The following is a 112746-nucleotide window of genomic DNA, read 5'->3' as shown; positions in this document are numbered from 1 at the left end:
GGTGGGCTGGAGCATGCTCGGGGCGCTCCAGGAGGCGCTCCAGATACGCTCGGCGGTGGTGAACCAGCGCGAGAGCCACGGCTACGGCGAAGCCCCGGCCGAGATCAGGGACGACGACGACCGGCTGCGGTACGTGGCGTCCCGGCAGTGCTTCGACCTCGTCGGCGAGTGGGTCGCCGGTTTCGGCGAGGCCCGGGCCCCCCGCACGGCGCGGCCGGTGACGACCTCCGCCGTCCTGGAGGGACTGCTCGCCGACGGCGCCGACCCGCTCGCCGTCGACCTGACCGGCCGGCTTCCGGCCGCCCTGCGGGAGATGGGCTGGGCGGTGGTCAAGGTCGTACCGGTCGGCTACCAGCAGTTGCGGATGGCGGAGTCACACGGCTTCAGCTGGAACTCGCGGCGGTTGGAAACGGCCGAGGCCAGGACGGGCCTGGCCGCCGCACCGGGACCGGCGCCCCGGAACCGTCCCCACCCCCTGCCCTGAGCAGGAACGTTTCACAGATCGAGTTTCGCGGATCAGCTGAAGGAGAGGACCCCCTCATGGAGACCACACTCGGCGAGCAGATCATGCTCCTGTCCCTCGACGACACCACCGGCGCCCCCCAACTGCAGTCGCAGTCCGAATACATGATCTCCAGCGCGTCCGTACTGGAACTGGCGCTCGCGGACCGCGTCCGCATGGAGGGCGACCGCCTCGTCGTCACCGACCCCACCCCGCCGGGTGTCCCGGCCCTGGACGAGGCGCTCGCGCGGATCGCCGCAGCGGACGAGCCCAAGGACGTCCAGGCGTGGATCTTCGAACTGCGCGAGGAAGCCGTCGCCGGCGCGCGGCAGGGACTGCTCGACAAGGGCGCCATCCGCGAGGAGCGGACCCGGCGCTGGGGCATCTTCCCCACGAGCCGCTACCCGGAGGCCGACGGATCGGCCGAGGCTCAGGTACGCCGGAAGCTCACGGCGGCGGTCCTGGAGGGCGAGGAGCCCGACGCGCGCACGGCCGCGCTGGTGGTCCTGCTGCACACCGGCGGGCTGCGGGACCTCGTGTTCGCCGACGCCGACCGGACCGCCGTCGACGAGCGCATGGCCGAACTGACCGAGGGGCACTGGGCCGAGCCGGCCATGAAGCAGCTGATCGACTCGGTGCACGTGGCGCTGTCGGCCTACTCGGCGTCCACGACCGTCACCGTGATCAACGCCGCCACCTGAGGGCCTGTCGGGTGAATCGGGCGGAAGCGGAACCGCCGACCTCAGTTCTTCCTCAAGTCGTTTGCTCCGTTAACACTTTCCGTTGAAGGGGTAATGAGCTTGTGTTAACTTCCCCCGTAGTGATCAAGGTCGTACGGGGGCATGACCGGTTTTGACCAGTTCCGGTCTTCCCCTGCGCTGCGACCATAGTTCGGGGGAAGCATGGAACGAATCCTTGTCGGCATCAGCACTCCTTCAGCGCGGCGCCGGATGACCGAGGCGCTGGCCGGCCTCGGGTGGCTCGTCTCGGGGAACGACGACAGGTACGCCTCGACGCGGCCCGTGGCCCCGGCCGACGTCGCCATCGTCGAAAGCGACACGGTGGACGCCGACCCGTCGGTCGCCGAGTGGGGCAAGCGGGTCATCGTGCTGGTCAACGGGCGCAGCGACGCGTTCTTCCGGTTGCCCCGATGCGCCCGGGTGGCCGGAATCGTCGATCGCGACGACCCCGACCACGGTTATGTCAGGGCCGTGCGCGAGGTGTTGAGCGGGCGTGGCTGGATCTCGCCCGAACTCGTTCCCACGCTGCTGTCCGGCCGGGTCGGCCACGCCCGGCCGCCGGAGCTGCCTACGGCCGAGATCACCCAACTCACCGGCCGGGAACGAACGGTGGCCGTGCTCGTCGCCGAGGGCCTGTCCAACTCCGAGATCGCCGAGCGGCTGACCATCGAGCGCAGCACGGTCAAGTTCCACGTGTCGAACGTCCTGCGCAAACTGGGCTGCCGGGACCGCGCCCAGGTCGCGGCCCTGTGGCACTCCCAGGCGCTGCCGGTCCACTTCGCGGCCTGAGCCGCCCCCGCCCCGGGGCGGGGGACGACTCGACCTCCGGCGGGCGCGCCCGCGCACCGCCGACCGCTAACTTTGCGACAGGCGCCGCAGCGCGCCCGCTCCGCGCGTGCGGACGGCGTCTCCGCGTCGTCCGGCGCGGAGTCCATTCACCCGTTTTCCGTTCGGCGGCGTTCGCTACAGGAAATCGACGGTCGCGGGCGCCGGTGCAATGGCAAAGAGCTCCCGATCCACGACGCGGAAAGTTGCACAGATGGAGCATGCCCTCGAGCCCCGCGTGTCGGTGATCTGTCCGACGTACAACCGGTCCCGGGCGATCCTGGACACCCTCGCCTCGGTGACCGCCCAGACCGTGACCGACTGGGAGATGCTCGTGGTGTCCGACGGCAGCACCGACGACACCGACGACTGGGTCCGCCACGGCGCCCGCACCGATCCACGGATCAGACCACTGCGCACCGAACGCCACGGTCACCCCAGCGGCCCCAGGAACACCGCACTGGCCGAGGCACGGGGCGAGTTCGTCGCCTATCTCGACCACGACGACCAGTGGCGCGCGGACCACCTGGAGGTGGTGCTCTCCCTGATGCAGGGCGGCGCCGAACTCGTCGCCACGGGCTTCGAACTGCGCGACCCCCGAGGAACGCTCCGGGCGGACTCACAGCCGTACGAGATGTGCTGGCACCCGGAGTTCCAGGTCCTCGGGGTGGTCTTCGAGCCGTCGCGCGTAGCACACCGGCGCGGCCTCGCGGAACGGGCCGGCGGCTGGCGCACCGGTGAGGGCCTGGAGGACTGGGATCTGTGGCTGCGGATGACCGACGCGGGGGCACGCTTCACCACGGTGGCCGACCGCACGACCGTCCTGCTCGACGACAGCGGCACGCGCCGGCACCGGATACCGGCCAGGCACCGGCTGCCCCTAGCCGTCTTCGACGACCCCCGCGCGGCACGTTCGATGCTGGAACTCCTGCGCTCCGGGCGGGACGCCGCCGCGTACCGGACCGCGCAGCTCGCCGACACCGAGGAGTGGCTCGCCCGGCTGGTGGCGGACGAACGCTTCACCAGGCCCCTGGACTGGCACGGCGACCCGGTGGCGGAGATCGCGCGGGCCAGGCGGTCCGCCCGGGACCTCTGGCCGGACCTCTTGGTCATCAGGTGGGGCGGCCGCTACGCCGTGGCCCAGCCGCTGCGCTGCTCCACCGCCGAGCACGCCGAGCGCGTCACGTCCTTGGTGCGGCGGAGCCAACCGAGGCTGTTCGCCCTCCTCGACGCGGCCGCGGCGGAGTGCGCCGGGACCGCCGGGAACCTCACGGGAGCGGGAAGACGATGAAGGCCCTCGTTCTCGCCGGCGGTACCGGCACACGGCTGCGACCCATCACCCACACCGCCGCCAAGCAGCTCGTCCCCGTCGCCAACAAACCGGTCCTCTTCTACGGCATCGAGTCGATCGTCGCCGCTGACATCACCGAGATAGGGGTCGTCGTCGGCGGCACGGCCGACGAGATACGGGCCGCCCTCGGCGACGGCTCGGCCTTCGGGGCCCGGATCACCTACCTGCCGCAGGAAGCCCCTCTCGGGCTGGCGCACGCCGTGCTCATCGCCCGCGACTGGCTCGGCGACGACGACTTCGTCATGTACCTCGGCGACAACTTCGTCGTCGGCGGGATCACCGACGTGGTGGAAGAGTTCCGCCGGGAGCGGCCCGACGCCGGAATCCTGCTCACCAAGGTCGCGGACCCGTCGATGTTCGGGGTCGCCGAACTGGGGCCGGACGGCGCCGTCGTGCGGCTGGAGGAGAAGCCCCCGGCGCCCCGCAGCGACCTGGCGCTGGTCGGCGTCTACCTCTTCACCCCCGTGGTGCACGAGGCCGTCGCCGCCTGTGTGCCTTCGGCGCGCGGCGAGCTCGAGATCACCGACGCCGTGCAGTGGCTGGTCGACTCCGGCCGCGACGTCCGCGCCACCACCATCACCGGCTACTGGAAGGACACCGGTAACGCCGACGACATGCTGGAGGTCAACCGCACCGTCCTGGAGACCGTGGAGCCGGCCGTCCAAGGATGGGTGGACGAGGCGAGCGAGCTCGTGGGCCGGGTCAGGATCGCCCCCGGAGCCAGGATCGTGCGGTCCCGGATCGTCGGTCCCACCGTCATCGGTGCCGACACCGTCGTCACCGACTCCCACATCGGGGCCTTCACCTCCATCGCCGACGGCTGCCGGATCAGGGGCAGCGAGGTGGAGTTCTCCATCGTCCTGCAGGGATCGCGGATCGAGGACGCGGGCCGTGTCGAGGGTTCGCTCATCGGCCGCTCCGTCCACGTCTCCGGCGCGGTCCGGGCACCACGAGCACACCGCCTCGTCCTCGGCGATCACAGCCGGATCCGGATCGCCTCCTGAGCTCGCTTTTCGGGACACCCACGACACGAGAGACCGCGACACCCGCCATGAGAACCCTTGTCACCGGAGGGGCCGGCTTCATCGGCTCCCACTTCGTACGATCGCTGCTGTCCGACCCCACGACCGAGGCGGTCACCGTCCTGGACGCGCTGACCTACGCGGGCAACCCCGCCAACCTCGCGCCCGTGGCCGACGACTTCCGGCTGCGCTTCGTCCGCGGGGACATCCTCGACGCCGAACGCGTGGCCGGACTGATGGCCGAGCACGACGCGGTGGTCCACCTGGCCGCCGAATCCCACGTCGACCGCTCGATCGCCGACGGCGGCGACTTCGCCTCGACCAACATGCTGGGCACCCAGGTCCTGCTGGAAGCCGCCGTCCGCACGGGCCTCGGCACCTTCGTCCACGTCTCCACGGACGAGGTCTACGGCTCGATCGCCGTCGGCTCCTGGACCGAGGACCAGCCCCTCGCCCCCAACTCCCCCTACTCCGCAGCCAAGTCGGGATCCGACCTCCTCGCCCTGGCCTATCACCGCACGCACGGCCTTGACGTCCGTGTCACCCGCTGCTCGAACAACTACGGGCCCTACCAGTACCCGGAGAAGATCATCCCGCTCTTCATCACCAGCCTTCTCGACGGGCGCCGGGTACCGCTGTACGGAGACGGCGGACAGGTCCGCGACTGGCTGCACGTCGAGGACCACTGCCGTGCGCTGCGGCTCGTGCTGGAGGGCGGCCGCCCGGGCGAGGTCTACAACATCGGCGGCGGCACCGAACTCACCAACAAACAACTCACCGAGCGACTGCTGGACGCCTGCGGCCGGGACTGGGACAGCGTCGTCCACGTCGAGGACCGCAAGGGCCACGACGCCCGCTACTCCATCGACTGGTCCAAGATCCGTGACGAACTGGGCTATAAGCCCCGGCGCTCCTTCGACGAGGGCCTGGCCGCCACGGTGGCCTGGTACCGGGAGAACACCGCCTGGTGGAAGGCGGCCCGGGGATGACGTGTCGGATCGTTGCCGGTACCTTTCCCGCCGCCGGCCCCCTGGTCGTGGCCAAAACCTCCGCTGCTGGACCGTAGCGGCCGTGTACACGCGGGGACCGTCCGCGCCAGGACCGCGGACATCTCTCCCCATGGGACACATTGGGATCCGCTCCGAACTGAGCCGACCACCGTGGTGTGCCCGCCGATCGCGGATACACCTCCACTCGCTGCCGCCGAGGGTGGTTCTGTCGAGGTCGGACAAGCACCCCAGCGTGCCCGTCTGGCCTCGTCGAGGGGCACGCTTGCAGCCGCTCAGCGCCCTGATTGACCACTTCTGGATCTCCACCGGTGGACAGTCGGTGGACACACGCCTTTGGACGGTGCATTACGAGGGAGCCTGGGTCAACCTGCTGCGCGTGCTCTGATCTGGCAAAACGCTACTGGGCAGCACGACGCGGCACTACGCAACACGAACGCTCATGGTCTCGTTATGCGTAGGTCCCGGGTTCGAATCCCGAAGGCGGCTCCACATGAAACCCGCGGGTCAGGTATCTGATCTGCGGGTTCTTTGTTTTGTATGCCGTCGCTCCCGCAGGAGCGGGGTGCGCCCGTTGAACCGGCCCCCGCGGTTCTCCGTACCAGTGGCCAGCGAGCAGTGGCCAGTGACCACGGCCAGGCGGCCAGTGCGGCGAACCGCGGGGCCGCGGAGGGGCGTACGCCGGGAATCGCGGTCGTGAACGGTTAGCATCGCGCACACGCTGTCGGCCGGGGACGAGGTGAGGGCATGGGCGAGGACACGGGTGGACCGAGGATCGCCGTCGCCGTGGTGACCATGGGGAACCGGCCCGCCGAGGTCGACGCCCTGCTGGAGTCCGTGGCCAAGCAGGACGTTCCGCCCGCGCGGATCGTGATCGTCGGCAACGGCTGTCCGCTGCCCGAGTTCGCCGCGCGGCTGTCGTTGCCCGGTGAGGTCACGCCGATCGAGGTCGACGAGAACCTGGGCTGTCCCGGCGGGCGGAACGTGGCGCTCGCGCGGTTGCGGGAGTTCGGCGACACCGACGTGGTCGTGGAGCTGGACGACGACGGGCTCCTCGTGGACGCCGATGTGCTGCGCCGGGTGGGGGAGCTGTTCGCCGCCGACGACCGGCTCGGCATCGTCGGCTTCCGGATCGCCGACGAGCATGGCGAGACACAGCAGCGGCACGTCCCCAGGGTCGGCGCCTCCGACCCCATGCGGGGCGGGTACGTCACCGGCTTCCTCGGCGGCGGACACGCGCTGCGGTCGGAGATGCTCGACGAGGTCGGCGACTGGCCCGCCGAGTTCTTCTTCGCGCACGAGGAGACCGACCTGGCCTGGCGCGCCGCCGACGCCGGGTGGCGCATCCTCTACGCGCCCGAGCTGCTGCTCCAGCACCCGAAGACCTCGCCCGCACGGCACGCCGTCTACTTCCGGGTCAACGCCCGTAACCGGGTCTGGCTGGCCCGCCGGCGGCTGCCGCTGCCGCTGATTCCCGTCCACCTCGGCGTGTGGATGCTGCTCACGCTGGCGCGCCACCGGTCGCTCGGCGGGCTGCGGGCCTGGTTCGGCGGGTTCGCGGAGGGACTGCGCAAGCCCGCGGGGGAGCGGCGGCCGATGCGCTGGCGCACGGTGGGGCGGCTCACCCGGCTGGGACGGCCGCCCATCATCTGAGCGGGACAGAGAGCCCCGGTCGTTCACCTCTGACGAACGGGGCCCCATGCGTCCCCGGACCCGGCCGCGGCGGCGACACTCCCCCGAGCAACGCGTTCTACGCGCGCACCCCCGGGCCAGATCCGATGGTGTGATCACATCAGATCTTGCCAACGGATCGCTAACATATGGCCAACGGTTCTTCGTTGACGAGGGGTCGCCTTGACGGAGACGGCCGTGGCGGAAATCCGCCGTGAGGAAGGCGGTAGGGCGGAGTGAGGCGGTACCGCCTGCGGTTCGGACTGCTGGGACCACCGGTCCTGTACGCCGCCGATGCCGCCGTTCCGGTGGTCGACGCCGCTCCTGTCCACGTCCCCGCCCCCATCCCTGTGGCCAGTCCCAAGGTCCGGGTCCTGCTCGCCGCGCTGCTGCTGGAGGCGGGGCGGGCCGTGCCCGCCGAGTCGCTCGAGGACGCGCTGTGGGGCAGTGCTCCGCCGGTGTCCGCGCGGGCCTCGCTGCACAATCACGTGACCCGGCTGCGGCGGCTGATCGACGAGCCCGGCCGGCTGCGCACCGTACCGTCCGGCTACCTCCTGCGGGTCGAGGAGGGCGAGGTGGACGTGCACGTCTTCGAGGCCGCCGCGAGTGAGGCGCGCGCCGCGCACGCCGACGGCGACTGGGATCGGGTCGTGCGCGCGGGCTCGGCCGCACTGGCGCTGTGGCGGGGCGCGCCGCTCGCCGGGCTGCCGGCCGAGGTGGGCGGGTACGCGTTCGCCCAGCGGCTCCAGGAGACGCGGCTCCTGCTCACCGAGTGGTGCTACGACGCCGAACTGTCCCTCGGTGGCGCGCGGCTGGAGAGTCTCGTACCGGAGCTGTCCGCGCTCGCCGCCGAGCATCCGCTGCGGGAGACGTACCACCGTCAGCTGATGCTGGCCCTGCATCGCACCGGCCGGCGGGCGGAGGCGCTGGCCGTCCACCGCGACCTGCGCGCCCGCCTCGCCGAGGACCTCGGCATCGAGCCGGGCCCCGCCGTGCGGGCGGCGCACGTGGAAGTGCTGCGGGGGGCGCCGGCCGTGCCACGGAGCGTGGCTGCGCAGAGCCCGGCGTCGCGGAGTGCCGCAGCACAGAATTCGCGGAGCGCCGCAGCACAGGGCTCACAGAGCGACACAGCACAGAGCTCGCAGAGCGCCGCTCCACAGGACTCACGGATTGCCGCACCACAGAACGCTCCCCGCGATACCGCTCCCCGCGATGCCTCCTCCCGCGACGCCGCCCCCCGCTACCCCGTACCGCGCGTCGACGTCCCGCCCGTCCGTCCCGTCCCGGAGCAGGCGGTCTCCCCTCCGCGCCCGGCGCAACTGCCCGCCGCGCCGTCGTACTTCACCGGTCGTGACGCCGTACGCGGCGACCTGGTCCGCGCCCTCGCCCCCGGCTCGCACCCCCGCGTAGCCGTCGTCAGCGGCATGGCCGGCGTCGGCAAGACCGCCCTCGCGCTCCATGTCTCGCACGGGATGAAGGAACGTTTCCCCGATGGGCAGCTCTACCTCAACCTGCACGGCGCCACCCCCGGAATGTCCCCGCTGACCCAGGATCAGGCGCTCACCGCGCTGCTCCGCGACCTCGGCGCCGATCCCCGGCTCGTCCCCGAACAGTCCGACGCAGCAGCCGCGTTGCTGCGCTCCCTGCTCGCGCCGACGCGGACGCTCCTGCTCCTGGACGACGCCGACAACGCCGCGCAGGTACGCCCGCTGCTGCCGGCCGGCCCCGGCTGCGCGGTGATCGTCACCAGCCGGTCGCCGCTCACCGCACTCGACGGCGCCCACCGCTTCCCGCTCGCGCCGCTGTCCGGGGCGGAGAGCGCGGCGCTGCTGCGGGCGGCGTCCGGGCGCGACAGCCGGTACGGACCGGACGCCGGCCACCCCCTCGTCGAGCTCACCGGCCGCCTTCCCCTGGCCCTGCGTGTCGTCGCCGCCCGCCTGGCCGCCCGGCGCGCCCTCACTCCCGACGTGCTCGCCGGCCAACTGTCCGCCACCGAGGGGCGGCTGAACCACCTGGAGTACGACGACCTGAGCGTGCGGCGTTCCCTCGCCGTCGCCCACGACGCGCTCGCCGCCTCCGACCGCGAGGCCGACCGGGACGCGGCCCTCGCGCTGCGCCGCATCGGCGCCCTCGATCTGCCCGCGTACGGCGCACCGCTGCTCGCCCGTCTCATCGACGCCGACGAGGGCCGTGCCGAGGCCGCCCTCGACCGCCTCGTCGACGTGGCCCTGCTGGAGGAGATCGCGTACGGCCGCTACGCCCCCCACGACCTGGTGCGCGAGTTCGCCCGGGAGATCGCCCGCGGCGACGACGGCAGGGACGGCAGGGACGGCATCGCCGTGACCACCCTGCGCTGGTACGCCGCCGTCGCCGAGCGCGTCCTCACCGCGATCGTCGAACCCGGCATCGACCAGGACGACCGCCGCCGCCCCACCGCCGCACAGCCCCCCGAACACGCGACGGAGGTCGCCTCGGTCCCGCCCTTCGCCCGCTCCGAGGACGCCTTCGCCTGGGGCGACCTGGAGGCGGAGAACGTCGTCGCCCTCGTCGAGCGCCACTGCGGCGGCAGTGTCGGCAGTGGCAGTGGCAGTGATGATGGCGGTGGCGGTGGCGGGGGTGATGGCCGTGGCAGTGGCAGTGGCGGTGGTGACGGCAGTGGCGGTGGGGATGGCGGGAGCCGTCATCTCGCCGTCCTCGTCCGTCTCCTCTTCCCCTACGCCCAGCGCAGCGGCCGGGTCGCCGAGATGGAGGTACTGGGCCGGGGCGCCCTCGACCTCGCGCGGCGCCACGGTGACGAGGCCGCCGAGGCCTACGCGCTGGGCGACCTCGCCGGCCTGCACTTCCTGACCGGGCGGCTCAGTGACGCGCTCGCGCTCAACGACCGTTCGCTGGCGGTCTGGCGGCGGCTCGGCACGGTCACCCGGATCCGCCGCTGCCTCAACAACCGCGGCCTGCTCCTCGAAAACCTCGGCCGACACGACGAGTCGGCCGAGGCGCTGCGTCAGAGCCTCGCGTTCTCACAGCAGCTGAACGACCCGTGGGGCGAGGCGATCACCCACAGCCATCTCGGGAACCTCTACGAGCACACCGACCCACGGGCGGCGATCGAGCAGCACCGGCGTTCGCTCGCCATCGGCGACGAGATCGGCAACGTGATCGTGCAGCACTCGGCGCACTGCAACATCGGCTACGCCCACCTCACCCTCGGCGAACCGGGCGCCGCCGCGGAGCACTTCGAGGAGAGCATGCGCATCCTGGGCGGGCACGGTGACTGGCACGGCGAGTCCCAGACCAGGCTCGGCCTCGTCCGCGCCCTGCGCCTGCTGGGCCGCACCGAACGGGCCGCCGACGAGTGCGCGGAGCTGGTCCGCCGCGCCGACGCCCGCGCCGACCGCTACGCCGGCGGTCTCGCCCGGCACCAACAGGGGCTGCTGCTGCGGGAGCGGGGGCGCGATCGCGAGGCGTACGAGCAGTGGCGGGCGGCGCTGGCGGCGTTGGACGGGACGGACGCGAAGACGGTGGCGGGGGAGTTGCGGGAGCTGCTGGCCGAGGGACCTCCCGCCGACTGATCGCGCGGTGTCCGCGTAACGCCCCATCGGTCACTTGGCGTCCGCGTAGCACTCCACCACCGCCGTCGTGAACGGGAACCGCACCGGCGTCGTGCCGAACGTCAGCCGCCCCGCCAGCTCCGCCGCTTCCCGGATCGCCGCGACGACGGCGTCCGCCTCCTCCTCGGGGCAGTGCACGATCACCTCGTCGTGCTGGAAGAAGACCAGCTCCGCCGACTTGTCCGCGCAGGCCTGCCGCAGCGCGGCGAGCAGCAGCAGGGCCCAGTCGGCCGCGCTGCCCTGGACGACGAAGTTGCGGGCGAAGCGGCCTCGCGCGCGGGCGTCGGTGGAGGCGTAACCGGGCGCCCACTCGTGCGCCCGGCCCGGCGCGTCGGAGGGGTCGTCCTGCGGCAGGCCCGCCTCCTCGGCGCCGTCGGCCGCCCCGGCCGCCGGTGGGCAGGTGCGCCCCAGCCAGGTCCGCACGAGCCGCCCCTCCTGGCCCGCGCGCGCCGCGTCGTCGACGTACGCCACCGCCCGGGGGAAGCGGCGTCTGAGCGCGGCGAGGTTCTTCAGGCCGTCGCCGGAGGTCTGGCCGTAGACCGCGCCGAGGACGGCGAGTTTGGCCTGGGCGCGGTCGCCGGAGAAGGCGCGGTCGGACACCGACTGGTAGAGGTCGGTCTCGCGGCCGGCCACCTCCATCAGGCCGGGGTCACGGGAGATCGCCGCCAGCACGCGCGGCTCCATCTGGTCGGCGTCGGCGACGACCAGCCGCCAGCCCGGGTCGGCGACGACGGCCCGCCGGATCACCTTGGGGATCTGCAGCCCGCCCCCGCCGTTGGTCACCCAGCGTCCGGTGACCGTGCCACCGGCCAGGAACTCGGGGCGGAACCGTCCGTCCCGCACCCAGTCCTGGAGCCAGGACCAGCCGTGGGCGACCCAGATCCGGTACAGCTTCTTGTACTCGATCAACGGCTTCACGGCCGGATGGTCGACGGACTCGATCTCCCACCGGCGGGTGGAACCGACCTTGATCCCGGCCCGCGCGAACGCCTTGACCACGTCCGCGGGCAGATCGGGCCGCACCCGGTGCCCGAACGCCGCGGACACCTCCTCGGCCAGCTCTGCCAGGCGGCGCGGCTCACCCCCTCCCGTGTACCGCTCGCCGAGCAGGTCGTGGAGTACCTCCCGGTGCACGTCGGCACGCCAGGGCAGCCCGGAGCGGTTCATCTCGGCGGCGACCAGCATCCCCGCCGACTCGGCCGCCGTCAGCAGCCGCATCCGGTCGGGGTGGGCGGACCGGTCGTGGCGGCGTTGCTGCTCGGCGTAGACGGACAGCAGGTCGTCCAGGGGCAGGTGGACGGCCTGGGGCTCGAAGAGCGGGGACTGCGCACCGGGCTCGGCGGAGCGCTGCGGCGGGTCGGGCGGTACCGGGTCGCCGCGCAGCCGGGCCAGGGCCGCCGCGGCCGAGCGCGGCTCCCCGTACCGGCCCTCGTGGCCGAGCAGGAGGGTTTCGGCGGCCTCCACGTCGTAGCACCGCTCCACCCGTACCCCCGCGGCGAGCAGGCGCGGGGCGGTCTCGGCGGTGGACCGCCACACCCAGCGCGCGACCTCCGGCCTGCTCCGCACGGCCTCGGCGAGGCCGGCCTCCCGTCGCACCGGTCCGGCGGGCAGCCCGTCGGGGCCGAGGGGGGCGACCTCCACGCCACCGTCCTCGGCCACGGCGAGCGCCCACCGATCAGCCATGTCGCGAGTGTCGCAGGAGGGTCTGACAACGACCCTCGCCGTGGCCGGGGTCTCAGCCCTCTGCCTGCCCGGGACCCCTCTTCTCGGTCTCTCCGGTCTCTCCGGTCTCCACGGTCTCCTCCGTCTTCGCGGTGACCTCGATGAACTCCGCCAGCATCTCGGTGACGTACCGCTCGGTGGCCTCCTTGTCGAGGCCGAGCCCGCTGAGTACGCCCTCGCCGTGCTCGTGCTCCAGCAGGGCGAGCAGCATGTGTTCGGTGCCGATGTAGTTGTGGCCGAGGCGCAGGGCCTCGCGGAAGGTGAGTTCGAGGACCTTCTTGGCGGCGGGGCCGTAGGGCACCAGCTCGGGAACCTCCGCGGCGGCGGGCGGGAGGGCCCCGGTCGCCGCCGCGCGGACCGCGTCGAGGGTCACGCCCTGCGCGGCGATCGCCTTGGCGGAGAGGCTCTCGCGTTCGGTGACCAGGCCGAGGACGAGGTGCTCGGGCACGCCCTCGGCGTTGCCGGCGGTCTTGGCGGCGTTGTGGGCGGCCATCACGACGTTGCGCGCGCGGGGCGTGTAGCGGCTGAAGCCCTGGCTCGCGTCCAGGTCGGCCGACTCCTTGGGCACGAAGCGCTTCTGCGCCGCCTGCCGGGTGACGCCCATGCTCTTGCCGATGTCCGTCCAGGAAGCGCCCGAACGCCGGGCCTGGTCCACGAAGTGGCCGATGAGGTGATCGGCCACCTCACCGAGGTGCTCGCCGGCGAGGACGGCGTCCTGGAGCTGTTCGAGGGGCTCCGGATGCACCTTCTTGATCGCGGTGATGAGTTCGTCGAGGCGTACGGATGACGTGATGCTCGGGTTCGTCGTCATGCGTCAACCGTAGGTTGCGCCCAAAGAGGTGTCAACCGTCGGTTGACACTCGTCTCGGCGCACCGTCTCGACGAGCCGTACGACCCGTTCCGACGGGCGTCGGCTACTTCGGCGACGCCACCACCAACCGCACCGCCAGCCCCGTGAACACCGTCCCCGAGACGATGTTCAGCCAGCGGTTCACCCGCGCGCTGCGCCTGAGAAGTCCCGCCAGTCGCCCGGACAGCAGCCCGACGAAGCCGTCCCACAGGAAGCCCATCACCACGAGGGTGCCGCCGAGCAGCAGCAACTGGCCGGGGACGTGCCCCAGCGAGGGATCGACGAACTGCGGCAGGAACGCCACGTTGAAGAGGATCACCTTGGGATTGAGCAGGTTGGTGATCGCGCCCTGCCAGAAGGCCCGCCGCATTCCCGCGCCCCGGTGCGCCGCGTCGTCCTCGCCCGGCACCGAGCGGTCCCGGAAGGCCTTCACCGCCAGGTAGAGCAAATAGGCGGCGCCCGCCCAGCGCAGTACGTGGTACAGCGTCGGCAGCGTCGTGAACAGGGCCGACAGTCCGAGCGCCGCGGCGACCGCGTGCACCAGCATCGCGCAGGACACCCCGAACGCGGCCATCACCCCCGCCGTGGGGCCGCCCCGCCCGCCCATCGCCACGATGAACATCATGTCGGGCCCCGGAGTGATGCACAGCGCGAAGGCGGCGACGAGGAACGCCGCGTAGAGGGTCATGTCCACCATGCGCGCCATGCTCGACGCCGGGCGGTGCGGCCTTGGCCGAATTCCACGAAGTGAGACGGGCGGGGGACCGTGGCACCATCACCGGGTGAGTACGCCCCGCACCGTCGACCGTGCCTTCGAGACCGCCCTGTACGACGCCGCGGACGACGCCCTCGACGCCGCCGCCTCACTGCTCGCCGCCGACCCGGCGGCGGACGCGGAACTCGTCGGCCGCGGGGCGGAGTTCGTGGCGGCGGCCTGGCGGCGCGGCTGGCAGCCCGCCGACCTCGTACGGATCGTGCGGCGCGAGCTGGACGACGTCCACGTACGGCTGGTGGCGGCACTGATCCGCGCCCAGGCGCCGCACGACCGCCCGCGCGGCCCCCGTTGGACCGCGCAGCTCGACGACGTTCCGGACCAGGCGCCGCCCCGCACCGACCGCTTCTCGCACGCCACCGCCGTACTCGAGCTGTACCGTCTGCTGCTGCGCCTGCCCGCGCTGGACCCTCTGGAGCCGGGGGAGCCAAGGTCGGTGGGCGCCCCGGGTGAGGCGTCCCGTCGGGAGAACCGGCCGGAGTCCCGCACCCTCGCCCGCATCCGCGCGCTGCTCGCCAAGGCGGAGGCGACCGGGTATCCGGAGGAGGCGGAGGCGCTCAGCACCAAGGCGCAGGAGCTGATGGCCCGGCACAGCATCGACGAGGCGCTGCTGTCGGCCCACGCGCCCTCGCCCGACGCCCCGGGCGCCTGCCGGATCGGGGTGGAGCCGCCGTACGAGCAGGCCAAGGCGGTACTGCTGGACGCGGTGGCCGACGCGAACCACTGCCGGGCCGTGTGGAACGAACCCCTCGGCTTCTCCACCGTCGTCGGCTTCGAGGCCGACCTGGAGGCGGTCGAACTCCTCTACACCTCCCTGCTGGTGCAGGCCGAGGCCGCGATGACGAAGGCGGAGGCCGCGCAGCGAGCGGGCGGGCGCAAGCGGACCAAGACCTTCCGTCAGTCGTTCCTCGCCGCCTACGCCCACCGCGCGGGCACCCGGCTCCGGGCGGCGACGGACGCGGCCACCGCCGAGTCCGGCACGGCGACGGACGTGGACCTCCTGCCGGTCCTCGCCTCCCGCGAGATAGCGGTCACGGACCGCCTGGAGCGCATGTTCCCGGAGACGACGACGACCCGCCTGCGCGGCGTCGGCGACGCGGCGGGCTGGACGGAGGGCACCCGCGCGGCGGACGACGCCCGGGTCGACCGGCGGCGACCCCTGCCGTAGCCGCCGCCCCGCCCTGCGCGGGGGCAGGGGCGCGGGTCAGGAGCCGAGGTCGGCCGTGGGCAGTCCGGGCGGCAGCGACCCGCCCTCCGACTTGGTGTACGTCTCCTCGCCGAGACCGCCCTGCCACGTCACCTTGAGCGATGTCCCGTCGACCGACTCGACGGTGCCGGTCGCCCGGTCATCGCTGCCGTCGGTGCACTTCAGGCGGATCGTCCGGGTGCCGGAGTCCTCGTCGGCGGTGCCACTGCACACGGTCCCGCCCGTGGCGAAGAGGGCGGCCTTCTCGCCGGTGACCATCAGCGCGACGGCCTGGCCGTCGGTGGTGGCCAGCCAGCCGCCCTCCAGTTCACCCGCGGCCGCGGACGGTGATCCGCCACTGCCGCCGCCCGTGTCGGCACTCGCGGATGCGGACGCGCTGGGCGCGGCCGAGGACTTGTCGCCCCCGCCCGAGCCGCCCCCGTTCGAGCCGTCGTCGTCGGAGCCGCCGCCGTCGGTGCACGCGGTCAGCGCCAGTGCGCCCACCAGCCCGACGGCCACGGCGGCGGCCCGCACGGACCGACGCGCCGCCCGCCCGCGCGCACCCACAGCCATACGCGTCGCGTTCGCGGTGTTCGCCGTAGTCGCAGTCGTAGTCGCAGTCGCAGTCGCCAGTGTCACCGGAAGCTCCAAGCTGTGGACGGACGGCCGGGTCGGACCCCGAGACAGCCGCAAGCTACCAGGACGACCTGCACAGGACGACCTACCAGGACGCCCTGCACAGGACGACCTACCAGGACGACTTGCGAACTCCCGGCAGATACCCGGCGTGTGCCTGCTCGCGCAGGTTCACCCGGGACAGCCCGAAGACGCGGAAGTAGCCGCGCGGGCGCCCGTCGACCTGGTCGCGGTTGCGCACCCGCGTGGGGCTCGCGTCGCGGGGCTGCCGGCGCAGTTCCCGCTGGGCGGCGAGCCGTTCGGTCTCCGTGGAGGTCGGTCGGCGGACGATCTCCTTCAGCTCGGCCCGTCGCGCGGCGTACCGCGCGACGGTCTCCTGCCGCTGCTCGTTCTTAGCGATCTTGCTCTTCTTCGCCATCGGATCTCAGCCCTTCAGCTCTCTCAGACCTTCACCCCGCGCGCGCGGATGCGCGCCACGGCCGCCTCGACGCCGATCGCGTCGACCGTCTTGATCCCCTTCGTGCTCAGTCGCAGCCGTACGTGCCGGCTCTCGCTCGGCAGCCAGTAGCGCTTGGTCTGGATGTTGGGGTCGAAGCGGCGGGAGGTCCGCCGGTGGGAGTGGGAGATGCGGTTGCCGAAGCCCGGTCGGGTGCCGGTCAGCATGCAGTGGGCGGACACGGTGACGTACCTCTCCTTCGGACCGGACGGTCCTAGCTGTTAATGGAATTCATTTTCAGTAAGATAGCAGCATGGCACGCAACGAACTCCGTCCGGTCATCAAACTCCGGTCCACCGCCGGGACCGGCTTCACCTACGTCACCCGCAAGAACCGCCGCAACGACCCGGACCGGCTGACCCTGCGCAAGTACGACCCGGTCGCCGGTCGCCACGTCGACTTCCGAGAGGAGCGCTGATCCCGCCGTGCGCAAGGGAATCCACCCCGAGTACCGCCCGGTCGTCTTCCGCGACCGCGCCGCGGACTACGCCTTCCTCACCCGCTCGACCATGACCAGCGAGCGCACGATCGAGTGGGAGGACGGCCACACCTACCCGGTCGTCGACGTCGAGATCTCGAACGTCAGCCACCCCTTCTATACCGGCACCGCCCGCGTCCTGGACACGGCCGGCCGGGTGGAGCGCTTCGAGCGGCGGTACGGAAAGCGGGACGGGGCATGAGCGGGCCGGACCGCCCGGCGCTGCCGGTGGTGATCGTCGGCGGGCTGCACGCCGACGCCCGCAGGGCGGCCGTGGCACGGCTGCTGGCCGACGTGCCCGGCAGCGTCGTCCTCCACCACGACCTGGCGACGGCCGCGGCGGGCACGGTCGTACGGACCGTCCGGGACGCCACCGGCATCCTGTCCGCCGGTGAGGCGCCCTTGGTCAACGACTGCGCCTGCTGCGCCCTGCGCGAGGACCTCGTCCCCGAACTGGAACGGCTCGCGGAGTCCGGAGGCACCCCGCTGGCGGTCGTCGAACTGTGGGACTCCGTCGAGCCCAAGGCCATGGCGGAGGTGGTGACGGCCGGCGGCTTCACCGTCACCGGCGTGATCACCGCCGTCGACCCGGCACTGGTGCTGCCGTACCTCGGCAACGGCGACGACCTCGCCGAGGGCGGCCTCGCCGCCGCGGCCACCGACCAGCGCACCGTCGCCGACACCTTCGCGCGCCAGCTGGAGTACGCCCCCGTCCTCGCCCTCGCCGACTCCCTCCCCGGCTCCGCGGCGGCCGACGACGAGGACCGCGAGCTGCTGGCCCAGCTGCATCCGACGGCCCGCCGGGTCCCGATCGGCCACGGCGACGGCCCGGCGGGCACACCCACCGCACCCTCGGAGCTGGCGCGGGCCGCCCTCGCCGGCTTCGACGTGGAGGCCGCGGCGGCGGCCCAGCACCCGGCCTGCGCCCTGCTGCCCGCCGAGGCCGACGCGCACGGCGTCGCCACCCTCGTCTGGCACCGGCGCCGCCCCTTCCACCCGGAGCGGCTGTACGCGGCGCTGGAGGACCTGACCTGCGCCGCCGCCCGCAGCCGGGGCCGGTTCTGGCTCGCGGGCAAGGCGGACACGCTGCTGCACTGGGACGCCGCGGGCGGGGCCCTGTGCGTGGAGAGCGCGGGGCCGTGGCTCGCGTCGCTGCCCGACGCCGCCTGGGAGCTGGTCCCGCCGGTGCGCCGCGCCGCCGCCGCGCTGGACTGGCACCCCGAGCACGGCGACCGCTGCCAGCACCTGGTCTTCACGTCCCCCGGCCTCGACCGCGACGGCCTGGAAGGGCTCCTGGAGTCCTGCCTGCTGACCGACGCCGAGTACGCCGCGGGGCAGGCCGCCTGGGAGCGGCTGTCGCCCGCCTTCGACACCCTCCTGGAGGTCTGACCCCATGCCACGCAAGAGCGACCGCAAGCCCGTCGGGAAGCGGCCCAACCCCCTGGACCAGGCCGGAGTGACGTACATCGACTACAAGGACACCGACCTGTTGCGGAGGTTCATCTCCGACCGGGGCAAGATCCGCAGCCGCCGCGTCACCCGCGTGACGTCCCAGCAGCAGCGGCGGCTGGCGAGGGCGATCAAGAACGCGCGCGAGATGGCGCTGCTGCCGTACGGCGTGCGCTGACGCCTGACCTGCGCACCCGGGGGCCCGCTCACAGTGAGCGGGCCCCCCGGGTGTTGCCGCCTGTTGTTGCGTGTTCATGGAATCCGGGGGCATAGGTGGGAACGGCTTCCCGGCGGTGGGCGTCAGAGAGAGCAAGGGCTTTCGGGTGAAGCGGCCGTCGAGGCTGCAACCACCGCTGTAACCACGGGAACACCGCGCGTGCACGTGCATTTGCTCATGCATCTGCACGGTGAACAGGGTTATGATCCGGATCAGTTGACCACTGCATCAATGGCCACATCAGCCAGTGCACCACCGGGGAGCGACCTGTGGACCACGACGTGTACAACGGCATGGCCGCCACGCAACTGCACGACGCGGCCTGGCAGAAGAGCCGGCACAGCAACTCGCAGGGGTCCTGCGTGGAGTTCGCGCGGTTGCCCGACGGCGCCGTGGCGGTGCGCAACTCCCGTTTCCCCGACGGTCCCGCACTCGTCTACACGCGTGCCGAGATCGAGGCCATGCTGCTGGGCGTCAAGGACGGCGAGTTCGACCACCTCATCGCGAGCTGACACGCGTAGAACCGCGACGCGGGCAGGCGTCGCGGTTCGTGTCACTCGTAGGCGGGCCGCTCCGTCATGTCGTCGGGCTTCTGGAGCCGGAACAGGGCCCAGACCACCTTGCCGTTGAGCGTCCCGGCGAGCGGGTGCCAGCCCCAGCTGTCGCTGAAGGAGTCGACGAGGAACAGACCCCGGCCCGACTCCGCCGAGAAGTCGTCCGTCTCGCGGGCCACCGGACTGTCGTGGCTGGGGTCGCGCACCGCGCACACGAGGAGCTCGGTCCAGCGCATCAGATGCAACCGGACGGGGCCGTTGTGCTCGCCGTGCCGAGGGGTGTCGGCCGGCAGCGCGTGGCGCAGGGCGTTGGTGACGAGTTCGGAGACCACCAGGCAGACGTCGTCGAAACGGTCGCCCGTGTCCCAGCCGTCGAGCGTTCTGCGGGTGAATCTCCGGGCCTCGCGCACCGCTTCGTAACGCGGCGGCAGGGCGCAGGAGGCGGCATTGGACACGGCCGCGGGGTCGAGCGGCGGAAGGCCCTGCCGTAACGGCTCGAGCATGGTCGATCCATTCGTCCCCATGCGAGGCACTCCCGGGAATTCGCGGTCGTAGCGATGCGGCGCGGTGGTGCGGGACCATGGTTTCGGATGCGTACCGCAGATGCAAGGGCAGATGCACGTGCACGTGACCGGAATGGACCTGCCCGTACCGCTTGTTGGTCAATTTTTCCGCCCTCTTCGCCCCCTCTTCATCTCGCGGGGCGGCCACTTCCTGGCCGCTCCGTGCATGATCCCGAGCGTTTCCTTTGGCTCGATTCCGTTTCCGTAACCGGACGAGTACTGCTCGGAGTGTTTTAGTGGCAGACTTCGGCCCCTGAAGACGGTTGGGGAGGCTGGCGAACGTGAGCGCGGGAGAGCCCGGATCGGTGGTGCGGCGCATGCTGCTCGGATCACAACTCAGGCGACTGCGTGAGACGCGGGGGATCACGCGAGAGGCGGCGGGCTACTCGATCCGCGCCTCGGAGTCGAAGATCAGCCGGATGGAGTTGGGCCGGGTGAGCTTCAAGACGAGGGACGTCGAGGACCTGCTGACGCTGTACGGCATCACGGACGAGCAGGAGCGCACCTCCCTGCTCTCCCTGGCCAAGGAGGCCAATGTCGCCGGCTGGTGGCACAGCTACTCCGACGTGCTGCCCAGCTGGTTCCCCACCTATGTGGGCCTGGAGGGCGCCGCCTCGTTGATCCGGGTCTACGAGGTCCAGTTCGTGCACGGCCTGCTGCAGACCGAGGAATACGCCCGCGCGGTGGTCCGGCGGGGCATGAAGGGCGCCGCCGAGGCGGACGTCGAGCGGCGGGTGGCGCTGCGCCTGGAGCGGCAGAAGCACCTCGTCGTCGAGAACGCCCCCGAGTTCCACATCGTCCTGGACGAGGCCGCGCTGCGCCGCCCGTACGGCGACCGCGCGGTGATGCGCGGGCAGCTCCAGCACCTGATCGAGATGTCCGAACACCCCAATGTGCGGTTGCAGATCATGCCGTTCGGCTTCGGCGGGCACTCCGGCGAGAGTGGCGCGTTCACGATCCTCAGCTTCCCCGAGTCCGACCTGTCGGACGTCGTCTACCTGGAGCAGCTGACGAGCGCGCTGTACCTCGACAAGCACGAGGACGTCACCCAGTACGAGACGGCGCTGAAGGAACTCCAGCAGGACAGCCCGGGTCCGGACGAGAGCCGGGACCTTCTGCGGGGACTCCTCCAACTCTCCTGAAACATAAGTACGATGACGCTCGATCAGGCGGCTCGCTCGCGGCGGCTGCGGCAGCTAAGGGATTGAGGGATCACATGTCGTCGTACTTCACCGACCTCGCCCAGCAGTACATCGACGGTGAGTGGCGCCCGGGCACCGGTTCCTGGGACATCATCGACTTCAACCCGTACGACGACGAGAAGCTGGCCTCGGTCACCATAGCCACGGTCGAGGAAGTCGACGCCGCGTACCGGGCCGCCGAGCGCGCGCAGAAGCAGTGGGCGGCGACGAACCCGTACGCGCGCCGCGCGGTGTTCGAGAAGGTGCTGCGCCTGGTCGAGGACCGCGAGGCGGAGATCAGCGAGGCGATCGTCGCCGAGCTGGGCGGCACCCGTCTGAAGGCCGCCTTCGAGCTGCACCTCGCCAAGGAGTTCCTGCGCGAGTCGGTCCACCTGTCGCTGCGCCCCGAGGGCCGGATCATCCCCTCGCCGGTCGACGGCAAGGAGAACCGCGTCTACCGGGTGCCGGTCGGAGTCGTGGGCGTCATCAGCCCCTTCAACTTCCCCTTCCTCCTCTCCCTGAAGTCGGTCGCCCCGGCCCTCGCCCTCGGCAACGCCGTCGTCCTCAAGCCGCACCAGAACACGCCGATCGTCGGCGGCACCCTGGTCGCGAAGCTCTTCGAGGACGCCGGCCTGCCCGGCGGCCTGCTCAACGTGGTCGTCACCGACATCGCGGAGATCGGCGACGCCTTCCTGGAGCACCCGGTCCCGAAGGTGATCTCCTTCACCGGCTCCGACAAGGTCGGCCGCCACGTGGCCACCGTCTGCGCGGCGAACTTCAAGCGCTCGGTCCTCGAACTCGGCGGCAACAGCGCCCTGGTGGTCCTCGACGACGCCGACATCGACTACGCGGTCGACGCCGCGGTCTTCAGCCGCTTCGTCCACCAGGGCCAGGTCTGCATGGCCGCCAACCGCGTCCTGGTCGACCGCTCGGTGGCCGACGAGTTCACCGAGAAGTTCGTCGCCAAGGTCAGGACCCTCAAGGCCGGCGACCCGCGCGACCCGTCGACCGTCATCGGCCCGGTGATCAACTCCTCGCAGGCGGACGCCGTGTCGGGCGTCGTCGAGCAGGCCATCGCCGAGGGCGCCACCGCCCTGGTGCGCGGCACCGTCACGGACAACCTCGTCGAGCCGTCCGTCCTCACCGACGTCCCCGCCGACTCCCCGCTGCTCCGGCAGGAGGTCTTCGGCCCGGTCGCCTTCCTCGTCCCCTTCGACGGCGAGGAGGAGGCCGTACGCCTGGTCAACGACACCCCGTACGGCCTGAGCGGCGCCGTGCACACCGGGAACATCGAGCGTGGCGTCAACTTCGCCAAGCAGATCGACACCGGCATGTTCCACGTGAACGACGGGACCGTGCACGACGAGCCGATCGTGCCCTTCGGCGGCGAGAAGCACTCCGGCATCGGCCGCCTGAACGGCGACACCATGCTGGACGCCTTCACCACCCAGAAGTGGATCTCGGTGCAGCACGGGCGGAGCGGGTTCCCGTTCTGAGCGTCCCGAGGTCGCCGGCAGCGTGAGCGGCCCGGTGTGAGCGCACCACCTTGACATGGGCCGGACCGCGTGCCCGTCCGGCCCTCGTGCCGCCTAACCTGGACCCCATGTCTGTGATCCGTCTCCTGGTGCTCGGCGCGGTCCGCCAGCACGGGCGGGCCCATGGCTACCAGGTGCGCAACGACCTGGAGTACTGGGGCGCGCACGAGTGGTCCAACGCCAAGCCCGGCTCGATCTACCACGCGCTGAAGCAGATGGCCAAGCAGGGCCTGCTGCACGCGCACGAGATCGCCCCGTCGACCGTCGGCGGGCCACCGCGCACCGAGTACGAGATCACGGAGAAGGGGACCGAGGAGTTCTTCGGCCTCCTGCGCGCGTCCCTGACCGCCTACGACCAGAAGCCGGACGTGCTCTCCGCCGGGCTCGGCCTGATGGTCGACCTCGAACGCGACGAGGTGCTGGCGCTGCTGGAGGAGCGGGTCCGGGCCATCCGGGAGTGGCGCAAGTCCGTCACCGAGTACTACACGCCCGAGGAGGGCCCCGGGCAGCTCGGGCACATCGGCGAGATCATGAACCTCTGGGTGCACTCCGCCGACACCGGCGCCGAGTGGACCCGCGCGCTCATCGAGCGCATCCGCGGCGGCGCGTACACGTTCGCCGGGGAGGGCGAGCCGTTCGTCGGCGTCCTCGGCGAGGGCGAGGAGAACCCGTTCGCGGCGGGGGAGCGGCATCCGGGAGATCTCGACTAATCAAGTTTGACTAAGCCGAACGGCGGGCATAGACTCCGGAGTCTGTAGTCAAGTTTGACTAATTGGGGAGTGGTAGTGACCGACGCGGCGATCACCGTCGAAGGGGTACGCAAGAAATACGGCGACAAGGACGCGCTGGACGGACTCGGCCTCACGGTCACGCGCGGCACGGTCCACGGCGTGCTGGGCCCGAACGGCGCGGGCAAGACGACGCTGGTCCGGATCCTGGCCACCCTCCTGCGGCCCGACGCGGGCCGGGTCGAGGTGGCCGGACACGACGTCCTCACCCAGCCGTACGCCGTACGGCTGCGCATCGGCCTGCTCGGCCAGCACGCGGCGCTCGACGAGGAACTCGGCGGCCGGCAGAACCTGGAGATGTTCGGCCGCCTCCACCACCTGGGCGCCCGGCGGGCACGCGCGCGTGCCGGCGAACTGCTCGCCCGCTTCGACCTCACCGACACCGGACGCAAACCGGTCAGTGCCTACAGCGGCGGCATGCGGCGCCGCCTGGACCTGGCCGCGTCCCTGATCACCGAACCGGAGGTGCTCTTCCTGGACGAGCCGACCACCGGCCTCGACCCGCGCGGCCGCGCCGAGGTGTGGGAATCGGTCCGCTCCCTGGTCGACGGCGGTACGACGGTCCTGCTCACCACCCAGTACCTGGAGGAGGCCGACCAGCTCGCCGACCGCATCTCGGTCGTCGACGCCGGCCGGGTCGTCGCCGACGGCACCGCGGACGAACTGAAGGCCGCCACCGGCGGCGACCGCGTCGACGTCGTCCTGCGCGACGCCGGACGACTGGACGCGGCGGCGGCCCTGCTGCCGCTCGGCGACGTCCGCGTCGACCCCGACCGCCGGCTGCTCAGCGCGCCGGTCACCGACCGGATGGCGGCGCTCTCCGGCGTCGTACGGGCGCTGGAGGAGGCGGGCCTGGAGGCGGAGGACGTGGCCCTGCGCCGCCCGACCCTGGACGAGGTGTTCCTGCACCTCACCGACCGCACCGAGGAGGCCGTGTGAGCACGAGCACCGTTGTCACGAACACCGCCACGAGCACCGTCACGAGCACCGCGACGTACGCCCTGACCGACTCCTGGACCATGACCCGCCGTGAACTGGCCCGCTGGGCACGGCAGCCGGTCGCGGTCGTCGTCAATCTGGTGTTCCCGGTGATGATGCTGCTGATGTTCGGCTACCTGGTCGGCGGCGGCCGGGGCGTGAGCGGCGACTACGTCGACTACCTGATCCCCGGGATGCTGGCCCTCACCATGGCCTTCGGCCTGGAGGGCACGATGGTCGCCGTCACCCGGGACCTCGACAAGGGTGTCGTCGACCGTTTCCGTTCCCTGCCGATGGCCGACGGAGCGGTGCTGGTCGGCCGTTCGGCCGCCGACATGCTCCAGTCGATGCTCGGCCTCGCGGTGCTGATCGCCGTCGGGTACGCGCTCGGCTGGCGGGCGCAGGGCGGCCCCGGCGCCTTCCTCGGGGCGGTGGGCCTGCTGCTGCTCTTCCGGTTCGCGATGCTGTGGATCGGCATCCACCTGGCGCTGGTGGCCGGAAAGCCGGAGCTGGTGCAGGCGGTGCAGATCCTGGTCTGGCCGGTCGGCTTCCTCTCCAACGCCTTCGCCACGCCCGACTCCATGCCCGACTGGCTGGGCACGGTCGTCGAGTGGAACCCGATGTCCCAGACCGCCACGGCCGTACGCGACCTGTTCGGCGGCCCCGGCGGCGAGCCCGGCCACGTCTGGGCGGCCATCGCCTGGCCGCTGGCTCTGCTCGCGCTGTTCTTCCCACTGGCGGTACGGCGGTTCGCGCGCCTCAGCCGTTGAAGGATCCCCTAGTGGTGGAAGCCGGTGGCCGCACCCTTGTCGCGGGTCAGCGGCCCCGGCTGCCTCCGCAGCTCCGGCAGCAGCCGCTCCAGGTCGGCCACCAGCAGGTCGGCCATGTCGGCCGAGAAGCCGTTGCGGCACACCACGCGCAGCACGGACAGGTCCTCGCGGTGCGGCGGGAAGGTGTACGCGGGCACCAGCCAGCCGCCCTCCCGCAGCCGCCGGGAGACGTCGAACACGTCGTACGCCTTCACGTCGTCGGACGTCGTGAAGGCGAACACCGGCAACTCGTCGCCGCGCGTCAGCAGCCGGAAGTCGCCGAGCGCCGCCACCCGCCCGGCGAGCCCCCGCGCGATGTCCCGCGAGGCCTGCTGCACCGCCCGGTAGCCCTCGCGGCCCAGCCGCAGGAAGGTGTAGTACTGCGCGACCACCTGCGCGCCGGGCCGGGAGAAGTTCAGCGCGAAGGTCGGCATGTCGCCGCCCAGGTAGTTGACCCGGAAGACCAGCTCCTCGGGCAGCGCGTCCGTGTCCCGCCACAGCGCCCAGCCGACGCCGGGGTAGACGAGGCCGTACTTGTGCCCCGAGGTGTTGATCGAGGCGACCCTCGGCAGCCGGAAGTCCCACACCAGGTCCTCGTCGAGGAACGGCGCGACCATGGCGCCGGAGGCACCGTCCACGTGCACGGGGACGTCGAGGCCGGTCCGCTCCTGGAGGGCGTCCAGGGCCGCGCACAGGTCGGCGATCGGCTCGTAGGACCCGTCGAAGGTGGACCCGAGGATGCCGACGGCCCCGATCGTGTTCTCGTCGCACAGCTCGGCGGCCGCCTGTGGATCCAGATGGAAGCGGTCGCCCTCCATGGGCACCTGCCGCGCCTCCACCTCCCAGAAGTCGCAGAACTTCTCCCAGCAGACCTGGACGTTCACGCCCATGACGAGATTGGGCCGCACGTCCCGTGCCGGATACCGGTCGGCGTTGCGCAGCGCCCAGCGCCGCTTCAGCGCCATCCCGGCCAGCATGCACGCCTCGCTCGACCCCGTCGTCGAACAGCCCACCACCGCCGACGGATCGGCCGCGTGCCACAGGTCGGCGAGCATCGCCACGCAGCGCCGCTCCAGGTCGGCGGTGCGCGGGTACTCGTCCTTGTCGATCATGTTCTTGTCCCGGCACTCGCCCATCAGCACCCCGGCCTGCGGCTCCATCCAGGTGGTGACGAAGGTGGCCAGGTTGAGGCGTGCGTTGCCGTCCAGCATCAGCTCGTCGTGGACCAGCCGGTACGCCGTCTCCGGGGGCAGCGGAGAGTCGGGGAGCCGGTGGGTCGGCGGCGCCTCCGTCATGCCGCCGAGGGGATTCGTCGCCGCGTGGAACGGGTTGACGGCGAGCCGGCGCCGGTCACGGTCGTCGTCGCGGGACGCGTGGGGGGCCTGGTGCAGTGGCATGCAACCGACGGTAGATCCGGGGCCCGGACCCCGCATTCGGGCTTGCACCTCACGTCACGTGAGGCGGCAGCGTGGGGGACGTCAGAGAAAGGAGCGGAAGTGAGCTACTCCGTGGGACAGGTCGCCGGGTTCGCCGCGGTGACGGTGCGCACCCTGCACCACTACGACGGCATCGGCCTGCTCGTCCCCAGCGAGCGCAGCCACGCGGGCCACCGGCGCTACAGCGACGCCGACCTCGACCGGCTGCAGCAGATCCTGTTCTACCGCGAGCTCGGCTTCCCGCTCGACGAGGTCGCCGCCCTGCTCGACGACCCGGCCGCGGACCCGCGCGCGCACCTGCGCCGCCAGCACGAGCTGCTGACCGCCCGGATCGAGAAGCTGCGGAAGATGGCGGCGGCCGTGGAGCACGCCATGGAGGCACGCGAGATGGGCATCAATCTCACGCCGGAGGAGAAGTTCGAGGTCTTCGGCGACTTCGACCCCGACCAGTACCAGGAGGAGGTCGAGGAACGCTGGGGCGACACCGACGCCTACCGCCAGTCGCGGCAGAAGACCGCCTCGTACACCAAGGAGGACTGGCAGCGCATCCAGAACGAGGCCGACGAGCTCACCCGGCGCTTCGTCGCCCTGATGGACGCCGGTGAGCCCGCCGACTCCGAGGCGGCCATGGACGCCGCCGAGGACCACCGGCAGGGGATCGCCCGCAACCACTACGACTGCGGGTACGAGATGCACACCTGCCTGGGCGAGATGTACGTCTCGGACGAGCGCTTCACGCGAAACATCGACGCCGCCAAGCCGGGCCTCGCCGCCTACATGCGCGACGCGATCCTCGCCAACGCCGTCCGGCACACCCCCTGAACGGTGGTCGTGGCCCGGGTCTCACTCCCGGGCCACGACCACCGCCGTCCCGTACGCGCACACCTCGGTGCCCACGTCCGCGGCCGCCGTCACGTCGAAGCGGAACGCCAGTACCGCGTTGGCCCCTCGCGCGCGTGCCTGCTCGACCAGCCGCTCCATCGCCTCGTTGCGCGTCTCGACCAGCGTCTTGGTGAGCCCGCGCAGCTCACCGCCGACCATCGACTTCAGCCCGGCGCCGATCTGGCTCCCCAGGTGCCGGGAGCGCACGGTCAGTCCGAAGACCTCCCCGAGCACTTCCTGCACGCGATGGCCCGGCAGGTCGTTCGTGGTCACGACGAGCACCTCGGGCCCGGGGCCCTGTCCGCCGCCGTATTCTTCAATACCCATGGTTCTCAGGTTTCCCCGGGGAACGTCACACTGCACCCCCAGGGCCGCCGTGGAACCTGGAACGCCACGGCTGCGTTATACGTTTGGGCAGCCAGGTCCCAGCCCGCCTCCCCCCAGCAGCAGGAGCCACAATCCCGTGACCACCCTTGCGCTCGGCCCCGAGTGGCTCAGCCCGGACTACCTGATCGAGACCTTCGCTCTGCCGGGCATCCTGCTCATCGTCTTCGCCGAGTCCGGACTCTTCGCGTTCCTGCCCGGTGACTCGCTGCTGTTCACCGCGGGCCTCTTCGTCGCCCAGGGGGAGTACATCAGCCAGCCGCTGTGGCTGGTGTGCACCCTGATCGTGCTGGCCGCCGTCATCGGCGACCAAGTGGGCTACATGATCGGCAAGTTCCTCGGCCCCAAGCTCTTCAACCGCCCGAACTCCAAGCTCTTCAAACAGGAGAACCTGGACAAGGCCCACGAGTTCATGGAGAAGTACGGCCCCAAGGCGATCGTCCTGGCCCGCTTCGTGCCGATCGTGCGCACCTTCGCCCCCATCGTGGCGGGTGCCGGCCGCATGAAGTACCGCACCTTCCTCACGTACAACATCATCGGCGGCGTGGCCTGGGGCTCGGGCGTCACCCTCGCGGGCTACTGGCTCGGCCAGATCGAGTTCATCCGGACGAACGTCGAGCCGATCCTCGTCCTGATCGTCGTGCTCTCCGTCGTCCCGATCGCCATCGAGTACCTCCGCGAGCGAGGCAAGAAGAAGCGCGTCGCCGTCGCCGTCGCTGTTGCCCAGCCGCAGCCGACCCCGGCGCAGCAGCAGTACCAGCAGCCTCAGTACCCGGTCATGGACGATGCCACGACCCAGCTCCGCAGGGTGGACCCGTACCCGCCCGCGCCGCAGTACCAGCAGCCCCAGCAGCCCCAGCAGCAGTCGTACGACCAGCCCTACGGCCGGCAGCAGCCGTACGCGCAGCAGTACCCGCGGAACTACGGCCAGCAGCCGTACGGCGACCAGCAGGGCGGGGGACAGTCCCCCTACAACCAGGGGTACTGACGTTCCCCGCCCGTAGGCACCCGGCGCTAGAACCCTCGCGTCCGCTTCGCCGCCCGGCGCCCCGCGGCACTCGCGGCGCCGGGCACCTTCAGGAACAGCCGCGAGATCTCCCCACCGAGGTTCACCCCGATGGCGATGGCCATGGCGAGCGCCACGGCCGTCGACAGGGACACCAGCCCCCTGTCGACCTCGCTCTGCGCGATCGCCAGCAGCCCGAAGTACGTCGCCGAACCGGGCAGCAGCGGCCCGATCGCCGCGGTCGTGTAGGGCAGCGCCGAAGCGAAGCGGTAGCGGGACATCAGCTGCCCGAACAGGCCCACGAGTCCCGCCGCGGCGGCCGTGGACGCCACCGGTGAGATGTCGCCGGCGATGTGCATCGCGCCGTACACGCTCCAGGCGACTCCCCCGTTGAGGGTCACCGCCAGCACGGTGGATCGTTCCTGCTGGAGCAGGATCGCGAAGGCCAGCGACAGCAGCATCGCCGCGCCGATCTGGACGAGGGGCTCGTCGCCCGTGCCCAGCTGGGCGTCCGGATTGAGTTCGGCGCCCAGCTGGACGCCGAAGTACAGCACGACCAGCACCCCGGCGACGATGCTCACGAAGAAGTACATGACCTCCAGCAGGCGCGCCGCGGCGGTGATGTAGAAGCCGGTCAGCCCGTCCTGCACCCCCGCGACCAGCGCCCGCCCCGGCAGCAGCGCGAACAGACCACCGGTGATCACCGCCGACGCCTTCACGTCGACGTGCACCAGCGTCAGCGCGATCCCCATCGCGGCCGGCGGCATCGCGGCCACCGCGAACTGGTAGAACTCCGGCAGCCCGCGCCCGGCGCACAGCCAGGCCAGCCGGTCACCGAGCATCGAGCCCAGCATGGCCGCGACGAACACGGTCAGCCCACCGCCGACGAGCACGGACGCCGCGCCCGCGAGCAGCCCGCTCGCCGTGGTCAGCACCCAGGTGGGGTACGGGTGCCGGTTGCGGCGCATCTCCGCGAGGCGCCGGTAGGCCTCCTCCAGGGAGATGTTCGTGTCCGGGTCGCTGAGGTCGTCCACCAGATGGAAGACGGCCGCGAGCCGCGTGTAGTCGGTGCCCCGGCGGCGTACCGTCCGCGAGGCCGTGACCGGGTCCTCGACCAGGGAGGGCTGGTGGGAGATCGACAGCAGGGTGAAGGTGACGTTCGGCTCGCAGCGGTCCAGGCCGTAGGACCGGCAGACGGCGAACATCGCCGCCTCCACGTCCTCGGCGCCCTCACCGCCCGCCAGCAGCAGCTCCCCGATACGCAGGGTCAGGTCGAGCACGCGAGGGACGGCGGGGCCGGTGTCGTCGTCGTGCCGCTGCGCCGTCTCGGGCGCGGGCCGCTCGGCCACCGGCATGCGCAGCATCGCGCGCATCCGGTCCTGCCACGGCACGTCCGTGAGGTTCACCGCCGGGAAGCCGCTCGCCGGAGTGAACGCGGCCGGTGCGGTCCAGGCGTGGTAGGTGCTGGGCGTGGCGAACGCCGACCCCTCGTCCTCCGCGGGCGCCGCCGGGAGCGAGTCCAGCCCCTCCGGCAGCGAGAACTCCGAGGTCGTCTCGGACTCCGTGCCGACGTGCCGCGGGACGGCCAGCCCTTGCGGGATCTCGAACTCGGACGTCGTCGACGACTCGCCGTCGATCGACGCCGCGACTGAGCCGGGTGGCCGGAAGGCACTGCGGGCCTCGTCCGACTGCGGCTTGCGGTCCTCCGCCTCCGTCACCTGCGCAACGCTCCCTGGTCCGTACACACCCTCCTGCCTGTAGCCCTCAGTATGCGCAGCCAAACGTGAACGGGCCGCACGCGTCATGCGTGCGGCCCGTTACGCGAGTGGTTCCTGATGTGATCAGTGGCCGCCCTGGTCCTTGAAGCGCTTGTAGGACCGCTCGATCTCGGCCTCGGCCTCGGTGCGGCCCACCCAGTCGGCGCCCTCGACGGACTTGCCGGGCTCCAGGTCCTTGTAGACCTCGAAGAAGTGCTGGATCTCCAGGCGGTCGAACTCCGACACGTGGTGGATGTCACGCAGGTGCTCCACGCGCGGGTCGGTCGACGGCACGCACAGCAGCTTGTCGTCGCCGCCGGCCTCGTCCGTCATCCGGAACATGCCGATCGCGCGGCAGCGGATGAGGCAGCCCGGGAAGGTCGGCTCGTCCAGGATGACCAGCGCGTCCAGCGGGTCGCCGTCCTCGCCGAGGGTGTTCTCGACGAAGCCGTAGTCGGTCGGGTAGGCGGTCGAGGTGAACAGGCGGCGGTCCAGGCGGATACGACCGGTCTCGTGGTCCACCTCGTACTTGTTCCGCGAACCCTTCGGGATCTCGATCGTGACGTCGAACTCCACCGGACGCTCCTCCATGATCAGCACATAGTTCTGGTGATTAAGTGTCCCTCACGCAGGTGTGTGATCGCGAAAGGGGCTGGTGATAGTGCCAGAGCTGAGGCCTTGGCGGGCCGCGAGACCGCACGTGGTGCGCGCCGCGGGCGCCGTACGTCCGCGTCTGGCACGCGCCGCACGGGCCGCCAAGCCGCGGTTCGCGCGGCTCGCGCGGGCCACGACGCCGCAGCTCGCCCGGGTCACCAGGCCGAAGACCTGGCAGTACACCGCCGGTGCCGCCACCGCCGGGCTGGCTCTCGCCGCCGGTGTGGTGACCGCCGCCGGCCCCTGGGACTCCACGGGTCAGCGTACGGCCGAGCGGGACCGGGCCGTCGCCCTGGAGCGCACGGGTGGCGTAGATCACGGCAGCGGATCCGGGGGATCCGGTACGACGTCCGGGGCGCCCCGCCCCGCGCCCAGTGCCGGCTCCGTCCTGGCGGGCCTCGGCGACGCCTCCGGCGGAGTAGCGGGCGGGGCCAAGGCGGTGCCGGGTGCGCAGGCCCTCGCGGACGCCCTCGGGCCCCTCCTCGACGATCCGGCGCTCGGTACCCGCCGCGGGGCGTCCGTCGTCGACCTCACCACCGGCAAGCGCCTCTACGGCCTCGGCGCCGACGTGCCCCTCACCCCCGCCTCCACCACCAAGATCGCCACCGCCGTGGCCGCCCTCACCGCCCTCGGCACCGACCACCGACTCACCACCCGCACCGCCCTGGAGGCCGACACCGGCGAACTCGTCCTGGTCGGCGGCGGAGACCCCACCCTCACCGCCCGCAAGGACGCCCGGGGTCTCGCGAGTCTGCGCACCCTCGCCGGGAAGACCGCCGCCGCCCTGAGGAAGCGGGACGTGCGCGAGGTGACGCTGTCGTACGACACGACGCTCTACGCCGGTGCGGAAACGCACCCGATCGGGGTCAACGAGAACCTCGCCCGCGTCACCGCCCTGATGGCCGACGAGGCCCGCACGGACGACTCCACCCGCGGTCCCGCCCCGCGCGTGCCCGATCCGGCCGCCGACGCCGCCCGCGCCTTCGCCGGTTTCCTGAAGGGGCACGGCATCACGGCGTCGCCCCCCGGCCCCTCCAAGGCGACCGACCGCGCCGACACCCTCGCCACCGTCTCCTCGCCCCCGCTGGCGTCCCTGGTCGAGCGGATGCTGACCAACAGCGACAACGACATCGCCGAGGCCCTGGCCCGCCACACCGCCCTGGCGACCGGCGAGGCCGCCGACTTCGACGGGGTCTCCGCCGCCGTCCCGGCCCGCCTGAAGCAGCTGGGCCTGCCCGTGCGCGGCGCCCGGTTCCGCGACGGCAGCGGCCTGGACCGCACCGACCTGATCACCGCCGACCTGCTCACCGCCCTGCTGGCCAAGGCCGCCGACCCGGCCCGGCCCGAGCTCCGCCCCGTCCTCACCGGCCTCCCCGTCGCCGGCTTCACCGGCACGCTGGCCAGCCGCTACACGGACGGCGCGGCCGGCCTCGTACGCGCCAAGACGGGCACCCTGACCGGCGTCAACACCCTCGCGGGCACCATGGTCACCGACGAGGGCCGGCTCCTGGGCTTCGCCTTCCTGGCCTCGGACACGACGGACGCGTGGGCGGCCCAGAGCGCCTTGGACCGCTTGGCGACGACCTTGGCGTCGTAGCCGCGCACAGCCGCGCCGTACGCCCCAGCCGCGGGCAGTCGGGCGCCGCCGCCGCGACTGCGGGCAGTCGTGCCGCGCCGTAGCCGCGGGCAGTCGCGCCTCCCCCAGTGCCTGAACGGCCTGGGAGGACCCCCAGGGGCGGCACGGGTGGGCGGTGGGGGCGTCTCCCGCCCGAGCGAAGCCGAGAGCGGGGGAGGCACCCTCACCGCCGGGCCGCGCCACCCGCCCCGGCCCAGCACCGACACCGGCCACCCACAGGCGCCCCCACTCCACCGCCCGCCACAGCCTGCCCCCAGCGGCAGCGCTCACGTACCGTTGACGCATGACGAGCATCGGCGCAAATTCCGGCATGGTCGACTGGAACCTCGCGGTGGCGACCGCGACCCGGCTCGTACGGCCGGGCCCCGAAGTGAGCCGCGACGAGGCCAGGGCCGTCGTCGCGGAACTTCGCCGCCATGCCAAGGCCTCGGAGGAACACGTCCGGGGCTTCACTCGTATGGCCACCGAGGAGGCCCACGACACCCCCGTCCTCGTCGTCGACCGCCCCGGCTGGGTCCGGGCGAACGTCGCCGGGTTCCGGGAGATCCTCAAGCCCCTGCTGGAGAAGATGCAGGAGCGGCGCGGCAACGGCGCGGGCAACGCGGTCCTCGGTGCCGTCGGCGGCAAGGTCACCGGCGTGGAGCTGGGCATGCTGCTGTCGTTCCTGTCCTCGCGCGTCCTCGGCCAGTACGAGACCTTCGCCCCGGCCACCCGCGAACTCCCCGCCGGCGCGAACGGCGGCGGCCGGCTGCTGCTCGTCGCGCCGAACATCGTGCACGTGGAGCGCGAACTCGACGTCGACCCCCACGACTTCCGCCTCTGGGTCTGCCTGCACGAGGAGACGCACCGCACGCAGTTCACGGCGGTGCCCTGGCTGCGCGACCACCTGGAGGGCGAAATCCAGTCGTTCCTCGCGGAGACCGACGTCGACCCCATGACCGTCCTGGAGCGCGTCCGCGAGGCCGCCCAGACCCTCGCCGGGGGCCGCCCCGAGGCCGAGGAGGACGACGGCGGCCGCTCGCTGGTGGAGCTGGTGCAGACGCCGGCCCAGCGGGAGGTCCTCGGCCGTCTCACCGCGGTGATGTCCCTGCTGGAGGGGCACGCCGACTTCGTGATGGACGGCGTCGGCCCGGCGATCGTGCCGAGCGTCGGGGAGATCCGCGAGAAGTTCCAGCAGCGCCGCGCCAAGGGCGCCTCCCGCCTCGACCTGGCGCTGCGCAAGCTGCTCGGCCTGGACGCCAAGCTCCGCCAGTACCGGGACGGCGAACGCTTCGTACGGGCCGTCGTCGACGAGTGCGGCATGGACGGCTTCAACCGCGTCTGGACCTCGCCCAACACCCTCCCCACCAAGTCGGAGATCGCCAAACCGGCGGACTGGATCGCGCGGGTGCACCGCAAGCCGGAGTCGTGAGCCCCGCGGAGGGGGCGTGAACGAATCCGGCCGACGGCAGTCGAACGCCCCTCCAATCACCCGTCCGAGGGACCGTGAGCCCTCGACAGGCGTGCGATGCTCGGGGAACGGCCCGTTTCTGTCACCATCTACACACTCTGAGTGACCGAACTTCGGGCTCACCCCCCGACAACTTCATGAAGGGCACCGGACATGGGTCCCCATCCTGCGGTCGCGGCGATACGCCTGGCGGTCCGCCGCGTCCTCCACGACATCCTCACCGAACTGAACACCACGGCCGGCGTCCCCGCCGCGACGGCCGCCGAGCGCGCGCCCGGTCGCGCGCCCGTGCTCCCGACGGCGCCGCTCGTCCTCGTGGCCTGCTCCGGCGGCGCCGACTCCATGGCACTCGCCTCCGCCCTCGCCTTCGAAGCTCCCCGGCTCGGCATCCGCGCCGGCGGCGTCACCGTCGACCACGGCCTGCAGAACGGCTCCGACCTGCGCGCCGAAGAAGTCGTCCTGCGCCTGCGCGAACTCGGCCTGGACCCCGTCGAGGCCACCGCCGTGACCGTCGGCCGCGGGGGCGGGCCCGAAGCCGCCGCCCGCGACGCCCGCTACGCCGCCCTGGACGCCGCCGCCGCCCGCCACGGCGCCGCCGCCGTCCTGCTCGGCCACACCCGGGACGACCAGGCCGAGACCGTCCTGCTGGGCCTAGCCCGCGGTTCCGGCATCCGCTCCCTGTCGGGCATGGCCGCGGTCTCGGGGGCCGGCGGCCGTTACCGACGCCCCTTCCTCCAGGTCGACCGGCAGACCGCCCGCAAGGCCTGCATGGTCCAGTCCCTGCCCGTCTGGGACGACCCGCACAACGCCGACCCGGCGTACACCCGCTCCCGGCTGCGCCACGAGGGCCTGCCCGCCCTGGAGAAGGCGCTCGGCAAGGGCGTCGTCGAGGCCCTCGCCCGTACGGCGCAACTCTCCCGGGACGACGCCGACGCCCTCGACACCTGGGCCCGCCAGGCCGAGGCCGGTGTCCGCGACGCGCGGGGCATGCTGGAGTGCGCCAAGCTCTACGCCCTCCCGCCCGCCGTACGCCGCCGGATCCTGCGCCGCGCCGCCATCGAGGCCGGTGCCCCCGCGGGCGCGCTGTTCGCCCGCCACATCGAGGAAATCGACCGGCTGATCACCGGCTGGCGCGGTCAGGGGGCCATCAACCTCCCCGGCAAGGTCGTCGCCCGGCGGCAGGGTGGCAGACTGGTGATTCGGCAAGGCTGAATCCGGACCCTCCCACCGATCCTCGTACGGATCGCCGGGGCGTTCCGGAGTGGCCGGTGGGACGACCGAAAGTGATGCGGGTGGACGCGAACGACATGGGTGCCGACCTCGAGAAGGTACTCATCACCAAGGAAGAGATCGACGCGAAGCTGGCCGAGCTGGCCGCGAAGATCGACGCGGAGTACGCGGGCAAGGACCTGCTCATCGTCGGCGTCCTCAAGGGCGCCGTGATGGTCATGGCCGACCTCGCGCGCACGCTGTCCACCCCCGTCACGATGGACTGGATGGCGGTGTCCTCGTACGGCGCGGGCACCCAGTCCTCCGGCGTGGTGCGGATCCTCAAGGACCTCGACACCGACATCAAGGGCAGGCACGTCCTGATCGTCGAGGACATCATCGACTCCGGCCTGACCCTGTCCTGGCTGATCTCCAACCTCGGCTCGCGCGAGCCCGCCTCCCTCAAGGTGTGCACACTGCTGCGCAAGCCGGACGCCGCGAAGGTCGCCATCGACGTGGAGTGGGTCGGTTTCGACATCCCCAACGAGTTCGTCGTCGGCTATGGCCTCGACTACGCCGAGAAGTACCGCAACCTCCCGTTCGTCGGTACGCTCGCGCCCCACGTCTACGGCGGCTGACACGACCTCGTAGCGGGCTCCACGGCGTTTGGGGGGCCTACCGGGAACCCCGGAGGCCTCCGCGCCGTTGGAGCATGCAGACGGGACGCCAGCAATCCCGTGCGGCTGAGGGCCGCCGGGCTGGGGTACCGTCGGAAGAACTGTCTTATCAAACTCACTATGGCAGGAGGGACGGGGCGCCACCGCTCCGTGTGGATGGACGTGAAGCGATACTTCCGTGGGCCAATCATGTGGATCGTGCTGGCCGTCCTTGCCGTGGTCGTGTTGATGCAGGTCGTCGGCTCGTCCGGCGGCTACAAGACGGTGGACACTGGCCAGGTCGTCCAGGCGATCAACGACAACAGGGTCGAGTCGGCCAAGCTGACCACCGGCGACGAGCAGAACATCAAGGTTCAGCTCAAGGACGGCGAAAAGGTCGAGGGCAGCTCGAAGATCCAGGCGAGCTACATCGGCGACCAGGGCGAGACCCTCGCCGGCACGCTGCAGAACAAATACCAGGACAAGCAGATCCCCGACGGCTACACGGTGTCGCCGTCGAAGCAGAACCCGTTCGTCGGGCTTCTGATCACCCTGCTTCCCTTCGTCCTCATCGTGGTCATCTTCCTGTTCCTGATGAACCAGATGCAGGGCGGCGGCTCCCGCGTCATGAACTTCGGCAAGTCCAAGGCGAAGCTCATCACCAAGGACACCCCGAAGACGACGTTCTCGGACGTCGCGGGCTCGGACGAGGCCGTCGAGGAGCTCCACGAGATCAAGGAGTTCCTCCAGGAACCGGCCAAGTTCCAGGCCGTCGGCGCCAAGATCCCCAAGGGCGTACTGCTGTACGGCCCGCCGGGCACCGGCAAGACCCTGCTCGCGCGTGCCGTCGCGGGCGAGGCGGGCGTGCCGTTCTACTCGATCTCCGGTTCCGACTTCGTCGAGATGTTCGTCGGTGTCGGTGCCTCCCGAGTGCGTGACCTGTTCGAGCAGGCCAAGGCGAACGCCCCGGCGATCGTCTTCGTCGACGAGATCGACGCGGTCGGCCGCCACCGCGGCGCCGGCCTCGGCGGCGGTCACGACGAGCGCGAGCAGACCCTGAACCAGCTGCTCGTCGAGATGGACGGCTTCGACGTCAAGGGCGGCGTGATCCTCATCGCCGCGACGAACCGTCCGGACATCCTCGACCCGGCGCTGCTGCGCCCCGGCCGCTTCGACCGGCAGATCGCCGTCGACCGTCCGGACATGCAGGGCCGTCTGGAGATCCTCAAGGTTCACCAGAAGGGCAAGCCGGTCGCCCCCGACGTCGACCTGTCGGCCGTCGCCCGCCGTACGCCCGGCATGACCGGTGCCGATCTGGCCAACGTGCTGAACGAGGCCGCCCTGCTGACGGCCCGCAGCGACCAGAAGCTGATCGACAACCACATGCTGGACGAGGCGATCGACCGTGTGGTCGCGGGCCCGCAGAAGCGGACCCGGATCATGTCGGACAAGGAGAAGAAGATCACCGCGTACCACGAGGGCGGACACGCCCTGGTCGCGGCGGCCTCACCGAACTCCGACCCCGTCCACAAGATCACGATCCTGTCGAGAGGCCGGGCCCTCGGTTACACGATGGTGCTCCCGGACGAGGACAAGTACTCGACCACGCGCAACGAGATGCTCGACCAGCTCGCCTACATGCTGGGCGGTCGCGCGGCCGAGGAACTGGTCTTCCACGACCCGACGACGGGTGCCGCCAACGACATCGAGAAGGCCACGAGTGTGGCCCGCGCGATGGTCACCCAGTACGGCATGACCGAGCGCCTCGGTGCGATCAAGTTCGGCGGCGACAACAGCGAGCCGTTCCTCGGGCGCGAGATGGCGCATCAGCGCGACTACTCGGAAGAGGTCGCCGCGCTGGTCGACGAAGAGGTCAAGAAGCTCATCGAGACGGCGCACAACGAGGCCTGGGAGATCCTGGTCGAGAACCGCGACGTCCTCGACAACCTCGTCCTCGCGCTGCTGGAGAAGGAGACGCTCGGCAAGGAGGAGATCGCCGAGGTCTTCGCCCAGATCGTCAAGCGTCCGGCCCGGCCCGCCTGGACCGGCTCCTCGCGCCGCACGCCCTCGACCCGTCCGCCGGTGCTCTCCCCGAAGGAGCTCGCACTGACGAACGGAGCGAACGGCGCCCCGGCGGCGATCTCCACCGCCAAGAGCACCACGCCGGAACCGGCTCCGGCCCCGGCGCCGGAACGAGCCCCGGAGGACCGCCCGGAGAGCTGACCCAGCCACTCCCGGCGGCCCCACCAGGCCCGGAATGTATGCCGCGCCTCCCAGGTTTTAGCCTTGGGGGGCGCGGCATTTCCGTATGCCGACCGCAGGCACAGGAACGAGGCACCAGATGACCGACCCCGTGACGCTGGACGGCGAGGGCCAGATCGGCGAGTTCGACGAGAAGCGGGCCGAGAACGCCGTACGCGAACTGCTGATCGCGGTCGGCGAGGACCCGGACCGCGAGGGCCTGAGGGAGACGCCGGGGCGCGTGGCGCGGGCGTACAGGGAGATATTCGCGGGGCTGTGGCAGGAGCCCCGGGACGTGCTGACGACGACGTTCGACCTCGGGCACGACGAGATGGTCCTGGTGAAGGACATCGAGGTGTTCTCGACCTGCGAGCATCACCTGGTGCCGTTCCGCGGAGTGGCGCACGTCGGCTACATCCCGTCCACCAACGGCAAGATCACCGGTCTGTCCAAGCTGGCGCGTCTCGTGGACGTCTACGCCCGCCGCCCGCAGGTACAGGAACGTCTCACCACGCAGGTCGCGGACTCCCTGATGGAGATCCTGGAGCCGCGCGGCGTGATCGTCGTCGTGGAGTGCGAGCACATGTGCATGTCGATGCGCGGCATCCGCAAGCCCGGAGCGAAGACCCTGACGTCGGCGGTGCGTGGACAGCTGCGTGACGTCGCCACGCGCAACGAGGCGATGAGCCTGATAATGGCGCGCTGACGCCCGACGGCGCCGATGCCCGGCGATCACCTGCGGGGCGGATCACCCGCAGGCGTCGGCGCGGCGGCGGGTCAGGCCGCCGTGGCCGCGCCCGGGTGGTCGTCGTCCTCGTCCTCCGGGAGCTTGCAGACGCGCTCCAGGAAGATCGCGGCCGCTATCACGCCGATGCCCGCCACGACCGAGAAGCCGGCGTAGACGGCCTGGTCGCGGCGGGCCGGGATGTCGAGGTGCTCCAGCAGGAACGCGCCCGTGCCGCCGTACATACCGGCGACGAGGGCGGCCACCAGGGCGCTGGCCTGGCCGAAGACGACCGCACGGGCCGCCATCATCGGGTCGACGCCCTTGGCGTCCGGGACGCGGTCCCGCTGGGCCTTCAGGCGGGCGCGGATCGACAGGGCCGTCGCCAGCAGGATCACGGCGATCAGCGCGAGCACGACGGGGGCGGCCAGGGGGACGCTCGGGAGAGTCCCGATCGAGTTCCACAGACGGGCGCCCGCCCAGGACAGGATCCCTGCCACGACGAACACGCCGGCCAGCACCCTGATGCGCAACTCTTTCACGGTGTCCCGGTGTCCCTTCGGTTCCCCAGCGTGGTCGTCCGACCCTGTCGACCTTAACGACTACTCGGGCAGCCGGAGTTCCAGGTCGGCGCGGGCCGCGATGCCGTCCCTGGTGACGGAGTCCAGGAGGTCGGCGACCGGGCCGTGTCCCGGCAGCTGCGCCCCGGGGTCCACGTCGTGCCAGGGGGCGAGCACGAAGGCGCGCTCATGGGCGCGCGGGTGGGGCAGGGTGAGCTGCGGGTCGTCGGAGACGACCTCGGCGTAGGTGACGATGTCGACGTCGAGGGTGCGCGGACCCCAGCGCTCGTCGCGGACTCGGTGGAAGGCCTCCTCCACGGCGTGCGCCCGCTCCAGCAGGGAGGACGGGGGCAGGGTGGTCTTGAGGACCACGACCGCGTTGAAGTACGACGGCTGGCTGTCGGGGTCGACGCCCCACGGCTCCGTCTCGTACACCGGCGAGACTCCCTTGACCCGCACGCCCGGGGTGTCTTCCAAGGCGTCGATGGCGCCCTGGAGGGTCTCCAGGCGGTTGCCGAGGTTGGCGCCGAGGGCGATCACCGCGCGCTTGGGGTTGGACAGCGTGATGTCGGCGGCGTCGACCTGCTCGATGACGGAGGCGGGCACCGGCTGTACGGTCGGGTCGCTGGAACCCTTGGTGAAGGGGGCGCTCATACACGGCTCCGGATGATGGTGACGGTCACGTCGTCGAAGGGGACGGTGATCGGAGCGTCCGGCTTGTGGACGCAGACCTCGACCTCCTCGACCCCTTCGTGTTTCAGGCAGACCTGGGCGATGCGCTCGGCGAGCGTCTCGACCAGGTTGACGGGCTCGCCCTCGACCACGGCCACGACCTCCTCGGCCACGATGCCGTAGTGCACGGTCTTCGCCAGGTCGTCGTCGGCCGCGGCCGGTCGGGTGTCCAGGCCAAGGACGATGTCCACGAGGAAGGTCTGGCCGTCCTCGCGTTCCTTGGGGAACACACCGTGGTGCCCGCGGGCCCTCAGGCCGCGCAGCGCGACACGATCCACGCGAATCACTCCTGCAGTCGTCGGTCTCGGCCGGTCGCCTCACGTGCGGGTGGTGCGCCGGCCTCAGTCGAATCTACCCGCGGGCACCGACAGCACCGGGCCACGGGGGTGTGGGGCCGGGCGGGGCCGGCGGTTTTCACCGTGCGTTCTCCCGGGCGCTCCCGGTGGATCACGGGTTGGTAGCCGCCCATACCCGCGGGTCCGTGATTCCAACCACTTCTTGGTTCCCCCGGATCAGGAAGGTGTGTCCTCGCCCGCCTCGTCGTCCGTCTCCGCCATCACGGGGGAGGCGTGGTGCGACCAGAGTTTCCAGCCGGAGGGCGTGCGCCGGAACGCGTTGGTGGCGACCACGAGCTGACCCACGAGCGGACCGAGCTCGTCGCCGCCCTCGGGGGCGGGGCCGCCGCTGAGGATGTTCTCGGTGCAGGTCACCAGGGCGGTGTCGCCGGTCACGGAGACGTGCACGTCGGTGAGGAAGAACTGGATGTAGTCGGTGTTCGCCATGATCAGCGCGTAGGAGCGGAGGACCTCGCCGCGGCCGGTGAGCACCGGCCAGCCGGGGTGCACGCAGGAGACCACACCGGCGTCGGCCGGGTCGTGGTACGACTCGTCTATGCCCAGGTCGGACGGGGTGAGCCAGAACTCGGACACCTTCTCGAAATCGCCCCGCTCCAGGGCCTCGTAGAAGGCGGTGTTGGCGGCCTCGACCTGTTCCACGTCGAGGTGCGGCGCGTTCACCGGGCTCCTTCCGGGCCGCTGTCCGCCGTCCGCGCCCCTTCGACGGCGCGCGCGACCCGTACGGCGTCGGCGGTGGCGCGTACCTCGTGCACGCGTACGGCCCACGCGCCGGCGTGCGCCGCGAGTGCGGAGACGGCGGCGGTGGCCGCGTCGCGCTCGCGTGCGGGCGGCGGAGCGGCCTCCGGGCCGGCGAGGACCCGGCCGAGGAACCGCTTGCGGGAGGCGGCGACGAGCAGCGGGTGGCCGAGGCCGTGGAGGCGGTCGAGGTGGGCCAGCAGCACCAGGTCGTGCTCGGCGTCCTTGGAGAAGCCGAGGCCGGGGTCGACGACGACGCGGTCGGGGGCGACGCCGCCCTCGACGACCGCCTCCACGCGCGCGCGCAGCTCGTCCACGACCTCGGTGACGACGTCCTCGTAGGTGCCCCTGACGTTGCCGCCCTCCAGGAGGCCGCGCCAGTGCATGACGACGAAGGGGGCGTCGGCGTCGGCGACGACCGGGATCATCCGGGGATCGGCGAGGCCGCCGCTGACGTCGTTGACGAGGGCGGCGCCCGCGGCGAGGGCCTGCTCGGCGACCGAGGCGCGCATGGTGTCGACGGAGATCGTGGCGCCCTCGGAGGCCAGGCCGCGCACGACCGGCACCACGCGCCTGAGCTCCTCGTCCTCGTCCACGCGGGTCGCGCCGGGACGGGTGGACTCGCCGCCGACGTCCACCAGGTCGGCGCCCTCGGCGACCAGGTCGAGGCCGTGCTTGATGGCGGCCGTGGTGTCGAAGAAGCGGCCGCCGTCGGAGAAGGAGTCGGGGGTCACGTTGACGACCCCCATGACCGCGCAGCGGTCCCATGCGGTCAGTCCCGCCAGGTGGCGGCGGCCGGTCTGCTTGCTCATGTGTTCAGCGTAGGCCCCGCAGGCAGCGGCCTTCCCTCGCGGCCCGGCCCCGCGGGGCGGGGAGCCGCCTCGCGCACGCGGATCCCTCACGCCGCCCGGGCGTCCTGCTCCACCACGCGGTGGGTGCACGGGCGGCGCGCGGTGGTGCGGCGGCGCAGGAAGCGGGGGAGGGGCGGGGCGAGGGTGACGAAGCCCTCGGCCTGCATGGCGGCGAAGCCGATGCGGGGGAGGTCGGCGGAGGCGCGGTAGACCACGAAACGGGGTTCCCACCGGGGGCGGAACTTGGCGTTGAACTTGTACAGGGACTCGATCTGGAACCACCGGGAGAGGAAGACCAGCAGCCCGCGCCAGGCACGCAGCACCGGCCCCGCGCCGATCTTCTCGCCCCGGGCGAGCGCCGCGCGGAACATGGCGAAGTTCAGCGAGACGCGCGCGATGCCGAGCCTGGGGGCGGCCTGGAGCGCGGCCACGATCAGCAGTTCGTTCATGCCGGGGTCGGCCGAGCGGTCGCGGCGCATCAGGTCGAGCGACACCCCGTCGGTGCCCCACGGCACGAAGTGCAGGATCGCCTTCAGGTCGCCGTACTCGCCGGGTTCGGCGTCCTGCTTGTGGGCGGTGGCTATCAGGCAGTCCCCGTCGGAGGGGTCGCCGACGCGGCCCAGAGCCATGGAGAAGCCCCGCTCGGTGTCGGTGCCGCGCCAGTCGTCGGCGGCCCGGCGGACGCGGTCCAGTTCGGCGTCGCCGAGGTCAGCCACGCGCCGTACCCGGGTCTCGTAACCGGCGCGCTCGATGCGCTTGACCATCTGGCGCACGTTGCGCATCGCGCGGCCGGCCAGGGAGAAATCCGCGACGTCCACCACCGCCTCGTCGCCCAGTTCGAGGGCGTCGAGCCCGGTCTCGCGGGTCCACACCTCGCCGCCGGTCTCGGAACAGCCCATGACGGCGGGCGTCCAGGAGTGGGCGCGGGCCTCGTCCATGAAGCGTTCGATGGCGCCGGGCCAGGCCTCGACGTCGCCGATCGGGTCGCCGCTGGCCAGCATCACGCCGGAGACGACGCGGTACGTCACCGCCGCCTTGCCGCTGGGGGAGAAGACGACGGCCTTGTCCCGGCGCAGCGCGAAGTGGCCGAGGGAGTCCCGGCCGCCGTGCCTGGCCAGCAGGGCGCGCAGGCGGGCCTCGTCGTCCTCGGTGAGGCGGGCGGCGGGGTGTTCGGGGCGGAAGGCCAGGTAGACGGTGGTGACGGCGGTGAGCAGGCCGAGGGCGCCGAGGGAGAACGCGACCGTCCAGGAGGTGTTGCCCCCGTAGTCGACCGGGCCCTCGACGCCGAACAGGCCGTACAGCACGTGGGTGAGGCGGTCGGCCAGGCTCGGGTCGCCGACCATGCGGTGCGGGTGGGCGTTGACGACGACGAGGCCGAGGGCGAGGGAACCGGCGCCCATGAGCACGAAGTTGGCGAGCGCCCGCCACCGGCTGCGCGGGTCGGGCAGCGCCGCGAACTGGTCCCGGTGCCGCAGCAGGGGCAGGAGCAGCGCGAGGGAGATCAGCACCCCGACGAGGGAGTGCCGGTAGGTGAACTGCGCCACGGCGCCGAGCGGCAGCAGGGCCACGGCCGCCCGCCACGCCCGGCGCTTGCGGCGCTTGAGTCCGTGCGCGAGCAGCAGCAACAGCACCCCGGCACTGAGCGAGAGCGCCGCCGCGAACGGGCCGAACGAGCCGGGCAGCACCTCGGCGAGGGCGTGCATACGGCTGTGCCGGAACCGCGGGAAGACGCCGGCGGCGATGTCCAGCAGGCCCACGAGCGCGCAGGCGCGGCCGACGAGGAGGGGCACGGCCTCCGGGCGCGGGCCGCGCGGCACCCGGCGTACGCTCGTGGGCTTCGTCGGAACCACACCCGACATTTCCTCATCTGTCCTGACAGACATCGCACCCGTAGTTCTGCGAGAGACCGTGGATCCGGGCCCGTTTCGGGCATCCGGCGACATTGCGCCCTCTAGGACGGTGTCTTGGTGGGAGAGGTTCACTCCCCCTCGTCGGAAACCCCGACCGGTGCGACGGGACGGTGGTCCGGGCGGATGGCCCGAACGGACGCATGGAAAGCGCAGGCAGGTAGCAACGCATGGGTCTCACGAGCAACAAGGTGCTGGCGCTGGCGGTCCTGTCCGGCGTGCTGCTGTTCGCCGGCACGGTGTGGCTGTGGCCACGGCTGGCCCGGCGGAGCGTACGGGCCGTCCTCGGGCGGGTGGGCCTGCTGTTCGCCACCCAGTTGGCGGTCTTCGCCGCGGTGGGGCTGGTGGCCAACCAGTCCTTCGGGTTCTACGGCAGCTGGGCCGACCTGTTCGGCCGGGAGAACGGCAAGGGCGTGGTCGTCGACCACTCGGCCGACGGGGCCGACGGGGCCGGCGGTCCGCTCCAGGTCGTCGGCGACCGGCGGGTCAGCCGGGCGGGCGGGGCGCGGCCGGAGGTCGGCGGCCGGATCCAGGAGATACAGGTGGTCGGCCGTACGACGCGGATCGCCTCGCCCGCGTACGTCTATCTGCCGCCGGAGTACTTCCAGGCGCGGCACCGCGCCCGTACGTTCCCCGCGGCCGTCGTCCTGACCGGCTATCCGGGGACGGCCTCGGCACTGGTGGACAAGCTCCACTACCCGCGTACGGCGCTCGACCTGGCCAAGGCGGGCCGGATGCGGCCGATGATCCTGGTGATGCTGCGGCCCACGGTGGCGCCGCCGCGCGACACGGAGTGCGTGGACGTCCCGGGCGGCCCGCGGACGGAGTCGTTCTTCGCCGTGGACCTGCCCGAGGCCGTGAGCGCCCACTACCGCGTGGACCGCGGGCCGGGCAGCTGGGGCATCGTCGGCAACTCGACCGGCGGTTACTGCGCCCTGAAACTCGCCATGCACCATCCCCAGGTGTACGGCGCCGGGGCCGGGCTCTCCGCCTACTACGACGCGCCCAGCGATCCCACCACGGGCGACCTCTTCCAGGGCGACGAGGGACGGAAGAACCGGGCCGACCTTTGGTGGTGTCTCGAGAACATGCCCGCGCCCGACACTTCACTGCTCGTCACCAGCAGCAGGTCCGGCGAGACGAACTACAAGGACACGCTGGAGTTCATCGAGCGGGTGAAGGACAGGAAGCCGACGCGGATCTCGTCGATCATCCTGGAAAGCGGCGGGCACAACTTCAATACGTGGCGGCGCGAGATTCCCGCGACCCTGGAGTGGCTCAGCGAGCGGCTCGGCGGGCGGTGACGGGCGGCTCGGCGGGTGGTGACGGGCCGTTCGGCGGGTGGTGACGGGCCGTTCGGCGGGCGGTGACGGGCGGCCACAGGAAATGATCTTGAAATAATTCGCCCGCCCCCGGGCATGTGGATTCCTGATGCCGTGTGAAAGCGTCGGAGAAGGCTGTGTTTTTACGGGGCGGGGCGCCAAGATTCGCCTACGCGCGGTAAGTTTCTGGCCATGCCACGTGGACGTCACCGCCATTCCCCGCCCTTGCACCGGCTGCTTCCTCCGTCGGCGATCGCAGGCGTCTCGGTCGTCTGTGCCGTCGGCCCCTGGGTGTTCAGCGAAGCGATGATCCTGCGCTCACTGGCCGCGGCCGCTGCGGTGACGGCCGTCGTCGGTGCGGTCGTCATGCGTCACTGGGACGCGCAGGCGGGCAGGCGCGTCGCCGACCTCACGCGCGCGCGTGCGAGCGACGAGTGGCGTTACGAGGAACGGGTCGCCGAACTGGAGTCCGACCTGGAGGAGTCGCGCGAGCTGCGCGTGAAGCTGGAGCACCGGCTGCGGGCGAAGCGCACGGAGCTGGCGGGGCTGCGCAACGAGCACGCCGCCCTGCTGCGGCGCTACGCCACGGCGGAGACCGAGCGGGCCACCGCGCTGGAGGGCCGCCGCCTGCTGGAGATAGAGGCGGTGCCGCAGACGCCCGCGCTGCCGGCGGCACGGTCGGCGCCGGTGGAGGAGACGCCCGCCGAGGCCACCGCGACCACTGAGGAGATCACGGGCGAGGTCACCGAGGAGGCCTCCGGGGCCACCGAGACCACCGAGGCCGTCGAGGAAGCCCCCGCCGTGTTCTCTCCCGAGGGATCCCGGCTGTTCCTTCGGGCGAACGCGGCACTGGCGCGCTTCGACGAGGACCGGCCCGCCGCCCCGGACGGCGACCGCGACGGCGGCGGTGCCTCGGACGGCCGTGACCCCGACGGCGGCGACGACGACGGGGACGGCGGCGGCAGCGGCGGCGGCGAGAGCGCGGAGGCGGCCGAGGCCGCACGGGAGGACGAGGCACAGGGGCAGCCCGAGGCGGCCGACGGGCACGAGCGCACCGTCGCCGCCTCCCCGACGACTCGGTCCGAGCAGTCCGAGCGGTCCGAGCAGCCCGACGAGCGGCCCGCGCAGCCCACCCAGGCGACCCGGCAGACCGCCGGTCACTTCACGGTGCCGACCGCGGTCGCCGTCGCACCGACGGCTCCCGCGCGGCGTCCGACGGTCGAGGGTGGCTTCGACTTCTTCGGCACGAAGAACGCCGAGCCCGAGGACGGGACGTCGTCGTCCGACGCCCTGGCGGCCGTCCAGAACGAGGATCTCGCCGACGTGGTCGGCCAGGAGGCCCTCGCCCTGCACAAGGCCGAGACGGAGGCCGGCTTCAAGCCGGCCGGCGAGGAGTCCCGGGGGGTGGGCCAGGTCATCGATCTGACGGCCCACGACGAGACGGAGCAGATCGACGTACAGCAGCTGCGCAGCGCGGTGTCCTGACGCCGGCCGGCACCGGCCGGCGCGGTCGACGGGGTCTCAGGCCATCCACCGGTCCGGCAACGCGTCCCGCCGTCCGGTACGGGAGCGCTCCGCCTGCGCCCGCAGCAGCCGTGCCGCCTCGTCGGCGTCGCGCAGCCGCGCGGTCACGGTCTTGTTCGCGCCCGTGTCCACGCGCACGTCGGCCAGCCGCAGCGCCCGCTGCCACGGCCCCCGCGTGAGCCGGACGCTCTGCACCTTGGCGTGCGGAACCAGCGCCAGGCTGCGGCGCAGCAGTCCGTACCGGGCGGCGAAGACCGCGTCGGTGACGGCGAGTCCGTAGCCGCGCCACCACAACGGCCGGCAACGCGCGGCCCGCCGCGGCGGGCGCGACAGCTCCGCGTCCGCCGGCACGGTCATCCCGTGCAGCACGCGCGCGACGACCGACTCGGCGATCTCGCGCGGGGCGACCGGCACCAGCACGGAGTTCGACGACCCGGCCACGTCCAGCTCCACCCGCACCCACCCGCGCCGCCGCCACAGCACCGGCTCCACGATCCGCACGGTCTGCACCCGGCCCGGCGGCACGGTCTCGTGGACGCGGTCCAGCAGCCCGTGGTCGAGGCGGAGCCCGTCCGGGGACTCGGCCACCGTCCAGTCGTACTCCCCGACGAACCGGCCCGCGCTGCTCGCGCCCGCGGCGCCCAGCAGGGGCAGGGCGGTCGCCAGCACCGTCCACAGGTTGTGGGTGGCCAGCCACAGCAGCGTCGGTACGACGACGGCGGCGATCAGCGTGCCCCAGGTCGCGCCGGTCAGCAGCAGCGAGACGGCGAGGACGCCGGGCGGCACGCGCAGCAGCTGCCGGGAGGGTGCCTCGCCGACCTCGTGCGCGGTCTCCGGCGCGAGTCCGGCCGCGCGCGCGAGCAGTTCGGCCCGCAGCGCGCGTGCCTCGTCGGCGCCCAGGAAGGCCAGTTCGTCCTTCTTGCCGGTGCCTATGACGTCGAGTTTGAGCTTGGCGACCCCCGCGACGCGGGCGAGCAGCGGCTGGGTGACGTCGACGGCCTGGATCCGTTCCAGCCGGATGTGCGCGGTGCGCCGGAACACCAGTCCGGTACGGATGCGCAACTCCGTGTCGGTCACCGCGAAGTGCGTGAACCACCAGGTCAGGAAGCCGTACAGGGCGGCCGCCGGGATCAGTACGGCGAGCCCGATCAGCAGCGTGGTCGTGGTCAGCCGCGACAACTGGCGCTGCGCCTGGTCGGGATCGTGCACGGCCCACCCGACGACCACGGCGACCGGCGCCCAGGCCCGCCGCAACGGCGTGACGGGGTGCAGGCGCCGCTCGACGACACCGGTTCCGGGGGCGGTTGTGCCGTCACCGGGCCCGGCGACCGTGCGGGCCTCTTGCTTGCCGCCGGTGGCGTGGACCTGCGCCCTGGCCCCGGCCGTGCGGTTCTCCGTCCTGCCGCTGGGCGCGTGGCCCTGCGCCCTCCCCTCGGCCGCCTGGTGCTCCGTACCCGTCGTGCGGTCCGCCGCCTTCGTCGTGCGGTCCTCCGCGCCCGTCGGGCCGTCTCCGGCCCCGGCCGCGCCGTCCGCTGCCCCGGGCGTGGTCACAGCCCCGCCGATCGGGCCTCGCCCAGCTCGGTGAGCCGGTCGCGGAGGCGTTCCGCCTCGGCCGGGTCGAGGCCCGGGATCGTCGCGTCGGTCGCCGCGGCGGCCGTGTGGAGCTGCACGCTGGCCAGGCCGAAGTGGCGTTCGACCGGGCCCGAGGTCACCTCGACCAACTGCATCCGCCCGTAAGGGACGACGGTCTCCTCCCACCACAGCACGCCCCGGCTGATCAGCAGGTCGTCGGCGCGCTCGGCGTACCGCCAGGAGCGCCAGTTGCGTTCCAGCATCGCCCAGCCCCACACCAGCAGGGCCAACGGCAGCAGCGCCAGGGCCACCCAGAAGGGGCCCAGGAACAGCCCGGGCAGCAGACCCGCGGCGATCGTCAGCAGCCCCAGCCACACCACCAGCAACAACCGCCGCATGCGTAGCAGCCCCGGCGGCAGGCCGGTCCACACCGGCTGGTCCCGCACCGGCTCCGTCGGCTCCGTCGTCCCCGCCGTGCCCGTGTCGTCAGGGCTCCCCGTCTCCATGGGGCCAGGGTACGTAGGGGAGACTGTGCGCATGACTCCTACGACGGAGACCACGGTCGGTATCGGCGGTGCCGCGGAGAGCACCGACATGGTGCTCAACATCGGGCCCCAGCATCCGTCCACGCACGGCGTGCTGCGGCTGCGGCTCGTCCTGGACGGCGAGCGCATCACCAGCGCGGAACCCGTGATCGGCTACATGCACCGCGGCGCGGAAAAGCTGTTCGAGGCCCGTGACTACCGTCAGATCATCGTGCTCGCCAACCGCCACGACTGGCTGTCGGCGTTCTCCAACGAGCTGGGCGTGGTCCTCGCCGTCGAGCGGATGCTCGGCATGGAGGTCCCCACGCGCGCGGTGTGGACGCGGACGCTGCTCGCGGAGCTGAACCGCGTGCTCAACCACCTGATGTTCCTGGGGTCGTACCCACTGGAGCTGGGCGGCATCACCCCGGTCTTCTACGCCTTCCGGGAGCGGGAGGTCCTCCAGAACGTCATGGAGGAGGTCTCCGGCGGGCGCATGCACTACATGTTCAACCGCGTCGGCGGCCTCAAGGAGGACCTGCCGGCGGGCTGGCACACGCGCGCGCGTGCCGCCGTCGCCGCCGTGCGCTCGCGTATGGGTGTCTTCGACGACCTGGTGCTCGGCAACGAGATCTTCCGGGGGCGTACGCGCGGGGTGGGCGCCCTGTCGCCCGAGGCCGTGCACTCCTACGGCGTCAGCGGCCCGATCGCCCGCGCCTCCGGCGTCGACTTCGACCTGCGCCGCGACGAGCCGTACCTCGCCTACGGCGAACTCCAGGACACCCTGAAGGTCGTCACCCGCACCGACGGCGACTGCCTCGCCCGCTTCGAATGCCTCCTGGAGCAGACGCACAACGCCCTCGACCTCGCCGACGCCTGCCTGGACCGCCTGGCCGATCTGCCGCCCGGACCGATCAACCAGCGGCTCCCGAAGGTGCTGAAGGCGCCCGAGGGCCACACGTACGCCTGGACCGAGAACCCGCTCGGCATCAACGGGTACTACCTGGTCAGCAAGGGCGAGAAGACCCCGTACCGGCTGAAGCTGCGCTCGGCCTCGTACAACAACATCCAGGCGCTGGCGGAGCTGCTGCCCGGGACACTGGTCGCGGACATGGTGGCAATCCTCGGGTCACTCTTCTTCGTGGTCGGGGACATCGACAAGTAGCGCGGCGGCGTCGACGGGCCCCACCGGCTGGAGCAGCCACACGAAGTCGCCCAGCCCGCCACGCGCGAGCAGCTCCGCGGCCTCCGAGGCACCCGCGAGGGCGCGTACGTACGCCGCCGGGTCGGTGGAGGCCAACGCGAGCGGGGGGCGTGCGCCTGTGACACCCAGGGCGCGCAGGGCATCGCGCTGGGGGCGCAGGAGAGCACCCGAGGGCGTGCACTCCGGGGCGCACCTCGCCGCCTGGGCCCCCGCGTACCTCGCCGCACGGGCCGCCTCGCACCTCGCCGCCTGGGCCGCCGCGCACGCGTCCAGCGCCACATGCGCGGTGATGTCGCACGACCCGTCCGGCACCGGCGGCGTCTCCCGCCCCTCCCGGAAGCCGGTGAGTGTCCCGAACGGCGGGCGGGCGTCCACGGTGTGCGCGTAGTCGGCGGCGACCGCCAGCCCTCCGTCCAGGGCCGCCACGGCGGACGTCCATGCGGCGTCCCTGGGGAGTCCGATCTCGGCCCGCAGCCCCTCCTCACCGGCCAGCGGCCACCACCGCGCCAGCCACTCGGCCTCCGCGCCGTCCACCGGCTCGCCGAGCCGTTCGGCCCCGTCGTCCCGCACGAGCACCCGCCGCGCCACGCCCGCGGAGTCCACCTCCGCCACCTCCACCGGGACGTTGTCCAGCCACTCGTTGGCGAACAGCAGTCCCGTCACCCCGCCGCCCGGCGGCTCGGCGAGCCACTCGATCCGGTGGTCCAGCCCCTCGGGGCGGCCGGCCAGCTCGACGGCGTACGCGCGCGTACGGGCGCCCACGTCCTCGGGCAGCGCGGCCAGCACCCCGGTGACCAGCTCGCCCCGCCCGGCCGCCATGTCCACGAAGTCCAGCGACGCGGGCCGCCCCAGCGCCGCGTCGACCCGGCACAGCAGCCGCGCCACGGCCCCGGCGAACAGCGGCGACGCGTGCACGGACGTTCGGAAGTGCCCGGCGGGCCCCTCGTCGGAGCCGCGGTAGAAACCGGCCGGTCCGTAGAGGGCGTCCTGCGTCGCTTCCCTCCAGCCCCGCCAGTTCTGATACGCCCCTGAAGCCCCTGCGATGCCTGTCGTCCCTCGCGTCACAGGGCCAGGCTAGGCGCACAGGAGAACGGGGCCTCCACCTTGCGGAGTACGCGCGGGCGATGCGGATCGGCCCTCCGGTTGACCTCTGCACCTATCTCCCTTCCCTACGCTGGGTTACGTGCAGCGCCTCTACGATTTCCTCCGCAGACACCCGACCGGGGTCGACTGTTTCTGGGCCCTCGTCCTGCTCGGGATCTCCGTCATGTCCATGGCTCCGCAGGAGGAGGCCCGGGGGACGGACACGACGGCGCTGATCGTCCCCTTCGTCCTGCTGCTGTGCGTGGTGATCGCGTTGCGCAGGCGGATGCCGGAGAAGATGCTGCTGCTGGCCATCGCGCTGGGCGTGGGGCAAGTGGCGCTGGACGTGTCGACCATGCCGGCCGACTTCGCCCTCCTGGTGATCGTCTACACCGTGGCCGCGACCGGCGCCCGCTGGGCCTCCCGCACCGCGCTGGCCATGGGGCTGTGCGCCGCGCCCGTCGCCCAGATGCGCTGGCCCATGGAGGACACGGGCATAGCGAACAACATCGCCGTAGCGGTCTTCCAGGCGGTGCCCTTCGCCCTCGCCTGGGTGCTCGGCGACTCCATCCGCACCCGCCGCGCCTACTTCGCGCAGCTGGAGGAGCGGGCCGCACGGCTGGAGAAGGAGCGCGAGGCGCAGGCCAAGGTCGCGGTCGCCGCCGAACGCGCCCGGATCGCACGCGAGCTGCACGACGTCGTCGCGCACAACGTCTCCGTGATGGTGGTCCAGGCCGACGGCGCCGCCTACGTCCTGGACGCCGCCCCCGACCAGGCGAAGAACGCGCTGGAGACCATCTCCTCCACCGGCCGCCAGGCCCTCGCGGAGATGCGCCGCCTGCTCGGCGTGCTGCGCACCGGCGAGCACGAGGAGGCCGGCGAGTACGTCCCGCAGCCCGACGTCCAGCAGATCGAGGACCTCGTCGAGCAGTGCCGGAGCTCCGGGCTGCCCGTCGACTTCAAGGTCGAGGGCACCCCGCGTCAGCTGCCCAGCGGCCTCGAGCTCACCGCGTACCGCATCGTGCAGGAGGCGCTGACCAACACGCGCAAGCACGGCGGCCCCGACGCGGGCGCGAGCGTGCGCCTGGTCTACTTCGACGACGGGCTCGGCCTGCTCGTCGAGGACGACGGCAAGGGCGCCCCGCACGAGCTGTACGAGGAGGGCGGCCTCGACGGCCAGGGCCACGGACTGATCGGCATGCGGGAGCGGGTCGGCATGGTCGGCGGCACCCTGGACGCCGGGCCGCGGCAGGGCGGAGGATTCCGCATCAGTGTGCTGCTGCCGCTGAAACCCGCACACTGACAACCGCCCCTGTACGCGCGTACCGCGTTGACACCTGTAAGGAAGAGGCCACGATGGCGATCCGCGTAATGCTCGTCGACGACCAGGTGCTGCTGCGCACCGGGTTCCGGATGGTGCTGGCGGCCCAGCCGGACATGGAGGTCGTCGCGGAGGCGGGCGACGGCGTCGAGGCCCTCCAGGTGCTGCGTTCGACGGCCGTGGACGTCGTCCTGATGGACGTCCGCATGCCCAAGCTGGACGGCGTCGAGACCACCAGCCGGATCTGTGTGGACCCGGCCGCACCGAAGGTGCTGATCCTGACCACCTTCGACCTCGACGAGTACGCCTTCTCGGCGCTGAAGGCGGGCGCCTCCGGCTTCATGCTCAAGGACGTGCCGCCGGGCGAGCTGCTCGCCGCGATCCGCTCCGTGCACAGCGGCGACGCGGTGGTCGCCCCCTCCACCACGCGCCGGCTCCTGGACCGGTTCGCGCCGATGCTGCCGGCCACCGGTCAGGAGCCCCGGCACAAGGAACTCCAGCGGCTCACCGAGCGGGAGCGCGAGGTGATGGTGCTGGTGGCGCAGGGCCTGTCCAACGGTGAGATCGCGGCCCGGCTCGTGCTGTCGGAGGCCACCGTGAAGACGCACGTGGGCCGCATCCTGACCAAGCTGGGCTTGCGGGACCGGGTGCAGGTGGTGGTCCTCGCCTACGAGACCGGGTTGGTGCGGGCGGGCGGCGGACAGGGCTGACCCCCCCCTGGCGGGCGGGGGCGGAATCCGCCGCATCCGGTGCGACGTCCGGCCGGCCCGACCAGCTGACCGACCGACCGGCCGACTGATCGGCCGACTGAACCGCCCACGTACCGGCTGACCGGCCGCACGGCGGGCTACCGGAGTATCCCCTCCAGGAAGTCGCTGCCCAGCCGGGCCACCACCGTCACGTCCAGCTGGTGCAGGACGTATCGCCCGCGGCGGCGGGTGGTGATCAGGCCGGCCTTCTTCAGCACGCCCAGGTGCCGGGATATCTCCGGGGCCGTCATGCCGTGCGCCTGCGCCAGCTCGCTCGTGGTGTACGCGCTGCGGGCCAGATGGCGGCAGATCCGCATCCGGACCGGGTGGGACAGCGCGGTCATCCGCAGTGTGAGCTGCTCGACCGACGGCGGCGAGGCCAGCTCGGGAGAGCCGACGGGGTAGTGCAGCACCGGCTGCCAGTCGTGCCGGTGCAGGACCATCAGATGCGGCCAGCCCAGGCTCGTCGGGACGAGCAGGAGCCCGCCGTCCGCCGTCGCCGAACGGCCGTCGCCCAGCTTGTCGACCGTGATCCGCGCGGCGCTCTCGTCCAGTGCGACCGCCGGGGACACGGCTGCCAGCGCCTCGGCGAGGCCCTTGCGGTGCAGCAGGTCCGTCTTGTGGCGGGCGTCCGCCGCGAGCTGGTGGCGCAGCCGCGACCAGGCCTCCGCGAAGAACGCCTCGTCGCAGTCCTGCGCGAACTGCCGCAGCCAGCCGCGGATCAGCGGCGGGTCGGCCAGCAGCCGCTCGCTGAAGCGCAGCTGCTGCGGTCCGCGCGCGGCGGCCAGATCCAGCGCGCGCCGGCGCGCCTCGGCGTCCGTGAGCGCGGAGACCCCACCGGTGCTGTACGGCAGGGCGCAGGTGAACTCCAGTGCCGCGTCCACGAACTGGTCGTCGGACAGCTTGTCGAGCAGGTCCAGGTCCTCGGCGAGGGTGGCGCCGGGCAGCGTGCTGCGGCCCGGCACGCCGGCGAACGGCATGAACAGGTCCGAGAAGGTCGTCCGCCACAGGAAGTCGGCCTCGCACATCCGGTCGGCCAGATGCGAGTCGAGCCGGGCGGTCACCCCCGTCGCCCAGCCCTGCAGGCCCGGGTGGTGCCCCGGCTCGGACAGCGCGTGCAGCGCCATCCCCAGCTCGGCCAGGGGTGAGGGCACGACGGCGATCCTCTCCGGCCGCAGCCCCGCGATGTCGATGCGCACGCTCATGCCCTCATGGTGCACCCCGCCACCGACAACGCCGCCGTCGATTGACCGCCGCCGTCAATCGGCGCGACCGGGGAGCCGTACCGGAGCAGTCTGGAGTCACCGGGGCAGCCGCGGAGCCCGTTCCTCCTTCGACCTGTACGTCTCTTCGACCTCTACGTCTCCTGAGAAGGCGATCTCCATGAGCATCACGCAGCAGTACCTCATCGACACCTACCGCGCCCGGCAGCTCGGTGAGCCCGCGCCGCCCGCGCCCGGCGCCCACGACTGGCAGGTCGTGCGCGAGTGGCACGACCGCCGCCAGTTCCAGGCCGTCGTCGCCGGCCGCCCGGCGCGGGGCCGGGTACGGCGGGCCCTGCGCCGGTGGTCCCTGTGGCCGCGCGCTCTCGGCTGACCCGGGCGGCCGGCGCCCCGCCGGTCAGGCTTCCAGCCGGGCCGCGAAGTCGGCGACCGCCGCCTTCACCTCGTCGGCCGTCCAGTCCAGGCCCGCCGTGTCCACCCCGACCTCGGTGATCGCGAGCCCCGGCCCGGGCGTGCTCCAGCCCCGGGAGAAGAGCAGGGTCCCCGTCTCCTCGCCCTGCCGGACCGCGGCCTCGCCGACGACCTCGGCGTCGTACGGCAGCCAGACCTGGAACTCGTGGGTGTGCGGCTCCTCGGGGTGCACCCGCGCCCACGGCAGCCCGGCCGCCGCGAAACCCTCCCGCAGCGCGGCGGCCACCACGCGCGCGTGGGCGACGTACTCCGGCAGCCGGGGCAGCTCCCGCTCCAGGCCGGCCAGGGCCGACAGCACCGTGGGGAACTGCTGGAACACCGCGCCGCCGTACCGGTGCCGCCAGGCCCTCGCCTCCTCGATCAGCGTCCGGGGACCGGCCAGGGCGGCGCCGCCGTAGCCCTTGAGGGACTTGTAGAACGAGACGTACACGCTGTCCGCCAGGCCCGCGATCTCGGCCAGTGGACGGCCGAAGTGGACGGTGGACTCCCACAGGCGCGCCCCGTCGAAGTGGACCACCGCGTCGCGCTCCCGCGCGGCCTCGACCACCTCGGTGAGTTCCTCCCAGGTGGGCAGTACGAAACCGGCCTCCCTGAGCGGCAGCTCCAGCATCAGCGCCCCGAACGGCTCCTCGAAGTCGCGCACCTCGTCGGCGGTCGGCAGCCGGGGCTCGCTGGTCACCCGCACCGGGCGCAGCCCGCTGACCCGGCTGAAGGCGTTGCGCTCGTGTTTCTCGGGATGGCTGAGCCCGTGCAGGGCGACGACCGGATCGCCGGTGCGGCCCGCCCAGCAGCGCAGGGCCACCTGCTGCGCCATGGTGCCGGTCGGGAAGAAGGCGGCGGCCTCGGCGCCGAGCAGGGCGGCGACTTTCTCCTCCAGGGCCTCCACGATGCCGTTGCCGTACATGTCGGACGGCTCGTCGAGGTCGTACAGCTCGGCGGCCCCGTCCAGCAGGGCGAGCCGCTCGCGCAGGGTGGCCGAGAACCCCGGGCCGACGAGCACGCGGCGGGCGCCACGATGGGCGGCCACGCGCCGTTCCCGGAGCCGCGCACCGCGCTCCTCCGCCGATTCCGCCTGAGGTGCTTGGTCCGCCTGTTCCGCCATATCGCTCATGCCGGGATCATGCCGCGCGGACGCCGGCGCGGGCATCCGGTCTCCCCCCAGGTTTCACGCGTTCCCGCGCGGGTCGGGGGTGTGCCCCGGCTCGTCCCACGCGCGCGTGGGTGTGCCGCGTCGCCGCACGGAAACCCACAGCCTGTGGACAACCGGACGCCCCGCGAACCAATCGCGTTAACATGACGAGAAATCGTCCGGTACCCCGAGCGGACTGGAACGGGAAGGCCGCCGTCGCGTGAACACAACCCCACAGCCAGATCCCAGGGACCGCCCCGCGCGTCTCACCGTAGGCGTCGTCGGCGCCGGACGCGTGGGCCCCGCGCTTGCCGCATCCCTCCAGCTCGCCGGGCACCGCCCGGTGGCCGTCTCCGGTGTCTCCGACGCCTCCAGACGGCGGGCCGCGGCGCTGCTGCCCGACGTGCCGCTCATGCGGCCCGCCGAGGTCCTCGAGCGCGCCGAGCTGGTCCTGCTGACGGTCCCCGACGACGCCCTGCCCGGCCTGGTGACCGGGCTCGCCGAGACCGGCGCGGTGCGACCGGGCCAGCTGCTCGTGCACACCTCCGGCCGGTACGGCGCGAGGGTCCTGGACCCCGCGTTGCGGGCCGGCGCCCTGCCACTGGCCCTGCACCCGGCGATGACCTTCACCGGCACCCCCGTGGACGTCCAGCGCCTGGCCGGCTGTTCCTTCGGCGTCACCGCGCCCGAGGAGCTGCGGCTGGCCGCCGAGGCCCTGGTCATCGAGATGGGCGGCGAGCCGGAGTGGATCGCCGAGGACAAGCGCCCGCTGTACCACGCCGCGCTCGCCCTCGGCGCCAACCACCTGGTCACCCTGGTCGCCCAGTCCATGGAGCTGCTGCGTACGGCCGGCGTCGAGGCCCCCGACCGGATGCTCGGCCCGCTGCTGGGCGCCTCCCTCGACAACGCCCTGCGCTCCGGCGACGCGGCCCTCACCGGCCCCGTCGCGCGCGGGGACGCGGGCACGGTCGCCGCGCACATCGTGGAACTGCGCGCACACGCCCCGCAGGCCGTCGCCGGCTACCTGGCCATGGCCCGCGCGACCGCCGACCGGGCACTGGACCACGGGCTGCTGAAGGCCGAACTGGCCGAGGACCTGCTCGGCGTACTCGCCGAGGGAACGGCCGGCACCGACCGCACGGGCGGCACCGACGGCATGGACGGCACCGACGGCACCGAGGGAGACGCCCGATGACCACCGCTCCGCCCGCCCTGCTGCGCACCGCCGACGAGCTGCACGCGCGCGAGCGTCGCGGCCGCCGGGCCGTCGTGATGACCATGGGCGCGCTGCACGAGGGCCACGCCACCCTGGTCCGCGCCGCGCGCGACCTCGCCGGCCCGGACGCCGAGGTCGTCGTCACCGTCTTCGTCAACCCGCTGCAGTTCGGGGCCGGTGAGGACCTCGACCGCTACCCGCGCACCCTGGACGCCGACCTGAGGATCGCCGGGCAGGCGGGCGCGGACGCCGTCTTCGCCCCCGCCGTCGACGAGGTCTACCCGGGCGGCGAACCCCAGGTGCGCGTCACGGCGGGCCCCATGGGCGAACGCCTGGAGGGCGCCTCCCGCCCCGGCCACTTCGACGGCATGCTCACCGTCGTCGCCAAGCTGCTCCACCTCACCCGCCCCGACCTCGCCCTCTACGGCCAGAAGGACGCCCAGCAGCTCGCCCTGATCCGCCGCATGGTCCGCGACCTGAACTTCGGCGTGGAGATCGTCGGCGTCCCCACCGTGCGCGAGGAGGACGGCCTGGCCCTGTCCAGCCGCAACCGCTACCTCTCGGCCCGGGAGCGCCGCACCGCCCTCGCGCTCTCCCAGGCCCTGTTCGCCGGCCTGGACCGGCACGCCGCCCAGGAGGCGCTGCGCGCGCGGGCACGCGAAGTGCCCGCCACACACGCGCGTGCCGAGGCGCTCAGTGCCCTGGGCGAGTCCCGCGCGGCGGCCGACGCCCACGCGGTCGCCACGTCCGCCCCGGGCAGCGCCGCGGCCGTCCGGGCCGCCGCCCACCTGGTGCTGGACGACGCGGCCCGCGCCGACCCGCCGCTGGAGCTGGACTACCTCGCCCTGGTCGACCCGTCCGACTTCACCGAGATCGGCGACGACCACACCGGCGAGGCCGTCCTCGCCGTCGCGGCCCGGGTCGGCGCGACCCGGCTGATCGACAACGTCCCCCTCACCTTCGGAGCCGCCTCGTGACCAGCACAGGCATACGACTGCACGCACCCGCACCCGGCTGGGCCATCGCCGCGGACGTGGTGGTCGTCGGCTCCGGCGTCGCCGGCCTCACCGCCGCCCTGCGCTGCGAGGCGGCCGGCCTGCGCACGGTCGTCGTCACCAAGGCCCGCCTCGACGACGGATCCACCCGCTGGGCCCAGGGCGGCATCGCGGCGGCCCTCGGCGAGGGCGACACCCCCGAGCAGCACCTGGACGACACCCTGGTCGCCGGCGCGGGCCTGTGCGACGAGGAGGCGGTCCGCATCCTGGTCACCGAGGGCCCCGACGCCGTACGCCGCCTCATCGCCACCGGCGCGCACTTCGACGAGTCCACCGAGGGCGGCCTGGCCCTCACCCGCGAGGGCGGCCACCACCGCCGCCGCATCGCCCACGCCGGCGGCGACGCCACGGGCGCGGAGATCTCCCGCGCCCTGGTCGAGGCGGTCCGCGCACGCGGCATCCGCACCGTCGAGAACGCCCTCGTCCTCGACCTCCTCACGGACACCGAGGGCCGCACCGCCGGCGTCACCCTGCACGTCATGGGCGAGGGCCAGCACGACGGCGTCGGGGCGGTGCACGCCCCCGCCGTCGTCCTCGCCACCGGCGGCATGGGCCAGGTCTTCTCGGCGACGACGAACCCCGCCGTCTCCACGGGCGACGGCGTGGCGCTCGCCCTCCGCGCGGGCGCCGAGGTCAGCGACCTGGAGTTCGTCCAGTTCCACCCCACGGTCCTCTTCCTCGGTCCGGACGCCGAGGGCCAGCAGCCCCTGGTCTCGGAGGCGGTACGCGGCGAGGGCGCCCACCTGGTGGACGCCGACGGCGTGCGCTTCATGCGGGGACAGCACGAACTGGCCGAACTGGCCCCCCGGGACATCGTCGCCAAGGGCATCACGCGCCGCATGCAGGAGCGGGACGCCGAGCACATGTACCTGGACGCGCGCCACTTCGGCGCGGGGATGTGGGAGAACCGCTTCCCCACCATCCTCGCCGCCTGCCGCGCCCACGGCATCGACCCGGTCACCGAGCCGATCCCGGTCGCCCCGGCCGCCCACTACGCCTCCGGCGGCGTCCGCACCGACGCCCGCGGCCGTACGACGGTCCCCGGCCTGTACGCGTGCGGCGAGGTCGCCTGCACGGGTGTGCACGGCGCCAACCGCCTGGCCTCCAACTCACTCCTGGAGGGCCTGGTCTACGCCGAGCGCATCGCCGCGGACATAGCCGCCGGCCACGCGGACGACACCCTCCACGCGCGCGTGCCCGCGCCCCTCCCGCACCCCGAGCACCCGGCGCACCCCCTCCTCCCGCCCGAGTCCCGCCTCACGATCCAGCGGATCATGACCGAGGGCGCCGGAGTCCTGCGCTCGGCCGACTCCCTCACGCGGGCGGCGGACCGGCTGTCCCACCTCCACACCGAGGCCCGCGAAGCCCTGCACGAGAACGGCAAGACGTCCGAGCCGGGCGTGGACACCTGGGAGGCCACGAACCTCCTCTGCGTGGCCCGCGTCCTGGTGGCCGCGGCGGCACAGCGCGAGGAGACCCGCGGCTGCCACTGGCGCGAGGACCACGCGGACCGCGACGACCAGACGTGGCGCCGCCACATCGTCGTACGCCTGAACCCGGACCGTTCCCTCGCCGTGCACCCCACGGACACGCCAGAATTCCCCCCGACCACCCACAGCCCCCAGCCGGCGCGGCCTCCCCAGGAGCAGTGACAGCAGTGAACACCCCCGACCTTCCCCTCGCCTCCACCGGAGGCTGCGGCGACGGCTGCGCCTGCGGCGCGGACAACGACGAAGACGCCTTCATGGGGTGCGGCCTCGACCCCGCACTCGCGGCACTGATGCTGGACTCCGGCCTCGACCCCGTGGAGGTCGAGGACCTCGCGAACCTCGCCATCCAGGAGGACCTGGCGGGCGGTGTGGACGTGACGACGGTCGCGACCATCCCCGAGGACGCCGTGGCCACCGCCGACTTCACCGCGCGCGAGGCGGGCGTGGTGGCCGGCCTCAGGGTCGCCGAGGCGGTCATGTCGGTCGTCTGCACGGACGAGTTCGAGGTGGAACGCCACGTCGAGGACGGCGACCGCGTCGAAGCCGGTCAGAAGCTCCTCTCCGTCACCACCCGCACCCGCGACATCCTCACCGCCGAGCGCAGCGCGCTGAACCTCCTGTGCCGCCTGTCGGGCATCGCGACGGCCACGCGCGCGTGGGCGGACGTCCTGGACGGCACGAAGGCCAAGGTCCGAGACACCCGCAAGACCACCCCGGGCCTCCGCTCCCTCGAGAAGTTCGCGGTCCGCTGCGGCGGCGGCGTCAACCACCGCATGTCCCTCTCGGACGCGGCCCTGGTCAAGGACAACCACGTGGTGGCCGCCGGCGGCGTGGCAGCGGCCTTCCAGGCCGTCCGCGAACGCTTCCCCGACGTCCCCATCGAGGTCGAGGTCGACACCCTGCACCAGCTCCGCGAGGTGGTGGACGCGGGCGCGGACCTGATCCTCCTGGACAACTTCACGCCGGACGAGTGCGAGGAAGCGGTGGCCCTGGTCGCCGGCCGAGCCGCCCTGGAGGCCTCCGGCCGCCTGACCCTCACCAACGCCAAGGCGTACGCGGCCACGGGCGTCGACTACCTGGCCGTGGGCGCACTCACCCACAGCTCCCCGATCCTGGACATCGGCCTGGACCTGCGAGCGGCGGAGTAGAGCCCATGCTGCTGACGATCGACGTAGGCAACACACACACCGTCCTGGGCCTCTTCGACGGCGAGGACATCGTCGAACACTGGCGCATCTCCACCGACTCGCGCCGCACGGCCGACGAGCTGGCGGTCCTCCTCCAGGGCCTGATGGGCATGCACCCGCTCCTCGGCGACGAGCTGGGCGACGGCATCGACGGCATCGCCATCTGCGCGACGGTCCCCTCGGTCCTGCACGAACTCCGCGAGGTCACCCGCCGCTACTACGGCGACGTCCCCGCGGTCCTGGTCGAACCGGGCGTCAAGACGGGCGTCCCGATCCTCACCGACCACCCCAAGGAGGTCGGCGCCGACCGCATCATCAACGCGGTCGCGGCCGTCGAGCTCTACGGCGGCCCGGCGATCGTCGTGGACTTCGGCACGGCGACGACGTTCGACGCGGTGAGCGCGCGCGGGGAGTACATCGGCGGCGTCATCGCCCCCGGCATCGAGATCTCGGTCGAGGCGCTCGGCGTCAAGGGCGCCCAGCTCCGCAAGATCGAGGTGGCGCGCCCCCGCAGCGTGATCGGCAAGAACACGGTCGAGGCGATGCAGTCCGGCATCATCTACGGCTTCGCCGGCCAGGTCGACGGGGTCGTCAACCGCATGGCCCGCGAGCTGGCCGACGATCCCGACGAGGTCACCGTCATCGCGACGGGCGGACTGGCGCCGATGGTCCTCGGCGAGTCCTCGGTCATCGACGAACACGAGCCGTGGCTGACGCTGATGGGGCTCCGCCTGGTGTACGAGCGGAACGTGTCCCGCATGTAGCAGTCGGCGTGCCTGTGGGCCGGGGGCGGGCGACGCGGCCCGGCGCTGGCGGGATGCCCGGCGTGGGTGCGGGCCGGGGGTGGGTGACGCGGCCCGGCGCTGCGGGGTGCCGCCGCGCCCACCCGTGCCGCCCCAGCGGCACGACTGCCCGCAGCTGGGGGGCGGAGAGCCGCGTACGGCGAGAAGGGACGTGTCGGGGGGTGTCCGCCCGCAGCGGTTGGCGCGTCCGCGCCGTTGCTTCTGTGGCCGACCGATTCCGCGCCGTTCCGAGGACGGACACCCCCCGGCGCGGCCCGAGCCACCACGCGACAAACGGCGCTACGCGCACCCCCACCGACCCGCACAGGCCGCCGCAGGCACCCGCATACGAGTGGCCCCCCACGCCACACCCACCCCCTATGCCGAGTTTGTCTGATTAGCGCGTATCGTCGCCGCATGCCCACGCCCTACGGATCCCGCGGCGGCATGGCGTTCGGTGCTCAGGAGCTGCGTGTGCTCCGGCGCGCCCTCGCCCTCGCCCTGAACCCCAGCCCCGTCTCGGCGGAGGAGGCCCACGACTGTCTCCGCCTCGCAGAGTCCCTCGACGAGACGATGCGGGAGAGCGCCCGGCTGCGCGCCTTCCTGGTGGCCGACCTCGCCCGGTACCGCGCCGCGCTCCCCGGCACCGCCGCCGGCTACCTCACGCTCCTGGACGAGGCGCTGGGCGCCGGGCACCGCCCGGGTGCGGACGACCTCGCCGCCCTCGGAGCCCTGCGCGGCAACCCCGCCGCGGCCGCCCTCCTGGCCCGCTGCAGGCCGACGACGGCCACGGCGGCCCCCGCGGCCACGGTCGTCCTCCCCGCCGCGCGTACCCGCCTCCACGCCCTCCCCGGCGGCCGGCAGCCCGACAAGAAGCCCGCACCGAAGCCCGCTCAGAAACCGGCCCCGCACCCGGCCCCCCACCCCGCCCCGGCCGCCCCGAAGCGCCCCGTCCCCACCCCGGGCGAAGTCTTCCCGCGCCGCAGGCCGGCCCCGCCCGCCCCCGGCTCCCGGCACCACCTCGCGGCCGGCTGACACGGCCTGGCTACCCTGGATCCATGGACTACGTCTCCGCGCTCCTGCCTCCGGCCGTCATGGCCGTGTTCTTCATCGGCGTGATCAGGGTGATCGTGAAGACCCAGGGCGGCGCCAACAAGGCCAAGGAGGACGCGGCCGTCGACGCCGCCCTCGCGCGAGCGGAGGGCGCCCGCCAGACGCCCGCCCGCCCCGAAGCCTGACCGGGCCACGGACAACTCCACGCACGGCCCCACGCACGGCCCCGCGTACGACTCCCCGCACCCACCGCGAGGAGTCGTACGCCCTTTTTGTGCCCATTCGCTCGCAAAACCGCACGTCCGGCACGCCATCGCCCGGATCTCCCACTATCGTTCAGAGCGTGCCTCGCCCATTGGGAGAACTCGAAGACGCGGTCATGACGAGGGTGTGGAAGTGGAACCGCCCCGTGACCGTTCGAGAAGTCCTGGAAGATCTGCAACAGGAACGGTCCATCGCGTACACCACGGTGATGACCGTTTTGGACAATCTCCATCAGAAGGGCTGGGTGCGCCGCGAGTCGGAAGGCCGGGCCTATCGATATGAGGCGGTCTCCACCCGTGCCGCCTACGCCGCCGCGCTGATGAACGACGCATGGTCCCAGAGCGACAACCCCGCCGCCGCCCTCATCGCCTTCTTCGGCATGATGAGCGAGGAACAGCGCGAGGCACTCAGCGACGCCATCCGCATCGTGCAGGGACCGGAAACCCCCGCGCCCAACCCCGGCTCGGTACCGGATGCGGGCGAGCGATAGCGTCCCCACATGTCAAAAGCCATCACCGTCCGGCGGGCCCGCACCAGCGATGTTCCCGACGTGCGCCGGCTCCTCGACACGTACGTCCGTGACCGCATCCTGCTCGACAAAGCGATGGTGACGCTTTACGAGAGCATCCAGGAGTTCTGGATCGCGGAACGGGACGACAACGCCGAGGTGGTCGGCTGCGGTGCCCTGCACGTGATGTGGGAAGACCTGGCGGAAGTACGCACTCTCGCGGTGAAGCCGGGCCTGAAGGGCTACGGCGTCGGCCACCGGCTGCTGGAGAAGTTGGTGGAGACCGCACGCTGGCTCGGTGTTCGCCGCGTATTCTGCCTGACCTTCGAAGTGGACTTCTTCGGCAAGCACGGCTTCGTGGAGATCGGGGAGACACCCGTCGACACCGATGTCTACGCGGAGCTGCTGCGTTCCTATGACGAGGGCGTAGCGGAGTTCCTGGGTCTCGAACGAGTGAAACCGAACACCTTGGGCAACAGCCGGATGCTTCTGCATCTGTGATCGCCGGGCAACGGCAGGCATCCGTAGCCTTCGCGCCTTCGCAACCCTTCGCCAGGTTTATTCCACCGACGGACCGTTCGCGGGTTCCCTATGTCCGAAACGCGCATCTTTCCGGCCCGGGGGCGGGCTACCGGTCTCCGTCGAGGGTTTGTGTTTTTCCGGCAAAAGCGGTTTGCTTTCCGACGTACTGCAGTACTGCATATAACAAGGGACGGCGATACGGCCGACGCCGACCGACCTCCGGCCCTCAAGTTATCGATGAAAGGAAATCCGGTGGCACAGAAGGTTCAGGTCCTTCTTGTCGACGACCTCGACGGTGGCGAGGCAGACGAGACCGTGACGTTCGCGCTGGACGGCAAGACGTACGAGATCGATCTCACCACCGCCAATGCGGACAAGCTCCGTGGGCTTCTCGATCCTTACCTGAAGGGCGGTCGTCGTACCGGGGGCCGCGCTTCGGGCGGACGCGGCAAGGCGCGCGCTTCTTCCGGCGGCAGCCAGGACACCGCGGCGATCCGCGCGTGGGCCAAGGAGAACGGCTACGAGGTCAACGACCGCGGCCGTGTTCCCGCGATGATCCGCGAGGCGTACGAGAAGGCCAACGGCTGATCACCCGACCCGCGCCACGGACTCCGCCCCGAACCCCCTCAGAGCGCCATCCGGCACGACGGGGAGGGCGGCGAGGACGGAGGGGGCGGCTGGGAGAGCCGGACCCGGTGGCACTGAGTCGCCAGCGTCCGGACCAGCCGCGCGAGATCGGGGGCGGTTCCAGCACCCCCCACGGCCGACAGTGTCGGCAGCGAGGCCTCGACCTCGCACCCCGGCTCCGGGGCGCGCAGCCAGACGGCGGCGCCCTGCAGGCCGTCGCGACCCGGGGGACGCGGCGGCAGGCCGGTCGAGCCCGGTTCGGGAGCCAGGGGCGCCTCCAGGAGGCCGCCCGCGCCGACCGCCGTCAGATCGAGCGGCAGCGAGCCCCACTCCAGCCACTCCAGCAGTCCGGGCATCTCCTCCGCGCCACCCGCCGCCACGAGCAGCAGCATCCGCTCGCCCCGGACGGCCACCGGAAAGCCGGGCCGCCGCGGGGCCGGACCGGGCCCCCGGGCCGGTCCGAGCCGCTCCAGTGCCGCGTGACCGGCCTCGGCCGGGACGTCCAGTACGTCGAAGCGGAGGCCCGCGCGGAGCCGTACCGGGGTCCCGGGAGCCGTCGGCCAGCCGAGCACGCTCTCGTACCACCACCGCACCCGCTCCCACGTGCCGCCCGCTTCGAGCGGCCGGCGGGGGAACGGCACCGAGGGCTCGGCGGGTGCCGCCGGGGCGGGGGTACGGGCAGGGGCTGTCCGGGCCGAGGGGACCGGAGGGACCGAGGGCAGGGCGCCGACCATGCCAAGTGCAACAGTCGAAAGAGCACTCGGGTTACGCTGGGTGGCGCGGCGAATGCACTGAGTGCTGAAGGAGAGGGCGTGCGGGGGCGTGGGGAGGCGCAAGGTTGTTCGCCCGTAGCGGAGGGAACCGGGGTGCGCGGCATGGAGTGTCAGTCCCAGCGGGTAAGACATCCCTAGTGGGAGGGGGCGACGCGCGGATTGGGCCGTCTCACGTTCGCCATCGGCGTACTGGCGAGTGGGGTAAGTGCCTGGCCTGCGGGAACATCGTCTCGCACCATCGGGTTGTGGCAGATGTCGGCGTCAGGGGTCAGGAGGCCATCGACGGTGTCGGCAGTTGGAATGAGCGGTCCCCGCTTGCGGGACTAAGCTGCGGAAGGACAGGGAGGGGAAGTTCCCCTTACTGCCTGACCGCTCTGAGGAGCGATTAACGATGTTCGAGAGGTTCACCGACCGCGCGCGGCGGGTTGTCGTCCTGGCTCAGGAAGAAGCCCGGATGCTCAACCACAACTACATCGGCACCGAGCACATCCTCCTGGGCCTGATCCACGAGGGTGAGGGTGTCGCCGCCAAGGCCCTTGAGAGCCTCGGGATTTCGCTCGAGGCGGTCCGCCAGCAGGTGGAGGAGATCATCGGGCAGGGCCAGCAGGCCCCGTCGGGTCACATTCCCTTCACCCCCCGTGCCAAGAAGGTTCTGGAGCTCTCGCTGCGCGAGGCCCTCCAGCTGGGCCACAACTACATCGGCACGGAGCACATCCTGCTCGGCCTGATCCGTGAGGGCGAGGGCGTCGCCGCCCAGGTCCTGGTCAAGCTGGGCGCAGATCTGAACCGGGTGCGGCAGCAGGTCATCCAGCTGCTCTCCGGTTACCAGGGCAAGGAGACCGCCACCGCCGGCGGTCCTGCGGAGGGCACGCCCTCCACGTCCCTGGTCCTCGACCAGTTCGGCCGGAACCTCACCCAGGCCGCTCGTGAGTCCAAGCTCGACCCGGTCATCGGGCGCGAGAAGGAGATCGAGCGGGTCATGCAGGTGCTGTCCCGCCGTACCAAGAACAACCCGGTGCTGATCGGTGAGCCCGGCGTCGGCAAGACCGCCGTCGTCGAGGGCCTCGCGCAGGCCATCGTCAAGGGCGAGGTGCCCGAGACTCTCAAGGACAAGCACCTCTACACCCTGGACCTCGGCGCGCTGGTCGCCGGTTCCCGCTACCGCGGTGACTTCGAGGAGCGCCTGAAGAAGGTGCTCAAGGAGATCCGCACCCGCGGCGACATCATCCTGTTCATCGACGAGCTGCACACGCTGGTCGGTGCGGGTGCCGCCGAGGGCGCCATCGACGCCGCGTCGATCCTCAAGCCGATGCTGGCCCGCGGTGAGCTGCAGACCATCGGCGCCACCACGCTGGACGAGTACCGCAAGCACCTGGAGAAGGACGCGGCCCTCGAGCGCCGCTTCCAGCCGATCCAGGTCGCGGAGCCGTCGCTGCCGCACACGATCGAGATCCTCAAGGGTCTGCGGGACCGCTACGAGGCCCACCACCGGGTCTCCATCACGGACGAGGCGCTGGTCCAGGCCGCGACGCTCGCCGACCGCTACATCTCGGACCGCTTCCTGCCGGACAAGGCGATCGACCTGATCGACGAGGCCGGTTCCCGGATGCGTATCCGCCGGATGACCGCGCCGCCGGACCTGCGCGAGTTCGACGAGAAGATCGCCGGCGTCCGCCGCGACAAGGAGTCCGCGATCGACTCGCAGGACTTCGAGAAGGCCGCCTCCCTCCGCGACAAGGAGAAGCAGCTCCTGGCCGCCAAGGCCAAGCGGGAGAAGGAGTGGAAGGCCGGCGACATGGACGTCGTCGCCGAGGTCGACGGCGAGCTGATCGCCGAGGTCCTCGCCACGGCGACCGGCATCCCGGTCTTCAAGCTCACGGAGGAGGAGTCGTCCCGCCTGCTGCGCATGGAGGACGAGCTCCACAAGCGGGTCATCGGCCAGGTCGACGCCGTCAAGGCGCTGTCCAAGGCGATCCGCCGTACCCGTGCCGGCCTGAAGGACCCGAAGCGTCCCGGTGGCTCGTTCATCTTCGCCGGTCCGTCCGGTGTCGGTAAGACCGAGCTGTCCAAGGCGCTCGCGGAGTTCCTCTTCGGTGACGAGGACGCGCTGATCTCCCTCGACATGTCGGAGTTCAGCGAGAAGCACACGGTGTCGCGTCTCTTCGGTTCGCCCCCCGGTTACGTGGGCTACGAGGAGGGCGGCCAGCTGACGGAGAAGGTCCGCCGCAAGCCGTTCTCGGTCGTCCTCTTCGACGAGGTCGAGAAGGCCCACCCGGACATCTTCAACTCGCTGCTGCAGATCCTGGAGGACGGTCGCCTGACCGATTCCCAGGGCCGGGTCGTGGACTTCAAGAACACGGTCATCATCATGACGACCAACCTCGGCACCCGGGACATCTCCAAGGGCTTCAACCTCGGCTTCGCGGCCTCGGGCGACAAGAAGACCAACTACGAGCGCATGAAGAACAAGGTCCAGGACGAGCTCAAGCAGCACTTCCGGCCCGAGTTCCTCAACCGCGTCGACGACGTGGTCGTCTTCCCGCAGCTCAGCCAGGAGGACATCCTGCGGATCGTCGACCTGATGATCGACAAGGTCGACGAGCGCCTCAAGGACCGGGACATGGGCATCGAGCTCTCCCAGTCCGCCAAGGAGCTGCTGTCCCAGAAGGGCTACGACCCGGTGCTGGGCGCACGTCCGCTGCGTCGCACGATCCAGCGCGAGGTCGAGGACACGCTGTCGGAGAAGATCCTCTTCGGCGAGCTGCGCCCCGGTCACATTGTGGTCGTGGACACCGAGGGCGAGGGCGACGCCAAGATCTTCACCTTCCGGGGTGAGGAGAAGTCGGCGCTTCCCGACGTCCCGCCGATCGAGCAGGCGGCCGGCGGCGCGGGGCCGAACCTGAGCAAGGAGGCGTAGCCCTCCGGGGTGAGCCGAGCGAGGGGCTGCCCCGGGACTTCGGTCCCGGGGCAGCCCTTTTCGCATGCCTCGTCACCGTGGGCTCAGGACCACTTCGGCGCCTGGGAACACCGGCTGGAAGTCGGATGCGGCGAAGTGGTACCCGCTCTGGGCCCCGACCGACACGGTGTGCAGGCCCGGCAGCCGGGCCGCCAGCGCGGCGAGGTGCTCGGTGCCGTCCATCTCGCCGACCGCCAGGATCTCGACGCCGGGCAGCTCGGGCATACGGCCGATGGAGGCCGGCAGGTTCCGGATGATCGACGCGTCCAGATACAGGTGGGTGAGGCCGGGCAGCATGGCGACCTCCCGCCAGTCGTCCGCCGTCAGCTCCGTGGTCAGTGCCCCGAGGCTGAGCGTGTCCAGCGTCCTCCAGTGGCCCAGCCCCCGCAGCCCGGTGGTCTCGGTGCAGTGGTCGCCGAGATAGAGGAACCTCAGTGGGGCTTTTACGGGCAGCGTCTCGGTGAGATCGGAGCCGGGCAGCCGCGAGGCCAGGGAGAGCACGGACAGGGACTTCAGCGAACCGATCCCCGACAGGTCGGTGTCGAAGGCGAGGACTAGTTCGGCGAGGGGCAGCTCCGACAGATTTTCCAGTCGGCGGGCACGGGGGCACGCGTGCAGGGTCAGCCGCTTGAGTGAGGTGAAGCGCCGCAGGGCGGTCAGATCTCGCAGGGCGGGGTTGTCACCGATGCCCAGCTCGGTCACCGCTGCGGGTTCCGGTACGGCGGCCGCTATCTCCTCGGCCGGGAACGGCCCCTGCACGCGCAGCCTGGTCCACGGTCGCAGGCATGCGAGGGCGGCGAGCTGGGCGGGTGACGCGCAGTCGAGGAAGAGGCTCGTACGGTCGAGGTGGTCCAGAACCTCGGCGGCGTACTGTTCGGTGTCGAACCGGTGCCAGGTGCCCGCCAGTTGTCTCCGCACCCCGATATCGGGGTGGTCGCGGAAACGGCGCAGCACGGCGAGCGCGCCGTCGGGTTCTTCCCGGCCCAGGATCGACGCGGTGACCGTGACGCCCAGCGCCTCGTCGGCCGACAGCCCCTCCGGCCCCGGGAGCAGCTCCAGCACCAGTGGTCCCGCGCCCGCGAGTTGCCGCGCGGCCGCGGCCGTACGCGGCGGGATCAGTCCGGCGGCTCGCTCCTCCACCTCCGCCCGTACCCCCGGGTCCAGCGCCGCGGCATGCTCCAGACAGGCCAGTGCGAGCAGCGTGAGCCGGGGCGTGCCCGCGGCCAACAGGTTCCTGAGCACGACGACGCGTTCGCGGGGTCGAGCGTGCGCCACGGCCATGCGGATGACGTCCTCCCACTGGGCGTCGTCGGCGTGGCTGACGAGGACGTCGATGTGCCCCTCCTCGACCGCGTACCGGGCTGCCAGATAGTCCTGGAAGGTGCGGTGGACGAAGTCCAGGATCCCTTCGGCCGGTCGGCGCAGTACGCCGCTGCGCAGCAACAGGGCGTGCAGCACCGTGGCGGCGTCCCCTTGCCCGAAGGCCGGGCCCAAGGCGGGCAGCGCCCGCTCCACGATGCCCTCGGCGGTCTCCAGCGTCGTTTCGTTCCGGCCGCTCAGCACCAGGGTGTACGCGATCCTCTGCAGCAGCTCCAGCTGGGTCTCCTCACCCAGTTCCGGACCGCCGACCGCGCCCATGCCCCGTTCCCGGTCCCGACGGGCGAGAAGCATGGTGAGGGCAGCGTCGTACAGCTCCTTGCGGCCGGTCGGCAGATAGCCGCGCCGCTCGCGGTGGAGTGCACAGATCAGGCCGCACATCAGCGGGTTGGTGACGAGGCGCGAGAGATCACGCTTGGTGCGCAGGGAGTCGAGCAGCCGCTGTTCGTATTCCGGGGCACCGGCCGCTTCATGCCAGCGGTGGACGAAGGTGGTGACCTGCGCCCGGCCCATCGGTGCCAGGGAGAGTTCCCTGAAGCCCTCCTGCGTCAGCCAGTCGGCGCGTACGGCGGTGGGGCGGGTGGTCAGCAGCCAGCGGTTGCCCGGATAGGCGTGGACGAGGCCACGCAACCAGTCCCGGGCGGAGTGGCGGTCGGCTGCCGGAATCTCGTCCAGACCGTCGACCAGGATCCGGGCGCGGCCCGCGGCCAGGACGCGTTCCGCCCAGCCGTCCGGGGCCGACAACGGGCAGCCGACCACGTTCAGGAAGGCGTCAGGGGCGGGCAGCGGGCCGGTGCGGACCAGGGTGCGCAACGGGAGGATGAACGGGACGAGGGTGCCCTCCCGTGCCGCGGTCACCGCCAGCCACTGGACCAGGGTCGTCTTGCCGGAGCCCGCGTCGCCGCGCAGCAGGACGCGGGACTCCTTGTCCAGCGCCTCGTCGGCGGGCAGCTGCCGTGGGCGGGCCGGTGCGCCTTCGCCCGGCACGGTGTCCCGGACGGGTTCACGGTCGGCGGTCGCCTCCAGGCTCAGATAGGCGACCTCCAGCGGCCACCGGTCCGGAGAGTCGCGCAGGTCGATGCCGTAGATGGTGAGGTGGTTGTGGCGTTCGGCGACGTAGGACAGGTACCGGCGTTCGAAGTCGGTGTCCCGCGCGTCCGGGCGCGGTACCCGGGTGATCAGCGCGTCGACCTTGGCGATCAGCTCGGCCTGGCCGCGGGTCTGTTCCACCAGTGTCCGGGCGACGAAGGTGGAGCGCCGGGTGAAGAACTCCAGGATGTGCAGGCAGGCCCACTCCGTCACCGAGCCGAGGAAGTAGCAGGCGTCGGCGGACAGACCTGCGGTGGCCGAGGGAGCCCGGTGCTGCAATTGCTTGGCCAGCTCCCGGTGGCCCAGCCGGACGGCCTGGACGTCGTCCATGTCCAGGTCGCCGAGGGCCAGCAGACGGGACGCCAGGGCGTCGGTGACGGCCTCCGTCTCGTCCGGCGGGAAGGGCCGCTCGCCGGGTGAGTCCAGGGACGCCTCGACCAGCCGCCCGGCGAGCCTGCGCACCTCCGCCTCACCGAGGTGGCGCTGCTCGCCCCGGAAGGCGACCAGGCGGGTCAGCCGGACCGGCCTGTCGACCAGTCCGGCGCCGGGCCCGCCCGTCGCGAAGAGCTTCTTCACCAGCGGGGCGACCAGACTGGACGCCAACTTCCCGCCGAGTACCGCCGGTTCCATGCGCCACCCCCGTGGTCGTTCGTCGGGGGGAGCCTATCGAGCGTCAGGACAGCTGGCCGTCGTAGTCCGGGAGTTTGAAGGTCTTCTCGGCGTGACCGCCGGACAGGTCGGTGGCGCTGTTGCCGATGTTCGCGATGATCGTGTAGCCCTTCGACTCGATCTTGGCGCGCTGTTCCGTCTTGTACTCGGCGACGTTCCGGAACAGGTCGAAAAAGCCGCGGACGTACAGGCCGGAGGAGTCGTAGCCGGCGTGGTCGAGGTTCCACTCGGTGGGCGCCTCGATGATGCCCGGTCGGGCGGTGACGAAGAACAGGGCGACGCCGTGCTCCTGGGCGTACCGCGCGGCCTCCAGGACCGGCCGGTTGGCGGGCTGCGGGTAGCTGAAGCCGAAGTCGGTCTCCAGGGAGGTGTTGTCGATGTCGAGGACGATCGCCTGCTTCTCGCCGGGGCCGGCGTCGGCGATCCGCTCCTTCAGGTAGGGCAGGGCCTTGTCCATCACGGCCCGGCAGTCCTTCTGCCAGGTGTCGTAGTCGACATCCGCGGCCGCCGTTGCCGATGCCGATGCCGCGGGCACCGTGGCGCGCGGAGTTTCGGCCGGGGCGGCGACGGCCGGTGTGACCGTCGCGGTGAGCGCTGCCGCGGTGACGGCGGCCGTGCCCGCGGCGCGCCTCCAGGTGCGCTGGGTCTGTCTGGTCTGTCCGGTCTGTTCGGTCATGGGGGGTTGGGTCCTCTCATGCCTGCGCGGATGCCTGACGGCAACAAAGTTGTCGCGTGCATGCTTGCCCGAACAAGTGGCCGGACGGCAACGATTGGGTTACTGAGTAGTAGTCACCTGGCTCGCTGCGGCCTCACGCCGTGATCTCCACCCCGTTCGGCACGTTCCGCACCCGCGGCAGCCGGGGGTTGACCCGCAGCACCCGCAGCCGGGGGAAGCCGGACAGCCAGGAGACGTCCGTGTCGGGGAGCTCCGCGTTGAGCCAGAGGTGGGTCAGCTGGTCGGGGGCCAGGCCCGCCAGCAGTTCCTCGGCACGCATCACGCCGGCCACCTGGATGCGCGGGCGCCCGCCGAGTTCGCGCAGCGCCGCCAGTTCGGTGGTGTCGGCGACAGGGAAGTAGAGGCCGTCCGGGTCCAGGTGGGCGATGATCTCGTGGGCGTACCGCTCGGTGTCGAAGTGCCGCCAGCCCCGGGCGAGTTCGGTGCGCACCGGCAGCGCGGAGCGGGACCGGAGGCGGACCAGGTAGTCGATGGCGGCGTCGTCCTGGACGCGGGTGGCGGTGATGGCGAGCAGCAGTGCCTGCCGGTCGTCGGGGACCTGCCCCGGGTCGGGCAGCAGTTCCAGGACGATGGGGCCGACCCAGCCCAGCCCGCGGGCGGCCGGCTCGGTGCTGGGGCGCACCAGGTTCTTCGTACGGTCGTGGACGAGCCGCTGGACGGCCGGGTCGAGTTCGGTGACGTGCTCCAGACAGGCCGCGGCCATCAGCCGGCGGTGGTTGATCTGCGGGCGGCGCAGGCCGGGCGCGGACGCGAGCAGCCGCTCCAGGAACTGGGAGCACTCCTCGGGGCGAGCGTGGGCGGCGGCCATGCGGATGACCTCCTCCCACTCGGACTGGTGGGCGTGGTCCACGAGGGTGGGGAAGCGGCCGCGCGCCACGATCTCCTTGGCGGCCAGGTAGTCCTGGAAGGTGCGGTGGACGAAGTCGACCGACTCTCCGGAGCGTTCGCGCAGCAGGCCGGTGCGGTGCAGCAGATGGCGGAAGATCTTCGCACCGTCCCCCTGCGCACGGGCGGCGGGCATGGCGGGCAGCGCGGCGTCCAGGATGCCGACCGCCCGCTCGCTCGTCAGCTCGGAGGCGTCCTCCTCCAGCATCGCGTGGGCCAGCTTCTGCAGCAGCCGCTCCCGGGTGCTCTGCTGGAGCCGCACGTCGTCGGCGTACAGCACGTCCCGCTCGGGGTCGCGGCGTTGCAGCAGCATCTCCAGGGCGGCGTCGTACAGCTCCTTGCGGCCGCTGGGGAGGGAGCCGGCGCGGTCCCGGTTCAGGGCGCATATCAGGCCGCACATCAGGGGGTTGGTGGCGAGCTGGCGCAGCTCGCGGTAGATCCGTACGGAGTGCAGCAGCCGCTGTTCGTACTCGTCGAGCGCACCCCGCTCCCGCGGCCCGGGGGAGCGGCTCTGCTCGTCGAGGCGGGCCGCCGAGTGCCAGTCCCGGATGAACCGCGTCACCTGGTCCCGCGACATCGGCGCCAGGGACAGCTCGACGAAGTCCTCCTCGGCCAGCCCGTCCCCCGAGAGCCAGCCGTCCGACACGGCGGAGGGCCGGGAGGTGACCAGGCAGCCGTTGCCGGAGAAGACCCGCAGCAGCCGGCGGAGCCGGTCGCGCAGCTCGCCGCGCGCCTTCTCCGGCGCCTCGTCGATGCCGTCTACCAGCAGCAGCGCACGGCCCGCGAGCAGGGTTCGCACCACCCACCCCTCCGGCGCCCGGTCGGCCAGCGGGTGCCGGACCGCGTGCAGGAAGTCGTCAGGTGCCGGAAAGCCCTCGCGGGCGAAGCGGCGTACGGGCAGGACGAAGGGGACCCGGGAGCCCTGGCGGGCGGCGGCCACGGCGAGCCACTGGACCAGCGTGGTCTTGCCGGAGCCCGCGCCGCCGCGCAGCAGCACGCGTTCGTGGTCCTCCAGGGCGCGGTCCGCGAGCAGTACGGTGCGCTGCTCGTCCTCCGCGCCGCCCACACCGCCGCTGTGCTCCTCCGCCTCCAGGCTCAGGTACGTCTCCTCCAGCGGCCAACGGTCCGGTGCGTTGGGGAAGTCCACGCCGACGATGGTCAGCCAGCCGTGCCGCCGGGCCACCCACTGGGCGTACTCGGCCTCGAACGCCGCGTCCTCCTCGGACCGTTCGGGCTGCCGGGCCGCCGCCTCCGCGTCGCCCAGGTCGACCAGCTGGGCGATCCGGCCGGCCCGCCCCGCCAGGTGGCGCTGGAGATAGGGGGAGCGCCGCACCAGATGGTGCAGGACGTGCAGGCACACGGAGACCAGCAGCGCGTCGTGGAACCAGGCGGCGTCCGGCGACAGTTCCCGGTCCGCGCCCTGCACCGCGCCCCGCAGCCGCCGCGCGTAGTCCTGCGGGCCGAGCCGCACGGCGTCGGCGTCGGTGACGTCGACCTCGGCGATCGCGAGCAGGGTGCGGGCCAGGACGTCGACGACCGGGGCCAGTTCGGCGGTGGGCGCGGCGTGCCGCGCGGCGGCGAGGTGGACCAGGTCGGCGGCGGTGCGGTGGACGTCGTCCGGGGTGGCGGACGCGTCCCGGCCGTGCCAGCTGACGAGGCCGGGGACCGGCTCGGAGAACGCGGGCGGCCGGGCGGGGGCGCGGAAGAGTCTGCTGACGAGGGGGGCGGCGAGGTGGGAGGGGGTGCGGACGACGGGATCCATGGATGTGGGTTACCCCTGGTGGTGGGTGTGGGACGGCTGTTGGGAGGGTTCCCAGGTGAATTCCATGCCGGTCGGCAGCTCCTGGGCCACGGCCGTGTCCACGTCACCGGCCACGTGCACCGTTTCCAGAGCGGGGAACGCCGACAGCCAGGCCAGGCCCTCGACCGGGTGCGGAGCCTCCAGTGCCAGGTACGTGAGGCGCTCCGGCACGATCAGCTCGGTCAGGTCCTCGACCCGGTACGCGCCGCGGACCACGATCTGCTCCCAGCCGCCCATCGAACGCAGCGTGCGGAGGTCGTCGGGCGTGGACACCTGCACGGGCCACTGTTCGGGCAGGTGGGCGAGGATCTCGCGGGCGTACCGTTCCCGGTCGAAGCGGTGCCAGGAGTCGGCCAGGATGACCTGGACGTCCCGCCCGGGGTGGGTCCGGAAGCGGGTCAGGAAGTGCAGTGCCGCCTCGCTGCCCACCTCGACGGCCGTGCCGACCACGATGGCAGCGGTGATGTCGTCGGTCTCCTCCGGGCCCGGGAGCAGCCCGAGCACCAGGTCGCCGCCCCGGCGCGCGACCTCGCTGCCGAGCTCGAAGGTGGCCGGCGGGACGAGGGCGGCCAGCTGTTCCTCCACCCGCTTCCGTACCTCGGGGTCCACCTCCGCCGCGTACCGCAGTCCGGCCGCCGCCAGCAGCGTGCCGCGCGGGGTGCCCAGCTCGGTCAGCCGGCCCAGCATCCGTTCCGCCTCCTTCGGCCGGGCATGCGCGAGGCCGAGCAGGATGACGTCCTCCCAGGCGTCGTCGCCGGCGTGGTCGACCAGCAGGCCGAAGTCCATCTCCTGCACGGCCAGCCGGGCACCGAGGTAGTCCTGGAAGGTGCGGTGGAGGAAGTCCGCCCGCCCTTCGGCGGGCTCGCGCAGCAGTCCGGAGCGCAGCAGCAGCGCGTGGTAGACCTCCTCGTCGTCGGCGCCGGTCAGGTTCAGCGCGGGCAGCGCACGGCCGATGATCTGCAGGGCCTCGGCCCGGTCCATCTCCTGGCGGCCGTTGCGGATCAGCCACCACGCCAGCTTCTGCAACAGCTGCACCTGCGTGGCGTACGCGAGCCGCACCCCGTCGGGAGCGTGCAGCTCCCGCTCCCGGTCCCGGCGCTCCAGGAGCATGGTCAGGGCGGCCTCGTACAGGGACCTGCGGTCCTGCGGCAGGAAGCCGCGCCGGTCGCGGTGCAGGGCGCACAGCATGCCGCACATGAGCGGATTGGTGGCCAGCCGGTTCAGTTCGGACGTGGTCCGCACGGCCCCCAGCAGCGACTCGCCGACCGACTCCGCCACCCCGGCCGCGCGGTGCCAGCGCCGTACGAAGGTGGCGATGTCGTCCTGGGACATCCGGGCGAGCACGCGCTCACCGAAGCCCTCCGCGGCCAGCCAGTCCTCCGGTACGGCCGAGGGGCGGGAGGTGACCAGCCACAGGTTCCCGGGGAAGGCCCGCACCAGCTCGCGCAGCCAGCGCCGGGCGGCGGCGCGGCGGTCGCCGGCGATCTCGTCGATGCCGTCGACCAGCAGCACCCCGCGTCGGGCCCGCAGGACGCGCTCCGCCCACCCCGGCGGCTGCTCCCCGGCGACGGGACAGCCGACCGCCCGCAGGAAGTCGCCGGGAAAGGGCAGCTCGGCCCCCGGCCGGACGATCCGGCGCATCGGCAGCACGAACGGCACCCGTCCGATGAGGTGGGTCAGCCCGTGGTCGTAGGCGTGTCCGGCCGCCGTCACCGCGAGCCACTGCACCAGGGTGGTCTTGCCGGAGCCGGCGACTCCGCGCACGAACACCTGGTCCTGGCCGGCGAGCACCTGCTCGGCGGCCACGGTCAGGTACTCGGCGTCCCGGCGGCCCGCCCGTCCCGCCGCCTGCGGCCGGGTCGCCTCCAGACTCAGATACGCCGTGTCCAGCGGCCACTCGCGGGTCCCGGCGTCCAGCCCGTAGATGGTGAGCGTGCCGTACCGGCCGGCGATGTGATCGGCGTAACGCTCCTCGAACCCGGCGTCCTCGGCCGTCTGGGACGGCAGGCGTTCCAGGAGTACGTCGACGGCCTGGACCAGCCGGGCCAGCTGCTGGGTCTGGACGGTCTGCCGGCGGGCCACGTAGGTGGAGCGCTGGGTGAGGAAGTTCAGGATGTGCAGCGAGGCGGTGTGCAGCAGCCGCTCGTACAGCAGCAGGCCGCCCTCGCCCAGGCCGTACGGGGACAGCGGCACGTTCCCGCGCAGCTCGCGGGCGAAGCGGTCCGGTCCGAGCCCGACGGCCTCGTAGTCCTCGACGGTGATCTCGCCGAGCCGGGCGAGGGTGCGGGCCAGGGCGTCCTTGACGGCCGTCGCCTCGGCGGCGTCGACGGGCCGCTCCCGCGGGCCGGCCGACGCCAGCGCCCTGCGGACCAGCTCCGCGGCGATCTTGTCGACGTCCTTGGGCGTGACGCTCCGCTTCTCGCTCCGGAAGGACACCAGCGCCGATATCCGCACCGGACGGTCGACGAGCCCGGCCCCCGGCCCGTCCCGGACGAAGAGCCTGCGGACGAGGGGCGCGACCGCGCTGGACGCGACACGGGCCCCGAGTGCTGTGACGTCGACCATGTTCCGAGCCTAGGTGAACGCCCTTGAGCGGGGGGCGGGTTAGCCGGGACGGGAGTAGCCCCCGTCACATTCACCGGTCCTTCGATCATGCCCGCCGGTGACATGCCGCACAGGCGATTCGGCCTGTACTACGAGGAATAGTGGAAGCCGCAAGAACTACGAAAACGGACACTTCGGACCGAAGTGATGGTCGGCTTCCGGGGCTCTGAGCTGGTTTTGTCCAAAATGAGGGCTCTGTCGAGACTCGTGAAGTTTCGTGCTGAAGTACTAAATAGCGTCGTAGGTCACACCTTTGTGCGGTTCGGGCCCGCCGGGTTACCAAGGTGGAGCCCGCCCGACGAGCGCCCTGTGCGTCCCGCCGGAGGGGCTTTCCTCTGCACCCGTCCCCATGAGGTTCGAATGTTCCCGCGTGTCACGTCCCGTTCTTCCCGTACGACCATCCGCACCCGCGCCGCGGTGATGGCCGCAGGCCTCGGAGCCTCGGTCGCACTGGGAGCCGGGGTCGCGGCCGCCACCGGCACCACGGCGGCTTCCAGCACCTCCACCGCCGCGAGCGCCGTCGAGGCCCAGGCCGCGGCGCAGGCCAAGGCGGCGAAGGCCGAGAAGGCCACGAGCGTGAAGACCGTCGCCGCCAAGAAGACGGCCACCAAGAAGAAGGCCGCCTCCTGGGTGGACCCGGTCAAGAAGTACAAGCTCACCGCCAGCTTCGCCCAGAACGGCGGCATGTGGGCCTCCAAGCACAGCGGCCAGGACTTCGCCGTGCCGATCGGCACCAACGTCGTCGCCGCGCACGGCGGCACCGTCGTCAAGGCCGGCGGCAACGGCGCCGGTGACGGCCCCGCCTACGGCAACGCGATCGTGATCAAGCACGGCAACGGCACGTACTCCCAGTACGCGCACCTGTCCAAGATCAACGTGAAGGCCGGCCAGATCGTGAAGACCGGCCAGTCCATCGCCAAGTCCGGCAACACCGGTAACTCCAGCGGCCCGCACCTGCACTTCGAGATCCGTACGACCCCGAACTACGGCTCGGCCGTCGACCCGGTCTCCTTCCTGCGCTCCAAGGGCGTGACCGTCTGAGGAGCAGGGCTACGCGCCTGATGAGCCCCGGTGGGCCTGGGTGACCAGATCGGTGGCGACCTCGAGAACAGCCGCGCGCTGTTCCTCGGGGTCGCCTTCGAGGTCGCTCAGGACGAACATCCCGGCGTGCAGCGTGAACAGCGCGCTGACACAGCGGACCTGGTCGACCAGCTCCGCCTCCGGGTCGATGAGGCTGTCGCGCAGGCCGAGCATGCGGTCCTTGAACGTCTCGCCGATGCGCAGGTCCCGCACCGTCGCCTGGTTCTCCTGCATGAAGCGGAACAGCGGCGCCGCCCCCGCCAGCGCCTCGCTGTAGCGGCGGATGATCTCCTGCTTGGTCTCCAGCGTGTGCGGCTGCTCCCGCGCCCACGCGATCAGGGCCTCCATGGGCCGTGAGAGATCCTCGAAGATGCTGACCAGGATCTCTTCCTTGGTCTTGAAGTGGTAGTAGAGCGCGGCCTTGGTGACGTCCAGGCGCTCGGCGATCTCGCGCAGCGAGGTCTTCTCGTACCCCTGCTCGACGAAGAGTTCGAGTGCCACGTCCTGGATGCGCTGGCGGGTGTCCCCGCGGCGTCGCTGCTGCTTGGTGCCGTCCATCGTGCCGCCCATCCTCCTACGCACCTCCTGATCCGCGCACTTTCCGAAAAACTTACTTGACGACCGGCTAGTTACGCGTCTACCTTCCCGAGTGTAGTCAACTTGCCGGGCGGCAAGTAAGTAGGTCGGCGGAACAGCGGTAGCTGGGGGAGTGGGAGCGCGATGGCGGACATACCGGGAGTACGAGCGGACGCGCCGGGGGCGCGAGCCGGCGACGGCAGCGGTGTAAAGCAGCCGAGGAGCGTGCGGGTGGTCCTGCTCGCGCTCATGATCGCGATGATGCTCGCGATGCTCGACAACATGATCATCGGCACCGCGATGCCGACGATCGTGGGCGAGCTGGGCGGTCTGGAGCACCTCTCCTGGGTGGTCACCTCCTACACCCTCGCGACCGCCGCCTCCACCCCGCTGTGGGGCAAGCTCGGCGACATGTACGGGCGCAAGGGCGTCTTCATGACGTCGATCGTGATCTTCCTGATCGGCTCGGCGCTCAGCGGCATGGCCCAGGACATGGGCCAGCTCATCGGCTTCCGCGCCGTCCAGGGCCTCGGCGCCGGCGGTCTGATGGTCGGCGTCATGGCCATCATCGGCGACCTGATACCGCCGCGGGAGCGCGGCAAGTACCAGGGCATGATGGCCGGCGTCATGGCGCTGGCGATGATCGGCGGACCGCTGGTCGGCGGCACCATCACCGACCACTGGGGCTGGCGCTGGTCCTTCTACATCAACCTCCCGCTCGGCGCGGTCGCGCTGGTCGCCATCAGCGCCGTACTGCACCTGCCGAAGAAGCGCGGCCAGGCGCGGATCGACTACCTGGGCGCCGCGCTGCTGACCGTCGGCATCACCGCCATCGTGCTCGTCACCACCTGGGGCGGCACCGAGTACGCCTGGACCTCCGCGCGGATCATGGAGCTGATCGGCATCGGCGTCGCCGCGCTGGTCGGGTTCGTGTTCTGGCAGACCCGGGCCGCCGAGCCGGTCATGCCGCTGCACATCTTCCGCAGCCGCAACTTCACGCTGATGTCCCTCATCGGCTTCATCGTCGGCTTCGTGATGTTCGGCGCCACCCTCTTCCTGCCGCTGTACCAGCAGGCGGTGCAGGGCGCGTCCGCCACCAACTCCGGGCTGCTGCTCCTGCCGATGCTGGGCGCGATGCTCGTCACGTCGATCGTCGCCGGGCGGGTCACCACCAGCACCGGGCGCTACAAGATCTTCCCGGTGGCGGGCGGCGCCCTGATGACCCTCGGCCTGTACCTGCTCTCGCTCATGGACACCGACACCAGCCGCTTCACCTCCGGGGTGTACATGGCAGTCGTCGGCCTCGGCATGGGCTGCCTGATGCAGATCACCATGCTGGTGGCGCAGAACAGCGTCGAGATGAAGGACATGGGCGTCGCGTCCTCCTCCACCACCCTCTTCCGCACCCTCGGCTCCTCCTTCGGCGTGGCGATCATGGGCGCCCTGTTCAACCACCGGGTCCAGGACGTCATGGCGGAGAAGGCCGGGGCGCTGGGCTCCAAGGTCACCGAGCAGTCGGCGCAGCTGGACGCGGCGAGCCTGGCCAAGCTGCCGGAGGCGGCACGCGTGGCGTACCAGGAGGCGGTCTCCTCCGGCACCCACGGCGCGTTCCTGCTCGGCGCCGTGGTGGCGGTGATCGCCCTGGTCGCGGCGGTCTTCGTGAAGGAGGTGCCGCTGAAGGGGGCGGGCCCGAAGGCGGCCGACGCCCCGGCCGACGGCGACGAATCCGGGGCCGCGGCGAAGGCGCCGGTGACCGAGGCGGTGTGACGCCTGCCCGCCACGAGGGCCTCCGGGCGGCTCCGGCCACCCGGAGGCCCTCCTCATGGGCCCGTCGGTTCCGGCGCGCGCCGACCGGCGCGAAGAAGAGGAACTCCCCTCTCGCTACCGCTCACCCCGGGCTGCCCGCCGGGCGAGGGACTCCTGCGAGGAACTCCTCGAACGCCACCCTCCGCTTCGGGTCCATGAAGCCCTGGCGGACCTCGCGGGCCTGCTCCTCCAGCCGCCTCGGCCAGGCCGGGCACCCCGCTCCACCTCGTCGTCGACCGGGTGACTCACCTCTGCGTCGATCCGTATCCCCAGGGCGCCCAAGGCTGGGGACGGCCACTGACACCGCCTCCGCCTCCACCGGCCGCTGTCAGTGCCCCGTGCCACCATCGGCGTATGGACAAGCTGCGGCAGCTGCGGCTGGCGAAGGACGCCATGGACCGCGACTGGTCCGACCCGGCCCTCGACCTCGACGCGGTCGCCGCGCACGCCGGGTACTCCCGGTATCACTTCCTGCGCGCCTTCAAGGAGGCGTACGGCGAGACGCCCGGCCAGTACCTCACCCGCCGCCGCATCGAGCGCGCCGAGGACATGCTGCGCACCGCCAACCTGTCCGTGACCGAGATCTGCCACCTGGTCGGCTTCAGCAGCCTGGGCACCTTCTCCACCCGCTTCAAGGCGCGGACCGGCCTCACCCCGAGCGAGTACCGGACGAAGCACGTGGGCCGGGGGACCGCCCTCATACCCGGCTGTTACGTCATGCACTGGGCGGGCGGCGTGCGGCGCAATTCCGGAGAAGCGGACTGAGGCCGCCGCTGCCTACCGTGACAGGGCAAGCGGGAACGGCCGCGGAAGCAGCGCGAACCAACAGGAGCACGCCATGATCAAGGGTCTCGCCATCTCGACCGTCTGGGTCCTCGACCAGGACCGGGCCAAGGCGTTCTACACCGAGAAGCTGGGCCTGGAGGTCCGCACCGACATGACCATGGGCGAGGGCGGCATGCGCTGGCTCACCGTCGGCTCCCCGAACCAGCCCGACGTCGAACTCACGCTGATGGTCCCGTCCGGCCCCTCGATGGACTCCGAGTCGGCCGAGATGATCAAGAAGCTGGTGGCCAAGGGCGCGCTCGGCGCCGGCGTGCTGACCACCGACGACATCCACGGCGACTACAAGAAGCTCAAGGACCGCGGGGTCGAGTTCCTCCAGGAGCCGCAGGAGCGTCCGTACGGCACGGAGGCCCTCTTCCGCGACGACTCCGGCAACTGGTTCTCCTTCACCCAGCCCCGCGAGGGTGGCCTCGACATGGACCGGGACTTCGCCTGCTGAGGGACGTCGCCTGCCGAGGGACCGAGCGGCCGAGGGACCGAGCGGCTGAGGGACTGAGCGGCTGAGCGGCTGAACAACGGGGCTAGGGCCGGCCCGGGGAGCCGCTGCGGGCCCGGTCCGGCAGCATCGGGTAGCTCCCCGTGTTCGTCGGCGCGTGTTCCGGCAGCCACAGCACGGCGACCGCGCCCTCGGCCGGTACGTGCTCCGGCGCCCCGGCGGGCCGCACGTTGCGGAAGGTGAGCCGGGCGCCCAGTACCCGCGCCTGTCCGGCCGCGATGGTCAGGCCGAGCCCGTGCCCGCGGCCCGCCCGGTCCGTGCTGCCGGTGCGGAAGCGGCTGGGGCCCTCGGCGAGAAGGGCCTCGGGGAAGCCCGGCCCGTGGTCGCGGACCCGGATCACCCGGCCCTCGACGCTGACCTCGACGGGAGGCCGGCCGTGCCGGGCCGCGTTGGCGAGCAGGTTGATCAGCACGCGCTCCAGGCGTCGCGGGTCGGTGGTGACCTCGGACTCGTGGATCACCCGCACCTCCACGTCCGGGTCCTTGGCCGCCACCCGCCGGGACACGAAGTCGCCCAGCATGATGTCCTGCAGCTCGGCCCGCTCCGAGGCCCCGTCGAGCCGGGCCACCTCCAGGACGTCCTCGACCAGCGTGCGCATCGCCTTCGCCCGGTCCAGCACCAGCTCGGTCGGCCGGCCCGGCGGCAGCAGTTCGGCGGCGGTGAGCAGCCCGGTCACCGGGGTGCGCAGCTCGTGCGCGATGTCCGCGGTGACCCGGCGCTCGGCGTCCAGCCGCTTCTGCAGGGCGTCCGCCATCGCGTCCACGGCGCTCGCGAGGTCGTCGGTCTCGTCCCGCACGACTCCGCCGATGGCGTCCCGCACGCGGACGTCCGGCTCACCGTTGGCTACCTGGTGCGCGGCGGCGGCGGCCTTGCGCAGCCGGCGTGACAGCTGGCCGCCGATGAGCACGCCGAGCGCGCTGCCGCCGAGGACGACCGCGATGGAGCCGATGACCAGCGCCTGGTCGAGGTCCTCGAGGATGTCCGCGCTCCGGTCGGTGAACCCGGAGTGCAGGGACATCACGTGCCCGTCCTTGAGCGGCACGGCGGCCCAGATGTTCGTCACCCCGTCGGCCCGCTCGGAGACGTACGTCGCACGCCGCCCGTTCTCGACCTTGCGGCGCAGCTCCTCGGGCAGCTCGGGGTCGTCGATCTTGGCGTTCGGGAAGTTCTGCCGCCCGGACAGCTCGTAGTTGCGCTGGGCGATCAGGACCCGGTCGTCCGCCAGGTCACGCGCGTTGTCCAGCATCGACACCCGGGCCGCGTTGTGCACGACCAGGCTCAGCACGACCGCCACCAGCGCGCCGACCAGCGCGATGGCCGCGCTCAGCTTCCAGCGCAGCCCGGTACGGATGCTCAGCCTCCTACGGAAGAACCCCCGCATGTCCCGCATCCCCGAATCCCCGAATCCCCGCTCAGGCCTTCAGCTTGTAGCCGAAGCCGCGGACCGTCTCGATGCGGTCCTGACCGATCTTGGTGCGCAGTCGCTGCACATGGACGTCGACGACGCGGGTGTCACCGCCCCAGCCGTAGTCCCACACGCGCTCCAGGAGCTTGTCGCGCGAGAGCACCGTGCCCGGCGCGGAGGAGAACTCCAGCAGCAGCCGCATCTCGGTCGGGGTGAGCGCCACCGGCCGCCCGGCCCGGCGCACCTCCATGCCGTCGGTGTCGACCTCCAGCTCACCGAAGGCGAGCACGCCCCCGGTGTCGGTGGCGGCCCCCGCGTCCCCCCGGTCGCCGCCGCCGGCGTGCCCGAAGCGGCGCAGCACCGCGCGGATCCGGGCGACCAGCACGGCACCGTCGAACGGCTTGGTGACGTAGTCGTCGGCGCCGGCCTCCAGCCCCAGTACGACGTCGATGGAGTCCGCCCGCGCCGACAGCATGATCACCGGCACGGTGGACTCGTCCCGGATGCGGCGGCACAGGCTGACCCCGTCGAGGCCGGGGACCATGACGTCGAGGAGCGCGATGTCGGGGCGGTCGGCCCGGAACGCCTCCAGGCCCGACAGTCCGTCGGGCATCGCGGTGACCGCGAAGCCGTCCCGCTCCAGGGCGAGCTGGGTGGCCTCGCGGATGACGTCGTCGTCCTCGACGAACAGGACGTGGGTCTGGTCTGCCATCCGGGTGCTCTCAGTCCTCGTGTGCGGCATCGGGTCTGCGTCGGGTCTGCGTCGGGGTCTTCATGTCTCCATCGGTCCGAGCGGCCCGATCGGTTCACGCCGCCCGATCGGTCACGCCGCCCGGCCGGTCGGCCCGCCGGGCGCGTCAGCTCTCCGGTTCCGGGGCCGGGGTCGGCATGTTCCCGGCGGCGTTGCTGTAGTCGTTGTGGGTGCGGAACTCCTCGTCGAACCGGCCCGAGGCCCAGCGGTACGTGATCACGTTCTCGCCGGACGGACTGGACACCGGGTCGCCCTTCTCGTACACCTGCTTGGTCACCACCAGGTCGCCGCGGTCGATCTCCGCGTAGACCGGTGGCTCCTCGGCCCTGAACACATTCTGGTACGCGCCGTCTTCCTCGCGGTACACGTAACTGCCCACACCGACCGCGTCACCGCACGTCAGTACGTTGACGACGACGTCCTCGGCCGATCCCGACCCGCCGGTCAGCTCCCCGTACGACACGTCGACGGGGTACTCGTCGGCCACGCACGGCTTCAGCTCGCGCTTGACCTCCGGGGAGACCTTGGGGTCGGCCTTGACGAGCCGGACCGCGTCCACGCGGTCGGGAACCTTGGAGGGGGAGGCCGCGGGCGAGGAGGAGGCGACGCCCGCCACCGCGTCCGCGTGGGCCGGTCCCTCGTCACGGGCGCCGGTGCCGCCCGCGGCGCAGCCGGAGAGGGAAAGGCCGAGGGCGACGAACACGGCCACCGCCGTACTCGCCGCCTGCGTACTCCTCCGGGCGTCCCCGGGTGATCGACCGACGGTCAGGCCGCGCAACGCTCCCGCTCCTCACGCTCCAGCGCCCGTGCGTCCAGATCGCGGGCGACCAGCTCCTCGCGGAGCCGGGCGAGCGCCCGGTGCAGCGTGCTCTTGACCGTTCCCGCCGACATGCCGAGTGCGGCGGCGGTCTCCTCCGTGGACATCTGCTCCCAGTGTCGCAGCACCACGACGCTGCGCTGCTTCGGGGCGAGCACCTTCATCACGTCCATCAGCAGGGCGCGGTCCGCGTGCTGCTCGGTGGCGTCGTCGACACACGACTCCGGGAGCTGCTCGGTCGGCACTTCCTCCAGCTTCCGCGCCCGCCACCACTCGGTACGGGTGTTGATCATCACCCGGCGCAGGTAGGCGTCGGCCAGCCGCTTGTCCTCGATGGTCTCCCAGCGACGGTACGTGCGCACCAGGGCGGTCTGCAGCAGATCCTGGGCGTCGACGGGATCCGGGACCAGTCGCCGGGCGCTGCGCAGCAGCGCGTCCTGCCGGGTCCGGACGTACTCCTCGAACTCGAGCACCTCGCCCATGGTCAACCGCCTTCCGCTCCGTAGCCCTGCTGTGCCCGCGGGGCACGAAAACGAAGGTAGGGAAGCGTTGTCACGGCGCTGTGCGAAGCAGCCTGCGGAGGGCCCTCGGCTGTCCGTCGGTTGTGTAACGGAAGCAGGAACCGGGTGAAACGGCAGACCACTTGGGGATAATAGTAGGCGATTTGTCCGAAACGGAGGCCGTCACAGAAACCCCTGCCACGGCTGTGCCGCCGCTGTACGTCAGCTCAGCGGCAGCCGGTACAGCCCGTCCGCCAGCGGCTCCACCAGACCGTCGGCGACGAGGCCGTCCAGGGCCCGGGCGCGCTGGACCGGCTCGTGCCACACCTGGTCGAGGACCGCCTGCGGCACCGGCCCGTGCGTGTCCCGCAGTACCGCGAGCAGCCGGCCGCGCACCTGCCGGTCGGTACCCGCGTACGTCTGGCCGCGCCGTGGCGGCCCGTCGTGCGCGGGCTTGCCCGCCAGCCGCCAAGCGCACCGGTCCGCGATCGGGCAGCGGTGGCACGACTCGTTCTTCGCGGTGCAGACGAGCGCGCCCAGCTCCATGGAGGCGGCCGCCCAGCGGGCGGCGCTCGCCTCGTCGTCCGGCAGCAGCGCCCGCGCCAGCTTCCGCTCGGCGGCGGTGGTGGCGTTCGGCGGGTACTGCGCACCGGTGACCGCCCGGGCGAACACCCGGCGGACGTTGGTGTCCAGTACGGCGTGCCGCTGGCCGTAGGCGAAGGAGGCGACCGCGGCGGCCGTGTACTCGCCGATGCCGGGCAGCGCCAGCAGCTGGGCGTGGTCCGCCGGCACGTCGCCGCCGTGCCGTTCCGTTATGGCCGCGGCGGCGCCGTGCAGGCGCAGGGCACGGCGCGGGTAGCCGAGCCGGCCCCAGGCGCGGACGGCCTCGCCGGGCGCCTCCGCGGCGAGGTCGGCGGGGCGCGGCCAGCGGGCCAGCCACTGCTCGTAGACGGGAAGGACGCGGCTCACCGGCGTCTGCTGGAGCATGAACTCACTGACCATCACACCCCACGCGCCGACCTCCGGGCGCCGCCACGGCAGATCGCGGGCGTGCTCGTCGAACCAGTCGATGACGGGGGCGTGCAGCGGCACACCGGACGCGGCCCGCTCACCGACCGGGACGGCGGCGGGAGCCGGGGCACCGGAGGCGGTGGCGGGAGCCGGGGCACCCGAGGCGGCGGCGGGGACCGGGGCACCGGAGGCGGCGGGAGCCGGGGCACCCGAGGCGGCGGCGGTGGCCGGGGTCGCGGCGGGGTCGGAGGGGCCGTTGTGCGAGGGCTTCGTGGGCGCAGTCATGACCCTCCGATCCTGCCACGGGAGGACCACCGCACGGGCGCACCGCCACCCGGTATCGGCCACGCCCCCTGACGATCGGCAGGGGCGCCGCCCCGCCGCCCGCTTGTAGCGTCGGCTCCGTGAACGGAACCCGCCCGGCCGACGACGCGAGGGCCGGCGGCGGGCGCGTCGCCCGAGGCGCCGGGCCCGCCCGCCTCGCCCCGCTCGGCAGAGGTGCCCTCCTCTGGGCCGCCCTCGCCCTCCCCGCGGTCACCGCGGACCGGCTCGGGATGAACGAGCCGCGGCCCCTGTGGCAGCAGCTGGCCGGCCTGGGTGTGCTCGCCGCGGCCGTCGCGCTCTCCCGGCGGCAGCCGCTCGCCGCCTTCGCGCTGACGGCGGGCCTGAGCCTCATCGCGACCCCGGCTCTGTTCAGCGTCTCCTACGGCCCCGCCCTCGCCGTCTTCGCCCTGCTGCTCGGCCTGCGCGCCCGGCGGCCGCGCCCCGCGGCGGTCGGCTTCGTCGGTGTCGGCGTCGCCGGCACGGCGCGGATCGCGCTGGTCGGAGTCGATCCGGCGCCCGAGTGGCTGGTCCTGACCGGCACCCTGCTCTTCGGCTGTGTGTTCCCCTGGCTCGGCGGACGCTACTGGCGGCAGAGCCGGGCGCTCGCCGAGGCCGGCTGGCTCCGGGCCGCCCGGCTGGAGGACGAGCAGCGGCATGCCGAGGAACGGGCCAGGCTGCGCGAACGGGCCCGGATCGCCCAGGACATGCACGACTCCCTCGGTCACGAGCTGAGCCTGCTCGCCCTGCGCGCCGCCGCCCTCCAGGTCGCACCGGGCCTTGCCGCCGACCACCGCGCCGCCGCGGCCGACCTGCGCGTCGCCGCCGCCGACGCCACCGACCACCTGCACCGCATCATCGGCGTACTGCGCGACGTGTCCGTCCACGACGAACCCGCACCGCTGACCCCGGCGGGCGAGAGCGTCGAGGACCTCGTCGCCCGGGCCGCGGAATCGGGCCTCCCCGTCCGCTGGGAACCGCGGGACGCCGCCGCCCCGCCCCCGGAGCCCGGCGGCATCACCGAACGCCTGCTGCACCGGGTGGTGCGCGAGGCCCTGACCAACGCGGCCCGGCACGCGCCGGGCGCCCCCGTGGTCGTGGCGGTCACCGGGCAGGCCCACGGTACGACGGTCACCGTCACCAACGGACCGGCCGCCCAGGAGGCGTCCCCTTCGGCGGGCGGTTCGGGACTGCTCGGGCTGCGCGCCGCCGTCGCCTCGGTCGGCGGCGACTTCAGCGCGGGGCCGCACGGGGACGGCTTCCGCGTCCGTGCGTACGTCCCCGCACAGCGGACACCCGCCCCCGCCTCCCGGCCCGCCCCCTCGGCGCCCTTCACCCGCGCCCGCCGCCGTGTCGCCCTCGGCCTGGGCGCCGCCGCCGGTGGGGGCGTCGTCCTGGTCGGGGCCGCCTTCGGCTGGTACGCGTACACCGAGACGCACTCGGTGCTCAGCCCCGCCGCGTACGCGGAACTGCGCCCGGGCACGCCCTACGACGCCATCGCCCCGGTACTGCCGGACCGCGCGGTCGGCGACCCGCCCGTCGAACGCGCCCCCGCGCCCCCGGAGGACGCCGACTGCCGCTACTACCGGTCGAGCGGCGAACTCCTCGTCTCCGTCGACCACTTCCGCCTCTGCTTCGACGAGGAGGGGCGGCTGGCCGCCAAGGACGTCATCCCCCGCGCCGGACCGTCCGGCGAGGGACACGAGCCGTACGAGCGACGTGAGGAGTCCGCACGGTGATCCGGGTACTGCTGGCCGACGACGAGGCGATGGTGCGGGCCGGCGTGCGTGCCATCCTGGCGAGCGGCGGGGAGAGCGAGGTCGTCGCCGAGGCGGGGGACGGCCGCGAGGCGGTCGAACTGGCCCGCGCCCACCGCCCCGACGTCGCCCTGCTGGACATCCGCATGCCCCGCCTGGACGGACTCGCGGCCGCGCGGGAGATCGCACGGACCGTCCCCGGCACGGCCGTCGCCATGCTGACCACCTTCTCCGAACAGTCCTACGTGGCCCAGGCCCTGACCGGCGGCGCCACCGGCTTCCTGCTCAAGTCCGGGGACCCCTACGAACTGATGGCGGGCGTACGGGCCGTGGCCGAGGGCGCCGCCTTCCTGTCCCCGAAGGTCGCCCGGTACGTCGTCGAGGACCTCGGCAGGGGCGGCGGCCGGCTCGCCCGCGAGGAACACGCCCGCGCGCGCGTGGCGCGCCTCAGCCCCCGCGAACGCGAGGTGCTCGGCCTCGTCGGCGCCGGCCTGTCCAATCCGGAGATCGCCGCCCGGCTGCATCTCGTCGAGGGCACGGTGAAGGCGTACGTGAGCGCGGTCCTGGACCGGCTGGAGGTACGCAACCGGGTCCAGGCCGCGATCGTCGCGTACGAGGCGGGACTGGTCGAGACGGACGCCTGACACCTGACCGCGCGACCGCCGGCCGCCTGACCGCATGACGCCTGACCGCGCGAACGCCTGGCCGCCTGACGCCTGACCGCCTCAGCGCCGCCGGTGCGAGGTGACGTACGTGGCGGTGGGAGCGGCTGCCGGGCCCGGCCCGGTCAGCCACCGCACCGCGGGCGCCGACGACGCGCGCATCGCCTCGGCCAGCCGCGTCGCCGGTCGCCTGCCCAGGAGTACGGCCGTGGCGGCGACGACGGCGCCGAGCAGCAGCCCGGCGGCGACGTCGTGCGGGTAGTGCACGCCGACGAAGACCCGGGAGAAGGCCATCAACAGGGCGAGCGGGGCCGTCAGCCAGATGACCGCCCGCCGGACCAGGGCCAGGGTGACGGCCGAAGCGCCCGCTATCGTCGCGTGGTTGCTCGGGAAGGACCAGTCACCGGTCGGTGGGCACGCGGCCAGGGACGGCACCGCTTCGGCGACCGCCCGGCACGGACGCTCCTGCGTGAAGCCGGACTTGAGCAGCTCGCTGCACACGTACGCGACAGCCGTGGCCAGGGGTGCAAGGACCGCGATCGCGAACCCGCGCGGGCCGTCGCGGCGCGACCGCCACCACGCGACGACGAACAGCGCGCCGAACACCAGGATCCCCGCCTCCGTCCCCACCTCCGCCGTGTGCTGCACCCACGTCGGGGTGTCGTGGGCGAAGCCGGTGATGTCGCGGTACAGCTCGTCGTCCTTGAAGGTCATGCTCACGGACGGTAGGCGGCCGGGCGATTCGGTCACACCCTGCGATCGACACGTGCGGCACCTGACGATCGGCAGGGGTCCGGGGCGGTCTCCGGAATGATGATCCGTAAAAGTTGCGGGCCTGAACGGCGGGTGGGACAAGGGAACGCGCCGATCTCTCGTACAGTTTGCGCCGTGGGATCTCTGCGCAATCCGGTCGGGCCGCTTCCCTCCTCCATCTACTGGCGACGGAGGGCCGTACTGCTGTCTCTGTTCGCCCTGTTGGCGCTATTGATCACGTGGATCGTGGTCGCCGGCGGCGGTGACGGTGGCAAGGGCCGCGAGAACGGCGCCGACGGCAAGAACCCGGCACCTTCGATCACTCCGGGACCCTCGGGTTCCGGGCCGGCGATCAGTGAGGCGCCGGGTGGGCGCGACGAGTCGGGGAGTGGTGACTCCAGCGGTTCGGGTTCGGGTTCGGGCTCCGGGGGCGGCGACGGGTCCGGTTCCGGCGGCGGTGAGTCCGGTGGCGACGGCGACGGGTCCGGTGGGTCGGGCAGTGCCGGCGGCGGTTCCACGGGCGGGGCGGCGACCGGTGTGGGCGCGGGTGACGCGCTGCCGGATGGCTCCAGCCTGCCCAACTGCACCCCGGGCGCGGTGAAGTTGAGCCTGCGCAGCGTCCGCAACAACTACACGCCCGGTCAGACCCCCACCTTCGAACTGACCGCGCGGAACACCTCCGGTGGCGACTGCAAGATCGATCTCGGCCCGAAACACCCGGTGTTGACGATCACGCCGGCCGAGGGCGACGACGCGTACTGGTCCTCCGACGACTGCGTCAAGGGCGCGGGGAGCCTGCGGTACCGGGTGGCCGCCGGCAGCGGCATCGCCTACACCGTGAAGTGGGACCGCAAGCCGAGCGCCCCCGAGTGCGGGACGCCTCCGGCGGGGTCGGCCAAGCCGGGGACGTACCTGGTGGAGGCCAAGGCGACCGGGTTCGAGAAGGTGCGGACGTCGTTCGTGCTGAAGAGCGACTGAGCCCCCGACGAGGCCCGGCGCCGACACGGCCCCGGCCGCGCCGACTCGTACAGCATTGCTCGCACGGCACTGCTCGCACGGCACTGCTCGTACGGCAGTGCTCAGACGTACCGCTCCAGGATCGACGACTCCGCCAGCCGCGACAGACCCTCCCGCACGCTGCGCGCACGCGCCTCGCCGACGCCGTCCACCGTCTGGAGGTCGTCCACGCTGGCGGCGAGCAGCTTCTGCAGGCCGCCGAAGTGCTCCACCAGCCGGTCGATGATCGCGCCGGGCAGCCGCGGGACCTTCGCCAGCAGCCGGAAGCCGCGCGGCGACACCGCCGAGTCCAGCGTCTCCGGCGAGCCGGTGTATCCCAACGCCCGTGCCACCGTGGACAGTTCGAGCAGCTCGGCGTGGCTGAGCTTGTCCAGCTCGGCAAGCGCCTCCTCGACCGTACGGGAGCGCTTCGCGGTCGGCTCGGGCACGTAGTCCCGCACCACCAGCTCCCGCTCCGGCTCCACGCCGGCGATCAGCTCGTCCAGCTGGAGCGCCAGCAGCCGCCCGTCCGTCCCCAGCTCGACCACGTACTCGGCGATCTCGGTCGCGATCCGGCGCACCATCTCCAGACGCTGCGCGACCGCGGAGACGTCCCGGACGGTGACCAGGTCCTCGATCTCCAGCGCCGACAGCGTGCCCGCGACCTCGTCGAGGCGGAGCTTGTAGCGCTCCAGGGTCGCCAGGGCCTGGTTGGCGCGGGACAGGATCGCCGCGGAGTCCTCCAGCACACGCCGCTGGCCGTCGACGTAGAGCGCGATCAGCCGCATCGACTGCGACACGGAGACCACGGGGAAGCCGACCTGCTTGCTGACCCGGTCCGCCGTACGGTGCCGGGTGCCCGTCTCCTCCGTGGGGATGGTCGGGTCCGGAAGCAACTGCACGCCGGCCCGCAGGATCTTGGACAGGTCCGAGGACAGCACGATGCCGCCGTCGAGCTTGCACAGCTCGCGCAGCCGGGTCGCGGTGAACTCGACGTCCAGCACGAAACCGCCGGTGCACATCGACTCGACGGTCTTGTCGGACCCCAGCACCATCAGGCCGCCGGTATTGCCGCGAAGGACCCGCTCCAGGCCGTCCCTCAGAAGCGTGCCGGGCGCCACGGCGCTCAGGGAGGCGCGCATCAGCCCATCGGCGCCGGCACTCCCACCGGACTTTCCGGGAGCTGCTGCCCGGTCGTTGGCTGCCACTGCACTCCTCCGGTCGCAGGTTCTTCAGGCGCTCCCCTGTCGCACACTCGGTCGTACGGACGGGCGAGACCAGGGCAAAGTCTACCGGCGGTCCTCCTCCTCCCGTGGGGCCTCTCGCCGACGCGAGCGCGGAAGCACCCGCAGGGCGTCCCCTATGTCCGCGACTTCCAGGACCTTCATGCCGTCGGGGACCCTGCCGGGATCGGTCGGCACCAGGGCGTGCGTGAAGCCCAGGCGGTGCGCCTCGGAGAGTCTGCGCTGCACGCCGGTGACCCGTCTCACCTCACCGGCGAGGCCGACTTCGCCGATCGCGACGAGGTTCTTGGGCAGCGGGGTGTCGCTGGCGGCCGAGGCGAGGGCGAGCGCGACGGCGAGGTCGGCGGCCGGCTCGGACAGCTTCACACCACCGACCGTCGCGCTGTAGATGTCCCTTTTGCCCAGGGCGCTGATGCGGCCGCGCTGCTCCAGGACGGCCAGCATCATGGACACGCGGGAGGTCTCCAGACCGGAGGTGGTGCGCCGGGGGGACGGGATCTGGGAGTCGACCGTGAGCGCCTGCACCTCGGCGACCAGCGGGCGGCGGCCCTCCAGGGTGACGGTCAGGCAGGTGCCGGGCACAGGCTCCGCGCGGCGGGTGAGGAAGAGTCCGCTGGGGTCGGTCAGGCCGGTGATGCCCTCGTCGTGCAGCTCGAAGCAGCCGACCTCGTCCGTGGTGCCGTAGCGGTTCTTGACGCCGCGGACCAGCCGCAGGCGGGCGTGCCGGTCGCCCTCGAAATGCAGCACGACGTCCACGAGGTGCTCCAGCAGCCGCGGACCGGCGATGGCCCCGTCCTTCGTGACGTGTCCCACCAGCAGGGTGGACATGCCGCGGTCCTTGGAGGCGCGGATCAGCGCGCCCGCCACCTCCCGCACCTGCGCCATGCCGCCGGGGGCGCCGTCGATCTCGGGCGAGGCCACCGTCTGCACGGAGTCGAGAATCAACAGCGACGGCTTGACCGCGTCCAGATGCCCCAGCACCGCCGCCAGGTCGGTCTCGGCGGCGAGGTACAGATGGTCGTCGATGGCCTTGATGCGGTCGGCGCGCAGCCGCACCTGGCTCGCCGACTCCTCACCCGTGACGTAGAGGGTTTTGTGCTCCTCGCTCGCCGACTTGGCCGCCACGTCGAGCAGCAGCGTGGACTTGCCGACGCCGGGCTCGCCCGCGACGAGCACCACGGCGCCGGGCACCAGCCCGCCGCCGAGCACCCGGTCCAGCTCGGGCACGCCGGTGGAGCGGGCGGTGGCCTGCCGCCCGTCGACCTGGCCGATGGGCAGGGCCGAGGTGGTGACGCGCCCCGGCGTGGTCGTCCGCACCGCGGGCGCGCCGTACTCCTCGACCGTCCCCCACGCCTGGCACTCGGGACAGCGGCCGAGCCACTTGGCCGTCTGCCAGCCGCACTCGGTGCAGCGGTAGGACGGCCGTTCCTTGGTGGACTTCGCACGGGCAGCCATGCACGAACCGTAACCGCCCCCACTGACAACCCCTGCCGCGGCGAGGCGGAGCGGGCCCGCAGCGGGATGGCGGAGCGGAACCACGACCGCTGACGGGCACCTGTCCCGGCGCGGCCCCGACCCACCCCGGACCCCGACACGCGAGCCCCGCACCCACCCCGCCGCCCGACCGCCCCGCACAGGCCACCCGGCACCCCGTACGGGCCACCCGGCACCCTGAACCGGCCGCGGAACATCAGCTTCCTGTCCCCTTATGAGGGATCGTTTCACCCGTACGGATTAAAAGGGCCCAATGCGCCAGTTCGCGCCACCCATAGCCCCCTACGGTCGCCGGGTGATGAGGAGCAGTCCGGAGACCACGACCCGCACGACCGGCGCACACCGGGCGCACCGGGAAGCGCGTGACCGCACCGCGGCGCGCACGCTGGCGCAGCGACCCCCCGCGCGCTACGACGCGTATCTGGACGGCCTGTTCACGTACTGCCTGTCCGTGCTCTGCGACCACGACGCCGCGACCGAAGCCCTGGGCGACGTCCTGGCGCTCGCCGAGCGCCGCGGCCACCGCGGCCCGGCAGCCGCCGGGGACCGCAGGGCCTGGATGTACGCGCTGGCCCGCTGGGCCTGCCTGCGCAAGCTGGCCGAGGCCAAGCAGAAACGTCCGAGCAGCCACGCGGCGGGCCGCCCCCACACCGTCCGCCAGCGCACCGCGCAGCAACAGCAACAGCCCGCACCCCCGCCCCCGCCCCCGCCCTCGCCCACCGCGCACGACGGACGCGACGCGCACGACGGACGCGACGGACGCGACGGAAACGACGACCAACAGCAGCGCCACCGCCGCGAACTCGCCCTCCTCGCCTGGCCGGAGGCCGCCGGCACCACCCCGGAGCAGCGCGAGGCCCTCGAACTCGCCGTGCGCCACCATCTCGCCGCCCACGAGGTCGCCGCCGTCCTCGGCATGGACCTGGCCGCCGCCCGTGAACTGCTCGCCTCCGCCGCCTGCGAGGTCGAGCGCACCCGCGCCGCCCTCGCCGTCGTCGAGACCGGCACCTGCCCGGGCGTCGCCCGCCTCACCGGCGACAGCCAGTACGTACTGAGCACCGCCCTGCGCCGCGAGCTGGTCCGGCACGTCGACGACTGCCCGCGCTGCCGCCGTACCGCGGAGCGCGCGATTCCGGGCCGCTGGCCCGGCACGAGCGTGACGCCCGCCGAGCTGCCCGTCCTGGAGGCCCCCCGCGCGGCGCTGCACGTCGCCATGGCGCACCTCCCGCGCGCGCGGAGCGCCGCACCCCGCTTCGACCGGCGCGGCTTCCCGATGGACCCCAAGGACCGCGCGGCCAGGCGCGACCGCCTGCGCGCGCGTGCCGTCACCACGACCGTCGTAGCCACCGTCGTCGCCGCTCCCGTGCTCGCCCTGTGGGCGGCCTACCGCGGCACCCCGGTCGTCGAGGGCGAGGACGGCCGCTCGGCCAGCGCCAGCGAGGCGCAGGGGCCCGACGGCATGGACGGCGAGTCCGCGGGCGGCGGCCACGGCTACGAGAACACGGGCAACGCGAGTACCGCCCCCGGCCCCCGCTTCGGCGGAAACGGCAAGGCCGACGTCTCCGTGGAGGTCGTCAGCGTCTCCGGCGCGGGCGGGAAGGGCGCCGATCACCTGGAGGTCACGGCCGGCCACGACGGCGACACCACGCTCGTCACCCTGACCGCGACCGGCGACGCACCGGTGCGCTGGTCCGCGTCCACCGGCGCCTCATGGCTGTACCTGAGCCAGGCGTCGGGCACCCTCGACCCCGGCGAGACGCTGACGATCAAGGTGTACGTCGACCACCTGCGGGAACCGTCCGGCCACTGGAGCGCACGGGTGGCGGTCGCACCCGCCGGCGCCGTCGTCTCCATCGAGGGCTACGGCACCGCGCCCAGCCCCTCCCACCCGGACCCGCGCCCCAGTAAGCCCGACGACTCCCCGCCCCCGTCCGACCCCGGTCCGGACCCGGACCCGTCCCCGTCGACCTCGGCGCCTCCCGACCCGACCCCCACGGACGACCCGCCGCCCACGTCGCCCGACCCGGACCCGACGCCCACCGACGGCCCGTCGCCCACCGGCGGCACGGGCGGCTCGGCACCGCCGCCCGGCGAGGGCGACGACCCGGCCCCGACCACCTCGTAGCCCGGGATTCATCGAACGGGCTCAGCGAACGGGCTCAGCGCACGAGGTTCAGCGAACGGGCTCAGCGCACGAGGTTCAGCGCGCCGGATCCGCCGGATGCGGCGCCACCAGCGGCAGCTGCGAGGCCAGCCGCTCCTCGCACAGCTCGACCAGCCGGTCGTACCCCGCCTTGCCCATCAGCTCGATCAGCTCCGGCCCGTACGAGACGTACACCGGGTCGCCCGCGCCGTGCGCCGAGGTGGCCGAGGTGCACCACCAGTGCAGGTCGTGCCCGCCCGGCCCCCAGCCGCGCCGGTCGTACTCACCGATCGACACCTGCAGCACGCGGGTGTCGTCGGGCCGGTCGATCCACTCGTACGTCCGCCGGACCGGAAGCTGCCAGCACACGTCCGGCTTGGTCTCCAGCGGTTCGCGGCCCTCCTTCAGGGCCAGGATGTGCAGCGAGCAGCCCGCGCCCCCGGCGAAGCCGGGCCGGTTCTGGAAGATGCACGAGCCCTGGAAGGGGCGGGTCTGCCGGGAGCCCTCGTCGTCCTCGGAGATCCAGCCGTCCCGCGTGCCCTCGGCATGGTGCTGCCAGACGTCCGGCGTGAGCCGCGCCACGTGCTCGGCGACCCGCTTCTCGTCGTCCTCGTCGGAGAAGTGGGCGCCCAGCGAGCAGCACCCGTCGTCCGCGCGGCCCGCCTGGATGCCCTGGCAGCCGCTGCCGAAGATGCAGTTCCAGCGGGAGGTCAGCCATGTCAGATCGCACCGGAAGACCTGCTCGTCGTCCGCCGGATCCGGAAACTCCACCCACGCGCGCGCGAAGTCGAGGCCCTTCTCGTCGCCCATTTTGTGCTTCTTGTCCTTCTTGGTCGACTTTTCGTCCTTCGCCTTTTTCGTCTTTGGCACGGCTCCAGGGTAAGTCGCCCGGGCCGGATGACGGCACCGCCGCACTCTCCGCTGGCAGTAGCGTTCCGTACATGAGACTCGGTGTCCTCGACGTGGGTTCGAACACGGTGCATCTGCTGGTGGTGGACGCACACCCGGGCGCGCGCCCGCTGCCCGCCCACTCGCACAAGGCGGAACTCCGCCTCGCCCAGCTCCTCGACGAGGACGGCGCGATCGGCGCCGACGGCGTCGACCGGCTGGTCGCGGTCGTCCGGGAGGCGCTCCAGGCCGCGGAGGACAAAGGCGTCGAGGACCTCCTGCCGTTCGCCACCTCCGCCGTGCGCGAGGCGAGCAACGCCGACGACGTCCTCGCGCGCGTGCGCGAGGAGACCGGCGTCGAGCTGGCGGTCCTCAGCGGCGCCGAGGAGGCCCGGCTCACCTTCCTCGCCGTCCGCCGCTGGTTCGGCTGGTCGGCGGGCAAGCTGCTGGTCCTCGACATCGGCGGCGGCTCTCTGGAGATCGCCTACGGCATCGACGAGGAGCCCGACACCGCCGTGTCGCTGCCGCTCGGCGCGGGCCGGCTGACCGCCGCCCGGCTGCCCGGCGACCCGCCCCACCCGGACGACGTCAGGGCGCTGCGCCGCCACGTCCGCACCGAGATCGCCCGCACGGTCGGCGACTTCAGCCGCTTCGGCGCCCCCGACCACGTGGTCGCCACCTCCAAGACCTTCCGGCAGCTGGCCCGCATCGCCGGCGCCGCCCGCTCCGCCGAGGGCCTCTACGTCCAGCGCGAGCTGAAGCGGGCCTCGCTGGAGGCCTGGGTGCCCCGCCTGGCCGCCATGACCACCGCCGAGCGCGCCGAACTCCCCGGCGTCTCCGAGGGCCGCGCGAACCAGCTCCTGGCCGGCGCCCTGGTCGCCGAGGCCGCGATGGACCTCTTCCACGTGGAAAGCCTGGAAATCTGCCCATGGGCGCTCAGAGAGGGCGTGATCCTGCGACGGCTCGACCACATGGGCCAGGGATGACGCGCCCGAAGGGGCGCGGGCGGCCACGAACCGTCGCGCACCCGCGTACGGCCATCACCACAACGCCGAAGAGGCCCCCCGCAGACACCCGGCCGCACCCCGTAACCTGACCCCCGTGGCAGAACCAAGGGACGTAGTCCGCATCCCGGATGCGAAGGTCGCCCTGTCGACGGCTTCCGTCTACCCGGAGTCGACGGCGACGGCCTTCGAGATCGCCGCACGCCTCGGCTACGACGGAGTCGAGGTCATGGTGTGGACCGATCCCGTCAGCCAGGACATCGACGCGCTGCGCAGACTCAGCGACTACCACCGCATGCCGATCCTGGCCGTGCACGCGCCCTGCCTGCTCATCACCCAGCGCGTCTGGTCCACCGACCCCTGGGTCAAGCTCCAGCGCGCCCGCGCCGCCGCCGAGAGACTCGGCGCGAGCACCGTAGTGGTCCACCCCCCGTTCCGCTGGCAGCGGCAGTACGCCCGGGGCTTCGTCAGCGGCATCTGGCGGATGGCGGACGAGACGGACGTCCGGTTCGCCGTCGAGAACATGTACCCCTGGCGCTACCGCGACCGCGAGATGCAGGCGTACGCCCCCGACTGGGACGTGACGAAGGAGGACTACCGTCACTTCACGATCGACCTCAGCCACGCCGCGACCTCCCGTACCGACACCCTCGACATGCTCGACCGGATGAGCGACCGCCTCGGCCACGTCCACCTCGCCGACGGAAAGGGCTCCGCCAAGGACGAGCACCTCGTCCCCGGCCGCGGCAGCCAGCCCTGCGCCGAGGTACTGGAACGCCTCGCGCACATCGGCTTCGACGGCCACGTCGTCATCGAGGTCAACACCCGTCGCGCGATGTCCAGCGCCGAACGTGAGGCCGATCTCGCCGAGGCACTGGCCTTCACCCGCCTGCACCTGGCGTCGGCGGGCGCACCGGGCCCGGCGGGGAAGGCGCACCGGCGGTGAGCGACGCGGGCGGGGGGACCCGCCGCCGCGGCCGCCCCCCGCGCACGGAGTCCGCGGGCACCCGCGACCGCATCCTCACCGCGGCCCGGGAGGAGTTCTCCGAGCGCGGCTACGAGAAGACGTCCGTACGCGGCATCGCCAAGGCGGCGGGCGTCGACCCGGCACTGGTGCACCACTACTTCGGCACCAAGGAGCAGGTCTTCGAGGCGGCGATCGAGGTCGCCTTCGCACCGGTCCTCGGAGCCCCCGAGACGATCGGTGACGGCCCTCTCGACGGGGTCGGCGAACGGCTCACCCGCTTCTTCTTCGGCCTCTGGGAGAACCCGGCCACCCGTACTCCACTGCTGGCCATCGTCCGTTCCGCCCTGAACAACGAGACCGCCGCCGCCGTCTTCCGCCGCCTGATCGCCGCCCAGCTGCTGCGCCGCATCGCGGCCCGGCTGGACCTGCCGGACGCGGAGCTGCGCGCCGAGCTGGCGGCCGCGCAGCTGGTGGGGTGCGCCGTGCTCCGTTACGTGATCAAGGCGGAGCCGCTGGCCTCGGCGGACCCGGAGCGGATCATCGCCCGCCTGGCACCGGTCGTACAGGGCCACCTCACCGGCCCCTGAGGTCACTTTCAGTCGCCGTCGGCGAGACGTGCATCCCGCATTACGGACACCCTGTCCCGGCCCCTGGATGACCGGCGTACGCTCGACGACAGTCATTACCCTCCGAAGGAGCGAGCGACGATGCCCGAACTGAGGTCCCGCACAGTCACCCACGGCCGCAACATGGCGGGCGCCCGCGCCCTTATGCGTGCCTCCGGTGTACCCGGCGCGGACATCGGGCGGAAGCCGATCATCGCGGTCGCCAACAGCTTCACGGAGTTCGTGCCGGGCCACACGCACCTCGCCCCGGTCGGCCGGATCGTCAGCGAGGCGGTCGTCGCGGCCGGCGGCATCCCGCGCGAGTTCAACACGATCGCCGTCGACGACGGCATCGCCATGGGCCACGGTGGCATGCTCTACTCCCTGCCGTCCCGCGACCTGATCGCGGACAGTGTGGAGTACATGGTCGAGGCCCACTGCGCCGACGCACTGATCTGCATCTCCAACTGCGACAAGATCACCCCGGGCATGCTCAACGCGGCGCTCCGCCTGAACATCCCCACGGTCTTCGTCTCCGGCGGCCCCATGGAGTCCGGCCGCGCCACCCTGGTCGACGGCACCGTCCGCACGCTGGACCTGGTCGACGCGATGTCGGAGGCGGTCAACGACAAGATCTCCGACGCGGACATCCTCCGCATCGAGGAGAACGCCTGCCCCACCTGCGGCTCCTGCTCGGGCATGTTCACCGCCAACTCGATGAACTGCCTGACCGAGGCCATCGGTCTCTCCCTCCCCGGCAACGGCTCGGTCCTGGCCACCCACACCGCCCGCAAGGCGCTCTACGAGAACGCCGCCCACACGGTGCTGGACCTGACCCGCCGCTACTACGAGCAGGACGACGACTCGGTCCTGCCCCGCAGCATCGCGACCCCCGCGGCCTTCGGGAACGCCATGGCGCTGGACATCGCGATGGGCGGCTCCACCAACACGATCCTGCACCTGCTGGCCGCCGCCCAGGAGGCGGAGGTCGCCTTCGGCCTCACGGAGATGGACGCCCTCTCGCGCCGCGTCCCCTGCCTGGCCAAGGTCGCGCCCAACGTCGCCAAGGACCGCACGTACTACATGGAGGACGTGCACCGCGCCGGCGGCATCCCCGCCCTCCTCGGCGAACTGCACCGCGCGGGCCTGCTCAACGAGGACGTCCACTCCGTGCACAGCCCGTCCCTGGCCGACTGGCTGAAGACCTGGGACGTGCGCGGCGGCTCCCCGTCCCCGGAGGCGGTGGAGCTGTGGCACGCGGCCCCGGGCTGCGTCCGCTCCGCCGAGGCCTTCTCCCAGTCCGAGCGCTGGGACTCCCTCGACGAGGACGCCGAGGGCGGGTGCATCCGCTCCGCCGAGCACGCCTACTCCAAGGACGGCGGCCTCGCCGTCCTGCGCGGCAACCTGGCGGTCGACGGCTGCGTGGTGAAGACGGCCGGCGTCGACGAGTCCATCTGGACCTTCGAGGGCCCGGCGGTCGTCTGCGAGTCGCAGGAGGAGGCCGTCGAGAAGATCCTCACCCAGCAGGTGAAGGAGGGCGACGTCGTCGTCATCCGCTACGAGGGCCCCAAGGGCGGCCCCGGCATGCAGGAGATGCTCTACCCGACCTCGTACCTGAAGGGCCGCGGCCTCGGAAAGACCTGCGCCCTGGTCACCGACGGCCGGTTCTCCGGCGGCACCTCGGGCCTGTCCATCGGCCACGCCTCGCCCGAGGCGGCGGCCGGCGGCACCATCGCCCTCGTCGAGGACGGCGACCGGGTCCGCATCGACATCCCGAACCGCTCCATCGAGCTGCTGGTCGACGACGCCGAGCTGGCCCGCCGCGAGCAGGCCCTGAACGGCGTGTACGCCCCGAAGAAGCGCGACCGCAAGGTCTCCGCCGCCCTGAAGGCCTACGCCGCGATGGCGACCAGCGCCGACAAGGGCGCGGTGCGCGACGTGTCCAAGCTGGGCTGATCCCCGCCCGAGGACCCCGCCCCCCTACCAGGCGGCGGGGTCCCGCCCGTCCACGCCGAACACGGAGCCGTCGGGCGCCCCGGCGTAGACGTGCCCGCCCGCGAGTACCGGCCGGGGCAGCGACGCCGGGACGCGGTCGGATTCGGCACCGAGCCGCGGCCGGGTCTGCCCGAGCAGCTTGCCCTCGCGGGCGTCGACGCCGAGGAGCCGCCCGTCGGGCGCGGTGACATACACGTGCCGGCCGTCGGAGACGGGTGCCGAACCCCGGCTCACCCCCGTCTCCAGCCGCCACTCCTGCTTCCCCGCCGCCATGTCGACGGCCACCAGCGAGCCGCCCGTTCCCATGAGGTGGACGGTGTCCCCGTGCACGCCGACCGCCGCCTGCTCGACCGGCACCGGCAGGTCCGCCCGGCGGGTCTCCCCGGTGGCGGGCGTGTAGCGGACCACGGCCTTCGCGTCGCCGTCGGCCACCGCTTCGGGGACGAGGTACACGGACCCGTCCGCCGCCCCCACGAGCGCCAGTGTCCCCTCCAGCTCCGCCTCCCACCGCACGTCCCCGCTGTCGGGGTCCACCGCGGTGACCCGGGTGCGCTTCCCGTCCGCGGTCCGGCTCGTCGCGTACGCCGCCGGCCGCCGCTCCCCGGCGAACGAGGTGAAGTACGGCACCGAGTGCCCGGGGATCCGGTGCGCCCACCGGGTGCGCCCCGAGGCGCTGTCCACGCCGGTGACCATCCCGTCGGCGCGGGTCAGCAGGAGCGTGTCGCCGACGCACCGCAGCCCGTCGTACGCGGGCAGGTCCTCCTGCCACGCCGGCTCGCCCGTGGCGGGGTCGAGCGCCTCCAGCGGGCCCAGCAGACCGACCTCGGGCTGCACGAGCCCGCCCGACACGACCGGCGGTTCGCTCCGCACGGCCTCCTCGACGGCGTGCCGCCACAGGATGCCGCCGTCGGCCGGATCGACGGCGAAGACCAGGCCGGGCCGCGCGCACAGCAGCCGCGGCGCCGCGTACGAGCACTGGGGCATGCCACCGCCCTTCTGGGCGGGCGTCGCCTCCCACGCGCCGAAGCCGCCCGGCGCACTCTGGACGGCGCCCGCCTTCCGCGTCGGCTCGGCACTGCCGCCGCCCCACACCTGGGCCGAGACCAGCCCGCCGGCCACGGCCAGGCAGAGCGCGCCGGCCACCGACACCGTCCGTCTGCCGAGCCGCCGCACGGGCCGCTTCCCGACGGTGTCGGCCCCGGCCGCGTGCTCCGCCCACGCGTCGTCCGTCTCCTCGGCCCCGTCCTCCCGCCGCGGCCGCCGCGCCGGTCGGAACACCTGCGTGTCGTAGGCCGCCGCCACCGACCGCAGCTCCCGCATCAACTCGTCCGGCGTCGGCCGGTCCTCGGGCTCCTTGGCGAGGCACCGCAGCACCAGCGGCGCGAGGGACTCCGGTACGCCGGTCAGGTCGGGCTCGTCGTGCACGACCTGGTAGGCGACGACGTACGGGCTGTCGGAGTCGAAGGGCCCGCGCCCGGTCGCCGCGTGCACGAGCAGCGAGCCCAGGGCGAACACGTCGGCGGCGGGGCCGACCTCCCGGGGCCGCCGGAACTGCTCGGGCGCCATGAACGGCGGCGTTCCGATCAACTTCCCGGTCTCGGTCCGCAGTTCGCTGTCCTTCGGCCGGGAGATGCCGAAGTCGATGACCTTCGGACCGTCCTCGGCGAGCAGGACGTTGCTCGGTTTCAGGTCGCGGTGCACGACGCCGACCCGGTGGATGTCGCGCAGCGCCTCGGCGAGCCCGGCCATCAGCCGGCGCAACCCGTCCTCGTCCATCGGCCCGTTCCGCTTCACCTCCTCGGAGAGCGTCGGCCCGGGGATGAACAGCGTGGCCATCCACGGCCGCCCGGCCTCCGGGTCGGCGTCCACGACCGGCGCGGTGAAGGCTCCGCTCACCCGCCGGGCCGCGGCCACCTCCTGCCGGAAACGCCCCCTGAACTCGGGGTCCCTGGCGTAGGACGCGTGCACGACCTTCACCGCGACGCGCATCCCGGAGGTGCCGCGGGCCAGATGGACGACGCCCATGCCGCCCGAACCCAGACAGGACTCCAGACGGTAGTGACCGGCGTACTCCGGAAGTTCCGCTTCCGCGCCCGCTCCGGCATCCCGCTGCGGCGCCATGGAACCACCCCCGTGCTGTTCGTTCGCGCGAGCGATGCTCGGAGCCTAGTCGATGGGGCGTACGGGACAGAGGCGGCCTGCCGAGCATTCTGTACGACTTGCGAACTGGTGTTTCATGGCTTGTTCTTGGGGTATCAACGGTGCCCCATGAAAGTCGTGGGGTTCAACGGGGGAGGATTTCCATGTCTGTCGACCAGCTCCGGAACATAGGTGACGGCGAGGACGAGAGGGTGGCCGAGGGCGCGGTGACCACGGTGGCCGCGGCGTCGGCTTCCTACCCGGTCGCGCCGGGTTACCGCCTCAACGTCCGCAGCGGCCCGGGCACCGGCTACTCCGTGGTGCGGGTCCTGTCCGAGGGCGCCAGGGTCACGATCAACTGCCAGCGCCCGGGCGAGTGGGTGCAGGGCCCTTACGGCACCTCGAACATCTGGGACAACATCGGCGGTGGCCAGTACGTCTCCGACGCGTACATCCGCACCGGCAGCGACGGTTACGTGGCGCCGCGCTGCTAGGCCCCGAGGACCGCGGTCGTGGCGGAGTGCCGTGACTGTCCGCGCGCTGTAACAGGGGTGTATGAGCGGGGGGTCGGGCGGAACGGCGTGCCGGTCCGGTCGGGTCTTGGCGATCAGAGACGCCCGCCGGTGCCGATGGGTCCCGGCGGGCGGGCACGCCAACCGACACCGAGGTAGGAACGATGCGCGTTCACAAGCTCACCATCGCGGCCCTGGCCGTCGCCGCCGGCCTCTCGCTCACGGCCTGCCAGAACGACGACGGCGCGGACCGGAGCGCCCCGCCGGCCGCGTCCACGGCGTCCTCCTCGAACGGCGGCTCGGGATCGGCCGGTTCGGACCAGGAGGGCGGGACGGACACCGGCGGAAAGAGCCCCAACGGCCAGGGCACCACCGCAGGCACGGGCACCGGCTCCGGCTCCGGCGACGGCGAGGACGGCAAGGCCGCCAAGTGCCGCACCGACGAGCTGGAGATCACGGCGGCCGACGCCACCGTCGGCGGCGACACCGAGGGCACCGTCGCGGTGGACCTGAGGAACGGCGGCGGCCGGGACTGCACGCTCGCCGGCTACGCGGGTGTCGACCTGAAGACGAACGCGGGCTCCCTGTCCGCGAAGCGCACGGGCGAGCAGGCTCCCTCGGTCCTCCTCGCGGACGGGGACACGGTGACCTTCGGCATCACCTACCCGATGAACGACTCGGGCGGCTCCGGCGTCCGCGTCACGGGACTGGTGGTGACCCCGCCGGACGAGACCAGGTCGGTCACCCTCGACTGGCCGGGCGCCGCCACGCTCCCCGTCACGGACGGCTCGGGCACCCCGGTGCGGGTCGGCCCGATGGGCAGCGCCGGCCAGAGCGGCTGACCGCTCCGCACGTGCCACTGGGCCGGTGTGCCGGGCCCGCCCCGGGCCCGCGCCGCGCCGGCGCCATAATCGACCCGTGAGCGCAGAGAACGGTACGAACGGCATCCCGGGCACCCCCGCGGGCTCCACGCCCCCCGCCGGCCCCCGCCCCGAACCCATCCGGTTCTACGGCACGACCTGGGTGAACCACGACAACGGCTATCCCGCCCGCCGGGCCGGCCTGGCCGTCGGCTCCCTCGCCGCGGCGGCCGCCGCCTGCTTCGTCCTCCGCATCGCCTACCAGGGCCTCCAGATCGCCGACATCGGCAGCTTCGTCTCGCTGCTGATGATCGTGATGTTCGCGATCTGCAGCGCCCTGGCCTTCCGCCACACCTGGTCCGGCTTCACCAGCCGCCCCGACCCCGACCGCCAGGCCTCCATGCGCGGTCTGCTGGCCATCGGCTTCGTCGGCTCGCTCCTCGCCTACTTCTTCCGCACCTTCACCGAGGCCCCGGGCGAGAAGCTCCACCGCGCGGAGTACGAGAACGCCCGCGCGGAGTACGAGAAGCGCACCACCCGCCGCTCGGGCAACCCGTCCAAGAAGCGCCGCCGCCGGTAGCGCCGGCTCAGCGCCCCGGCACCCGCCTGCCGCACCGCCGGTTCGTCCCCGAAAAAACCCTGCACTCCGCACCCACCCGGCCACCATGGCCGTATGACGACATCCGGGAACACGCCGGCACCCGCCCAGGACGCCACCCGCACCGCCCGAGCCCACTCCTTCAACGCGGCGGCGGCCCAGTACGCCGCCAACCGCCCCTCCTACCCGCCCGCCCTCTTCGACGCGCTGGAGCAGCTCGCCGGACGCCCCCTCGCGGGCGCCCGCGTCGCGGACATCGGCGCCGGTACGGGCATCGCCACCGCCCGACTGCACGCACGCGGCGCCGACGTGATCGCGGTCGAACCCGGCGCCGGCATGGCCGCCGAGTTCCGGCGCACCCTCCCCGACGTGCCCGTGATCCGGGGCAACGGCAACGCCCTCCCGCTCGCCGACCACAGCGCCGACTTCCTCACCTACGCCCAGGCGTGGCACTGGACCGACCCCGCCCTCGCGGTCCCCGAGGCGCTGCGCGTGCTGCGCCCGGGCGGCGCGCTCGCGCTGTGGTGGAACACCAGCGCCCTCGACGTGCCGTGGATCGCGGCGGCCACCGAGCGCGCGAACCGGCACTTCGGGCTGAACATCTCCGCCGAGCAGCGCGACCTCGGGCGCCCGCGTCGCCGATCCCGCCGGCCGCCTCGACTTCACCCACCGCGACATCCGCTGGAGCCGACGCGTCCCCCTCGCCACCCACCTGGCCAACCTCGGCAGCCACTCGGTCTTCCTGACCGACACCGAGGAACGCCGCACGGCCTTCCTGGCCGAGGAGCGCCGGCACCTCCTGACCGTCTTCCCGGACGGGATCGTCGAGGAGACGTACGACGTCCGCCTCCTGCTCGCGACGACCCCGGCAGCCCCGGCAGCCCCGGCAGCCCCGGCGACCCGACCGACTCCGACGGCTTGACGCGTCCGGCCCCCGGGAGGATTATTCATCACATGATGAATTACTCCTCCCCGCCCCCCGAAGGCCCACCCCCCGACGGACAAGGCCGCGCCCCCGCCCCACCCGCCGTCCGCGCCGAGAACCTCACCGTCGTACGCGGCCCCCGCACCGTCCTGCGCGCCCTCGACTTCACCGTCCCGCGCGGCCGGATCACCGGCCTCCTCGGCCCCTCCGGCTGCGGCAAGTCGACCCTCATGCGAGCGATCGCCGGCACCCAGGCCAAGGTCACCGGCACCCTGGACGTCCTCGGCCACCCCGCGGGCCACCCCGCCCTCCGCACCCGCATCGGCTACGTCACCCAGGCCCCGTCCGTCTTCGACGACCTGACCGTCCGCCAGAACCTCGCCTACTTCGCCGAGGTCCTCGCCCCCGGCCGCGCGGCCTCCGACCGCCGCCACGAGAACGTCACCCGGGCCATCGCCGACGTCGACCTCACCACCCACGCCGACGCCCTGGCCGGCAACCTCTCCGGCGGCCAGCGCAGCCGCGTCTCCCTCGCCGTGGCCCTCCTCGGCGCCCCCGAACTCCTGGTCCTCGACGAACCGACGGTCGGCCTCGACCCCGTACTGCGCCGCGACCTGTGGGCCCTGTTCCACTCCCTAGCCGCCGACCGCGGCGCCACCCTCCTCGTCTCCTCCCACGTCATGGACGAGGCCGAGCGCTGCCACCGCCTCCTCCTGATGCGCGAGGGCGAGGTCCTCGCCGACGACACCCCCGACGCCCTGCGCACCCGCACCGCCTCCGAAACGGTCGAGGAGGCCTTTCTGCACCTGGTCGACGAGGCGACGGCGACGGCCCGCACGAAGGAGACCGCCAAATGACCACCCCCACGGCCCCCACGACCACCCCCGCCGCCCCGCACCCGGCTCCCACCCGCCCCCTCACCCTCTCCCGTACCACAGCCACCGCCACCCGCGTCCTGCGCCAGTTGAGCCACGACGCCCGCACCATCGCCCTGCTGATGCTGATCCCCTGCGTGATGCTGTTCCTGCTGCGCTACGTCTTCGACGGCAGCCCGCGCACCTTCGACAACATCGGCGCCTCGCTCCTCGGAATCTTCCCGCTGATCACGATGTTCCTGGTCACGTCCATCGCGACCCTGCGCGAGCGCACCTCGGGCACGCTCGAACGCCTCCTCGCCATGCCCCTGGGCAAGGGCGACCTCATCGCCGGCTACGCCCTCGCCTTCGGCGCCCTCGCCATCGTCCAGTCGGCCCTCGCGACCGGCCTGGCGGTCTGGTTCCTCGGCCTCGACGTGACGGGCAGCCCCTGGCTCCTCCTCCTGGTCGCGCTGCTCGACGCCCTCCTCGGCACCGCGCTCGGCCTCTTCGTCTCGGCCTTCGCGGCCTCCGAGTTCCAGGCGGTGCAGTTCATGCCGGCGGTGATCTTCCCCCAGCTCCTCCTCTGCGGCCTGTTCACCCCGCGCGACAAGATGCATCCGGCCCTGGAGGCCGTCTCCGACGTACTGCCCATGTCCTACGCGGTCGACGGCATGAACGAGGTCCTGCGCCACACCGACATGACCGCCGCCTTCGTACGGGACGCCCTGATCGTCGCCGGCTGCGCCCTCCTGGTCCTCGCCCTGGGAGCGGCGACATTGAAACGCCGAACGGCATAGCCGGCCCGTCCGGCGTTCGCGGACGAGGCCGTCCGGGCATCCCGCGGACTGGACGCGACGCCCCACCCGCCCTCCTCGATGCGAGGATGACGACAACGGAAACGACGCACGCCAGACAGGGCACGGAGGGCACCGAAAGCCATGACCCAGAAAGTCGCAGTCCTCGGCACCGGCAAGATCGGCGAAGCCCTGCTCAGCGGAATGATCGGAGCCGGCTGGGCACCCGCCGACCTCCTGGTCACCGCCCGCCGCCAGGAACGCGCCGACGAGCTCCGCGCCCGCCACGGAGTCACCCCGGTCACCAACGCCGAGGCCGCCAAGTCCGCCGACACCCTGATCCTCACGGTCAAGCCGCAGGACATGGGCACCCTCCTCGACGAACTCGCCCCGCACGTCCCCGCCGACCGCCTGGTCATCAGCGGCGCCGCGGGCATCCCGACCGCCTTCTTCGAGGAGCGCCTCGCCCCCGGCACCCCGGTGGTCCGCGTCATGACGAACACCCCGGCCCTCGTGGACGAGGCCATGTCCGTCATCTCCGCCGGCACCCACGCCACCGCCGACCACCTCACGCACACCGAGGAGATCTTCGGCGCCGTCGGCAAGACCCTCCGCGTCCCCGAGTCCCAGCAGGACGCCTGCACCGCCCTCTCCGGCTCCGGCCCGGCGTACTTCTTCTACCTGGTCGAAGCCATGACCGACGCCGGCATCCTCCTCGGCCTGCCCCGCGACAAGGCCCACGACCTGATCGTCCAGTCCGCGATCGGCGCCGCGACCATGCTCCGCGACAGCGGCGAACACCCGGTCAAGCTCCGCGAGAACGTCACGTCCCCCGCCGGCACCACCATCAACGCCATCCGCGAACTGGAGAACCACGGCGTCCGCGCCGCCCTCATCGCCGCCCTGGAAGCCGCCCGGGACCGCAGCCGCGAACTCGCCTCCGGCACCAAGGACTGACAGGACGTACGTCCGCGGGGCTCACTTCGCCGCCGCCACCACGTCCCCCGTCGTCACCACCGACGCGAACCCGCCCCCGTGCAGCGACACCGCAGACGCCCGCGCCAGCTCGTCCGCGCTCTGCCGCCAGCCGAAAGGCCCCTCCAGACCGAAGGTGTACGTCGCGTCGAACGCGACGACGACCTCGTACCCGAGGTTCCCGCCCATCCGTGCCGTCGTCTCGACGCACATGTTCGTCTGGATCCCGGCCAGCACGAGCTGCGAGATCCCCGCCTCCCGCAGCCAGGCCCCCAGGTCGGGCGTCCCGAGGAACGCCGAGTTCACGCTCTTCGTGACCAGCAGCTCGGCCCCGCCCCCCTTCCCGCGCCGCCCCTCCACGTACTCCTTGAACCCGTTGCCCGCGTACCCGGACCGCAACGGCGACCCGGGCTTGACGGAGTCGTGCCGCACGAAGACGACCGGCCGCCCGGTCGACTGCCATACGTCGACAAGGGCGGCGATGTTGTCGTCCGCCGCCGGATTGTTGCGCACTCCCCAGAAGTCGACCTCCTCGAAGCCCTTCTGCACGTCAACGACCACCAGTGCCGCGTTCTCAGCGATGTCCATGCCCTCGATCGTGCCGCCGGACAGCACCAGGCCCCAGAGGCACAGAAGCCAGCGATCGATGCTTTACTGCCACTCATGGCAGCCCCCTACCGCGTCGCCCTCGTCGCCTTCCCCGGCATCCGGGCCTTCGACGTCTCCGTCATCACCGAGGTCTGGGGCACCGACCGCACCGACCGCGGCGCCCCCGCCTTCGACCTGCGCCGGGTCGCCGCCGACGGCACCACCGCCGTCCCCATGCGCGGCGGCCTCGCCCTCCACCCCGACCGCACCCTCGACTGGCTGAAGGGCGCCGACCTCGTCCTGGTCCCCGGCCTCGACGACCACCTCACCCCGGCCCCCGCCCCGGTCCTCGACGCCCTCCGCCGCGCCCACGCCCGCGGCACCACCGTCGCGGCCCTGTGCGGCGGCGCCTTCACCCTCGCCCAGGCCGGCCTGCTCGACGGCCGCCGTGCCATCACCCACTGGCGACTGACCGACCTCCTGCGCACCCACCACCCCCACGTCACCGTCGTCCCCGACGCCCTCTTCATCGAGGACGACAACATCTGGACCGCCGCGGGCACGGCCGCCGGCATCGACCTCTGCCTCCACCTGGTCCGCCTGGCCCACGGTGCCGAAGCCGCCGCCACCATCGCCCGCTCGATGGTCACCGCGCCCTTCCGCGCCGGCACCCAGGCCCAGTTCATCGAGCACCCCACACCCCGGGCCGCCCGGGACGCCGACGCCCTCGCCGCCGTCCGCGAACACGCCCTGCGCCACCTGCACGAGCCGCTGACCATCGCCGACCTGGCCGCCCGCGCCGGCATGTCCCCCCGCTCCTTCGCCCGCCACTTCACCGCGGTCACCGGCACGACCCCCCTCCGCTGGCTCCTGGAACAGCGCATCGCCGCGGCCCAGAAGCTCCTCGAACGCACCGACCTGCCTATGCCCGAGGTCGCCCGCCGCTCCGGCTTCGGCAGCGAGGTCACGATGCGCCAGCACTTCGCATCGCGCCTCGCCACCAGCCCCCGCGCCTACCGGGCCGCGTTCACGGGAGGCAGCAGCCCGATCGCCCGGTAAGCGGTGTCCACGGTCGGCCGAGCCATGGCCCGCGCCTTCTTGGCACCCTCCCGGAGCACGCCCTCCACATACCCGGGGTCCGCGCACAGTTCCTTGTGCCGCTCCTGCACCGGCCGCAGCACCTCGACGACGGCCTCCGCCGTGTCCTTCTTCAACGCGCCGTACGAGTCGTACCCACCCGCCAGCTCCGCCGGATCCCCGCCTGTGCAGGCGGCGAGAATCTCCAGCAGGTTCGCGAGCCCCGGCCGCTCCTCCCGGTCGTACACGACCTCACGCCCGCTGTCGGTCACGGCCCGCATGACCTTCTTCCGCACCACGTCCGGCTCATCCAGCAGATAGACGATCCCCGGCCCGACGTCGTCGCTCTTCCCCATCTTCGACGCCGGCTCCTGCAGATTCATCACCCGAGCCGCCACCGCGGGATTCGTGGCCCGCGGCACGACGAACGTGTGCCCGTACCGCTGGTTGAACCGCACCGCGAGATCCCGCGCCAGCTCCACGTGCTGCGTCTGGTCGTTCCCGACCGGCACCTCGTCCGTCCCGTACGCCAGGATGTCCGCCGCCATCAGCACGGGATACGTCAGCAGCGACAGCCGCACACTCCCGCCCCGCTCCCGCTCCCGCGCGGCCTTCTCCTTGTACTGGATCATCCGCCGCATCTCCCCGTCGGTGGCGACGCACTCCAGTACGTACGACAGCCGGGCGTGCTCGTCCACGTGACTCTGCACGAACACGGTGCACAGCTGCGGATCCAACCCCGCCGCCAGCAGCAACGAGGCCGCCTGCCGACTCAGTCTGCGCACCCGCGCCGGATCGTGGTCCACCGTCAGCGCGTGCAGATCGACCACGCAGAACAGGGCGTCCGATCGGTGCTGGTCCGCCGCGGCCCACTGCCGCATGGCTCCCAGATAGTTCCCCAGCGTCAGATGCCCGGTCGGCTTGACCCCACTGAAGACCCGCGTCATCTCTCCACCTCCTGGTCAGGGCCGCCGCCACCCGCCGGCCGCCCCTCCTGGAGGGAGATACGAGAACGGCCGCCGAAGCGGCGGCCGTTGAGTGCATACGTGCGTACGGCCGCCGTCAGGCGGCCCACCAGTGCCCGGTGCACGTACGCGTCATCACGCCTCCCACAGTACGTGTGCGGAGCCCGTCCCGCCCGGCGTTTGACACACCCGTCCCGCGCTCGTAGTGTTCTCCGAGTTGTCCGACGTGAGCGCCGACTCCGGTCGGTCCCCGGACAGCGATTCCGCAAGTACCAACCACTCCTCGACGAACAGTCGCGCTGTCGGCGTCGTCGTATTGTCGGTGCGCGTATTTACGGAATGAGGAATCCACGTCCGCCAGGACGCGGCCCCCGATTAGCTCGGGAGCCGGGAATCCGCTAGAGTCTCACCTCGTCGGAACGGCCCAACAGCCGCGAAGACAACCCCCTCTGACGGGGAATCAGAGCCCGAAAGGATCTGATAGAGTCGGAACCGCCGGAAAGGGAA

Annotated in this window: 103 protein-coding genes and 1 pseudogene (1 of these 104 only partly in view); 64 read left to right on the top strand and 40 right to left on the bottom strand. The window is 72.4% G+C overall.

The window, feature by feature from the left end:
* The 8 genes from ACIQ6R_RS34590 to ACIQ6R_RS34555 form a co-directional block, all read left to right on the top strand.
* Window positions 1-484: the 3' portion of a YcaO-like family protein gene (locus ACIQ6R_RS34590; protein ID WP_404225794.1), read on the top strand. Its footprint begins 815 nt before the window's first position; 484 of the gene's 1299 nt are visible here — the last part of the coding sequence; the start codon falls outside the window, past its left edge; the stop codon is at window positions 482-484.
* Between the two features lie 56 nt (window positions 485-540).
* Entirely contained in the window at window positions 541-1203 is a 663-nt protein-coding gene (locus ACIQ6R_RS34585; RefSeq protein WP_404225792.1) for a GPP34 family phosphoprotein, read from the top strand.
* Between the two features lie 201 nt (window positions 1204-1404).
* Window positions 1405-2031, top strand: a complete 627-nt coding sequence (locus ACIQ6R_RS34580) for a LuxR family transcriptional regulator (protein WP_404225790.1) — start codon at window positions 1405-1407, stop codon at window positions 2029-2031.
* Window positions 2032-2281: 250 nt separating this feature from the next.
* Window positions 2282-3358, top strand: a complete 1077-nt coding sequence (locus ACIQ6R_RS34575; protein ID WP_404225789.1) for a glycosyltransferase — start codon at window positions 2282-2284, stop codon at window positions 3356-3358.
* A complete protein-coding gene (locus ACIQ6R_RS34570) occupies window positions 3355-4422 on the top strand; it encodes a glucose-1-phosphate thymidylyltransferase (RefSeq protein WP_404225787.1) in 1068 nt (355 codons plus the stop codon). Before ACIQ6R_RS34575 ends, ACIQ6R_RS34570 begins: the two co-directional genes overlap by 4 nt.
* 47 nt (window positions 4423-4469) lie before the next feature.
* Window positions 4470-5429, top strand: coding sequence for a dTDP-glucose 4,6-dehydratase (rfbB, locus tag ACIQ6R_RS34565; RefSeq protein ID WP_404225785.1), 960 nt, complete (start codon window positions 4470-4472; stop codon window positions 5427-5429).
* A 765-nt stretch (window positions 5430-6194) separates the two neighbouring features.
* Window positions 6195-7100, top strand: coding sequence for a glycosyltransferase family 2 protein (locus tag ACIQ6R_RS34560; RefSeq protein ID WP_404185894.1), 906 nt, complete (start codon window positions 6195-6197; stop codon window positions 7098-7100).
* A 254-nt stretch (window positions 7101-7354) separates the two neighbouring features.
* Window positions 7355-10687 (top strand): BTAD domain-containing putative transcriptional regulator, encoded by a 3333-nt coding sequence (locus tag ACIQ6R_RS34555; protein WP_404225783.1) that lies wholly within the window; start codon window positions 7355-7357, stop codon window positions 10685-10687.
* Window positions 10688-10717: 30 nt separating this feature from the next.
* Here ACIQ6R_RS34555 and ACIQ6R_RS34550 read toward each other — a convergent pair whose 3' ends face one another.
* The 3 genes from ACIQ6R_RS34550 to ACIQ6R_RS34540 form a co-directional block, all read right to left on the bottom strand.
* Entirely contained in the window at window positions 10718-12409 is a 1692-nt protein-coding gene (locus ACIQ6R_RS34550) for a bifunctional 3'-5' exonuclease/DNA polymerase (RefSeq protein WP_404185890.1), read from the bottom strand.
* Window positions 12410-12461: 52 nt separating this feature from the next.
* Window positions 12462-13259: a Clp protease N-terminal domain-containing protein gene (locus tag ACIQ6R_RS34545; RefSeq protein WP_404225781.1), complete on the bottom strand. Its 798-nt coding sequence runs from the start codon at window positions 13257-13259 to the stop codon at window positions 12462-12464.
* Window positions 13260-13362: 103 nt separating this feature from the next.
* The gene (locus ACIQ6R_RS34540) at window positions 13363-13995 is read right to left on the bottom strand and encodes a LysE family translocator (protein WP_404185886.1); all 633 of its coding nucleotides are present in this window, start codon (window positions 13993-13995) and stop codon (window positions 13363-13365) included.
* 85 nt (window positions 13996-14080) lie between these two features.
* Here ACIQ6R_RS34540 and ACIQ6R_RS34535 point away from each other — a divergent pair, with 85 nt between their 5' ends.
* Window positions 14081-15238 carry a DUF2786 domain-containing protein gene (locus ACIQ6R_RS34535; RefSeq protein WP_404225780.1) on the top strand — a complete coding sequence of 386 codons (1158 nt, stop codon included), beginning with the start codon at window positions 14081-14083 and terminating at the stop codon, window positions 15236-15238.
* A gap of 36 nt (window positions 15239-15274) precedes the next feature.
* Here ACIQ6R_RS34535 and ACIQ6R_RS34530 read toward each other — a convergent pair whose 3' ends face one another.
* From ACIQ6R_RS34530 to rpmB, 3 genes are all read right to left on the bottom strand, one after another.
* Window positions 15275-15829 carry a hypothetical protein gene (locus ACIQ6R_RS34530; RefSeq protein ID WP_404225779.1) on the bottom strand — a complete coding sequence of 185 codons (555 nt, stop codon included), beginning with the start codon at window positions 15827-15829 and terminating at the stop codon, window positions 15275-15277.
* Window positions 15830-16004: 175 nt separating this feature from the next.
* Window positions 16005-16310 carry a 30S ribosomal protein S14 gene (gene rpsN / locus ACIQ6R_RS34525; RefSeq protein WP_404185880.1) on the bottom strand — a complete coding sequence of 102 codons (306 nt, stop codon included), beginning with the start codon at window positions 16308-16310 and terminating at the stop codon, window positions 16005-16007.
* A gap of 23 nt (window positions 16311-16333) precedes the next feature.
* Entirely contained in the window at window positions 16334-16570 is a 237-nt protein-coding gene (rpmB, locus tag ACIQ6R_RS34520; RefSeq protein WP_404185878.1) for a 50S ribosomal protein L28, read from the bottom strand.
* Window positions 16571-16641: 71 nt separating this feature from the next.
* Between rpmB and rpmG the strand changes: the two genes are divergently transcribed.
* The 5 genes from rpmG (at window position 16642) to ACIQ6R_RS34495 (ending at window position 19044) form a co-directional block, all read left to right on the top strand.
* A complete protein-coding gene (gene rpmG, locus ACIQ6R_RS34515) occupies window positions 16642-16806 on the top strand; it encodes a 50S ribosomal protein L33 (RefSeq protein WP_044382365.1) in 165 nt (54 codons plus the stop codon).
* 7 nt (window positions 16807-16813) lie between these two features.
* Window positions 16814-17068, top strand: a complete 255-nt coding sequence (locus ACIQ6R_RS34510) for a type B 50S ribosomal protein L31 (RefSeq protein WP_055418647.1) — start codon at window positions 16814-16816, stop codon at window positions 17066-17068.
* Window positions 17065-18255: a CobW family GTP-binding protein gene (locus ACIQ6R_RS34505; RefSeq protein WP_404225777.1), complete on the top strand. Its 1191-nt coding sequence runs from the start codon at window positions 17065-17067 to the stop codon at window positions 18253-18255. The genes ACIQ6R_RS34510 and ACIQ6R_RS34505 overlap by 4 nt, the downstream gene beginning before the upstream one ends.
* Before the next feature lie 4 nt (window positions 18256-18259).
* A complete protein-coding gene (gene rpsR / locus ACIQ6R_RS34500; protein ID WP_404185874.1) occupies window positions 18260-18493 on the top strand; it encodes a 30S ribosomal protein S18 in 234 nt (77 codons plus the stop codon).
* Between the two features lie 308 nt (window positions 18494-18801).
* Window positions 18802-19044, top strand: coding sequence for a DUF397 domain-containing protein (locus ACIQ6R_RS34495; RefSeq protein ID WP_279564253.1), 243 nt, complete (start codon window positions 18802-18804; stop codon window positions 19042-19044).
* Window positions 19045-19085: 41 nt separating this feature from the next.
* On the opposite strand, the gene ACIQ6R_RS34490 is transcribed toward ACIQ6R_RS34495, so the two are convergent.
* Window positions 19086-19610 (bottom strand): ATP-binding protein, encoded by a 525-nt coding sequence (locus ACIQ6R_RS34490; RefSeq protein WP_404185871.1) that lies wholly within the window; start codon window positions 19608-19610, stop codon window positions 19086-19088.
* Between the two features lie 356 nt (window positions 19611-19966).
* Here ACIQ6R_RS34490 and ACIQ6R_RS34485 point away from each other — a divergent pair, with 356 nt between their 5' ends.
* The 5 genes from ACIQ6R_RS34485 to ACIQ6R_RS34465 all read left to right on the top strand — a co-directional run bounded on the left by ACIQ6R_RS34485 (window position 19967) and on the right by ACIQ6R_RS34465 (window position 24901).
* Window positions 19967-20791, top strand: coding sequence for a helix-turn-helix domain-containing protein (locus ACIQ6R_RS34485; RefSeq protein WP_404186041.1), 825 nt, complete (start codon window positions 19967-19969; stop codon window positions 20789-20791).
* A 74-nt stretch (window positions 20792-20865) separates the two neighbouring features.
* The gene (locus tag ACIQ6R_RS34480; RefSeq protein WP_404225775.1) at window positions 20866-22326 is read left to right on the top strand and encodes an aldehyde dehydrogenase family protein; all 1461 of its coding nucleotides are present in this window, start codon (window positions 20866-20868) and stop codon (window positions 22324-22326) included.
* Window positions 22327-22433: 107 nt separating this feature from the next.
* Window positions 22434-23075: a PadR family transcriptional regulator gene (locus tag ACIQ6R_RS34475; RefSeq protein WP_404185867.1), complete on the top strand. Its 642-nt coding sequence runs from the start codon at window positions 22434-22436 to the stop codon at window positions 23073-23075.
* Window positions 23076-23150: 75 nt separating this feature from the next.
* Entirely contained in the window at window positions 23151-24092 is a 942-nt protein-coding gene (locus tag ACIQ6R_RS34470; protein ID WP_404225774.1) for an ATP-binding cassette domain-containing protein, read from the top strand.
* Window positions 24093-24172: 80 nt separating this feature from the next.
* Entirely contained in the window at window positions 24173-24901 is a 729-nt protein-coding gene (locus ACIQ6R_RS34465; RefSeq protein WP_404225874.1) for an ABC transporter permease, read from the top strand.
* 8 nt (window positions 24902-24909) lie between these two features.
* Here the strand turns inward: ACIQ6R_RS34465 and ACIQ6R_RS34460 are convergent, their stop codons facing one another.
* Entirely contained in the window at window positions 24910-26337 is a 1428-nt protein-coding gene (locus ACIQ6R_RS34460) for a glutamate decarboxylase (RefSeq protein ID WP_404225772.1), read from the bottom strand.
* 99 nt (window positions 26338-26436) lie between these two features.
* Here ACIQ6R_RS34460 and ACIQ6R_RS34455 point away from each other — a divergent pair, with 99 nt between their 5' ends.
* Window positions 26437-27198, top strand: a complete 762-nt coding sequence (locus tag ACIQ6R_RS34455) for a MerR family transcriptional regulator (RefSeq protein ID WP_404225770.1) — start codon at window positions 26437-26439, stop codon at window positions 27196-27198.
* A gap of 21 nt (window positions 27199-27219) precedes the next feature.
* Here ACIQ6R_RS34455 and ACIQ6R_RS34450 read toward each other — a convergent pair whose 3' ends face one another.
* Window positions 27220-27585: a YbjQ family protein gene (locus ACIQ6R_RS34450; RefSeq protein WP_073726677.1), complete on the bottom strand. Its 366-nt coding sequence runs from the start codon at window positions 27583-27585 to the stop codon at window positions 27220-27222.
* A gap of 136 nt (window positions 27586-27721) precedes the next feature.
* Between ACIQ6R_RS34450 and ACIQ6R_RS34445 the strand changes: the two genes are divergently transcribed.
* Window positions 27722-28630: a DedA family protein gene (locus ACIQ6R_RS34445; protein WP_404225768.1), complete on the top strand. Its 909-nt coding sequence runs from the start codon at window positions 27722-27724 to the stop codon at window positions 28628-28630.
* Window positions 28631-28656: 26 nt separating this feature from the next.
* Here ACIQ6R_RS34445 and ACIQ6R_RS34440 read toward each other — a convergent pair whose 3' ends face one another.
* Together ACIQ6R_RS34440 and ACIQ6R_RS34435 are read right to left on the bottom strand one after the other, a co-directional pair.
* On the bottom strand, window positions 28657-30366 hold the full coding sequence (locus tag ACIQ6R_RS34440; protein ID WP_404186460.1) for a threonine/serine exporter ThrE family protein: 1710 nt from the start codon (window positions 30364-30366) through the stop codon (window positions 28657-28659).
* A 123-nt stretch (window positions 30367-30489) separates the two neighbouring features.
* Complete coding sequence (locus tag ACIQ6R_RS34435) at window positions 30490-30981, bottom strand: inorganic diphosphatase (RefSeq protein ID WP_003975424.1); 492 nt, start codon at window positions 30979-30981, stop codon at window positions 30490-30492.
* A gap of 79 nt (window positions 30982-31060) precedes the next feature.
* Between ACIQ6R_RS34435 and dacB the strand changes: the two genes are divergently transcribed.
* The 6 genes from dacB (at window position 31061) to folE (ending at window position 38957) form a co-directional block, all read left to right on the top strand.
* On the top strand, window positions 31061-32656 hold the full coding sequence (dacB, locus tag ACIQ6R_RS34430; RefSeq protein ID WP_404225766.1) for a D-alanyl-D-alanine carboxypeptidase/D-alanyl-D-alanine-endopeptidase: 1596 nt from the start codon (window positions 31061-31063) through the stop codon (window positions 32654-32656).
* 322 nt (window positions 32657-32978) lie between these two features.
* Complete coding sequence (locus tag ACIQ6R_RS34425) at window positions 32979-34106, top strand: zinc-dependent metalloprotease (protein WP_404186464.1); 1128 nt, start codon at window positions 32979-32981, stop codon at window positions 34104-34106.
* 192 nt (window positions 34107-34298) lie between these two features.
* A complete protein-coding gene (tilS, locus tag ACIQ6R_RS34420) occupies window positions 34299-35357 on the top strand; it encodes a tRNA lysidine(34) synthetase TilS (protein ID WP_404186466.1) in 1059 nt (352 codons plus the stop codon).
* 95 nt (window positions 35358-35452) lie between these two features.
* Window positions 35453-35992 carry a hypoxanthine phosphoribosyltransferase gene (gene hpt, locus ACIQ6R_RS34415; RefSeq protein WP_226027733.1) on the top strand — a complete coding sequence of 180 codons (540 nt, stop codon included), beginning with the start codon at window positions 35453-35455 and terminating at the stop codon, window positions 35990-35992.
* A 195-nt stretch (window positions 35993-36187) separates the two neighbouring features.
* Complete coding sequence (gene ftsH / locus ACIQ6R_RS34410) at window positions 36188-38233, top strand: ATP-dependent zinc metalloprotease FtsH (protein ID WP_404186588.1); 2046 nt, start codon at window positions 36188-36190, stop codon at window positions 38231-38233.
* A 118-nt stretch (window positions 38234-38351) separates the two neighbouring features.
* A complete protein-coding gene (folE, locus tag ACIQ6R_RS34405; protein ID WP_404225764.1) occupies window positions 38352-38957 on the top strand; it encodes a GTP cyclohydrolase I FolE in 606 nt (201 codons plus the stop codon).
* A gap of 71 nt (window positions 38958-39028) precedes the next feature.
* Here the strand turns inward: folE and ACIQ6R_RS34400 are convergent, their stop codons facing one another.
* The 6 genes from ACIQ6R_RS34400 to ACIQ6R_RS34375 all read right to left on the bottom strand — a co-directional run bounded on the left by ACIQ6R_RS34400 (window position 39029) and on the right by ACIQ6R_RS34375 (window position 44068).
* A complete protein-coding gene (locus tag ACIQ6R_RS34400; protein WP_404225762.1) occupies window positions 39029-39517 on the bottom strand; it encodes a DUF3180 domain-containing protein in 489 nt (162 codons plus the stop codon).
* A gap of 60 nt (window positions 39518-39577) precedes the next feature.
* Window positions 39578-40189, bottom strand: a complete 612-nt coding sequence (folK, locus tag ACIQ6R_RS34395) for a 2-amino-4-hydroxy-6-hydroxymethyldihydropteridine diphosphokinase (protein ID WP_404225760.1) — start codon at window positions 40187-40189, stop codon at window positions 39578-39580.
* A complete protein-coding gene (gene folB / locus ACIQ6R_RS34390; protein WP_404186476.1) occupies window positions 40186-40545 on the bottom strand; it encodes a dihydroneopterin aldolase in 360 nt (119 codons plus the stop codon). Before folB ends, folK begins: the two co-directional genes overlap by 4 nt.
* A 234-nt stretch (window positions 40546-40779) precedes the next feature.
* A complete protein-coding gene (locus ACIQ6R_RS34385) occupies window positions 40780-41283 on the bottom strand; it encodes a nuclear transport factor 2 family protein (protein WP_404186478.1) in 504 nt (167 codons plus the stop codon).
* The gene (gene folP / locus ACIQ6R_RS34380) at window positions 41280-42170 is read right to left on the bottom strand and encodes a dihydropteroate synthase (protein ID WP_404225759.1); all 891 of its coding nucleotides are present in this window, start codon (window positions 42168-42170) and stop codon (window positions 41280-41282) included. Before folP ends, ACIQ6R_RS34385 begins: the two co-directional genes overlap by 4 nt.
* Before the next feature lie 86 nt (window positions 42171-42256).
* A complete protein-coding gene (locus ACIQ6R_RS34375; protein ID WP_404225757.1) occupies window positions 42257-44068 on the bottom strand; it encodes a phosphatidylglycerol lysyltransferase domain-containing protein in 1812 nt (603 codons plus the stop codon).
* Window positions 44069-44286: 218 nt separating this feature from the next.
* On the opposite strand from ACIQ6R_RS34375, the gene ACIQ6R_RS34370 reads away from it, so the two are divergent.
* Together ACIQ6R_RS34370 and ACIQ6R_RS34365 are read left to right on the top strand one after the other, a co-directional pair.
* Window positions 44287-45420, top strand: coding sequence for an alpha/beta hydrolase (locus tag ACIQ6R_RS34370; protein ID WP_404225756.1), 1134 nt, complete (start codon window positions 44287-44289; stop codon window positions 45418-45420).
* 210 nt (window positions 45421-45630) lie between these two features.
* Window positions 45631-46923, top strand: a complete 1293-nt coding sequence (locus ACIQ6R_RS34365) for a hypothetical protein (protein WP_404225754.1) — start codon at window positions 45631-45633, stop codon at window positions 46921-46923.
* 36 nt (window positions 46924-46959) lie between these two features.
* On the opposite strand, the gene ACIQ6R_RS34360 is transcribed toward ACIQ6R_RS34365, so the two are convergent.
* Complete coding sequence (locus tag ACIQ6R_RS34360) at window positions 46960-48234, bottom strand: PH domain-containing protein (protein ID WP_404225873.1); 1275 nt, start codon at window positions 48232-48234, stop codon at window positions 46960-46962.
* A gap of 275 nt (window positions 48235-48509) precedes the next feature.
* Window positions 48510-49040, bottom strand: a complete 531-nt coding sequence (locus ACIQ6R_RS34355) for a PH domain-containing protein (protein ID WP_404225753.1) — start codon at window positions 49038-49040, stop codon at window positions 48510-48512.
* 31 nt (window positions 49041-49071) lie between these two features.
* Between ACIQ6R_RS34355 and ACIQ6R_RS34350 the strand changes: the two genes are divergently transcribed.
* Window positions 49072-50223, top strand: a complete 1152-nt coding sequence (locus ACIQ6R_RS34350) for an NADH-quinone oxidoreductase subunit D (RefSeq protein ID WP_404225752.1) — start codon at window positions 49072-49074, stop codon at window positions 50221-50223.
* Here the strand turns inward: ACIQ6R_RS34350 and ACIQ6R_RS34345 are convergent.
* Window positions 50188-51327: an SAM-dependent methyltransferase gene (locus tag ACIQ6R_RS34345; RefSeq protein WP_404225751.1), complete on the bottom strand. Its 1140-nt coding sequence runs from the start codon at window positions 51325-51327 to the stop codon at window positions 50188-50190. The genes ACIQ6R_RS34350 and ACIQ6R_RS34345 overlap by 36 nt on opposite strands.
* A 118-nt stretch (window positions 51328-51445) precedes the next feature.
* Here ACIQ6R_RS34345 and ACIQ6R_RS34340 point away from each other — a divergent pair, with 118 nt between their 5' ends.
* Both ACIQ6R_RS34340 and ACIQ6R_RS34335 read left to right on the top strand, forming a co-directional pair.
* Window positions 51446-52648, top strand: a complete 1203-nt coding sequence (locus tag ACIQ6R_RS34340) for a sensor histidine kinase (protein ID WP_404225748.1) — start codon at window positions 51446-51448, stop codon at window positions 52646-52648.
* Window positions 52649-52701: 53 nt separating this feature from the next.
* The gene (locus ACIQ6R_RS34335) at window positions 52702-53376 is read left to right on the top strand and encodes a response regulator transcription factor (RefSeq protein WP_310871979.1); all 675 of its coding nucleotides are present in this window, start codon (window positions 52702-52704) and stop codon (window positions 53374-53376) included.
* A gap of 137 nt (window positions 53377-53513) precedes the next feature.
* Here the strand turns inward: ACIQ6R_RS34335 and ACIQ6R_RS34330 are convergent, their stop codons facing one another.
* Window positions 53514-54620 carry a DUF5937 family protein gene (locus ACIQ6R_RS34330; protein WP_404225747.1) on the bottom strand — a complete coding sequence of 369 codons (1107 nt, stop codon included), beginning with the start codon at window positions 54618-54620 and terminating at the stop codon, window positions 53514-53516.
* Window positions 54621-54798: 178 nt separating this feature from the next.
* On the opposite strand from ACIQ6R_RS34330, the gene ACIQ6R_RS34325 reads away from it, so the two are divergent.
* A complete protein-coding gene (locus tag ACIQ6R_RS34325) occupies window positions 54799-55011 on the top strand; it encodes a hypothetical protein (RefSeq protein ID WP_404225745.1) in 213 nt (70 codons plus the stop codon).
* A gap of 24 nt (window positions 55012-55035) precedes the next feature.
* Here the strand turns inward: ACIQ6R_RS34325 and ACIQ6R_RS34320 are convergent, their stop codons facing one another.
* The gene (locus ACIQ6R_RS34320) at window positions 55036-56220 is read right to left on the bottom strand and encodes a threonine aldolase family protein (RefSeq protein WP_404225744.1); all 1185 of its coding nucleotides are present in this window, start codon (window positions 56218-56220) and stop codon (window positions 55036-55038) included.
* Window positions 56221-56458: 238 nt separating this feature from the next.
* On the opposite strand from ACIQ6R_RS34320, the gene ACIQ6R_RS34315 reads away from it, so the two are divergent.
* The 10 genes from ACIQ6R_RS34315 (at window position 56459) to ACIQ6R_RS34270 (ending at window position 64903) form a co-directional block, all read left to right on the top strand.
* A complete protein-coding gene (locus ACIQ6R_RS34315; protein ID WP_404225742.1) occupies window positions 56459-57433 on the top strand; it encodes a Rossmann-like and DUF2520 domain-containing protein in 975 nt (324 codons plus the stop codon).
* Window positions 57430-58431 (top strand): pantoate--beta-alanine ligase, encoded by a 1002-nt coding sequence (gene panC, locus ACIQ6R_RS34310; RefSeq protein ID WP_404225740.1) that lies wholly within the window; start codon window positions 57430-57432, stop codon window positions 58429-58431. Before ACIQ6R_RS34315 ends, panC begins: the two co-directional genes overlap by 4 nt.
* On the top strand, window positions 58428-60161 hold the full coding sequence (locus ACIQ6R_RS34305; RefSeq protein ID WP_404225739.1) for an L-aspartate oxidase: 1734 nt from the start codon (window positions 58428-58430) through the stop codon (window positions 60159-60161). The genes panC and ACIQ6R_RS34305 overlap by 4 nt, the downstream gene beginning before the upstream one ends.
* A 5-nt stretch (window positions 60162-60166) precedes the next feature.
* The gene (nadC, locus tag ACIQ6R_RS34300) at window positions 60167-61147 is read left to right on the top strand and encodes a carboxylating nicotinate-nucleotide diphosphorylase (protein ID WP_404225871.1); all 981 of its coding nucleotides are present in this window, start codon (window positions 60167-60169) and stop codon (window positions 61145-61147) included.
* Window positions 61148-61152: 5 nt separating this feature from the next.
* Window positions 61153-61950, top strand: coding sequence for a type III pantothenate kinase (locus ACIQ6R_RS34295; RefSeq protein WP_375920553.1), 798 nt, complete (start codon window positions 61153-61155; stop codon window positions 61948-61950).
* A gap of 435 nt (window positions 61951-62385) precedes the next feature.
* Window positions 62386-63003, top strand: coding sequence for a hypothetical protein (locus tag ACIQ6R_RS34290; RefSeq protein WP_404225738.1), 618 nt, complete (start codon window positions 62386-62388; stop codon window positions 63001-63003).
* Between the two features lie 23 nt (window positions 63004-63026).
* Window positions 63027-63206 (top strand): hypothetical protein, encoded by a 180-nt coding sequence (locus ACIQ6R_RS34285; RefSeq protein ID WP_404225737.1) that lies wholly within the window; start codon window positions 63027-63029, stop codon window positions 63204-63206.
* A gap of 170 nt (window positions 63207-63376) precedes the next feature.
* Window positions 63377-63775: a BlaI/MecI/CopY family transcriptional regulator gene (locus ACIQ6R_RS34280; RefSeq protein WP_404186594.1), complete on the top strand. Its 399-nt coding sequence runs from the start codon at window positions 63377-63379 to the stop codon at window positions 63773-63775.
* A gap of 9 nt (window positions 63776-63784) precedes the next feature.
* Complete coding sequence (locus tag ACIQ6R_RS34275) at window positions 63785-64294, top strand: amino-acid N-acetyltransferase (RefSeq protein WP_404186510.1); 510 nt, start codon at window positions 63785-63787, stop codon at window positions 64292-64294.
* 273 nt (window positions 64295-64567) lie between these two features.
* The gene (locus ACIQ6R_RS34270) at window positions 64568-64903 is read left to right on the top strand and encodes an Lsr2 family protein (RefSeq protein ID WP_310871971.1); all 336 of its coding nucleotides are present in this window, start codon (window positions 64568-64570) and stop codon (window positions 64901-64903) included.
* A gap of 38 nt (window positions 64904-64941) precedes the next feature.
* On the opposite strand, the gene ACIQ6R_RS34265 is transcribed toward ACIQ6R_RS34270, so the two are convergent.
* The gene (locus ACIQ6R_RS34265; RefSeq protein WP_404225736.1) at window positions 64942-65676 is read right to left on the bottom strand and encodes an SCO3374 family protein; all 735 of its coding nucleotides are present in this window, start codon (window positions 65674-65676) and stop codon (window positions 64942-64944) included.
* A 430-nt stretch (window positions 65677-66106) separates the two neighbouring features.
* On the opposite strand from ACIQ6R_RS34265, the gene ACIQ6R_RS34260 reads away from it, so the two are divergent.
* A complete protein-coding gene (locus ACIQ6R_RS34260) occupies window positions 66107-68632 on the top strand; it encodes an ATP-dependent Clp protease ATP-binding subunit (RefSeq protein ID WP_210962650.1) in 2526 nt (841 codons plus the stop codon).
* 72 nt (window positions 68633-68704) lie between these two features.
* Here ACIQ6R_RS34260 and ACIQ6R_RS34255 read toward each other — a convergent pair whose 3' ends face one another.
* From ACIQ6R_RS34255 to ACIQ6R_RS34240, 4 genes are all read right to left on the bottom strand, one after another.
* The gene (locus tag ACIQ6R_RS34255; protein ID WP_404225735.1) at window positions 68705-71767 is read right to left on the bottom strand and encodes an NACHT domain-containing protein; all 3063 of its coding nucleotides are present in this window, start codon (window positions 71765-71767) and stop codon (window positions 68705-68707) included.
* A 43-nt stretch (window positions 71768-71810) separates the two neighbouring features.
* The gene (locus ACIQ6R_RS34250; protein ID WP_404225734.1) at window positions 71811-72482 is read right to left on the bottom strand and encodes an HAD family acid phosphatase; all 672 of its coding nucleotides are present in this window, start codon (window positions 72480-72482) and stop codon (window positions 71811-71813) included.
* A 133-nt stretch (window positions 72483-72615) separates the two neighbouring features.
* Window positions 72616-75189, bottom strand: a complete 2574-nt coding sequence (locus ACIQ6R_RS34245) for an NACHT domain-containing protein (protein ID WP_404225732.1) — start codon at window positions 75187-75189, stop codon at window positions 72616-72618.
* A gap of 9 nt (window positions 75190-75198) precedes the next feature.
* Complete coding sequence (locus tag ACIQ6R_RS34240; protein ID WP_404225731.1) at window positions 75199-77793, bottom strand: NACHT domain-containing protein; 2595 nt, start codon at window positions 77791-77793, stop codon at window positions 75199-75201.
* Between the two features lie 399 nt (window positions 77794-78192).
* On the opposite strand from ACIQ6R_RS34240, the gene ACIQ6R_RS34235 reads away from it, so the two are divergent.
* Window positions 78193-78873: a M23 family metallopeptidase gene (locus tag ACIQ6R_RS34235; protein WP_404225729.1), complete on the top strand. Its 681-nt coding sequence runs from the start codon at window positions 78193-78195 to the stop codon at window positions 78871-78873.
* A gap of 9 nt (window positions 78874-78882) precedes the next feature.
* On the opposite strand, the gene ACIQ6R_RS34230 is transcribed toward ACIQ6R_RS34235, so the two are convergent.
* The gene (locus ACIQ6R_RS34230; RefSeq protein WP_404225727.1) at window positions 78883-79482 is read right to left on the bottom strand and encodes a TetR/AcrR family transcriptional regulator; all 600 of its coding nucleotides are present in this window, start codon (window positions 79480-79482) and stop codon (window positions 78883-78885) included.
* Window positions 79483-79632: 150 nt separating this feature from the next.
* Here ACIQ6R_RS34230 and ACIQ6R_RS34225 point away from each other — a divergent pair, with 150 nt between their 5' ends.
* The 3 genes from ACIQ6R_RS34225 to ACIQ6R_RS34215 all read left to right on the top strand — a co-directional run bounded on the left by ACIQ6R_RS34225 (window position 79633) and on the right by ACIQ6R_RS34215 (window position 82579).
* Complete coding sequence (locus tag ACIQ6R_RS34225; RefSeq protein ID WP_404225725.1) at window positions 79633-81255, top strand: MDR family MFS transporter; 1623 nt, start codon at window positions 79633-79635, stop codon at window positions 81253-81255.
* A gap of 393 nt (window positions 81256-81648) precedes the next feature.
* Window positions 81649-82059 (top strand): helix-turn-helix transcriptional regulator, encoded by a 411-nt coding sequence (locus ACIQ6R_RS34220; RefSeq protein ID WP_404225723.1) that lies wholly within the window; start codon window positions 81649-81651, stop codon window positions 82057-82059.
* A 73-nt stretch (window positions 82060-82132) separates the two neighbouring features.
* The gene (locus ACIQ6R_RS34215) at window positions 82133-82579 is read left to right on the top strand and encodes a VOC family protein (RefSeq protein ID WP_404225722.1); all 447 of its coding nucleotides are present in this window, start codon (window positions 82133-82135) and stop codon (window positions 82577-82579) included.
* An 82-nt stretch (window positions 82580-82661) separates the two neighbouring features.
* Here ACIQ6R_RS34215 and cseC read toward each other — a convergent pair whose 3' ends face one another.
* The 5 genes from cseC to ACIQ6R_RS34190 form a co-directional block, all read right to left on the bottom strand.
* On the bottom strand, window positions 82662-84017 hold the full coding sequence (gene cseC / locus ACIQ6R_RS34210) for a two-component system sensor histidine kinase CseC (RefSeq protein WP_404225720.1): 1356 nt from the start codon (window positions 84015-84017) through the stop codon (window positions 82662-82664).
* A gap of 31 nt (window positions 84018-84048) precedes the next feature.
* Window positions 84049-84753, bottom strand: coding sequence for a two-component system response regulator CseB (gene cseB / locus ACIQ6R_RS34205; protein WP_404225718.1), 705 nt, complete (start codon window positions 84751-84753; stop codon window positions 84049-84051).
* Between the two features lie 145 nt (window positions 84754-84898).
* A complete protein-coding gene (locus tag ACIQ6R_RS34200; protein WP_404225716.1) occupies window positions 84899-85570 on the bottom strand; it encodes a hypothetical protein in 672 nt (223 codons plus the stop codon).
* Complete coding sequence (locus ACIQ6R_RS34195) at window positions 85558-86097, bottom strand: SigE family RNA polymerase sigma factor (protein ID WP_404186542.1); 540 nt, start codon at window positions 86095-86097, stop codon at window positions 85558-85560. Before ACIQ6R_RS34195 ends, ACIQ6R_RS34200 begins: the two co-directional genes overlap by 13 nt.
* A 234-nt stretch (window positions 86098-86331) precedes the next feature.
* The gene (locus ACIQ6R_RS34190; protein ID WP_404225715.1) at window positions 86332-87405 is read right to left on the bottom strand and encodes an A/G-specific adenine glycosylase; all 1074 of its coding nucleotides are present in this window, start codon (window positions 87403-87405) and stop codon (window positions 86332-86334) included.
* A gap of 119 nt (window positions 87406-87524) precedes the next feature.
* On the opposite strand from ACIQ6R_RS34190, the gene ACIQ6R_RS34185 reads away from it, so the two are divergent.
* The gene (locus ACIQ6R_RS34185; protein ID WP_404225713.1) at window positions 87525-89180 is read left to right on the top strand and encodes a sensor histidine kinase; all 1656 of its coding nucleotides are present in this window, start codon (window positions 87525-87527) and stop codon (window positions 89178-89180) included.
* Complete coding sequence (locus ACIQ6R_RS34180) at window positions 89177-89842, top strand: response regulator (RefSeq protein WP_404225712.1); 666 nt, start codon at window positions 89177-89179, stop codon at window positions 89840-89842. Before ACIQ6R_RS34185 ends, ACIQ6R_RS34180 begins: the two co-directional genes overlap by 4 nt.
* Before the next feature lie 81 nt (window positions 89843-89923).
* Here ACIQ6R_RS34180 and ACIQ6R_RS34175 read toward each other — a convergent pair whose 3' ends face one another.
* A complete protein-coding gene (locus ACIQ6R_RS34175) occupies window positions 89924-90574 on the bottom strand; it encodes a phosphatase PAP2 family protein (protein WP_404225710.1) in 651 nt (216 codons plus the stop codon).
* 174 nt (window positions 90575-90748) lie between these two features.
* Between ACIQ6R_RS34175 and ACIQ6R_RS34170 the strand changes: the two genes are divergently transcribed.
* Window positions 90749-91591 (top strand): hypothetical protein, encoded by an 843-nt coding sequence (locus ACIQ6R_RS34170; protein ID WP_404225708.1) that lies wholly within the window; start codon window positions 90749-90751, stop codon window positions 91589-91591.
* 101 nt (window positions 91592-91692) lie between these two features.
* Here the strand turns inward: ACIQ6R_RS34170 and disA are convergent, their stop codons facing one another.
* Window positions 91693-92817, bottom strand: a complete 1125-nt coding sequence (disA, locus tag ACIQ6R_RS34165; protein ID WP_121748391.1) for a DNA integrity scanning diadenylate cyclase DisA — start codon at window positions 92815-92817, stop codon at window positions 91693-91695.
* An 81-nt stretch (window positions 92818-92898) separates the two neighbouring features.
* The gene (gene radA, locus ACIQ6R_RS34160; RefSeq protein WP_404225706.1) at window positions 92899-94308 is read right to left on the bottom strand and encodes a DNA repair protein RadA; all 1410 of its coding nucleotides are present in this window, start codon (window positions 94306-94308) and stop codon (window positions 92899-92901) included.
* A gap of 337 nt (window positions 94309-94645) precedes the next feature.
* On the opposite strand from radA, the gene ACIQ6R_RS34155 reads away from it, so the two are divergent.
* Window positions 94646-96472, top strand: coding sequence for a hypothetical protein (locus ACIQ6R_RS34155; protein WP_404225704.1), 1827 nt, complete (start codon window positions 94646-94648; stop codon window positions 96470-96472).
* 75 nt (window positions 96473-96547) lie between these two features.
* Here ACIQ6R_RS34155 and ACIQ6R_RS34150 read toward each other — a convergent pair whose 3' ends face one another.
* Entirely contained in the window at window positions 96548-97360 is an 813-nt protein-coding gene (locus tag ACIQ6R_RS34150; RefSeq protein WP_404225702.1) for a hypothetical protein, read from the bottom strand.
* Between the two features lie 71 nt (window positions 97361-97431).
* Here ACIQ6R_RS34150 and ACIQ6R_RS34145 point away from each other — a divergent pair, with 71 nt between their 5' ends.
* The 4 genes from ACIQ6R_RS34145 to ilvD all read left to right on the top strand — a co-directional run bounded on the left by ACIQ6R_RS34145 (window position 97432) and on the right by ilvD (window position 101910).
* Window positions 97432-98364 carry a Ppx/GppA family phosphatase gene (locus tag ACIQ6R_RS34145; RefSeq protein ID WP_404186558.1) on the top strand — a complete coding sequence of 311 codons (933 nt, stop codon included), beginning with the start codon at window positions 97432-97434 and terminating at the stop codon, window positions 98362-98364.
* Window positions 98365-98479: 115 nt separating this feature from the next.
* Window positions 98480-99328 (top strand): sugar phosphate isomerase/epimerase family protein, encoded by an 849-nt coding sequence (locus tag ACIQ6R_RS34140; RefSeq protein ID WP_404186560.1) that lies wholly within the window; start codon window positions 98480-98482, stop codon window positions 99326-99328.
* Window positions 99325-99936, top strand: coding sequence for a TetR family transcriptional regulator (locus ACIQ6R_RS34135; protein WP_404186562.1), 612 nt, complete (start codon window positions 99325-99327; stop codon window positions 99934-99936). Before ACIQ6R_RS34140 ends, ACIQ6R_RS34135 begins: the two co-directional genes overlap by 4 nt.
* Window positions 99937-100056: 120 nt before the next feature.
* Window positions 100057-101910: a dihydroxy-acid dehydratase gene (gene ilvD / locus ACIQ6R_RS34130; protein ID WP_404186564.1), complete on the top strand. Its 1854-nt coding sequence runs from the start codon at window positions 100057-100059 to the stop codon at window positions 101908-101910.
* A 24-nt stretch (window positions 101911-101934) separates the two neighbouring features.
* Here ilvD and ACIQ6R_RS34125 read toward each other — a convergent pair whose 3' ends face one another.
* On the bottom strand, window positions 101935-104070 hold the full coding sequence (locus tag ACIQ6R_RS34125; RefSeq protein WP_404225700.1) for a serine/threonine-protein kinase: 2136 nt from the start codon (window positions 104068-104070) through the stop codon (window positions 101935-101937).
* Between the two features lie 182 nt (window positions 104071-104252).
* Here ACIQ6R_RS34125 and ACIQ6R_RS34120 point away from each other — a divergent pair, with 182 nt between their 5' ends.
* The 7 genes and pseudogenes from ACIQ6R_RS34120 (at window position 104253) to proC (ending at window position 109591) form a co-directional block, all read left to right on the top strand.
* Window positions 104253-104582, top strand: coding sequence for an SH3 domain-containing protein (locus ACIQ6R_RS34120; RefSeq protein ID WP_404186568.1), 330 nt, complete (start codon window positions 104253-104255; stop codon window positions 104580-104582).
* A 182-nt stretch (window positions 104583-104764) separates the two neighbouring features.
* The gene (locus ACIQ6R_RS34115; protein WP_404225698.1) at window positions 104765-105442 is read left to right on the top strand and encodes a DUF4232 domain-containing protein; all 678 of its coding nucleotides are present in this window, start codon (window positions 104765-104767) and stop codon (window positions 105440-105442) included.
* A 76-nt stretch (window positions 105443-105518) separates the two neighbouring features.
* Window positions 105519-106040: an EamA/RhaT family transporter gene (locus tag ACIQ6R_RS34110; RefSeq protein WP_404225696.1), complete on the top strand. Its 522-nt coding sequence runs from the start codon at window positions 105519-105521 to the stop codon at window positions 106038-106040.
* A 93-nt stretch (window positions 106041-106133) separates the two neighbouring features.
* Window positions 106134-106980, top strand: a pseudogene (locus ACIQ6R_RS34105) (class I SAM-dependent methyltransferase).
* Window positions 106981-107012: 32 nt separating this feature from the next.
* The gene (locus ACIQ6R_RS34100) at window positions 107013-107840 is read left to right on the top strand and encodes an ABC transporter ATP-binding protein (protein ID WP_404225694.1); all 828 of its coding nucleotides are present in this window, start codon (window positions 107013-107015) and stop codon (window positions 107838-107840) included.
* On the top strand, window positions 107837-108637 hold the full coding sequence (locus ACIQ6R_RS34095; RefSeq protein ID WP_404186578.1) for an ABC transporter permease: 801 nt from the start codon (window positions 107837-107839) through the stop codon (window positions 108635-108637). The genes ACIQ6R_RS34100 and ACIQ6R_RS34095 overlap by 4 nt, the downstream gene beginning before the upstream one ends.
* A gap of 141 nt (window positions 108638-108778) precedes the next feature.
* Window positions 108779-109591: a pyrroline-5-carboxylate reductase gene (gene proC / locus ACIQ6R_RS34090; protein WP_375918021.1), complete on the top strand. Its 813-nt coding sequence runs from the start codon at window positions 108779-108781 to the stop codon at window positions 109589-109591.
* Window positions 109592-109612: 21 nt separating this feature from the next.
* On the opposite strand, the gene ACIQ6R_RS34085 is transcribed toward proC, so the two are convergent.
* A complete protein-coding gene (locus tag ACIQ6R_RS34085; protein WP_404225692.1) occupies window positions 109613-110197 on the bottom strand; it encodes a cysteine hydrolase family protein in 585 nt (194 codons plus the stop codon).
* A 75-nt stretch (window positions 110198-110272) separates the two neighbouring features.
* Here ACIQ6R_RS34085 and ACIQ6R_RS34080 point away from each other — a divergent pair, with 75 nt between their 5' ends.
* Window positions 110273-111256 (top strand): GlxA family transcriptional regulator, encoded by a 984-nt coding sequence (locus ACIQ6R_RS34080; RefSeq protein ID WP_404225690.1) that lies wholly within the window; start codon window positions 110273-110275, stop codon window positions 111254-111256.
* Here the strand turns inward: ACIQ6R_RS34080 and trpS are convergent.
* Window positions 111211-112221, bottom strand: a complete 1011-nt coding sequence (trpS, locus tag ACIQ6R_RS34075) for a tryptophan--tRNA ligase (RefSeq protein ID WP_404225688.1) — start codon at window positions 112219-112221, stop codon at window positions 111211-111213. The two genes, ACIQ6R_RS34080 and trpS, sit on opposite strands and share 46 nt — an antisense overlap.
* Window positions 112222-112746: the final 525 nt, after the last annotated feature.

Origin of the sequence: Streptomyces sp. NPDC096048 (assembly GCF_044763415.1) — a bacterium.
Lineage (GTDB): Bacteria > Actinomycetota > Actinomycetes > Streptomycetales > Streptomycetaceae > Streptomyces.
Note: the sequence above shows the minus strand (reverse complement) of the source record. Positions and strands in the feature narration are given on the sequence as shown.

What these genes read in the sequence shown, in the direction of transcription:
- ACIQ6R_RS34585 (WP_404225792.1), top strand. Translation starts at nt 541, where the DNA reads ATGGAGACCACACTCGGCGAGCAGATCATGCTCCTGTCCCTCGACGAC.
- ACIQ6R_RS34580 (WP_404225790.1), top strand. Translation starts at nt 1,405, where the DNA reads ATGGAACGAATCCTTGTCGGCATCAGCACTCCTTCAGCGCGGCGCCGG.
- ACIQ6R_RS34575 (WP_404225789.1), top strand. Translation starts at nt 2,282, where the DNA reads ATGGAGCATGCCCTCGAGCCCCGCGTGTCGGTGATCTGTCCGACGTAC.
- ACIQ6R_RS34570 (WP_404225787.1), top strand. Translation starts at nt 3,355, where the DNA reads ATGAAGGCCCTCGTTCTCGCCGGCGGTACCGGCACACGGCTGCGACCC.
- rfbB (WP_404225785.1), top strand. Translation starts at nt 4,470, where the DNA reads ATGAGAACCCTTGTCACCGGAGGGGCCGGCTTCATCGGCTCCCACTTC.
- ACIQ6R_RS34560 (WP_404185894.1), top strand. Translation starts at nt 6,195, where the DNA reads ATGGGCGAGGACACGGGTGGACCGAGGATCGCCGTCGCCGTGGTGACC.
- ACIQ6R_RS34550 (WP_404185890.1), bottom strand. Translation starts at nt 12,409, where the DNA reads ATGGCTGATCGGTGGGCGCTCGCCGTGGCCGAGGACGGTGGCGTGGAG.
- ACIQ6R_RS34545 (WP_404225781.1), bottom strand. Translation starts at nt 13,259, where the DNA reads ATGACGACGAACCCGAGCATCACGTCATCCGTACGCCTCGACGAACTC.
- ACIQ6R_RS34540 (WP_404185886.1), bottom strand. Translation starts at nt 13,995, where the DNA reads ATGGTGGACATGACCCTCTACGCGGCGTTCCTCGTCGCCGCCTTCGCG.
- ACIQ6R_RS34530 (WP_404225779.1), bottom strand. Translation starts at nt 15,829, where the DNA reads ATGGCTGTGGGTGCGCGCGGGCGGGCGGCGCGTCGGTCCGTGCGGGCC.
- rpsN (WP_404185880.1), bottom strand. Translation starts at nt 16,310, where the DNA reads ATGGCGAAGAAGAGCAAGATCGCTAAGAACGAGCAGCGGCAGGAGACC.
- rpmG (WP_044382365.1), top strand. Translation starts at nt 16,642, where the DNA reads ATGGCACGCAACGAACTCCGTCCGGTCATCAAACTCCGGTCCACCGCC.
- ACIQ6R_RS34505 (WP_404225777.1), top strand. Translation starts at nt 17,065, where the DNA reads ATGAGCGGGCCGGACCGCCCGGCGCTGCCGGTGGTGATCGTCGGCGGG.
- rpsR (WP_404185874.1), top strand. Translation starts at nt 18,260, where the DNA reads ATGCCACGCAAGAGCGACCGCAAGCCCGTCGGGAAGCGGCCCAACCCC.
- ACIQ6R_RS34490 (WP_404185871.1), bottom strand. Translation starts at nt 19,610, where the DNA reads ATGGGGACGAATGGATCGACCATGCTCGAGCCGTTACGGCAGGGCCTT.
- ACIQ6R_RS34485 (WP_404186041.1), top strand. Translation starts at nt 19,967, where the DNA reads ATGCTGCTCGGATCACAACTCAGGCGACTGCGTGAGACGCGGGGGATC.
- ACIQ6R_RS34480 (WP_404225775.1), top strand. Translation starts at nt 20,866, where the DNA reads ATGTCGTCGTACTTCACCGACCTCGCCCAGCAGTACATCGACGGTGAG.
- ACIQ6R_RS34475 (WP_404185867.1), top strand. Translation starts at nt 22,434, where the DNA reads ATGTCTGTGATCCGTCTCCTGGTGCTCGGCGCGGTCCGCCAGCACGGG.
- ACIQ6R_RS34465 (WP_404225874.1), top strand. Translation starts at nt 24,173, where the DNA reads ATGACCCGCCGTGAACTGGCCCGCTGGGCACGGCAGCCGGTCGCGGTC.
- ACIQ6R_RS34460 (WP_404225772.1), bottom strand. Translation starts at nt 26,337, where the DNA reads ATGCCACTGCACCAGGCCCCCCACGCGTCCCGCGACGACGACCGTGAC.
- ACIQ6R_RS34450 (WP_073726677.1), bottom strand. Translation starts at nt 27,585, where the DNA reads ATGGGTATTGAAGAATACGGCGGCGGACAGGGCCCCGGGCCCGAGGTG.
- ACIQ6R_RS34425 (WP_404186464.1), top strand. Translation starts at nt 32,979, where the DNA reads ATGACGAGCATCGGCGCAAATTCCGGCATGGTCGACTGGAACCTCGCG.
- tilS (WP_404186466.1), top strand. Translation starts at nt 34,299, where the DNA reads ATGGGTCCCCATCCTGCGGTCGCGGCGATACGCCTGGCGGTCCGCCGC.
- hpt (WP_226027733.1), top strand. Translation starts at nt 35,453, where the DNA reads ATGGGTGCCGACCTCGAGAAGGTACTCATCACCAAGGAAGAGATCGAC.
- ftsH (WP_404186588.1), top strand. Translation starts at nt 36,188, where the DNA reads ATGGACGTGAAGCGATACTTCCGTGGGCCAATCATGTGGATCGTGCTG.
- folE (WP_404225764.1), top strand. Translation starts at nt 38,352, where the DNA reads ATGACCGACCCCGTGACGCTGGACGGCGAGGGCCAGATCGGCGAGTTC.
- folK (WP_404225760.1), bottom strand. Translation starts at nt 40,189, where the DNA reads ATGAGCGCCCCCTTCACCAAGGGTTCCAGCGACCCGACCGTACAGCCG.
- folP (WP_404225759.1), bottom strand. Translation starts at nt 42,170, where the DNA reads ATGAGCAAGCAGACCGGCCGCCGCCACCTGGCGGGACTGACCGCATGG.
- ACIQ6R_RS34375 (WP_404225757.1), bottom strand. Translation starts at nt 44,068, where the DNA reads ATGTCGGGTGTGGTTCCGACGAAGCCCACGAGCGTACGCCGGGTGCCG.
- ACIQ6R_RS34370 (WP_404225756.1), top strand. Translation starts at nt 44,287, where the DNA reads ATGGGTCTCACGAGCAACAAGGTGCTGGCGCTGGCGGTCCTGTCCGGC.
- ACIQ6R_RS34365 (WP_404225754.1), top strand. Translation starts at nt 45,631, where the DNA reads ATGCCACGTGGACGTCACCGCCATTCCCCGCCCTTGCACCGGCTGCTT.
- ACIQ6R_RS34355 (WP_404225753.1), bottom strand. Translation starts at nt 49,040, where the DNA reads ATGGAGACGGGGAGCCCTGACGACACGGGCACGGCGGGGACGACGGAG.
- ACIQ6R_RS34350 (WP_404225752.1), top strand. Translation starts at nt 49,072, where the DNA reads ATGACTCCTACGACGGAGACCACGGTCGGTATCGGCGGTGCCGCGGAG.
- ACIQ6R_RS34335 (WP_310871979.1), top strand. Translation starts at nt 52,702, where the DNA reads ATGGCGATCCGCGTAATGCTCGTCGACGACCAGGTGCTGCTGCGCACC.
- ACIQ6R_RS34330 (WP_404225747.1), bottom strand. Translation starts at nt 54,620, where the DNA reads ATGAGCGTGCGCATCGACATCGCGGGGCTGCGGCCGGAGAGGATCGCC.
- ACIQ6R_RS34325 (WP_404225745.1), top strand. Translation starts at nt 54,799, where the DNA reads ATGAGCATCACGCAGCAGTACCTCATCGACACCTACCGCGCCCGGCAG.
- ACIQ6R_RS34320 (WP_404225744.1), bottom strand. Translation starts at nt 56,220, where the DNA reads ATGAGCGATATGGCGGAACAGGCGGACCAAGCACCTCAGGCGGAATCG.
- panC (WP_404225740.1), top strand. Translation starts at nt 57,430, where the DNA reads ATGACCACCGCTCCGCCCGCCCTGCTGCGCACCGCCGACGAGCTGCAC.
- ACIQ6R_RS34295 (WP_375920553.1), top strand. Translation starts at nt 61,153, where the DNA reads ATGCTGCTGACGATCGACGTAGGCAACACACACACCGTCCTGGGCCTC.
- ACIQ6R_RS34290 (WP_404225738.1), top strand. Translation starts at nt 62,386, where the DNA reads ATGCCCACGCCCTACGGATCCCGCGGCGGCATGGCGTTCGGTGCTCAG.
- ACIQ6R_RS34285 (WP_404225737.1), top strand. Translation starts at nt 63,027, where the DNA reads ATGGACTACGTCTCCGCGCTCCTGCCTCCGGCCGTCATGGCCGTGTTC.
- ACIQ6R_RS34275 (WP_404186510.1), top strand. Translation starts at nt 63,785, where the DNA reads ATGTCAAAAGCCATCACCGTCCGGCGGGCCCGCACCAGCGATGTTCCC.
- ACIQ6R_RS34265 (WP_404225736.1), bottom strand. Translation starts at nt 65,676, where the DNA reads ATGGTCGGCGCCCTGCCCTCGGTCCCTCCGGTCCCCTCGGCCCGGACA.
- ACIQ6R_RS34260 (WP_210962650.1), top strand. Translation starts at nt 66,107, where the DNA reads ATGTTCGAGAGGTTCACCGACCGCGCGCGGCGGGTTGTCGTCCTGGCT.
- ACIQ6R_RS34255 (WP_404225735.1), bottom strand. Translation starts at nt 71,767, where the DNA reads ATGGAACCGGCGGTACTCGGCGGGAAGTTGGCGTCCAGTCTGGTCGCC.
- ACIQ6R_RS34250 (WP_404225734.1), bottom strand. Translation starts at nt 72,482, where the DNA reads ATGACCGAACAGACCGGACAGACCAGACAGACCCAGCGCACCTGGAGG.
- ACIQ6R_RS34245 (WP_404225732.1), bottom strand. Translation starts at nt 75,189, where the DNA reads ATGGATCCCGTCGTCCGCACCCCCTCCCACCTCGCCGCCCCCCTCGTC.
- ACIQ6R_RS34240 (WP_404225731.1), bottom strand. Translation starts at nt 77,793, where the DNA reads ATGGTCGACGTCACAGCACTCGGGGCCCGTGTCGCGTCCAGCGCGGTC.
- ACIQ6R_RS34235 (WP_404225729.1), top strand. Translation starts at nt 78,193, where the DNA reads ATGTTCCCGCGTGTCACGTCCCGTTCTTCCCGTACGACCATCCGCACC.
- ACIQ6R_RS34230 (WP_404225727.1), bottom strand. Translation starts at nt 79,482, where the DNA reads ATGGGCGGCACGATGGACGGCACCAAGCAGCAGCGACGCCGCGGGGAC.
- ACIQ6R_RS34225 (WP_404225725.1), top strand. Translation starts at nt 79,633, where the DNA reads ATGGCGGACATACCGGGAGTACGAGCGGACGCGCCGGGGGCGCGAGCC.
- ACIQ6R_RS34220 (WP_404225723.1), top strand. Translation starts at nt 81,649, where the DNA reads ATGGACAAGCTGCGGCAGCTGCGGCTGGCGAAGGACGCCATGGACCGC.
- ACIQ6R_RS34215 (WP_404225722.1), top strand. Translation starts at nt 82,133, where the DNA reads ATGATCAAGGGTCTCGCCATCTCGACCGTCTGGGTCCTCGACCAGGAC.
- cseC (WP_404225720.1), bottom strand. Translation starts at nt 84,017, where the DNA reads ATGCGGGGGTTCTTCCGTAGGAGGCTGAGCATCCGTACCGGGCTGCGC.
- cseB (WP_404225718.1), bottom strand. Translation starts at nt 84,753, where the DNA reads ATGGCAGACCAGACCCACGTCCTGTTCGTCGAGGACGACGACGTCATC.
- ACIQ6R_RS34190 (WP_404225715.1), bottom strand. Translation starts at nt 87,405, where the DNA reads ATGACTGCGCCCACGAAGCCCTCGCACAACGGCCCCTCCGACCCCGCC.
- ACIQ6R_RS34175 (WP_404225710.1), bottom strand. Translation starts at nt 90,574, where the DNA reads ATGACCTTCAAGGACGACGAGCTGTACCGCGACATCACCGGCTTCGCC.
- radA (WP_404225706.1), bottom strand. Translation starts at nt 94,308, where the DNA reads ATGGCTGCCCGTGCGAAGTCCACCAAGGAACGGCCGTCCTACCGCTGC.
- ACIQ6R_RS34155 (WP_404225704.1), top strand. Translation starts at nt 94,646, where the DNA reads ATGAGGAGCAGTCCGGAGACCACGACCCGCACGACCGGCGCACACCGG.
- ACIQ6R_RS34145 (WP_404186558.1), top strand. Translation starts at nt 97,432, where the DNA reads ATGAGACTCGGTGTCCTCGACGTGGGTTCGAACACGGTGCATCTGCTG.
- ilvD (WP_404186564.1), top strand. Translation starts at nt 100,057, where the DNA reads ATGCCCGAACTGAGGTCCCGCACAGTCACCCACGGCCGCAACATGGCG.
- ACIQ6R_RS34125 (WP_404225700.1), bottom strand. Translation starts at nt 104,070, where the DNA reads ATGGCGCCGCAGCGGGATGCCGGAGCGGGCGCGGAAGCGGAACTTCCG.
- ACIQ6R_RS34120 (WP_404186568.1), top strand. Translation starts at nt 104,253, where the DNA reads ATGTCTGTCGACCAGCTCCGGAACATAGGTGACGGCGAGGACGAGAGG.
- ACIQ6R_RS34115 (WP_404225698.1), top strand. Translation starts at nt 104,765, where the DNA reads ATGCGCGTTCACAAGCTCACCATCGCGGCCCTGGCCGTCGCCGCCGGC.
- ACIQ6R_RS34100 (WP_404225694.1), top strand. Translation starts at nt 107,013, where the DNA reads ATGATGAATTACTCCTCCCCGCCCCCCGAAGGCCCACCCCCCGACGGA.
- ACIQ6R_RS34095 (WP_404186578.1), top strand. Translation starts at nt 107,837, where the DNA reads ATGACCACCCCCACGGCCCCCACGACCACCCCCGCCGCCCCGCACCCG.
- proC (WP_375918021.1), top strand. Translation starts at nt 108,779, where the DNA reads ATGACCCAGAAAGTCGCAGTCCTCGGCACCGGCAAGATCGGCGAAGCC.
- ACIQ6R_RS34085 (WP_404225692.1), bottom strand. Translation starts at nt 110,197, where the DNA reads ATGGACATCGCTGAGAACGCGGCACTGGTGGTCGTTGACGTGCAGAAG.
- ACIQ6R_RS34080 (WP_404225690.1), top strand. Translation starts at nt 110,273, where the DNA reads ATGGCAGCCCCCTACCGCGTCGCCCTCGTCGCCTTCCCCGGCATCCGG.
- trpS (WP_404225688.1), bottom strand. Translation starts at nt 112,221, where the DNA reads ATGACGCGGGTCTTCAGTGGGGTCAAGCCGACCGGGCATCTGACGCTG.